The organism is Gryllotalpicola ginsengisoli DSM 22003, assembly GCF_000419445.1.
In the GTDB taxonomy this organism is placed as follows: domain Bacteria; phylum Actinomycetota; class Actinomycetes; order Actinomycetales; family Microbacteriaceae; genus Gryllotalpicola; species Gryllotalpicola ginsengisoli.
In genome coordinates this window covers 113766-229108 of record NZ_AULK01000004.1, presented here as the reverse complement: position 1 = coordinate 229108, position 115343 = coordinate 113766, and the positions used below count along the sequence as shown (strand labels likewise).

Sequence of the window (115343 nt, the reverse complement as noted above, 5' to 3'; positions counted from 1 at the left end):
GTCGAGCGCGGGCAGCGGGAGCTGCTGCCCGAGGTGAAGAGGCTCATCGACGGGATCCCCGTGTCGGCGCATCCGATGGACGTGCTGCGCACCGCGGTCAGCCTGCTCGGCGCGAGCGAGACCAGGTTCCCCGACGAAGAGCGCAGCGACTACGACAAGGCCGTGCGGCTCTTCGCCCAGCTGCCCGCGATCGTCGCCTACGACCAGCGCCGCCGCCACGGCATGGACGCCGTGCCCGCCCGCACCGACCTCGACTACTCGAGCAACTTCCTCTGGATGACCTTCGGCGAGGTGCCCGACGAGGTCGTGGTCGACGCGTTCCGGGTCTCGCTCATCCTGTACGCGGAGCACTCGTTCAACGCCTCGACCTTCACCGGCCGGGTGATCGCCTCGACGCTCTCCGACCTGCACTCGGCCGTGGTGGGCGCGATCGGCGCACTCAAGGGCCCGCTGCACGGCGGCGCGAACGAGGCGGTCATGGTGACCTTCGCCGAGATCGAGCGGGCCGACCGGGCCGAGGCGTGGCTCGACGACGCGCTCGAGCGCAAGGCGAAGATCATGGGCTTCGGGCACCGCGTGTACAAGAACGGCGACTCGCGGGTGCCCACGATGAAGGCGGCGCTCGACCGGCTCGTCGAGTACTACAACCGCCCCGACCTGCTCGAGCTGTACACGGCGCTGGAGCAGGCGATGGCCGAGCGCAAGGGCATCAAGCCCAACCTCGACTACCCCTCGGGCCCGGCGTACCACCTGATGGGCTTCGACACGCAGACCTTCACCCCGCTGTTCGCGGCCGCCCGCATCACCGGCTGGACGGCGCACATCATGGAGCAGCGGGCGCACAACTCGCTCATCCGCCCCCTGTCGCTCTACACGGGCCCCGCGCAGCGCGACGTGTAGCGCGCGGCGGGCGCGGCGCTGTCAGGCGTGCGGCCTACGCTGGGCCGCATGACGGTGGTGACGGATGCGACGGCTCAGGTTTCGCCGACAGCTCCGGTCTCCACAACTCCGGTCTCCACAACTCCGCTCTCCACCACCTACGCCCCAGCCGCCCCCGTCGACCTGCGCGCCACGCTCGCCCCGATCGGCCGCGGCCCATACGACCCGACCACCCAGTGGGACGGGGCCCAACATTCCACCGGCGGGTTTGGACGCGGGGGCTCCGCCGTCTGGCGCACCTTCCACACCCCGTCGGGCCCCGTCACCCTGCGGCTCGAGCAGGCGGCCGTCGGCGCGCCGGTGCACGCCCGCGCGTGGGGCCCCGGGTCCGAGTGGGCGATCGCCGGGGTGCCCGAGCTGCTCGGCGCGGGCGACGACTGGTCGCAGCTCGATCTGTCCCGGCATCCGTTCTTGGCCGAGACGCTGCGCCGCAACCCGGGGCTGCGCCTGCCGCGCACGCGCCGGGTGTTCGAGGCGCTGGCGCCGGCGATCCTCGAGCAGAAGGTCACGAGCCTCGAGGCGTACCGCGAGTGGGCCCGGCTCGTGACCCGCTTCGGCCACCCGGCGCCCGGGCCGGCGCCCGCGCGGCTGCGGCTCGCGCCCACCCCCGCCGAGTGGCGGCGCATCCCGAGCTGGGAGTGGCACCAGGCCGGCGTCGACCCGACCCGCAGCCGCACGCTCGTCGAGGCGGCCGCGCGCGCCGACGCGATCGAACGGGCGACGGATGCGCGCACCCTCACCTCCCTGCGCGGCATCGGCCCCTGGACCGCCGCCGAGACGTTCCAGCGCAGTCACGGCGACCCGGACCAGGTGTCGGTCGGCGACTACCACGTGCCGCATTTCGTGGGGTACGCGCTCGCCGGCGACCGCCACTGCGACGACGCCGGCATGCTCGAGCTGCTCGCGCCGTGGGCGGGGCAGCGGCAGCGGATCGTGCGGCTGATCCTCGCGAGCGGCCGGCTGCCCGAGCGGCGCGGCCCCCGGGCGACGATCACGGATCACCGGTTCCGGTAGCGGTGCACCGGTGAGGGCAGGGCCCGAGACCTATCCTCGTATCCATGAGCACCCCCGACCCGGCTGCCGCCCAGCAGCATGATCTGCCGCCCGGCGAGCTGAGCGCGATCGCGCACGAGGCCGTCGCCCTGGTCGAGCAGTGGCTCACTGATCGCAGCGGGGGGAGCTCGGCCCCGGGCAGCGGCGCCACCCGCCGCACCGCGGGCGCCCGGCGCCTCGCCGAGCTGCTCAGCGTCGAGGGCGGGCTCGAGTTCGCCGTCCAGTTCATCGACGGCGTCGCCCGGCCCCACGACCGTCGCGTCGCCGCGGCGACCCTGCAGCGGCTCGCGCCGCGCGTGCCCGCCGTGCTGCCGTGGTACTTCCGCCTCGCGCTGTGGCTCGGCGGACTGCTCGGTCCAGCCCTGCCCTGGCTCGTGGTGCCCACGGCGCGCTGGGTGCTGCGCCGGCTGGTCGGCCACCTCGTGGTCGACAACAAGCCCGAGACCCTCGGCCGCACGCTGCAGCGGCTGCGCCGGCCCCGCGGAACGCGGGCGGCGGCACCGGCCGAGGCATCCGTGTCATCAACGGCTGCCTCGCCTGCGAGGCCCGTGACGCCCCGCCTGAATCTCAACCTGCTCGGCGAGGCCGTGCTCGGCGAAGAGGAGGCGGCGCGCCGGCTCGAGGGCGTGCGCCGGCTGCTCGAGCGCCCCGACGTCGACTACGTCAGCATCAAGGTCAGCTCGATCGTCTCGAACCTCACCATGTGGGCGTTCGACGACGCGGTCGACAAGGTGGTCGAGCGGCTCACGCCCCTGTACGAGCTGGCGGCGGCGTCCGCGCCGACGGGCGGCAGCGGTACCGGCACCGGCACGCGCGCCGGCAAGTTCATCAACCTCGACATGGAGGAGTACCGCGACCTCGATCTGACCATCGCCGTCTTCAAACGCCTGCTTTCCAACCCGCGGCTGCGCGACCTCGAGGCCGGCATCGTGCTGCAGGCCTACCTGCCCGACGCGCTCGACGCCCTGCAGGATCTCACCGAGTGGGCGCAGAACCGCCGGGTCGCGGGCGGAGCCCCGATCAAGGTGCGCATCGTCAAGGGCGCCAACCTCGCGATGGAGAAGGTCGACGCGACCCTGCACGGCTGGCCGCTGGCCACCTGGGGCAGCAAGCGCGAGACCGACATCAACTACAAGCGGATGCTGGACTGGGCGTTCACCCCCGAGCACATCGCCGCCGTGCGCATCGGCGTCGCCGGCCACAACCTCTTCGACGTGGCCTTCGCGTGGCTGCTGGCCGGCGCGCGCGGAGTCCGCGACGGCATCGACTTCGAGATGCTGCTCGGCATGGCGGGCGAGCAGGCCGACGCGGTCGCCCGCACCACCGGCACGCTGACCCTGTACACCCCGGTCGTGCACCCCGACGAGTTCGACGTGGCGATCTCGTACCTGGTGCGCCGCCTCGAGGAGAACGCGTCGCCCGAGAACTTCATGTCGGCGATGTTCGCGCTGGCGCCGGGCAGTGCCGAGAGCAGGGCCGCGAGCGCGGCCCAGGGCGCCGCCGCGCAAACCAGCCGGGCGCTCTACGAGCGCGAGCGCGACCGGTTCCTCGACGCGGTGTACGGCTACGAGAGCGTACGCGAGCCCTTCGGCGCCGCTCCGCTGCCGAACCGCACGCAGGACCGGATGCGCGAATGGCAGGACGAGAGCGCGACGTCGCTGCTGCACATCCGTCTCGACCCGGTCGACCCGGCCGCCGAGGCCGCCGAGCAGGGGCTCACGAGCGCGGTGATGGGCCTGCCCCGCCGCGACGCGTGGCGGTTCCGCGGCGAGACGGCGGAGTTGCCGACGACCGAGTTGCCCACAACGTCGCTCGGATCGGCCGAGACGGCCTGGACGATGGACCCCGACCAGGCCGCGGAACTCGGGCTGAGCGCTGCGCAGAGCACTGCGCAGAGCGTGACCGCCCACACGCTCGCTGACTTCCGCAACGTCTCCGACACCGACCCCGCGCTGCCGGCCAACCGCGCCTGGGGCAAGCGCGTCCTCTCGCGCGTGCCGGGAAGCGACCTCGGCATCGCCGCGATCCTCGCCGCCCGCGTGACCGACCCGGCCGTGCTCGACCAGATCATCGCCGCCACCCGCCAGGCGGGCCGGCGCTGGGGCGCGCTGCCCGGCGAGGAGCGCGCCGCCGTGCTCGACACCGTCGGCCTCGCGATCAGCGCGAACCGCGATCAGCTGATCGAGGTGATGGCGGCCGAGACCGGCAAGACGATCGCCGAGGCCGACGTCGAGGTGAGCGAGGCCGCCGACTTCGCGCACTACTACGCCGCCCTCGCCCGGGAGCTCGACACGGTGCAGGGGGCGAAGTTCGAGCCATCCGCTCTCACCGTCGTCACGCCGCCCTGGAACTTCCCCGTCTCGATCCCCGCCGGTGGCATGCTCTCGGCGCTCGCCGCGGGCAGCGCCGTGATCGTGAAGCCCGCGCCCCAGGCCAAGCGCTGCTCGGCCGTCGTGGTCGACGTGCTGCGGCGCGCCGGCGTGCCGCACGACACCCTCGTGCTGGTCGATGTGGAGGAGGGACCGGATCCTCAACAACCGGACTCAGACGGGCGCAGCCTGGGCCAGCAGCTGGTCTCCGACGCGCGCGTCGACCGGGTGATCCTCACCGGGTCGTACGAGACCGCGCAGTTGTTCCGCTCCTGGCGGCCCGACCTGCCGCTGCTCGCCGAGACGAGCGGCAAGAACGCGATCGTGATCACCCCCTCGGCCGACGTCGACCTCGCCGTCGCCGACCTGGTGAAGAGCGCCTTTCTGAACGCCGGCCAGAAGTGCTCGGCCGCGTCGCTCGCGATCCTCGTCGGGTCCGTCGCCGAGGACGAGCGCTTCACCCGGCAGTTGATCGACGCGACCCGCAGCCTGCGCGTCGGCTACCCGAGCGACCCCACGGTGCAGGTCGGCCCCCTCATCGAACCGGCGCAGGGCAAGCTGCTCGAAGCGCTCACCGAGCTCGACGAGGGCGAGGAGTGGCTCGTCGCCCCGCAGTGCCTCGACCGCGACTCGAGCCGCCCGGGCCGCCTGTGGAGCCCCGGCATCAAGATCGGCGTGCAGCCCGGGTCGCGCACCCACCTCACCGAGTTCTTCGGCCCGGTGCTCGGCATCATGCGCGCCCACGACCTGGCAGAGGCGGTGCAGCTTCAGAACACGGTCGAGTACGGCCTCACCGCCGGGCTGCACACCCTCGACTCCGACGAGCTCGCCTTCTGGCTCGAGCGGGTCGAGGCGGGCAACCTCTACGTCAACCGGCACATCACCGGCGCGATCGTGCAGCGCCAGCCGTTCGGCGGCTGGAAGCGCTCCTCGGTGGGCACGACCGTGAAGGCCGGCGGCCCGAACACCCTGCTGCCGCTCGGCTCCTGGCGCACCGACCCCGGCGAGCACAGCGCGAGCCTGCACCTGCGCGGCCTCGACGTCGACGTGCAGGAGCTCATCGAGTCGGCCCAGTCCGCGCTCAGCTACGAGGAGTTCGACCTCGTGCGCCGCTCGGCACTGTCGGACGCGATCGCCTACGCGACCGAATACGGCAGGGTGACGGATGCGGCGAACCTCGGCGTCGAGCGCAACCTGTTCCGCTACCGGCCCGTGCCCGTCAGCATCCGTCTCGGCGAGAACGGCACCCTCGCCGAGCTGATGCGCGTGCTCGCGGCCGCCACGCTGTCGCGCGCGCCGTTCGACGTGTCGTCGGCCATGCCGCTGCCCGACGGGGTGATCGCGTGGCTCGAGGCGCACGCCATCCCGCACCGGATCGAGGACGACGACTTCTGGCTCGGGCGGCTCACCTTCACCTCGGTCAGTCTTTCCCCGAACGGCGTCGAGCCGGGGGAGGCATACGCGACCGCGACCGCCGTGCACCGCATCCGTCTCATCGGCGGCGACCGGTTCGCGACGGCGCGGGCGCTGCGCGGTGACCCGGAGGTGGCGATCTACGACGGCGAGGTGACCGCCTCGGGCCGCATCGAGCTGCTGCCGTTCTTCCGGGAGCAGGCGATCTCGATCACGAACCACCGGTTCGGGAATCCGACGGCGCTCTCCCGGGATGTGATCTAGGACTCCAGCTCTAGGGCTCCGGCGCTAGGGCTCCAGCTCCGCGTTGACCGCCGCGGTGACGGCGGCGATCGCGTCGCGGGCGCCGATGCCGAGGCTCGCGATCTTGCGGGCGTACTGCGTGGCGGCGGCGTGCAGCTGCTGCTGGATCGCGTCGCCGGAGTCGGCGACGAACGTGCCGCGGCGCCCGAAGGTCTCGAGGATGCCGTCGGCCTCGAGCAGGCGGTACGCGCGCGCGACGGTGTTGACGGCGATGCCGAGCTCGTCGGCCAGTCTGCGCACCGTCGGCAGCTTCGCTCCCGGCGGCAGTTTGCCGTCGCGCACCAGCACCATCACCTGCGTGCGCACCTGCTCGGACGCAGGCGCAGGGTTTGTTGCGTCGATTCTCAGTTGCATGCCAGAGACCCCCCGATTCGGCCCGGTGCACCCGTCGCACCCCTCACGCCGGACGCCCCCGCTCGGGCTTCGCGCCCGGCCGGGCGCGGGTGACAATTTTCCAGGTCACTAGCGAAATCTAAACGCGAGGCGACCCGCCGCGGCAACCCGGCGGCTTCGAAAAGCCCGGGAATCGGGCCGTTCCGGCTGCAAGTTGCAGCATGCATAGGGCACGCGCGAGCGCTGCGGACGCCTTCCTGGGTGAACCGGTCCAGCGCGCCTGCATACGATTCCCGGCGGCCATGGCGCTGGAACCCGAACCGGTGCATCCGACCTGGCCGGCATAGCTGTGACCATTTCTGTCCGCTTCTTCTGTCCGCTTCTTCTGTCCGCTTCGACCCCCGAATCAGTACCCCCAATGCGACGCTTCTCTCTTCTCGCCGGCGTGGGCCTCTCCATCGTCGGATCCCTCGCGCTGGCCGTGCCGGCGCACGCCGGTGTGCTCACGAACCGCACCGAGCCGGTCAGTGCTGGCTCCGTCAGCACCGGCTCGGTCAGCACTGGCTCGATCAGCACTGGCTCGATCAGCACCGAGCCGGTCGCCGCGACCGAAGCGCAGACGCTCTCCGTGCCGAGCGACGTGCCCGCGCCGCGACTCGTCGAGGTCAGCTACCAGTCGATCGGGCCGGACGTGCAGGCCCTCGTGCGCGAGGCGGTGGGCACCACCTCGGCATCGACTGCGGCATCGGCATCGGCATCGGCATCGGCATCGGCATCGGCATCCACTGCGGTGACCACCGGCGACAGCGGCAGCAGCACCGGCAGCGAAAGCGACCTCCTGCAGGTCGCCGACGAGACGGCCGCCGCGCTCGGCTCCGCGCCCGGCGCGCGACTTCGCGTCGTGACGACCGCGCTCAGCTACCTCGGCGTGCCGTACGTGCTCGGCGGTGCGAGCAAGACCGGCATCGACTGCTCGGGCTTGACCATGCGCGCCTACGAAGCGGCGGGCGTGGAACTCCTGCACTACGTGTCGGCGCAGGACTACGCCGGGCACCCGGTCTCGGCAGCGGCGGCGAAGCCCGGCGACCTCGTCGTGTTCGACAACGAAGAGCACGTCGCGGTCTATCTGGGTGCCGGGCGTCTGATCGCCGCGCCGGCTCCCGGCCGATCGGTCGAGATCCAGGAGCTGTCGGACTGGCAGGGCGTCGCGTACCACTTCACCCGCATCCTCGCCGATTGAGCAGTTGTACCGGCGCCGTTCAGATGCACAGTGCAGCGAGCCTCTGGTAGTGTCGCGGCGACGGGGCGGGCCGTCATCTGGGGGACAACGAGAGTCGATCTCGGGTGCCGTGCCACGCGGACGGTCCCGAGCACGGAGTGGAGCGGGAACAGCAGGCATGGCAGAGCAGAGGATCGGTGCGTCACTCGACGCGTTCGACGCTCTGATCGCCGACCTCGCCGCCGCTGGAGAAGTCCACTCCTCCGAGGTCACCGCGCTGCGCCGGCAGCGCCGCGCGCCGCGCACGGCTGAGATCCCCGTCGTCAACGAGACCGCGGTCGTTAACCGCTGGGCGGTGGCTCCGGAACAGCAGGATCTCAAACCCCAGACTCCCGCCCACCAGGCTCACGCCCACCAGGCTCAGTCCCACCAACCCATGACCCGCCGCGAGGCGCGTGCGCTGCGCGAAGGGCGCGCCCGGCGGGAGGCGCACGTTCCGCCGCTGGCGCCGGGCCACAAGGTCACCCGTCCGGCGCCGGTCGACGAGGTCGTCGCCGAAGAGAATGTGCGCCGCACCGAAGACCTGATCCGCTCGCACCGGGTGCTGCCCGACCTCGACCAGGCCCCGACCCCCGTCGCGGTGCTGGCACGCCCGAAGCCGGCCCGGCGGAGCATCCGTCGCACCGTGCTGTCGGCGCTCGGCGCATTCGCACTGGCGCCGTCGCTGCTGCTCGTGGTGCCCGCCAATGCCAACGCGATCAACCCGTCCGCGACCACGGTCGACGCCCACGGCCACACGGCGCAGCAACTGCTGTCGGTGGCCGACTCGGTGAAAACTCCGAGCGTCGACGACGTGAACTACGTCGCCAATGCGATCGCCACGATCGTCGCCGAGCAGGGCGGAGCAGACGTGAACGAGGCGGCCCCCGCGATCGCCGACGCGATGACCATGGGCGGCGAGCGGCAGAAGATCGTCGACACCGCGCTCAGCTACATCGGCACCTGGTACGTGTTCGGCGGGGCGAGCCACACCGGCATCGACTGCTCGGGCCTCACCATGCGGGCCTACGAGTCGGTCGGCATCGAGATGGCCCACGCCGTCACCGTGCAGGACACCCTCGGCACGCGCATCACGGAGGCCGAGGCCAAGCCCGGCGACCTGGTCGTCTTCGACAATCTGGAGCACGTCGGCATCTACCTCGGCGGAGGTCAGGTGCTGCACGCGCCGGCCCCCGGCCGTAAGGTGTCGATCGAGTCGGTCGACATCTGGAAGCCCGTCGGCATCCACTTCCTTCGCATCCTGCCCGCCGGTAAGTAGTCGCAGGGCCCTGCGGGGCGTCACCTGCGGCTCCGCACGGGCGGCGGGGCGCCCCTCGCCGGAGCCCATTCTGAGGAGTGCCGCCCGAGCACCCAGCGCACCTGCGGCACGCCGCCGGACATTCGCACCTGCCACGGCCCCGCGTCGACCTGCCGGTGATGGAACCAGCACAGCAGCACGCCGTTTCCCACCTCGGTCTGGCCGCCGTCGCACCACGACGTGGCGTGATGCACCTCGCACCACCTGGCCGGCATGCCGCAGCCCGGAATGACGCAGCCACGATCGCGGGCCGCGATCGCACGGCGCTGCGCCGGCGAGAACACTCGCGCCGTACGCCCGAGGTGCAGCACCTCGCCGTCGTCGCCGAACACCACGCGCTGCTCGCCGCCGGTGCAGGCCAGCTGCCGGGCCGCGGCGATGCTGATCGGCTCGTCCTCACCGTCGACCCAGGCGGCGCCGCTGCCCGACCGCAGCTCGGCCTCCGTGACGGTCACGAGCAGCGTCGGATGCGCCCCGCCCATCGTCGGCACTTCGGCCGCGCGGGCCTGCGCGGCGAAGACCGCGTGCACCACGTCGGCGCGCTTCTGTGCGGCGGTGCGCAGATCCTTGGGCGCATCCGCGCCCGCGGCGCCGTCAGGGTCGAGACCGAGGTCGCGGTCGCGGTCTCGATCAGCGACCTCGTCGCCCGCGCCGCCACCCGTGGCGTCGGAGAACTCCACCCTGCCCTTCGGGTTCACGTAGGCGTCGATCACGCTGCGCAGGGTGGCCGCTTGCTCCACGGGCATCAGCCCCGAGATCTTCGCCAGCCCGCCCTGGTCACGGCCGATGGTGAAGAAGCGCCGCTCGAGCGCATCGTCCTCCCGGGGCGGCAGCCCGTCGGGGTCGAGCGCGACGGCCCAGGTCTGCGCCTGCAGCCGCACCGCATCGGCAGGCAGCGTCTGCGCCGACTCGACGAGGGCGGACTCGGCGGCCGACACGTCTTCGGGATGGGCGACCCCGGCGGCGCGCAGCAGCGGGTCGGGCAGAATCGCGTCGAGCTGCTCGCGGCCGAGGCATCCGTCTGTCACGGCCTGTGCGACGGTGGGGAACCGGCGGAGGGCACGCGCCAGCTTGACGCGACGGAACGCGTCGGCGTGACTCGTGCGCGTCACGCGCTCGACGGCGTCGGCGACGGTGCGAGCGCCGAGCCGCCGCGCCAGCGAGTCGTCGCCCAGCGACGCGTCGGAGCGGTTGTCGATCTCCTGCGCCACCCAGAGCCTGAGGCCGTCGATCTGACGACCCACTTCTTCGACGGATGCCGCGAACCCCAGCAGCTCGTCGATCGTCATGGTCGCGGGCGCGGCGGGCAACAGGGCGGCCAGGCGCGTCATCGCGTCGGTGGCGCTGGTGCCGATCTCGCCCACGGGTGCTCCTCGAAGAGACATTCTATTTCTGCTCTGAGGACAGGGTAGGAGGTGCCACTGACATTCGGGGGCTGCGGCGGGAGATTGGGGAAAACTCGTGCGAATGTCGGGTGTGAAAAGCGGGTCTCGATACGCCGGCTGCGTCGGCTACTCGACCAGCGAGGGAGGAGGGGGCTTTGCCGGCTACTCGACCGGCGTGCTTGGCGAGACGGCGGCGAGGAGGGTGCGCAGCGCCGCGGCGATGCGCGAGCGCTCCGCGGGTGACAGGCCACCGAGCAGCTCGGCCTCGAGCGCCAGCTGTTCGGGCAGCACGCGCTCGACGAGCCGGCGGCCCGACTCGGTCAGGGTGACGAGAGAGCCGCGCCGGTCGTCGGGGTTCACCACCCGGCTGAGCAGGCCGCGCGCCTCGAGAGCGCTGAGGCGCTTGGTCGTGGCCGGGGCGGTGAAGAGCAGCGCATCGGCGATCGCGGTGGGGGAGAGCGCCGCATCCGATCGACGCAACAGCATCAGCAACTCGAGCTCGGGCCGCGTCAGCCCGGCGGCCGCCAGCTGCCGATCGCTGTGGCGCTCGATCAGGCGCGCGGCCCGCAGCACGCGGAAGACGATCTCGACGGGTTCTGTGTCGACGCCCGGAAGCAGGCGCGACCACGCCGCGCGCACCGCGTCGGCATCATCGGGGCGCTCCGCCGCGTCGTCGGGCCGCAACTTCGCCGCATCATCGGGGCGCTCCGCCTCGACGCGGGCCCGGTCCGTGGATTCCACGCCATTATTTTACGGGTAAACTAAATCCGTGACCGACAACGCGCCCCGCCTCTTTCCCCGGTGGCGGGACCTGCTCGAGGTGCGGCCGCACGACCGCGACCACTGGGCGGCGCTGCGCGTGGGCCTCGCCACCGCCGGTCCGCTCGTGGTGCTCTGGGCGATCGGCCGCGAAGACCTCACGATGTACGCCGTCTTCGGCGCCTTCACCAGCGTCTACGGCCGCAACTTCCCGCACCTCTCCCGGCTGCGGCTGCAGGCCATCGCCGGCTCCGCGCTGCTGCTGTCGGTCGCGCTGGGCGCGCTCATCTCGCTGTCCCCGCACCGCTACGGCATCGTCATCCCGGTCGCGGCCGTCTGGGCGTTCGGCGGGTCGCTGCTCGGCGACCGCGTGCGGTGGACCCCGCCCGGGCCGATGTTCCAGATCTTCGGTCTCGCCGGCGTGGCCGGCATCACGGCGACGCCCGCGCAGGTCGGCCAGGGCATCATCGCGGCGGCGGCATCCGTCGCCTGGGCGCTCGTGATCGGATACGCGGGACGGCTGATCTGGCGCGCGAAGGAAGGCCGGCTGCGCAATCCGTACCACACGCACCCGCCCGTGCCGCCGCCCGCCCACGGACTGTGGCAGCACGCGATCATGCTGGGCTGCGGCACGCTGATCGCCGGCGCGATCCCGGGATTGATCGGCATCGGGCATCCGTACTGGGCCATGGTGTCGATGATCGCGGCGCTCTCGGTCTCGGGCCGGTACAACCGCGTGCTGCGCGCCACCCACCGCTTCGTCGGCACGATCATCGGCCTCGGCATCGGGGCCGCGCTCCTCGCCCTCCGCCCCGAGGGGATCGTCTCGATCATCCTCATCATCGTGCTGCAGGGCGCCATCGAGCTGTTCGTGGTGCGCAACTACACGATCGCGCTGCTGCTGATCACCCCGCTCGTGCTGATGATGGGCGAACTGTCGGGTCACCGCCCCCTGGGCGAGCTGATCTGGGAGCGCGGGGTCGAGACGCTCATCGGCGCCGTCGTCGCGGTCGCGATCGCCGTCGCGGCCGAGGCGCGGCGCAAGGCCGGCGCCGACGCGGGCTGACGACGCCGGGTAGTGACGTCAGTTAGCGACGCCGGTTCGTGACGCCGAACAACAGTGAGCGGCGACGGATGCCCGAGAACAACGCGCGCCGCCGCCGCCGGTAACATCCGAGTATGACTTCCCCCTCCCCGGCCGCCGCGCGCACCGTCATCGAGGTCGGCGGAATCGAGGCCATCCCGCCCGAGCGGCGTCACGGCTCGCCGTGGCAGCTCTTCGCCACCTGGACCTCGCCCAACCTCGAGTTCGCGACGGTGTTCGTCGGCATGATCGCCGTCGCCTATTTCGGGTTGAGCCTGCCCGCAGCGATCCTCGCGATCGTCGTCGGGAACGCGCTCGGCTCGCTGACCCAGGGCATCCTGTCGACCTGGGGCCCGCGCGAGGGGCTCGCACAGCTCGTGTTGAGCCGCACCGCGTTCGGTACCCGCGGCAACATCCTGCCGGCCGCGCTGAACACCGCGATGGCCGGGCTCGGCTGGTTCGCCACCAACTCCGCCAGCGGGACGCTCGCGCTCAGTGCGCTGACCGGCATGCCGGCCTGGCTCTCGCTCGTCATCGTCGTGGTCGTGCAGGTCGTGCTCGCGTTCGTCGGCCACGACCTGGTGCAGCAGTTCGAGCGCTACACCGCGATCATCCTGGGCATCATCTTCCTCATCGCGGTGATCGTCATCTTCGCGAAGACCGGTGACGCCACCCCGCCCAAGGGACTCGGCTGGTCGTTCGCCGGATTCACCCTGACAGCATCGGGGGCGTTCGGCTACGCCGCCGGCTGGAACCCCTACGCGTCGGACTACACCCGCTACCAGCGCAAGGACGTCAATCGCGCGGCACTGGGCTGGGCGGCGGGGCTCGGCGACTTCATCAGCTGCACGGTGCTGATGATCGCCGGCGCCGCGTCGGCCTACATCGCGTTCAACGGCGACAACCCCACCGACAGCTTCGTGCAGCCGCTGCCCACCTGGATCCGCGACCTCACCCTGCTCGCCATCTGCGTCGGCGCCATCGCCGCGAACGCCCTGAACATCTACTCGGGCGCGATGTCGTTCCTCGCCGCGGGCGTCAAGATCCCGTTCGCGCTGCGACGGGCGATCATCGCGGTCGGCTTCGGCATCGTCGGATTCTTCATCGCCCTGGCCGCCGTGCTGAACGGCCAGTTCGAGGAGTGGTACGAGAACTTCCTGCTCGTCATCGCCTACTGGATCGCCCCGTGGCTCGGCGTCGTCTTCATGGACCGCATCCTGCGCCGCGGCACGTCGATCGCCGAGCTGATCCCCGAGAGCGCGAAGTTCACCAACTGGGCCGGTTTCATCGCCCTCATCGCGGGCGGCGCGATCTCGATCTGGCTGTTCTCCAACCAGTCGTTCTACACGGGGTTCGTCGCCGCGCACAGCGGCATCGGCGACCTCACCCCCCTCGTCGGGTTCCTGCTCGCCGCCGTGATCTACTGGGCCCTGTTCAAGCCCATGGGCATCCGCCTCGGCGGCCCGCTCGAGAGCGAGCCCGAAGTCATCGCCGGCGTCGACGCGGCCGACGAGGTCGCGTGACGGATGCGGCGGGGCATCCGATGAGCGAAGAGTCGACCGAAGAGACGCGCTACACCACCGACGCCGCGATGCTCGCCGTCGCCGCGGAGGAGGCGCGCGCGGGCCTGGCCGAGGGCGGCATCCCGATCGGGGCGGCGCTGTTCACCCGCGACGGCCGGCTGCTCGGCCGCGGTCACAACAAGCGCGTGCAGGACGACGACCCGGCCATGCACGCCGAGACCGATGCGTTCCACAACGCCGGCCGGCAGCGCTCCTACCGCGACACCGTCATGGTGACGACGCTCTCGCCGTGCTGGTACTGCTCCGGCCTCGTGCGCCAGTTCGGCATCGGGCGGGTGGTCGTCGGCGACGACCGCTCCTTCCTCGGCGGGCAGGACTGGCTGGCCGAGCACGGCGTCGAGGTCACGGTGGTGAACGACCCCGCCCTCATCGACCTGATGAGCGGATGGATCGCCGCCAACCCCGCCCTCTGGAACGAGGACATCGGGCAGGACTAGGCGCCGGGCGGCTCCCGCACACCGCTGCTCGCGCGCACCACGAGCTCGGGCTCGAAGACCACGTGCTCCCGGTCGGCGCGCGACGGGTCGGCGATCTCTCGCTCGAGCAGCTCGACCGCCCGCTCGCCCATGCGCGCGTACGGCTGGCGCACCGACGTCAGCGGCACCGCCATCGACGCGGCGAACGGGATGTCGTCGTAGCCGACGATCGCGAGCTCGCCCGGCACGCGACGCTCCTCCAGCACCCCCTGCAGCACCCCGATCGCGAGCAGGTCGTTGGCGGCGAACACCGCGTCGGGCCGATCGGATGCCGGCAGCCGCAGCAGCTCGGAGGCCGCACGCCGCCCGTCGTCGACGGTGAGCGCCCGCGTGGGAAGGACCGAGAGGGAGGCATCCGTGCGCCCGCGCAGCGCCTGGCGCGCCCCGCGCAACCGGTCGGCGACCTGGCGCAGGCGGCGCGGGCCGCCCACAAACGCGATGCGCCGCCGGCCCGTCTCGAGCAGATGCGCGGCGGCCATGCGGCCTCCGGCCACGTCGTCGACCGAGACCGACGAGAACCCGGGGTCGTCGCTGAAGCGGTCGACAAGCACCGTCGGGGTGCCGCGGCCGTGCAGGGCGTGCAGCCGGTCCATGGCGTCGCCGACCGGGCTGATCAGCAGGCCCGCGACCCGCTGCTGCTCGAACAGGTCGAGGTAGAGCGCCTCGCGCTCGGGCTGCTCGTCGCTGTTGGCGAGCAGCACGGCGCGCCCCTCGGCGAGGGCGCGCTGCTCGGCGGCGCGGGCGAGCCCGGTGAAGAACGGGTTGCCGGCATCCAGAACGATCATGCCGATGCTGCGGCTGACGCCGGCGCGCAGCTGGCGGGCGGCGTCATTGCGCACGAAGCCCAGCTCGGCCACCGCGGCGAGCACGCGCTCGACCGTCTCCGGCCGCACGGTCGCCTTGCCGTTCAGCACGTTCGAGACCGTACCGACCGAGACGCCCGCGTGCTCGGCGACGTCGCGCACACTGACGGTCATCGTCGCCCTCCCTCGCCCGGATCTCGAACCTGCCGGAGATCGCCCTGCCGGATCTCGACAGCCCATCAATAGTTGCATTCCCGTGCGATCGATGAAACGATTCATCGCAGTCGAGGCCGACGGGGACCACAGTGGTCCCGGGCCGGAACCGGAAGAGAGACGCAATGACGCGCGCTGACGCCACGACGCGACCCGTGGCCGACCACCGCTGGCGGTCGACGATCTCGGTCGCCATGTCCAACTACATCGAAGCCGGCTCGATCATCGCCATCGCGACGAGCCTCGGCTTCTGGCAGACCGAGTTCCACCTCGGCAACGGCATTGTCGGCGTGCTCGCCGCCTTCAGCCCGAACGCCTTCGGCGCGGCGATCGGCGCGATCATCGGCGGGCCCCTGTGCGACCGGCTGGGCCGCAAGTTCATCTACACCTACGACCTGCTGCTGTACATGCTCGGCATGCTGTTCGTGATCTTCGCCGGCAACACCGGCATGCTCTTCGCGGGCTTCCTGCTCTCCGGCATCGCGGTCGGCGCGGGCGTTCCCGCCGCCTGGACGTACATCGCCGAGATCGCGCCCGACGATCGCCGCGCCGCCCACGTCGGCACGGCCCAGCTGGCCTGGTCGCTCGGGCCGATGATCGGCTACCTGCTGGCCGTCGCGGTGGCCCCGCTCGGGCTGCTCGGCTCGCGGCTGATCTTCGCCGAGCTGTTCGTCGTCGCCGCCATCACCTGGATCGTGCGACGCGGTCTGCCGGAATCCGGCATCTGGACGGAGCAGCGCGACCGCGACGCCCGCTCGATCACGATCGGCGCGAGCATGCGCGCCCTGTTCAACCGCAGGGTGAACATCACGGCCCTGCTCTTCCTGTTCGGCGTCTACGCCTTCTGGAACACCGTCGCCGGCCAGGCGGGCATCTTCATGCCGCGGGTGTACTCGGCCAGCGGCTTCACCTCGGTCGTCGAGCAGGATCTGATCCAGGCGCTGCTGTGGTTCTGCACCTCGCTGTTCACCTGGGTGGGCTTCATGCTGCTGGGCGACCGGATGTCCCGCCGCATCCTCTTCGCCATCGGCGCGCTCATGGCCATCGGCGCGTGGGCGGTGCTCGTCTTCAGCGCCCCGAGCCTGCCGGTGCTGTTCATCTTCGCGCTCGGCTGGGGCATCTCGGCGGGCATCGGCGCCCAGGCCTTCTACGGGCTGTGGACCAGCGAGCTGTTCGCCACCCCGTACCGCGCCGGCGCCCAGGGCGTGCTGTTCACCGCCGCCCGCATCATGGTCGGCGTGCTGAGCCTGTGGTTCCCGACCCTGCTCGACACGATCGGCCTGTCCAAGCTCGGCATCCTGATCATCGCGCTGCTCGTGATCTCGTTCCTGATCGGCACCATCTGGGCGCCCGAGACCCGCGGCAAGAGCCTGCGCGAGATCGAGCAGGAGCGCTACGGCGAGTACCTCGAGACCGAGACGGGCTTCCTGCGGGTCACGCAGGAGGCAGGCGCGCGAGGGGGCCGCAAGTGACCCTGCGCATCTGCTTCACGCTGCGGGTGCGGCCCGATCGGATCGACGAGTACCGCGCGCGCCACGCATCCGTCTGGCCCGACATGCTGCAGGCGATCGAGGCGAGCGGGCGGCGCAACTACTCTATCTTCCTCGCCGACGACGGGCAGCTGGTGGGTTACTACGAGGTCACGGATGCCGCAGCCAAGGCCGCCGCCGACGAATACCTCGCCGCCTCGCCGGTCGCCGCCCGGTGGGAGGCCGAGATGGCCGAATTCTTCGTCGACCTCGACGGTCGCGCCGACCAGGCCGCGGTCGAGCTCGAGGAGATCTTCAATCTGGACGAGCAGCTGGAAGCTGCGGAAGGAGCGGGCGACGATGACGACGTTCTCTGACATCACCCCCGAACTCGAGAAGCAGGCGATCGAGCTGCCCAGCTGGGCGTTCGGCAACTCGGGCACGCGGTTCAAGGTCTTCGGGCAGGCGGGGGTGCCGCGCGATCCGTTCGAGAAGGTGAGCGACGCCGCGCAGGTGCACCGGCACACCGGCCTCGCGCCGTCGGTCGCCCTGCACATCCCGTGGGACACGGTCGACTCCTACGCCGACCTCGCCAAGCACGCCGAAGACAACGGGGTGCGGCTCGGCACGATCAACTCCAACACCTTCCAGGACGACGACTACAAGCTCGGATCCGTCACGCACTCCGACCCGCGCATCCGCCAGAAGGCGATCGACCACCACTACCGGTGCATCGACGTGATGAACGAGACCGGGTCGCGCGACCTGAAGATCTGGCTGGCCGACGGCACCAACTACCCGGGTCAGGACGACATCCGCGCCCGACAGGACCGCCTGGCCGACTCGCTTTCGCAGATCTACGCCCGCCTCGGGGAGGGGCAGCGGCTCGTGCTCGAGTACAAGTTCTTCGAGCCGGCGTTCTACCACACCGACGTGCCGGACTGGGGCACGAGCTACGCGCACACGGTCGCGCTCGGCGAGAAGGCGTACGTCTGCCTCGACACCGGCCACCACGCGCCTGGCACCAACATCGAGTTCATCGTCGCCCAGCTGCTGCGGCTCGGGAAGCTCGGGTCGTTCGACTTCAACTCGCGGTTCTACGCCGACGACGACCTGATCGTCGGCGCCGCCGACCCGTTCCAGCTGTTCCGCATCATCTACGAGGTGATCCGCGGCGGCGGATACGGCAACCCCGACGTGGCGTTCATGCTCGACCAGTGCCACAACATCGAGAAGAAGATCCCGGGGCAGATCCGCTCGGTGCTCAACGTGCAGGAGATGACGGCACGCGCCCTGCTCGTCGACACGGATGCGCTGCGCCGGGCCCAGCAGGAGGGCGATGTGCTCGCCGCCAACGGGGTGCTGATGGACGCCTTCTACACGGATGTACGCCCTGCGCTCGCCGAGTGGCGGGCCTCGCGCGGACTGCCCGCCGACCCGATGCGCGCCTATGCCGAGTCGGGGTATCAGCAGAGGATCGAGGCCGAGCGCGTGGGCGGCACGCAGGCCGGATGGGGAGCATGAGCATGAGCGAGTCGAACACCTCGAACCCTGAGGAGCCGCGCAGCGGCGTCTCGAAGGGTGGGCCGGGCTTCGAGACGTCGCCTGCGGCGACTCCTCAGCCATCGGCCCCGGCGGAACTGATCGCGCGGTCGAACCGGCTCGGGGCCGACCCGCGCAACACCAACTACGCCGGCGGCAACACCTCGGCGAAGGCCACCGACATCGACCCGGTGACCGGCGAGCCGGTGGAGCTGCTGTGGGTGAAGGGCTCCGGCGGCGACCTCGGCACGCTGACGGAGGCGGGCCTCGCCGTGCTGCGGCTGGACCGCCTGCGCGCGCTCGTCGACGTGTACCCGGGGGTCGAGCGGGAGGACGAGATGGTCGCCGCATTCGACTACACCCTGCACGGCAAGGGCGGGGCCGCCCCCTCGATCGACACCGCGATGCACGGCCTGGTCGACGCCGCGCACGTCGACCACCTGCACCCCGACTCCGGTATCGCCTTCGCCACCGCCGCCGACGGCGAGCGGCTGACCGCCGAGGCGTTCGGCGGCCGGGTCGCCTGGGTGCCGTGGCGCCGCCCGGGCTTCCAGCTCGGTCTCGACATCGCCGAGATCAAGCGGCAGAACCCCGACGTGATCGGGGCGATCCTCGGCGGGCACGGCATCACCGCCTGGGGCGACACGAGCGACGAGGCCGAGGCCAACTCGCTGTGGATCATCCGCACCGCCGCCGAGTACATCGAGCAGCACGGCAAGGCCGACCCGTTCGGGGAGAAGCTCGACGGGTACGCGCCGCTTCCCGCATCCGATCGCCGCGCGAAGGCGGCCGCGCTCGCGCCGCACCTGCGCGCCCTCGCCTCGACCGACAAGCCGCAGGTCGGCCACTTCACCGACGACCAGGTCGTGCTCGACTTCCTCGCCTCCGCGCGCCACCCCGAGCTCGCGGCGCTCGGCACGAGCTGCCCCGACCACTTCCTGCGCACCAAGGTGAAGCCGCTCGTCGTCGACCTGCCCGCCACCGCGAGCGTGGAGGAGATCGTCGCGCGGCTGCCCGAGCTGCACGAGGCGTACCGCGCCGACTACTCCGCCTACTACGAGCGCGGTGCGGCCGCGGCGCGCGAGCGCGGCGAGGAGCCGCCCGCGATGCGCGGCGCCGACCCGGCGATCGTGCTAGTGCCGGGCGTGGGCATGTTCAGCTACGGCGCCGACAAGCAGACCGCGCGCGTCGCCGGCGAGTTCTACGTCAACGCGATCAATGTGATGCGTGGCGCCGAGGCGATCTCGACGTACGCGCCGATCGACGAGGCCGAGAAGTTCCGCATCGAGTACTGGGCGCTGGAGGAGGCCAAGCTCAGGCGCCGGCCGAAGCCGAAGCCGCTCGCCACCCGCATCGCGCTCGTCACGGGCGCCGCGTCGGGGATCGGCAAGGCGACGGCCAAGCGGCTGGCCGCCGAGGGCGCCTGCGTCGTGATCGCCGACCTCGACGCCGAGAAGGCGCAGGCGGCCGCCGCCGAGCTCGGCTCGGCCGACGTGGCGATCGGCGTCGCCGCCGACGTCACCGACGAGAACGCGGTGCAGGCCGCGGTCGACGCCGCGCTGCTCGCGTTCGGCGGCCTCGACATCGTCGTCAACAACGCCGGCCTCTCGCTGTCGAAGTCGCTGCTCGAGACGACCGTCGCCGACTGGGATCTGCAGCACAATGTGATGGCCAAGGGCTCCTTCCTCGTCTCGCGCGCCGCCGCCCGGGTGATGATCGACCAGAAGCTCGGCGGCGACATCGTGTACATCTCGTCGAAGAACTCGGTGTTCGCCGGCCCCAACAACATCGCCTACTCGGCGACGAAGGCCGATCAGGCGCACCAGGTGCGGCTGCTGGCCGCCGAGCTCGGCGAGCACGGCATCAAGGTCAACGGCATCAACCCCGACGGGGTCGTCCGCGGCTCGGGCATCTTCGCCGGCGGCTGGGGCGCCAAGCGCGCCGCGGTCTACGGCGTGCCCGAGGAGAAGCTCGGCGAGTACTACGCCCAGCGCACGCTGCTCAAGCGCGAGGTGCTGCCCGAGAACGTCGCGAACGCCGTGTTCGTGCTGTGCACGAGCGACCTCGACCACACGACGGGGCTGCACATCCCGGTCGATGCGGGCGTGGCCGCCGCGTTCCTGCGGTGACAGCGATGAGGGCAACGGCGAGGGCGGCGACGGATGCCTCGCGCCGCAGTTCCCCGTCGGGTTCCGTCGTCGCCGTCGACCTCGGCGCCACGAGCGGCCGGGTCATCGTCGGCCGGGTGTCGCCCGGCGCGCTCGAGCTGCGGCACGTCGCGCGGTTCCCGAATGAGCCGATCGCGCTGCGCGACGGCCTGCACTGGGACTTCCTCGGGCTGTACCGCGGGGTGCTGAACGGGCTGCGCGAGGCGGCGGCCGGAGCATCCGATCTGCTCAGCGTCGGCATCGACTCGTGGGCGGTCGACTACGGCCTGCTGCGCGGCGGGCGCATGCTCGGCGAGCCGTACCACTACCGCGACGCGCGCACCGCGGCCGGCGTCGAGGCGGTGCACCACGTGGCGCCGGCGGCCGAGCTGTACCGCCGCAACGGCCTGCAGCACCTGCCGTTCAACACCGTATTCCAGCTCGCCTGCGACCGGGACTCCGGGCTGCTGACCGCCGCGGATACGCTGCTGCTCGTGCCCGACCTCATCGCGCACCAGCTCACCGGCGTCGTGGCCGCGGAGCGCACCAACGCGTCGACCACGGGCCTGCTCGACGCGCGCACCCGCGCGTGGGACCTCGAGCTCGCCGCCCGCGTCGGCGTGCCCGAACGGATGCTGCCGCCGCTGGTGGACCCGGGCGCGTCGCTCGGCACCATCGACGGCCCCGCCCGGCAGGTCGTCGGCGCCCCGCTGCCGGTCACCGCGGTCGGCTCGCACGACACGGCCTCGGCCGTCGTGGCGATCCCCAACCCGGCCGCCGACTTCGCCTACATCTCCTGCGGCACGTGGGGGCTCGTGGGCGTCGAGCTCGAGTCGCCGGTGATCGGCGAGTCGGCCCGGCTCGCGGGGTTCACCAACGAGGGCGGCGTCGACGGGCGCATCCGCTTCCTGCACAACGTGATGGGGCTGTGGCTGCTGACCGAGTCGATCCGCGCCTGGAGCCCCGCCGACGCGACCGCCGCGCAGCGCTCCAGCACGCTCGAGCAGCTGCTCGATGAGGCGCGGGCGGTGCCGGCATCCGCTGTCACGGTGTTCGACGTCGACGACCCGCGCTTCCTGCCGCCCGGCGACGTGCCCGGCCGCATCGCCGAGTGGTGCCGCGAGCACGAGGTGCGGCCGCCTGCCGGCCGTGCGGAGTTCGTGCGCAGCATCGTCGAGAGCCTCGCCCAGGCGTTCGCCGACACGGTGCGCGAGGCATCCCGGCTCTCGGGCGCGCCCGTGTCGACCATCAACCTGGTCGGCGGCGGCGCGCAGAACGCGCTGCTGTGCCAGGCGACCGCCGACCGGTCGGGCATGCCCGTGCTCGCCGGGCCGGTCGAGGCGACCGCGATCGGCAACATCCTGGTGCAGGCGCGGGCGGCGGGCCTCGTCGCCGGCGGCCTGCCCGAGCTGCGCGCCCTGGTCGCGCGTGCCTTCCCGCCCACCGTCTACCGACCGAGGAGTTGACCCCGCGTGGTGAAACGACAGCTGCCCAATCCCGCCGAGATCTTTGAGCTGATGCAGTTCCGCAAGCCGGAGCTCGATGCGAAGAAGCGCCGGCTGGAGAGCGCGCTGACCATCTACGACCTGCGCCGAATCGCGAAGCGGCGCACGCCGCGGGCCGCTTTCGACTACACGGATGGCGCGGCCGAGCAGGAGCTGTCGATGCGGCGCGCCCGGCAGGCGTTCCAGGACATCGAGTTCCACCCGTCGATTCTGCGCGGGGCGGCGGAGGTGGACACCTCGTGCGAGATCTTCGGCGGGCCGAGCGCGCTGCCCTTCGGCATCGCCCCGACCGGGTTCACCCGGCTGATGCAGACCGAGGGGGAGATCGCGGGGGCGGGCGCCGCAGGGGCGGCGGGCATCCCGTTCTCGCTGTCGACGCTCGGCACCACGTCGATCGAGGACGTCAAGGCGGCGAATCCGCGCGGTCGCAACTGGTTCCAGCTGTACGTGATGCGCGACCGCGAGATCTCCTACGACCTGACCAGGCGCGCGGCGGCGGCCGGCTTCGACACGCTGTTCTTCACCGTCGACACCCCGGTGGCGGGGGCACGGCTACGGGACAAGCGGAACGGGTTCTCGATTCCGCCGGCGCTCACCGTGAAGACGATCGTCGACGCGATCCCCCGGCCGTGGTGGTGGTACGACTTCCTCACCACGCCCAAGCTCGAGTTCGCGTCGCTGTCGTCGACCGGCGGCACGGTCGGCGAGCTGCTCGATGCGGCGATGGACCCGACGATCAGCTTCGACGACCTCGAGACGATCCGAGGGCTGTTCCCCGGCAAGATCGTGATCAAGGGCGTGCAGAACGTGGCGGATGCGCGCAAGCTGGTCGACCTCGGCGTCGACGGCATCGTGCTCTCCAATCACGGCGGCCGCCAGCTCGACCGCGCGCCGGTGCCGTTCCGGCTGCTGCCCGAGGTGGTGCGCGAGGTGGGCAAGGACACCGAGATCGCGATCGACACCGGCATCATGTCTGGTGCCGACATCGTCGCCTCGATCGCGCTCGGCGCGAAGTTCACCCTGATCGGGCGCGCTTACCTGTACGGCCTGATGGCCGGCGGCCGCGAGGGGGTGGACCGGGCGATCTGGATCCTCGCCGACCAGATCCGCCGCACCATGAAGCTGCTCGGCGTGGCCTCGCTCGCCGAGCTCGGCCCCCAGCACGTCACCCAGCTCACCCGGCTGCAGCCGGTGCGGTAGGGGCGCGCGGGCGGCGGAGTGGCCGGGCGGCGCTGCCCGCAGGGAAGGAATTGGGCGCCGCTCGCGGCGCGTCGGCCGCGCCGCGCCGGAAGCCCCGCCGAATCCCTTCCCTCAGTGCGCCGCGCCGACGGCAGGCTCGCTCTTGCCGCGGTCATCACCCCGCTCACCCGGCTGCAGCCGGTGCGGTAAGCCCCGAACTGGGGTGCCCGCCGGAGAGTCGGACGATTGTCTTGCCGGCTTCCTGTGCGCTAAGAATTGGTCAAGCGCGAGGTACGTGCTCTTGCAGGGCCTGAGTGCTGTTGGCCGTGGCTCTCCTCCTCGATGGAAAGCCGGGTTCGAGGTCTGCGGGACCCAGGAGCGAGACGATGATGACCGAGGCGAAACCATCGGGCATCGGTATCCCGTTTCGCCTGGTGTTACTCGCTTTCGTCGGCGGGCCTATCACGGCAATGGTTTATTCACTCATCAGCCTCTTGATCCAGCACATAAGGTACGTGAGCGCCGGCGGTCGTTTAGAGGGCTACGTAGACCTGAGCGGGTTGATATTCATGGCCGCGGTCCTGCTGGGATTCGTCGTTTCCGCGTTTGTTTCGCTGGTCGTAGGCATCACTTTTGCCATCGTGCGTCGCCGACTTCAGCCTCGAGTCACCGCTACGGTCTGCGGCTTGGCGGCGCTCTTCCTGTTGCTGTGCATTTCGGCGCTCTTCTACATCGGCACGGATCGCCAAACAGATCTGGTTGGCTGGCTGGTTCTGAGCCTGGTCGGAATGGTCGCGTACTACTTTGCTTGCGCGGAGCAGGATGCTACGCGAATCAATGCGTTTCGGTCCGCGGGATCGTGAAGTCCGGATAACGACGCATGGCCGGGGAAGAGAGGCGTAAGAAGCGGAAAGTCGTGTTCCGCCGCGTTGCAGTCGCTTATGTGATCAGCGGGGTCGCGCTTGGAATACTTTCCGGATCGCTAGAGCCATCCCCACTGACCACCATGATCACTGGCATCCTGCCCTGGCTCTACGCGCCGCTTTCGTTCTTGATCGTGTTTGCGATCGTGTTCGCGGGGCTGCTCGGGTTCTCGCCCGGTGGCTCTGCCAGCCTCCGGGCCCCTGGCATCTTCCCGCGCGGTCGTTCAGGAAGACGCACCCGATGAGGATTGACGAGTTGCGAGATCTGGTCCGGCGGTATTGGCAGGCGGAGGCAGCAGGGCGTAGCGACAAGAGAAGCGAGAGGCTACGGGTACGGTCCTGGGACGGCGATCTCTACCGCATCGACGAAGAAGTGGAGTCGGTCATGCGTGACCGAGAGTCAGGCGACCGCTTCTTGCTCTCAGCTGTGACTTCTCCCGATCGGCCGCAGGAGGACTGGGTCGTGGCCTGGGTCGCGACGACGATCGAAGACGCTATGCACCGCGGCGACACCGACATTCTCGAGCGGCTCGTGGCAAAGGGAATGAGCCAGGATCTGGCGGCGCGCATCCGTGCGTTCATCGACTAGCACGCCAAGTGACGGTCGATCAACGTTCGTCACCGATCGCAGGATGTGTCACTGCCTGTGCCGCACCCGAGTGACGGATCGTGCGTTCAGTGACGAAGCCGGCCGCTCACTCGTCGCGGGCGTGGTCGCGGCGCAGGTCGGCGGCCTGCTCGTAGAGTTTCTCGTCCTTCGCGTTCTGCTTGTCGAGCTGGCGCTCGTCGCGCGGCGGCAGCTGGATCTCCCGCTCGGCGGGCATGCCCGCCTGCAGCTCGCGGCCGCGCTCCAGCTCGGCGTCGAACTCCGCACCGAGCAGCAGCACCAGGTTCACGATCCACAGCCAGACCAGGAAGATGATCACCCCGGCGAGCGATCCGTACGACTTGTTGTAGTTCGATAAGTTCGCCACGTAGAAGCCGAAGCCCAGCGTCGCGATAGCGAGCAGCACCATCGCGGTGAGGCTGCCGAGGCTGATCCAGCGGAACTTCGGCTGCTTCGCATTCGGCGTGCCCCAGTACAGCAGCGCGATCACCACGATCACGGCGGCGGCCAGCACGGGCCACTTGCCGATCTCCCACACCGTCGTCACCGTTCCGCCGACGTGGAGGAATTGTCCGATCGCATCCGTCACCGGGCCCGAGACCACGAGCAGCAGCGCCATCAGCGCGACGAGCACGATGATGATGAGCGTGATCGCGAGCTGGATCGGCCGCAGCTTCCACACCGGCCGGCCCTCGCCGACCCCGTAGATGCGGTTGATCGCGCGCGAGAACGCGCCGACGTAGCCGGAGGCCGTCCACGCGGCCATCACGATGCCGACGATGACGCCGATGCCCGCCCCCTTCGCGGTGGCGAACTGCATGATCGGATCGCGGATCAGGCTGGTCGTCTTCGACGGCGCGAAGCCGCCGATGATGTCGAGCACGGTCTTGGCGGTGCTCGGCCCCTGGCCGATCACGCCGAGCAGCGAGAACACCGCGAGCATGGCGGGGAAGATCGACAGCACGCCGTAATAGGTCAGCGTCGCCGCGATGTCGGTCGCCTGATGCCGGCTGAATTCCCGCAGCGTGCGCTTGAGCGTGTACTTCCACGCCCGCGGGCGCACCTGTGGCGGGGTCTGCGGCTTGCGGTAATGGTGCGGGTCGGCGTCGTCCACGTCGTCGTCCTCGTCCTCTTCGTCATCGTGGTGGTCGCGCGAGACGGCGCCGCGCACGGCCCCGGCCGCGTCGCCGAGCTTCTCCTTGGCGACGGATGCGGCGTGCGAGACCCGCTCGCGCACTGAATCGACCGCCTCATGGGCCTTCACGTCGGGCCGGGGCGGGCTGACGCGGTGCGCGAGCTCGTCCACGCGCTGGGACAGCCGGGCGCGGGTGCGCTCCAGGTCGCGGCGGATCTCGTCGGGGGTGCGGGCCATCAGCGGGGCTCCTCCGTCGGCTTGAGGGTCTCGGGGATCTCGCGGGCGGCCTCCGCGGTCTGCTGCAGGCCGATGCGCGACAGGCGCTGCCGGCCGACGAGCGCTCCGACGGCGGCGATGAGCAGCCAGATGACGGCGACGATCAGGCCGGACCATCCGTTGCCCACCAGGGTGCCGAGGGCCCACCACAGCGCCACCGAGAGGAAGAAGACGCCCATCAGCGCGCCGTAGACCGCCACGGCGAACATGCCGCCCGCCGTCGCGGCCGAGGTGACGGACTGCTTCGCCTCGGCCTTGGCCAGCTCGATCTCCTGCGAGACGAGCGTGGAGAGATCGCGCGTCGCGCCGGCGATGAGCTCGCCGAGCGACTCGTCGTGCACCGCGATTCGGCTCGTGTCGCCGCCGGTGCCGGTGTTGGTGGTCATGCTCATTTCGCCTCCTTCTTCCCCAAAGGAGTACCCCGCCACGGCGATATTGTCTCGCTGCTCGGGCTCGCGCTCAGCCTCCCGCCCGCACGAGCACGTGCCAGCCCAGCGCCGCGAGTTCGCGCTGGCCGAGCACCGACGGGTGGAAGTGGTCGACGCTCGACAGCTCGGCATCGGTGAACGGATGCGCGTGCACGGCGCCCCCGTCGTCGTGACAGCGCGCGTACTTCGCGCACGCCTGGGCCATCACCTCGTTGTAGGCGTCGATGCGCGCCGAGACGGCCGCGCGGCGGGCGACGTCGGCCGGCGCATCCGATGTCGGGTTCGCGAGCATCGAGGCGCAGGTCGTCCGGTCCTTCCACTGGGCGACCAGCGCAGGGTCGTCGCGGCCGAGCTTCCACAGTGTCGTGAGGTCGGGTATGGACATGACCAGCACGTGGGCGTCGGGTGCGCCGCGGTGCAGCTCATCGAGCGCCTGCGCGAACTCGGTCGTGTACTGCGAGACCGGCGTCATCGCATCCACCGAAGGGGCGCAGGCGTCGTTGACCCCGATCATGATGGTGACGAGCTGAGGCGCGGCGGCCACGACCTGCCGCACCCGCGGCAGCATGCTGGAGAGCTCGCCGCCGCTCAGCGCCTGGTTGACGACGCGCGGGCGGCTGCCGCGCACCGCCGCGATGCGGCTCGCGATCGAGTCGACCTTCGGGTTGCTGCCGCCGGCCCAGGTGTCGGCCGGACAACCCGTCGGGTAGGCGCCGCAGGCGTACACGGCGTTGCTGATCGAGTCGCCGAGCATGCCGATGGTGTCGACCTTACTCAGCCACGCCGGCACGGTTGCGGTCGACGTCGCGCTCGCGCTCGAGGCCGCCGGGCCCGGCGGTCCGGCCGTGGGCGCGCCGGTGCAGGCGCACAGCGCGAGAGCCGCGGCAATGCAGGCCGCGGCGGCGGCGACGGCTCGGGCGCCCATGCCCTCACGGTACGCGGGGCGGCGCACGGCGTCAGTCGGTGCCGGTGTCGAAGGCGGCGCCCTCGGAGAGGTCGTCGGTCGCCCGGCGCGTCTCGTCGACGTCGCCGCCGCCCAGGATCGCGTCGGCGTCGCCGGCCTCGAGCTCGCCCACCAGCTCGGCGGTCGCCCCGCCGATGATGCCGGAGGCGGCGTACTGCTCGAGCCGGGCGCGGGAGTCGGCGATGTCGAGGTTGCGCATGGTCAGCTGGCCGATGCGGTCGCCCGGGCCGAAGGCCGCGTCGCCGACGCGCTCCATGGAGAGCTTGTCGGGGTGGTAGCTCAAGTGCGGGCCGGTGGTGTCGAGGATCGTGTAGTCGTCGCCGCGCCGCAGCCGCAGGGTGACCTCGCCGGTGACGGCCGAGCCGACCCAGCGCTGGATCGACTCGCGCAGCATCAGCGACTGCGGGTCCAGCCAGCGGCCCTCGTACATCAGCCGGCCGAGGCGGCGGCCCTCGGTGTGGTAGTTCGCGACGGTGTCCTCGTTGTGGATGGCGTTCAGCAGCCGCTCGTACACGATGTGCAGCAGCGCCATGCCAGGCGCCTCGTAGATGCCGCGCGACTTGGCCTCGATGATGCGGTTCTCGATCTGGTCGCTGACCCCGAGCCCGTGACGGCCGCCGATCGCGTTCGCCTCGTAGACGAGCGCCACCGGGTCGGCGTACTCGGTGCCGTTGATCGCGACGGGGCGGCCCGCCTCGAAGCGCACCGACACCTCTTCGCTGGCGATCTCGACGTCGTCGCGCCACGAGGCCACGCCCATGATCGGCTCGACGATGTCGAGGCCCGAGTCGAGCTGCTCGAGCTGCTTCGCCTCGTGGGTGGCGCCCCAGATGTTCGCATCCGTCGAGTACGCCTTCTCGGTCGGGTCGCGGTACGGGAATCCGCGCTCGACCAGCCACTCGCTCATCTCGTGCCGGCCGCCGAGCTCGCCCACGAAGTCGGCGTCGAGCCACGGCTTGTAGATGCGCAGCCGCGGGTTCGCCATCAGCCCGTAGCGGTAGAAGCGCTCGATGTCGTTGCCCTTGTAGGTGGAGCCGTCGCCCCAGATGTCGACGCCGTCCTCCTTCATGGCGCGCACCAGCATGGTGCCGGTCACGGCGCGGCCGAGGGGCGTGGTGTTGAAGTAGGTCTTGCCGCCGGAGCGGATGTGGAAGGCGCCGCACTGCAGGGCGACGAGGCCCTCTTCGACGAGGGCGGCCTTCGCGTCGACGAGCCGGGCGAGCTCGGCGCCGTACTGCGTCGCGCGGCCGGGCACGGCGGCGATGTCGGGCTCGTCGTACTGGCCGATGTCGGCGGTGTAGGTGCAGGGCACGGCGCCCTTCTCGCGCATCCACGCGACCGCGCACGAGGTGTCGAGGCCGCCCGAGAAGGCGATGCCGACGCGTTCACCGACGGGGAGCTTGCTCAGTACCTTGGACACCCGTCAAGTCTAGGGGCGCGCTCGACGGCGATTTCGTCGACGGATGCCTCGCGCCGGGCTACCCCCGCAGCACGATGTTCTCCGGCTCCTCCCCGGCGAGCAGGTGCCGGATCTGGCGGTGCAGCAGCCGCGCCATCCGTGGCGTCATGGCGGCCGTCGCGCCGCCCACGTGCGGCGAGATGAGCACGCCCGGCGCGCGCCAGAGCGGATGCTCGGCCGGCAGCGGCTCGGGGTCGGTGACGTCGAGGGCGAAGCGCAGCCGGCCCGCCTCGGCAAGCATCGCCGCGGTGTCGACGACGGGGCCGCGGGAGACGTTCACCACCAGGGCGCCGTCGGGCAGGGCGGCCAGCTCGGCGGCGCCGACGAGGCCGCGGGTGGTCTCGCTGAGCACCGTCGCGACGACGACGACGTCGGCCTGGGGCAGCAGTTCCGGCAGCTCGGAGACGGCGTGCACGCGGCCGGCCTCGGTGTCGCGGGCTCGCTGCGCCACGCGGATGATCCGCTCGACCTCGAAGCCGGCCAGCCGCTGCTCGACGGCCCGGTTCACGCCGCCGTAGCCGAGCAGCAGCACGGTCTGGTCGGCGAGCGGCGGGTACCAGCCGGGCCTCCAGGCGGCCTGGCCTGCGGCGCGCACGAAGTCGGGGATGCCGCGCTGGGCGGCCAGCAGCAGGGTCATCGCGAGCTCGGCGGTGGAGGTCTCATGCACGGTCGCCGCGTTGGCGAAGACCCGGCCGGCCGGCAGCTTTCCGATGACGTCGTCGAAGCCGATCGACTGCCCCTGCAGCAGCCGGGCGTCGACCGTCTCGGCCCAGTGGATGCGGTCGCCGAGCGCCCGGTAGGGCATCACGGCGAGGTCGATGTCGCGGCGCGGGGCCGGGCCGTCGACGGCCCAGGTGGTGAGCTCGACGGCGCCCTCCGGCAGGGGGCCCGCGGCGGCGAGCGGGGCGGCGAGGCGGTCATCGGGCAGGCTCACGACGAGGGGCATGCGCCGAGCCTACGACCGGCTCGGTCTCCGCTGGTCGACTCAGGCCGCAGGCCTGAATGGAGACCTCGCGCTCCCGCTCGTCGACTCAGGCCGCAGGCCTGAATGGAGACCTCGCGCTCCCGCCGGTCGACTCAGGCCGCAGGCCTGAATGGAGACCCCGCGCTCCGGTTGGTCGACTCAGGCCGCAGGCCTGAATGGAGACCCGGCGGAAACACGCAGGCAACACACGCGCCCTAGGTTGCTGGCATGGGCGACCTGTTCGAGGGCTACGGCGCGACGATCGTGCCCGGCCCGCGGGCCGCCTTCGACGAGATGTTCGAGGGCACCGAGGCGGGCGGCGTCAAGGCCCGGCCCGCGTACAAGGACCTGTACGCGACGCTGGCACGGATGACCCAGTCCGAGCTGCGCGGACGAGCCGAGGCCCTGGCCAGCAGCTACCTGGCCCAGGGCGTCACCTTCGACTTCGCCGGAGAGGAGCGGCCGTTCCCCCTCGACGCGGTGCCGCGGGTGATCTCTTCCGAGGAGTGGGTCGGCCTCGAGGCCGGGGTGAAGCAGCGGGTGCGCGCGCTCGAGGCGCTGCTCGACGACGTGTACGGCCGGCAGGAGGCCGTCGCCGACGGGGTCATCCCCGCCGCGCTGATCGCCACCTCCTCGCACTTCCGCCGTCAGGCCGCGGGCATCGAGAGCGCCAACGGGGTGCGCGTGCACGTCGCCGGCATCGACCTGATCCGCGACGAGCGCGGCACCTGGCGGGTGCTGGAGGACAACGTGCGAGTGCCCTCCGGCGTCTCCTACGTGATCTCGAACCGCCGCGTGATGGCGCAGACCCTGCCCGAACTGTTCGTGTCGATGTCGGTGCGCCCGGTCGGCGACTACCCGTACCGGCTGCTGCAGGCGCTGCGCGCCTCGGCGCCGCCCGGCGTCGACGACCCGGTCGTCGTCGTGCTGACCCCCGGCGTGTACAACTCGGCGTACTTCGAGCACACCCTGCTCGCCCGGCTGATGGGGGTCGAGCTCGTCGAGGGCCGCGACCTGTACTGCTCGGGCGGCCACGTCTGGATGCGCACCACGGGCGGCCCCACCCGGGTCGACGTGATCTACCGCCGCGTCGACGACGACTTCCTCGACCCGCTGCACTTCCGCGCCGACTCCGTGCTCGGCACCCCGGGGCTGCTGACCGCGGCGCGGATCGGCAACGTCACCCTCGCCAACGCCGTCGGCAACGGCGTCGCCGACGACAAGCTGACCTACACCTACCTGCCCGAGCTGATCCGCTACTACCTCGGCGAAGACCCGATCATCCCCAACGTCGACACCTGGCGGCTGGAGGACCCGGGGTCGCTCGAGGAGGTGCTCGACCGGCTCGACGAGCTCGTGATCAAGCCGGTCGACGGCTCCGGCGGCAAGGGGCTCGTGATCGGCCCGGCCGCCTCGAAGAAGGAGCTCGACGCGCTGCGCACCAAGCTGCTGGCCGACCCGCGCGGCTGGATCGCGCAACCGGTCGTGCAGCTGTCGACGATCCCCACCCTCGTCGAAGACGGCATGCAGCCGAGGCACTCCGACCTGCGACCGTTCGCGGTGAACGACGGGGACGACGTGTGGGTGCTGCCCGGCGGCCTCACCCGTGTCGCCCTGCCGGCCGGCCAGCTGGTCGTGAACTCCTCGCAGGGCGGCGGGTCGAAGGACACCTGGGTGCTCGGCCGGCCCACCCCCGGCGCGGCGAGGGCGCGCGATGTCAGCGCCATCACCCTCGACCAGGCGACGACGAGCGCGATCCCCGTCGTCGGAACCCCGCCGCTCGCCGACGTGGCCGCCGGCGCCGGCAACGCGCCACAGTACGCGCCGGAGGACGCCCCGGGCCCGAGCGGCCAGCAGCAGCAACAGCAGCAGGGCCGCATCCGCCCGGCGAAGCCCGAGGACCACATGGACGTCGACCTCGACAACCCCCTGCGCCTGCGCCAGCAACTCCAGCACCAGCAGCAGCAAGCATCCGCCCGCATGCCGCTCGGTCTCCATTCAGGCCTGCGGCCTGAGTCGACCGGCGGTGCCGCGCCCCCGCTGGTCGACTCAGCCGCGCAGCGGCTGACGTTCCCGCTGGTCGACTCAGCCGCGCAGCGGCTGAATGGAGACCAAGGGAGGCAGCGCTGATGCTCTCCCGCATCGCGGAATCCCTGTTCTGGATCGGCCGCTACCTCGAGCGGGCCGACGGCACCGCGCGCATCCTCGACGTGCACCTGCAGCTGCTGCTCGAAGACCCGTGGATCGACGAGGACACCGCCTGCCGCGCCCTGCTCGGCGTGATGGGCTCCGAGGCGCCCGACGCCGAGCCGATCGACCGGGCCGGCGTGCTCGGCATCCTCGCCGTGAACCGGCAGCACCCCGCGTCGATCGCCTACTCGCTGTACGCCGCGCGCGAGAACGCCCGGCGGGCGCGCGAGATCATCTCGAGCGAGCTCTGGGAGTGCCTGAACACCACGACGACACGGATGCCCCGCCGCGTCGCCGCCGAGCGCGTGCACGAGTTCTTCCACTGGGTGCGCGAGCGCACCGCGCTCGCCGTGGGCATCAACGAGACCGTGATGAGCCGCGACGACGCGTACCACTTCTTCACCCTCGGCCGGGCGCTGGAGCGGGCCGACATGACGGCCAGGCTGCTCGCCACTCGGGCGCTCACCGAGGCATCCGGCCCGTCATGGACCACGATCCTGCGCTCCTGCGGCGCCTACGAGGCGTACCTGCGCACCTACCGGGGCGTGCCCTCGACCCGCAACGCGGCCGAGTTCCTGCTCATCGACCGCATCTTCCCCAGGTCGGTGCTGTTCTCGGTCAGCACGGCCGTCGACAGCCTCACCGCGCTCGAGCCGCGCGTCGACCGGGTCGCCGGCGACGCCGCGCTGCGCGTGCTCGGCCAGGCGGTCTCGAGTCTCGAGTATCGGCCGATCGCCGAGATCCTCGACGACCTGCCGCACGCCATGGAGGGCATCCAGCGGGCCACGAGCGCGGCGAGCGAGGCGGTCAAGCTGCGCTACTTCCCGTCGCAGGCGGTTCCGACGTGGGCGGGGGAGCGGCTGTGAAGCGCATGCGGGTACGGCACGTCACCGGGTTCCGTTACGAGGTCGAGGCGTCGGCGTCGTACAACGAGGCACGGATGCTCCCGGCATCCGTCGAGGGCCAGGTCGTGCTCTCGGCCCATCTCGACATCACGCCGTCGGCCTCGCAGTACGCGTACAACGACTACTGGGGCACCCGGGTGACGGCGTTCGAGGTGCTGTCGCCGCATCGCGAGATGACCCTCGCCGCGAGCAGCCTCGTCGAGGTCTCGGACCGGCCGGCCGGCGACTGCGAGGGAACCTGGGACGAGATGACGGCCCGGGCGCAGACCGCCGTGCAGTACGTCGAGCAGCTGCGGCAGAGCTCCCTCACCGCCCCGGCGGAGGAGGTGCGGCAGCTGGCCGCCGACCTCGCCGCCGGCGCCGACACCCCGTGCGCGGCGGCCGAGGCGATCTGCCGCGCGATCGGCGAGGCGATGGAGTACGTTCCCGGGGCGACCACCGTGAACACGACGGCGGCGGATGCCTGGGCCGCCCGCCGCGGCGTGTGCCAGGACATCGTGCACGTCAGCCTCGGCGCCCTGCGCTCGGTCGGAATCCCGGCCCGCTACGTGTCGGGGTACCTGCACCCCGACCCGGACGCGCCCGTCGGGCAGACGGTGCTCGGCGAGTCGCACGCGTGGCTGGAGTGGTTCTGCGGCGCCTGGCGCGGCTGGGACCCGACCAACCTGATTCCGATCGGGGACCGGCACGTGTACATCGGCCGGGGGCGCGACTACGACGACATCGCCCCGATCCGCGGCGTCTACGCCGGCGCCGGCGCCGCCGAGACCTTCGTCCGCGTCGAGATCACCCGCGAGTCCTGACCCGGCCGCCGCTCGGTCTCCATTCATGCTTCCGATTCGTCACTTTTCGCCCGCCCCGGCGCTGGCGCGCGCACAAATCGACGAACGGTGACAGACCCCCCAGTTGATTCGTCGAAAAGTGTCGCCGCGCCCGGCATGCAGAGCCAAGAGTGACGAACCGTCGGCCAGGCCCGCAGCTCCAGTCCGTCGGCACATTCGACTCGTCGAAAGCTGCTCATCGCAGGCTCACGGCGAGCGAAAAGTGACGAGCCACGGGCCGGGGCCCGGGACTCGACTCGCTGCGCGATGCGATTCGTCGAAAGGTGCTCACCGGCGGCCCAGAGCGAGCGAGAAGTGACGAATCGCTCCTCGTCGTGGCGGTCGCCGCTGCAGGCAGCTGAGAGAGACGGATGCCCGCACGCCACGCCGCTACGCCGCCGCGACCTCCTCGCGCGACGCCTCGGGCGACTCGAACACGACGAGCGGCCGCCCGCGGCGCATCCGCAGCCGCAGCCCGCGGAACCGCACCAGGTACCACACCCCGATCGCGCCGGAGACGAAGCCGGAGGCGGCGCCCACCCCGAGCCCCCAGCGCGGCCCGAGCGCGTCGGCGACCCAGCCGACGATGGGCGCGCCGATGGGCGTGCCGCCCATGAAGATCGCCATGTAGATCGCCATCACCCGCCCGCGCACGACCGGGTCGGTGGAGAGTTGCACGGTGCCGTTGGCCGTCGTCATGAGGGTCTGCGAGAACAGGCCGATGACGGCGAGGGCGACGCCGAAGAGCCAATACGAGGGCATGAGCGCGGCCAGCAGGCATCCGATGCCGAACATCAACGCGCCCACGAACAGCAGGGCGACGCGCGGCCTCTCGCGCCGGGCCGAGAGCAGCGCACCGGTCACCGAGCCGACCGCCATGATCGACGAGAGCAGCCCGAACTCTCCGGCGCCCTTGTGGAACACGGTCGAGGCCATCGTCGAGGTGTAGATCGGGAAGTTCAGCCCGAAGGTGCCGATGATGAACACCATCACGAGGATCACGAGGATGTCGGGCCGCCGCCGCACGTAGCGGAAGCCCTCGATCAGGCCGCCGCGCCCGCGCCCGGCGCGCTCGCCGCGGTGCAGCTGCTCGACGCGCATGCACTTCAGCGAGGTCAGTACGGCGGCGAAGGTCACCGCGTTGATCAGGAACACCCAGCCGGCGCCGACGACCGCGGTCATCAGCCCGGCCACGGCCGGCCCCACCGTGCGCGCGGCGTTGAACGACGCCGAGTTGAGCGCCACCGCGTTGGAGAGGTTCTGCCGGTCGACCAGCTCGCCGACGAAGGTCTGCCGCGCCGGCGAGTCGAAGGCGGCGGCGACGCCGAGCAGCAGCGCGAACACGTACACGTGCCACAGCACGACCACGTGCGTGACCGTCATGATGCCGAGCCCGAGCCCGAGCAGGCCCATCGCGCCCTGCGTCGCCATCAGCAGCTTGCGCTTGTCGAAGCGGTCGGCCGTCCACCCGGTCACGGGCAGCAGCACCAGCTGCGGCCCGAACTGCAGCGCCATCGTCACCCCGACCGCCGTCGCGTTGTTGTGGGTGAGCTGCGTGAGCACGATCCAGTCCTGGGCGGTGCGCTGCATCCAGGTGCCGACGTTCGAGACGATCGCCCCGACGAACCAGATGCGGTAGTTGATGCCGGCCAGGGACCGGAACATGTTCTTCAACTGTCGGCGAGCTCCTTCATGATCACGGATGCTTGGCGCAGCGTCTCCCGCTGCGCGGCGGTGAGCGCGCGCGTGCGCTTGTTCAGCCAGTGCTCGCGGCGGCGCCTGGTCTCGGTGACGAAGGCGGCACCGGCATCCGTCACGCGCACGATGACCTTGCGGCCGTCGTCGGGCGAGCCCTCACGGGTCACGTACCCGCCCTCGACCAGCGAGTTCACGCGCCGGTTCATCGACGGTGGCGTGACCCGCTCGGCCTCGGCGAGCTCGCCGACCGTGTGCGGCCCCTCGCGGTAGAGCAGCGCCAGCACGCTGAACTGCCCGTCGGAGAGCTCGTCGCTCGCCTTCTCGGCGCGGATGCGGCGATTCAGGCGGCCGACGGCGATGCGCAGCTGCGCGTCCAGGTCGAGTTCCTCGCTCACCCGCTCCATGCTACTCCTTAGCAACGCTAATTACCTGCGCGCAACGATCGCCTGGCCGGGCGCGGGCCGGGCAAGATGGGCTCCGTGCCGACCTTCACGGATTCCCACGGCGTGGTCATCCACTACGACGAGTACCCGGTCCCGAATCCGCGCGCGGTGGTGCAGCTCGCCCACGGCATCGGCGAGCACGCCGGCCGCTACGCGCACGTGGCGAAGGCGCTGAACGACGCCGGCTACGCCGTCTACGCCAACGACCACCGCGGCCACGGGCGCACCGGCCTCGCGCAGTGGGCCGACGACATCAGCAAGCTCGGCGGCCTCGGCCCCGGCGGCCTGCGCGCGACGGTCGAGGATCTGCGCGAGTTCGGGCAGCTGCTGCGCGCGAAGCATCCGTCGACGCCGCTGGTGCTGCTCGCCCACAGCTGGGGCTCGCTGATGGCGCAGCGGCTGCTGAACGAACACCCCGAGGACTACGACGCGGTCGTCTTGAGCGGCACGGCATATCGGATGCCCGGGTGGATGCGCGCCGGAGACCTGAACGCCAAGCACAAGCATCTCGGCACCACCGGCCGCGAGTGGCTGAGCCGCGACGAGGCGGTGCACCGGGCGTTCAACGACGACCCGCTCACCTTCGACGCCGACGTGCTCGGCAAGTTCGGTCTCGCCGACACGCTGCGGCTGCTCGGCCGGCCGGCGCGGAACCTCGCGCACGACGTGCCGCTGCTGATCATCGGCGGTTCCGACGACTCGCTCGGCGGCGCGCGGTCGATCGAGCGGCTGGCGCGGGCGTACCGCACCCGCAGCGGCCTGAGCGACGTCACCGCGATCGTCTACCCCGAGGCCCGGCACGAGGTGTTCAACGAGCTGAACAAGGACGAGGTGCTCGCGGACCTGGTGAGCTGGCTCGCCCGGGTCACAAGCCGCTGAGGCGCTCTCGGGGGACTCGCCAGGCCGGCTCAGATTATTGCGTTCGACGCGTTGGGCCTGAACGCTCGCGCGTGCTTGTCGCCCGTGCTAGTCGATCCTGAACGGAGGCGAGTCGATTTGACGGTCGGCAAAGAAACGTGACTGCACGTCTTCCCAGGTGGGCGGAGACGGGATTTCGGTTTCGCGATACGAAACATATGGGTCAGCAATGATCGGACGGAATGGCGAGATGGAGCTCTCTGGTCGGTAGATCTCGTACCCCACTATGGAGAAGTCGGGCCACCGGGCCTTTGCGACACCGAGAAGACGTTCCTCTACTTCGGGTAGTTCATCGGAAGATTGCGCAGATATTCCGTACTCGACAATACGTGCCTTGTCGTCGGCGAAAGCGATGAAGCGCCCGCTCAGCCATCCCGGCCAATTACTCTCCTCACTTGGCAAGCCCCACTGTGAGGTGTTCATCATCGATTCCATCGAAACCGACGTGGTCACGTCGACTCCACGGAGACTGAGTTCGTCCCACAGGGCCACGATCAGGCGTTCGCCCAGGTGAAGATCAGTGTCGGAGAACCGGCGTTTGCGGGACGAGGTCAGTTCAGACGCAAACGCGTCCCGGCCTCGCAAGACCACTGCGGAACGGGCGTACATGAAACCGTCTCCGTCCAACTCTCCGCGGTTCCACCGCTCGTGTATGGCCTCGGAGTCCAGTTGCCACATCAACCGCGCTAATGACTCGGCAAATCGGCTGAGACTATCCGTGTCCAGGCGGCGTAGCGAGGATAAGATCGCTGATAACCGCTGGCCTGGTGTGCTGCCGCCGTCCTCGATGAGCCTCCAGAACTCGGAAGGAGCGAGCGGCGATACTTCGCTTCCCGCGCTCTCGCGCCCCGTAGGGAGCCAGACCCGCGCGACTACGCCATACGACTGGCGCCGCGAAAAATAGTTCGTCTTCAGTTGCTCAATCCCTATTTGCTGAATCTCCGACTCAGAAAGTATAAAAGGAGACTCGTCGTCGGGGACGACTACTCGTATGTGGTTGACCGCGATGCGATGCGCCCAGTCGCTGCGATAATAAGAAACGTGCGCCTGCATTCGCTCGCGGATTTCAGTTAACGTCCTTCCGCGCCACACTTCGGCACTCTCGCCGGCAGAGGGAACACCCACACCGTCAACCGGAGAAGGACGCGAGCCCTGTTCGTCGTGAATCATCCTGGAAAATCCCACTGTGCGTGCTGCCACATAGATCATGAGCGTCCTAACTACTTGCAGTAGCGCGCCCCAGTGGGGCACCGGCCGTACAAAAGATAGAATTGGAAGAAGTAGAGAGATTCAACAACTCGGGCGTTGTAGTATCCCAGGATGCCTTGAGCTACCCATGTCCACCTGCACACGCTACCTCGAGTGGGAGGGCTCTTCTCGCATGCCTTGAGTTGGGATCGGGGCCTGGAGGCGCCTGTGGATGTGATTCCGTACTTCCACGCCAGCCCGCCCTCTTTCGGATTGAAGAGAGCGTACACGTTGTACCACTTATCTTTACGATAGTTCGTCTTTGTCGCCCACTTTACCGCTCTAACTGCGGCGGCAACTCGTTTATACATCTTGACGGCCAACCAAATTACTGCTGCCACTATTGCGGCGGCCGCGGCGATGGCAAGGGCGATTGCGAGCGCCGCGAGAAGAACTCCGACGACCTCAGCGGCGATCCCAAGCTCACTTAGTGACGTTCCAAGGCCAACGAGTATTGCCGCCATCTGCCCGGTAGCGTCGGACTGATCTACAGGATCGTTTGGGTAGTTGTAGGCGTTCTCGTTTCCTCCGGAGACAGGGTCCGTGCTGGTGAATCTGCCCGTGGTGGGGTTGTAGAGGCGCGCCCCCATGAGGATGAGTCCGGCACCGCCGCTGGCGCGCTGCTCGGTGCCGAGCCACCCGTATTGGTCGGCACCGGTGCCCGGGGTGGTGGTGTCGGGGTTGCCGTATTCGTCGTAGCTGGTGTAGCTGTCGATGCCGGTCGCGTCGGCTGTGGCGGGGATGGTGACGGTGGCGACGATGTTGCCGGCCGGGTCGGCCAGTTGCAGGGCTGCGTGCGCGCTTTGGCCGGTGCCGGTTTCGCTGCTTGCCGACAGCCCGCCGCCGAGGGACGGCGTGTAGACGGTGGTGCTGGCTCCCGTGGCGGTGGTGCTGGTGGCCCAGGTGGGGTTGTCGGAGTCGTCGGCGTAGTGGTTGGTGACCGTGCCGGTCTGGTTGCCGCTGGTGGTGGCGGTCAGGCGCCGCCCGTCGGGGTCGAGGGCGTAGGTGGTGGTGATCCCGTCTTGGGTGATGGTGTGGGCGGCGTCGGTGTCGTAGTAGCCGAGGGTGATGTCTCCGGCGTCCGGGTCCGGTGCGTCGGCTGCGGGCAGCAGGGTTTGCCGGCCGAAGGCGTCGTACGTGTAGGTGCCGGATCCGTTCGCGCCGGACAGCTGCCTGGAGTCGGCGTCGTAGCTCCAGGTCTTCGCAGTCTGGGTGGCGCCGGTGACGGTGGTGTCGGTGGTGCACTGGTCGGGTGCCTGGGTGCTGGTGAGGCTGGTGCGGTTGCCGTGCTGGTCGAAGGCGTACTGGCGCACCGTGCAGGAGGTGTCGCCGCTGGCCGGGTCGGTGGCGTCGTCGACCTGGATGAGCCGGCCGGCGCCGTCGTAGCTGTACTGGCGGGTGTACCCGGTGGGGGTGTTGCTGGTGCCGGCCGGGGAGAAGTCATCAAGGACCTGCCCGGACTGGTTGTAGTCCCGGCTGAAGGCCAGCCATGCCCCGGTTGCGCTCTCGCCCGTGTCGGGGTCGGTGACCTGCCCGTCGTACTCGAGGGAAGTGAGGCGCCCGGTGTCGTCGTAGCCGAGCTGCTCGGTGATCCCGGCGGGCAGGTCCTGGGTGACCAGGTTCCCGTCGGGGTCGTAGGCGGCGGTGTAGGAGCCGACCCCCGTCACGGTCAGGCCGGTGGCCAGGCCACGGTGCTCGGTGTTGCCGTCCGCGTCGGTGCCGTCGTAGCTGTAGGTGCTCGTGGAGACCGGCGAGGTCACCACGGCGACCTGCCCGGCCCCCGGCTGGCCTGCCGGAACGTAGCTGGTTGTCGTGGTCTCGCCAAGAGAGTTGGTGTACGAGGTCACCCGGCCCCACTGGTCGTAGACGCTCTGGTCGGTGGACGAGGGGGTGCCGGTGCTGGTCAGGGAGGCGGTGCCGGTCTGCTGCTTGGTCGTGGAGTCGTAGAGCACCTGGGTTTCCGGGACGGGAGTGGATCCGGTGAGCCCCGTGGTGGTGATCTGTTCTGTGTTCAGGCGCCCGTCCGAGTAGTAGGTGTCGGTGGTGGTGCGGGTGGCCTGCCCGGTGCCGGTGCCGGAGCTCTCGACGGTCGTGGTCGGGTTCAGCCAGTAGTCGTATCCGGTGATGCGGGTGTCGGTGAGGTCGACGCCGCTGCTGGGCGCGGCTGCTGGGCCGCTCCAGCACTCCAGCCCCGCCCATTCCGGTTTGTTGCCGCACGCCGGGTCGGCGCTGTTGCTGCCGGCGGTGTACAGGATCGTGCTGGTGGTCAGGGAGTCGTGACCGGTGGAGCCGGGCTGCCAGGTCGCGATGGTCTGCCCGTGCGCGTCGTACAGGGTCTTGGTGGTGATGTCGGGCTCGCCGAAGCTGGAGAGCACTTGCGTGGTCACCGTCGGGGTGCCCAGCGTCCATCCGGAGGTGTCGCCGGTGCTGCTGGCGCCGTCGATCGGGTCGTAGCCGTAGACCGTGTCGGAGACGACCGGCTCGTCCGATGGGACGGTGTCCGCGTCGGGGGCGTCTTCGTCTGCGACGGTGATCTTCACTTCGGTGGGCAGCAGGTAGTAGGTGCCGGTAGCCGGGTTGATGCGATTGCCCGGCGCGCCGGTGTCGTAGGTGTAGTGGGTGTGCAGCCGTTTGCCTTCGACGGTGCCGTCGGGGTCGGTGACCTCGTACACCGGCGACCATTCGTCCACCGGGGTCGTGTCGGCCGGCACGTAGGGGTTGTCCGGGTCGTCGGGGTTGTCGACCTGGTCGAGGTAGTGGGTGACCGGCTGCGGGGCCTCGGCGTCGTAGCTGTCGCCGGCGGCCTGCGCGTCCAGCGCTGCCTGGGTCTGGGTGGGGCCGAGGCTGTCGGTGGGGGTGCCGTCGCTGTCGTAGCCCTGCCAGCTGACCAGCCAGCGGCCGGCCCCGTACTCGGCGGTGTTCACGGTGTAGCCGTCGTCGTCGGTGAACAACAGTTGGGCGTACTTCAGGTCCTCCGCGGTCGGGGACCCGGTCACGGGGTGGTCCAGGCCGAACACGGCCCAAGCGTGCGTGGGCGCCGTCTGCTGCCCCCAGGCCGCCACCTCGTCGGCGCTCACCGGCGGCATGCCGGCCGCGGCCGGGTCCAGGCCGTAGACAAAGGCGGCGTCCACGACGTCCGCGCCGGAACCGGAGGCCGGGCCGCGCTTGACGTCGACGAGCCGTCCGGCCGCGTCGTACTCGTACGTCCACGCCGCCTGCCCGTCGGTGTGCTCCCCGGTCAGCAGGGTGAAGTCGCCGCTGCTGGTGTAGGTGTACCGGGTGGTCACCCCGTACCGGTCGGTGACGGACGCCAACCGGTTGGATGAGTCGTAGCTGTAGCTAGCCACCGTGGTGGTGCGCATCGCCGCGGTCGCCGGGTCGTAGGCGGTGTAGTCCACCCGGGAGACGCGGGCGGCGTCACCGGCGCCGAGGTAGCTGATCGTCAGCGCCGCGCACCCGGGGTTCAGCTCGCCGGTGGCCGGGCAGCTGAGGTCGTTGTCGTCGCCGTAGGGCTGGGCGGCCAGGATGCGCGTCACCTTGCCATCCCCGTTCACCGAGTAGGTGGTCTGCCCTTGCGCGCCCGGCTCGGCGACGCCGGCGGGAACCCACCGGTGGGCGGTGCCCGAGGTCTGCAGCGTCCAGGTGGTGACGGTGCCATCGCGGTCGGTGGCCGTCAGCGTCTTCGGGCTGCTGCCGGTCACCGTCAGCGTCACCCCGCTGCTCACCGTGTCGTCATCGACCGGCACATAGGTGTCCGCCGGCGAGGGGCCGGTCTTGCCGGTGTGCGGGGCGAACACCAGGTCGCCGGCGCCGGTGGAGAGGATGATCGCCCCGGTCGCCGCCGACCCCGCGGCCAGGTTCGCGTTCTCGTCGATGACCTGCGCCCCGCCGTACCCGGCATCCGGGCCGTCCAGAGCCGCCTGCCAGCCGGGTCCGAACACCCCGCCGGTGGCCGTGCCGGGGCCGGCGTAGGAGTAGAACTGGCGGCTGATCTGCAGGCTGTCCGCGGCCGTGCCGACTGTCACGTCGGTCGCCGACGTGTTCAGTTCACCCGTCCACAGCCCCACTTGGCCGGACCCGGCGTCGGCGGTCGGGAACCCGTCGTCGAAAGCGTGCGGGAGGTGCACCACCGTGATCGGCGCCGTGTACTGGTTCGGTACTGCCGCGCCCGTGTACGTGAAATGCACCCGCAGCTGCAACGTCGCCACCTGCCGGGCGCTGACGACCCCGTCCGAGTCCCCTGGCGCGTCCCCGGTGTCCCACGTGAATGACGCGGCCGCCGGCTGCCCGGAAGCCGGCGTCACCGTGGAGGCCGAGCCGGCATCCTTCCAGCCGTCCACCCCGGCCGCTGTCCACTGCAGCTGCGCGGTCGCGGCCGTCGCGGTGCCCAGCGGCGGGCCGGTCGCCTCGACCTGGACGGTGTCGGCGGTCTTGAACCCGCTGGCCGGGGATGTGATCGATGCCGATCCGTACCCGAACGCGTACGACACCGTGGACGAGACGACTCCTGTGACGGAGGTCGCGTATGCGGTGATCTTGTGCGACCCGGACGCTTTGGAGACCGTCACCGAGCGCGTCCCGGCCGCACCCGCGGCCACGGCCGTCGATGCGGCCGTGCCGCCGTCCACCGTCGTGGTGATCTTCACCGGCGCCGTCGACGATGTCGACGCCGCCGTCTTCGCCGTGCAGGTCACATTCGCCGACGGCGCCGTCTGCTGCCATGACCCGCTCGTGTACGGCGCCGGGCACGTGATCGTCGGCGCCGCCGGCTTTCCTATCGCCGTGGTGAAGGCCTTCAGCCCGCCCCACCGGTGCGAGGTCATGTGCACGTCGGCCGATCCCGCCCGGTACCAGTAGTGCGTGTTGTCCGACAAGGACCCGCCGTACGTGCACGTCGCCGTCGCCCCTGAGGCCACCTTCCCGGAGATGCACGTGCCCAGCAGGTGCGAGGAGTCCGTGGAGTTCGCGTCGTACACCTGGAACGCCACGTCGACGGTGCCGCCTTCCGGATCCGTGGCCGTGGCGGAGAACGCGGGTCTGCCGGTGGCGACATACACCCCCGAGGAGGCCGAGACCTGCCCGCGGATCGTGACCGCCGACGGCACCGACGACAACCGGTTGTAGGTCACCGACAGCACCGGCATCCCGCTGGAGGCCCCGGCCGAGTTGAACCGCTTATACGCGGCATTCGACGTCTCGCTCGCCTTCAACGCCATCCCGATCACCGACTGGCCCTCATCCGCGAAATGCGCGGCGATGCCCGCCACGTTCGCCGACACCCACCCAGCCGGGCACGAGGAACCCCCGCCCAAGGCAGACGAGACCGTCACCACATTCGAGGACGACACCCCCGGCTGGTTGTTCCACGTGATGTCGTGGTAGTCGATCGCCGAATTAGCCGGCGAGATCGTGAACGACGACGCCGTGCAGTTATACGCGTGCTCCTCCCACAGCTTCACCGTCGCTGCCAGAATCTGCGACCCGGCCACCCCGGACGGGCCGTCGAACTTCACATACGCGCGCGCCTTATGCGCACCGCTGTCATACGTGCCCATATGCAGCGACGTCGAGGACACGTAGTTCTGATCCGGGTACCCCGAGTCCACATACGTGTCCCCCGAGGGGTTCAAAGACACAGTCGGGTCCACCGTCACCGGGTACGCCGCCGAGTCCAAGAAGTCCTGCGACGGCTGCACCACCAGGGCCGGCGCGCCGTTCACAGTCTGCACCGACTGAGCCGCGAGCTCCGAGTGCTCCGGGGCGCCCGTCTGCGCGTCGACTCGGGCATCCGTCACCTCCGGCGCCCCGACAGCGCCCACCGTCTTGCCCGACTTCGTCGTCACGGCAACACTGGCCGCCGCATCCCCGGCATCCTTGTTCGAGGTGAAGAACAAGCCATGCGAGACCACCGGCAGCACGAGCTTGGCGTCGTTAGCCGACGCGGGCTTCGAGGTCAGCACCAGCGTCTGCTCGAACCCTTCCCGCGTCGCCTCGATCAGCAGATCCTGCCCCGGCCGCACATTCTTGTAGCGCACCGTGCTGCCGTCGATCTCGGCCACCGGCAGATCGCCATCCGGCCACGACAACGCGAACGAGTCCGACCCGGAACCGTCCGTCAACGACACAAGCGGGTGAGCCCCGCTCCCGGCTCCGCCCGGGTTCAACGACAGCTCGTTCACCGCAGACACCGGCGCGATCGACCCGTCCGCCTGCGTGCGCAGCGTCAAGTCGACGTCCCGCCACCCGTCCGGCGCCGAACTGTCGCGAACCCGCGCCACTCCGGCCGTCGACTCGGTCGTCAACGAGCCGTCCGGGTTCGCGAACGTCTGGGAGGTCTCAGTGCGCAAGGACAACGCCTCCACGCGCACCCCCTGCGCCCGAGCAGCGACCCGTGCCGACACCTCATCCGGCGCCGTCACCGGCCCCGCCGACGCAGAGGCCGCCGCCGGCGCGGTCACCGGCTCCGACGCCCGCGCGGCGCCGTCACCGCCCGCGACAAGCCCGGACGCGACCAGCGCCGCACACGCGAGCACAGCAACCGCGACCGTCGGCTCCGAACCCCGCCACACACGAGCAAACCGAGACAACTCGACCCCCACACAACCCTCGACGAACCATCCCGCGGGAGGTCCGCCCCCAGGGCCTGGAGGAGCTCGTACCGCACGCTTGAGGAATTCATAGCGCACCCGAACCGAGCTAGACAATCGTCCAGGTCTGCGGCGGGCACCCCAGTCCGGGGGAGAGCGGCCGGCCACCGGGCGCGACCCTCTCGCTCCTGGAAACTAGGCTGAGCTCATGCACGGTGAGTACAAGGTGCCGGGGGGAAAGCTCGTCGTCGTCGACCTCGATGTGGTCCAGGGGCGGATCGCGAACTTCCGCCTGGCCGGCGACTTCTTCCTCGAGCCCGACGAGGCCCTGGCCGCGATCGACGGGGCCGTGAACGGCCTGCCCGCCGAATCCGACACGAAGGCGATCGCCGCGGCCGTGCGCGCCGCCCTGCCCGACGACGCCGTGCTGCTCGGCTTCTCGCCCGAGGCGGTCGCCGTCGCCGTGCGCCGCTCGCTCGCCCGCGCGACCAGCTGGCGCGACTACCAGTGGGAGATCGTGCACGCCCCCGCCGTGCCGCCCGTCATGCACCTCGCGCTCGACGAGGTGCTCACCGGATCCGTCGCCGCGGGCCTGCGCAAGCCCACCCTGCGGTTCTGGGAGTGGGAGGAGAACGCCGTCGTCATCGGCAGCTTCCAGTCGGTCAAGAACGAGGTCGACCCCGACGGCGCCGCCAAGCACGGCTTCGAGGTGGTGCGCCGCATCACCGGCGGCGGCGCCATGATGATGGAGAAGGGGTCGGTCGTCACCTACTCCCTCTACGTGCCCGCCGACCTCGTGCAGGGCATGACCTTCGCCGACAGCTACGCCTACCTCGACGAGTGGGCGATCCTCGCGTTGCAAGACCTCGGCATCGACGCCAGCTACGTGCCACTCAACGACATCACGAGCCCCAAGGGCAAGATCGGCGGCGCCGCGCAGAAGCGCCTCGGCTCCGGCGCCGTGCTGCACCACGTCACCATGAGCTACGACATGGACGGCCAGAAGATGACCGAGGTGCTGCGCATCGGCCGCGAGAAGATCAGCGACAAGGGCATCACCTCGGCGGCGAAGCGCGTCGACCCGCTGCGCAGCCAGACCGGCCTGCCCCGCGCCGAGATCATCGAGCGGATGAAGCGGCAGTTCACCACCATGTACGGCGCCGAGCCCGGCGACATCACCCCAGCCGAGTACGCGGCGGCTGAGCAGCTCGTGGCCGACAAATTCGCGACCCCCGAGTGGTTGTACAGAGTTCCTTGACGCGCCGTTCCTTAGCGCGCCGGTCCGCGCCCTGCGCGACCGCGGTCGACCCGGGCGATCCGCGCGTTCGCGGGCGAGCAAGTCGCCCGCTCGCGGAGCGTCTCGCCTCCTGCCAGGCCGGTGCCAGACAGGTCCGGCTACCCTGGTTCGCGTGAATCCCGTCATCATCGGATGCATCGTGCTCGGCGTGCCCGCCCTGCTCTTCGTGCTCCACAAGGTGGGACTCGTCGACTTCAGCGACAAGACCGCCAAGCGCGGCTCCGGTTCGGTCGGCAGCGGGTTCCTGGGGGCGGCGTTCGACGAGGTGTTCCACCCCGTGCGGCACGAGGCGCAGCTCGAGCAGCAGCGGCAGAACACCCTCCCGGCGCCGGCGCCGGAAGCCGACGGCGACCCGCTGGGCGTCGGCGGGCCCTCCGGCTCGCGGCGCGTCATCATCGAGCTCGACCAGTGGGGGCATCCGATCGACCCGGTCGGCGCGAGCCGCGTGACCGCCCGCCGCGACTAGCGGCCCGCCCCCACCGCTCCGCTAGCCTCGGGGCCATGGCGAAGCATGGGGGGAAATACCGGGGGAGTGCGCCGAAGCGGGCGTTCCGAGTGATGTGGTGGGCGGCCGTCGCCCTGTGGGCGGCGGTCATGGTCGTCAGCAGCTTCTTCTCCGACGACTCCGGCAGCTCCGGCGACTCCTCCTCGTCGGTCGACGACTTCTCCTTCAAGAGCCTCGACGCCGACTACACCCTGGGCACGGATGCCTCCGGCCGCAGCACCCTCGACACCACCGAGACCTTCGTCGCCGAGTTCCCCGACTACGACCAGAACAAGGGCATCATCCGCGCCATCCCCGACACCTACGACGGGCACAGCCTGCACGTCGACGTCGACACCGTGACGGATGCGAGCGGTGATGCCACCCCGTACTGGATCGAGCACCACGACGGCTTCACCGACGTCTACACCGGCACCGACGACTACGTGCACGGCGAGCAGACCTACGTCATCCACTACACGATGCGCGACGTGATCCACGACCCGCGCTTCGGCTCCGGCCAGGAGTTCTACTGGGACGTCAACGGCACCGGCTGGGGCCAGGTGTTCCGCGAGGTGAAGGCGACGCTGCACGTGCCGCAGAAGCTCGCGGGCGCGCTCACCGGGCAGACGGCCTGCTACCAGGGCGCGCAAGGTTCGACGAAGACGTGCAAGGTCACGCGCACCGACGACGGGTACTCCGTCGACGTCTGGATGCTCTCCGCGCACGAGAACGTGACGATCGACGTCGGCTTCGACGGGGGCACCTTCCAGGTTCCGGTGTCGTGGCCGCGGCTGCTGGTCTGGGTGTGCCTGCTGCTCGCGCTGCTGCTGCTGGCGGCGGCGATCGTGGTGCGCATCCGTCGCCTCGGCCCACCGAAGGGCAGCGGCATCATCGTGCCCCAGTACGAGCCGTACCCGGGCATCGGGGTGATGGAGGCGGCCGAGCTGCTCGACGAGACCGACCGCGCGTTCCCCGCCCTGGTGACCGAGCTGGTGGTCAGCCGCGCGGCGACGATGAGCGTGGCGAAGGGCAAGACGAAGAAGGACGATCCGATCTACCGGCTCACCCTGAAAGACCCGACGCTGCTCGACGACGAGGACGGCGCGGCCGTGCACACGCTGTTCGACTCCCTGAAGCCGGACGCGCACGTCGCCCTCAACCCCGACGAGCCGAAGATCGGCGACCGCATCCGCAAGCTGCTGCGCGCCGCCCGCGAGTCAGTGTGGGAGCAGGAGCTCGTCGCCGACAAGTCGACGCCTGAGAGCCGGGCGCTGATGGTCGTCGCGGTCGTGGTCGGCGTGGCCGCCGTGGGGCTCGGCGCGTGGCTCGCGTTCGGTCATTTCGGCGCCGTGCTGTTCTACCTCGCGCTCGGCGTCGCGGTCGCCCTGTGCATCGCCGCGCTCCTCGTGCTCGCGCCGCCGGCGCGGCCGACCGAGAAGGCGGTGCCCGCATACGAGCACCTGCTCGGCATCCGCGAATACCTGACCGTCGCCGAGGCCGACCGCATCCGCGTGCTGCAGAGCCCGGAGGGCGCCGAGACCCGGGCCGCCCCGTCGGGCGAGCAGCTCGTGCACCTCTATGAGCGGCTGCTGCCCTACGCGATCCTGTTCGGCATCGAAGACGAGTGGCGCAAGGTGCTCGGCGAGCACTACGCCAGCACCCCCACCGACCTCACGCCGACCGTCACCACCTACTTCGCCGGCCAGAGCCTCACCCGGAGCTTCGCAACGAGCTCGTTCGCGACGACGGCCCGCACCTCGTCGTGGTCTGGCTCGGGCGGCGGCAGCTCGTTCAGCGGATTCTCCGGCGGCGGATTCTCCGGCGGCGGCGGTGGCGGAGGAGGCGGCGGCGGGCGCTAGCTCCCCCCGCTGGTCGACTCAGCCGCGCAGCGGCGCTGCGCTGGTCGACTCAGCCGCGCAGCGGCTGAATGGAGACCCGCCAGCCATCGGACGCTGAGATCACGAGGAACGGCACACGTTTTTCGCCAAAAGTGCCGCCGTTCGCGCGATCTTCCGCGCCATAGTCTGCGGCGCGGACGCTGCCCCGGCATGACGGCTCGCTAGGCTCATCGCGTGACTCAGCGTTGGGGGATCCGCTTCGTTCTCGCTCTCGTCTTCGCCGCGCTCGCCGCGGGCATCGCGCTCGCGGCCGCGCCGCCCGCGCATGCCGACACGAACGACTTCAGCTTCGACAGCATGCACGTCGACTACGACCTGACCCGCGACACCGGCCGCCACGCCGACCTCACCGTCACCGAGACCCTCGTCGCGCGCTTCCCCGACACCGACCAGAACCACGGCATCGAGCGCGCCATCCCGACCACGGCGGACGGCCGCTCGCTGCACGTCGAGGTGAAGAGCGTGACGGATGCCTCGGGCAAGCCGCTCACCTGGCAGAAGGAGAGCGAGGGGGAGGCCGGCTTCACCGTGCTGCGGATCGGCGACGAGTACGCCTTCGTGCACGGCGAGCAGACCTACGTCATCACCTACACGATGCGCGACGTCATCCATCAGGCGAGCGGCGGGGTGCAGCAGTTCCTGTTCGACGTCAACGGCACCGGCTGGTCGCAGTCCTTCGGCGAGGTGACGGCGACCCTGCACGTGCCCGCCGGGCTCGCCGGCTCGCTGAACGGCGACGCCGCCTGCTATCAGGGCGCCGAGGGCTCGACGCAGAAGTGCACCATCAGCCGCACCGACGACGGCTACGACGTGACCGCGAGCGACCTCGGCCCGCACGAGAGCGTCACGATGAGCGTCGGCTTCAAACCCGGCACGTTCGCCGTGCCGATCTCGGTCGCGCGCCTGCTCGTGTGGCTGCTGCTCGGCCTGGCCGTCGTGCTGCTCGCCGTCGCGCTCGTGGTGCGCATCCGGTTCCTCGGCAACCCCAAGGGCACCGGCATCATCGTGCCGCAGTACCAGCCGTTCCCCGGCATCGGCGTGATGGAGGCGGCCGAGCTGCTCGACGAGCGCGACCGCGCCTTCCCCGCCCTGATCACCCAGCTCGTCGTCAGCCGCGCCGCGACGATGACCCGCGACGACAAGGGCACCGAGAAGACCTCCGACGACATCTACTCGCTCACCCTGGTCGACCCGACGGTGCTCGACGAGCAGGACGCGGACGCGGCCCGGACCCTGTTCGGCTCCGCAGCGCCGGGCGCGAGCGTGCGACTGGACCCGAAGGATCGCACCATCGGCGACCGCATCCGCTCTCTGCTGTTGCGGGCCGGCCGCTCCACGCGCGCCCAGGGGCTGATCCGGCGCAAGCTCACGCCGCTGGTCTTCGTCATGCTGGGCGCCGCGGCCGTCGTCTTCCTGCTCGCGGTCATCAGCATCTTCATCGGCGGAATGGTCGGCTACTACGCGTGGGTGCACTGGGTGGCGCTCGCCGTCGTCGCCCTGCTCGCGCTGGGCGCCGGCGCGCTCACGCTGCCGCTCGAGCGGCGCACGGAGCAGGCGACGCCCGCCTACGAGCACCTGCTCGGCATCCGCGACTACCTGCGGCTCGCGGAGGCCGACCGGATCAAGATGCTGCAGAGCCCGACCGGTGCCGAGACGGTGCCGGCGCCGAGCGGCGAGCAGCTGGTGAAGCTCTACGAGAAGCTGCTGCCGTACGCGATCCTCTTCAACATCGAGAAGGAGTGGCGCGAGGTGCTCGGCCACTACTGGGAGACGACGCCGACCGAGGTCACACCGGAACTGCGGCCGATGCACGGCCTCGTCTTCGCGAGCGCCTTCGCGTCGCACAACTTCGCGACGACGGTGAGCACCTCGAGCGGCTCGCACTCGTGGTCGAGCTCGGGCGGCGGCGGCTTCTCCAGCGGATCCTCGGGCGGCGGCTTCGGCGGCGGTGGCGGCGGGGGCTGGTAGGCCCGGGCCGCTACGCCACAGCGCGCCGGCGCCCGCCTGCGCGGCCTACGCCACCACGCGGAACGCCGCGACCGCGGGGTCGAGCGCGCCGCGCACGAAACCCGTCGGCGCTGCCGCCACGTGCTGCAGGAACTCCACCGTCTCCGCCGTGATCGCCTCGCCCGGCATGACGTTGGGGATGCCCGGCGGGTAGGCGGCGAGCGAGTCGGCGGAGATGCGGCCGACGGCCTCGGCCGCCGACACGATGACGGATGGCGCGAACGCGGCCTCTCGCACGAGCATCCGTCGCTCGCCCGGCTCGGGAAGCTCGGCGCGCAGGAAGCCCGCCGAGGCGACCTCCGGGTCGTCGGCGGCCAGCTCGTGCAGGGCACCCGCCACGCGCTCCACGTCGAGGCGCATGCCCGGTCCGACGATGGCGACGACGCAGGCATCCGTCGCGATCTCGAACTGGATGTCGTGGTCGCGCAGCACGACCGCGCGCACGGCGTGCCCCAGGAGCCCGCCGGCCCCGACGTCGATCGACACGCGCGACGGGTCGACGGCGACGATGTCGGGGGAGTCGAAGTGGTCGCTGGCCACGCGGAACCGACCCGCCTGCCGGATCGTCTCGCGCAGCCGCTCGGCCGCCTCGAGCGAGGCGCCGATGCGCTCCGCCCCGGTCTGCAGGTGCTGCCGGGCGAGGTCGAGCGAGGCGAGCAGGATCGCGCTCTCGCTGGTGGACTGCTCGAGCACGAAGGCGCGGTCGACGTGCGGGGCCAGCACCTCGGCGAACGGGCCGTGACCGAGGTGCAGCATCGCCGACTGCGTGAGTGAGCCGCCGAGCTTGTGGGTCGACATGATGGCGAGGTCGGCGCCCTCGCGCACCGGCGACGGCGGCAGCGCCGGGTGGAAGCCGTAGTGCGCGCCCCACGCGGCGTCGACGACGAGCGGCACCCCGTGCTCGTGGGCGACCCGGGCCAGCCCGGCCACGTCGGGCGTCGCGCCGAAGTACGACGGGCTGACGATGTAGGCGGCCTTCGCGTCGGGCGCGGCCGCGAGGGCCCGGTCGAGCGCCTCGGGCGACACCCCGTGCGCGATGCCCAGGCCGAGGTCGATCGCCGGCTGCACGAAGCGCACGTCGAGGCCCGCGATGATCATCCCGTCGACCCAGCTCGAGTGCGCGCTGCGCTGCGCCACGACCGGCTGGTCGCGCCGCCCCAGGAAGCCCAGCGCCAGCGCGGCGATGCGGTTGGCCTGCGATGAGCCGTTGGTGAGGAACCAGGTGCGCGCGGCGCCCCACGCCTCGGCGGCGAGATCCAGCGCCTTCTCGTACGGCGTGTACAGGCCGAGGTCGATGCCCGACACGAGCGGGGCGACGTCGAGCCGCAGCAGCTGCTCGCCGAAGAACTCGGCGAGCTCGGGAACGGCGACCGGGTCGGCCGCGTGGCCCGGCACGATGAGGCGCAGCACATCGCGGGCGGCGAACTGCCGCAGCGCCTCGGCGTACGGCGTGGGCGAGCGCATGGGGTCGGGCAGACTGGACGTCACCACCCCATCGTCGCCGAGGAGCGCCGGCGATGCCGAATCCTGTGGGAATCGACGCGGGATCGACGGGGAATCGAGCGGAGGAGCGCCTGTGGCGGACGGACGGACGATCGTGATCATCGGCGGCGGGGCGAGCGCGGTGTACGTCGCGGTCGCCCTGGAGGAGCAGGCGGAGCGGGCCCGGCGGCAGACCGGCGCCGACGCCGCCCCCGCCCCGCGGATCACGATCGTCAGCGCCGAGCCGGCCGTCGGCCGCGGCCTCGCCTACGGCCGCGCCGACGCCCACCACCGGCTGAACAGCCCGGCGGGCAAGATGAGCGTCACCGCCGGCGACGAGTCCCATTTCCTGCGCTGGTGCGCCGAGCACGGCCACGAGATCGCCGCCGGCGACTACGTGCCGCGCCGCCTGTTCGGCGACTACCTCGAGGACGTCTTCGCCTGCCTCGTCGAGCGCTCGGGCGGGCGCGTGCGCGTCGTGCAGGGCGAGGCGGTCGACGTGACGACTGATGCCTCCGGCGCCGGGGTCGCCCTCGCGGACGGCACCGCGCTCGACGCCGACGCCGTCGTGCTGGCGATCGGCAACCCGCCGCCCGTCACCTGGCCGACGGGCGCCCCGCTGCAGCTCGACGACCCGTGGGCGCCCGGAGCGCTGGACGCGATCCCGGTAGGAGCCCGGGTGCTCATGATCGGTACCGGTCTCACCATGGTCGACGTCGCGACGAGCCTCGCCCGTCGCGACGACGGCATCAGCCTGACCGCCACCAGCCGGCACCTGCTGCTGCCGCGCGTGCACCTGCCCGAGCCCGCGGCGCCCGGCCCGGGCCTCGGCGGTGCGCCGCGGCCTCTCGGCCGGCTGGCCGCCGAGCTGCGCGCGCAGCTGCGCGAGGCCGAGGCGGCCGGGGTGCCGTGGCAGGCGGTGATCGACGGCATGCGGCCCGACCTGATGAGGCACTGGACCGGCATGTCGCTGGCCGACCGGCGCCGCTTCGTCGCGCACTTCGCCCGCCGCTGGGACGTGCACCGGCACCGCATGGCCGGCTCCGTCCACGACGAGCTCTCCGGCCTCGTCGATGCAGGCCGGCTGCGCTTCGTCGCCCGCGCCGACCCCGCCGACTACGACGTCGTCGTGTTCTGCACCGGCCCCGGCGCGGTCACGACCCGGGGCTGGAGCCGCCTCGTCGACCACCTGCTCGACAAGGGCCGCATCGCCCCCGAGCCGCTCGGGCTCGGACTCGACGCCGACGAGAACGGTGAGGCCCGCGCCGCCGACGGCACGAGCGACGGCCGGCTGTTCGCCATCGGCCACGCCCTGCGCGGCGCCCTCTGGGAGACCACCGCGATCGGCGAGATCCGCATCCTGGCCGGGCGCATCGCCGCCGCACTCACCCCGAGCTCATGAGCGTGCCGCCGTGGTCGCCCGACGACCCGTCCACCGTGCTCCACGCCGACAACCTCGCCGTGCTGCCGCGGCTGCCCGACGGCGCGTTCACGGTCGTCTACCTCGACCCGCCGTTCAACACCGGGCGCACCCAGGCGCGGCAGACCACCACCTCGGTGAGGCTTGCGTCGCCGGTCGACTCGCCGTCAGGGCGACCGCGCGGGTCGACCCGCGACGGGGTCGCGAATGGAGACCGGACCAAGCGCACCGGCATCGTCTCCGGCTTCAAGGGCCAGACCTATCAGCGCATCAAGGGCGACCTGCTCGGCTACGGCGACGCGTTCGACGACTACTGGGGATTCCTCGAGCCGCGCCTGGCCGAGGCGTGGCGGCTGCTCGCCGACGACGGCACCCTCTACCTGCACCTCGACTACCGCGAGGCGCACTACGCGAAGGTGCTGCTCGACGCGCTGTTCGGCCGCGACTGCTTCCTCAACGAGATCATCTGGGCCTACGACTACGGCGCCAAGTCCAAGCGGCGCTGGCCGACCAAGCACGACACGATCCTCGTGTACGTGAAGGACCCGCGCCGGTACTTCTTCGACTCCGCGGCCGTCGACCGTGAGCCGTACATGGCGCCCGGACTCGTCACGCCCGAGAAGGCGGCGCTCGGCAAGCTGCCGACCGACGTGTGGTGGCACACGATCGTATCGCCGACGGGGCGCGAGAAGACGGGGTATCCGACCCAGAAACCGGCGGGCATCATCCGACGGATGCTTCAGGCCTCGAGCCGCCCCGGCGATTGGGTGCTCGACTTCTTCGCCGGAAGCGGCACGACCGGAGCCGTCGCCGCCGAACTGGGCCGCCGCTTCCTGCTGATCGACGAGAGCCCCGAGGCGATCCGCGTGATGCGGGACCGCCTCGGGGCTCTGGCCGAGTTCGTGACCGTGGAGAGCGGCGGTTAGGCGCGACCCTCGGTGGTCAGGTTGATCTGGCCGGTCGAGACGCTGGGAGCGACCGGCGAGCCGGCGAGCTGCGCGGCTTGGTTCGCCTCGAGTTCCAGCTCCTCCTGGGCCGCGGCGGCGTCCGCGCGCTCCTGCAGAGCCGAGACCCGGCGCAGCGGCGGCACCCGGAAGAACCAGGTGAGCACGAACGCGATCAGGAGCACGATCATGCCGACCCAATAGACCTGGATCGCCGAGGCGTTGAAGCCCTTCAGGAACGGCTTCGACAGAGCCTTGTTCGCCCCGTTCAGGAAGGACGTGTCGCTCGTCGACCCGGTCGTGCTCGAGGTATTCGTGCCCTGCTTGATCTTCTTCGCGATCACGGGGGCGACCTCGTCGACGACCGCCTTGCGCTGGGCGGCGTTCGAGTAGTCGACCGTCAGCTTGCCGTCCACGACCGAGGCGTGCGCCTTGGTCGCGGCCTGCTGCAGGGCCGTCTCGGTCGCCTGCGGCAGAGCGGCCTGCACTTGCTGCTGGATGACGGTCGGCGCTGCGGCGGCGGGCACCGCGCCGGCGGCGACCTGCTTGTCGACCGCCGCGGTGACCTGCTTGGTGACGGCCGCCTTGACGCTGTCGTTGACCTTCGTGGTGGCCTGGTCGAGGCTGGTCTGCACCTGCTTCTTGACCGGGGTCACGATCGGGTTCCAGAGCTGCTTCATGATGCCCGCGTTCGCGGACTTGGAGGCGACGGCGGGGTTCAGCGCGGCGTTGAGCGCGGCGTCGAGGTCAGCCTTGTTGCCCATGGCGGTCTGGATGTTCCCCGGCATGACCGAGAACAGCACCGAGAGCAGCACGGCCGTGCCGAGCGTTCCGCCGATCTGACGGAAGAACGTCGAGGAGGCCGTCGCGACACCCATGTCCTGGGGCGCGACCGAGTTCTGGCTCGCCATGATCAGGGTCTGCATCAGCTGGCCGAGGCCGAGGCCGATGATGAACATCGCGATCATCATGAACCAGAGCGGCTTGTCGATCGTCATGAAGGTCAGGATGAAGAATCCGATCGCGGTGAACGCGGTGCCGGTGACCGGGTAGATGCGGTACTTGCCGGTGCGGGAGACCAGCTGGCCCGACACGATCGAGGCGATCATCAGACCGAGCACCATCGGAAGGGTGGCGAAGCCGGACTCGGTCGGGGTGAGCCCCGTCACGATCTGCAGGTAGAGCGGGATGGTCATCATGGCGCCGAACATGCCGAAGCCGACGAGCACGCCCAGGATGGTCGCCATCGAGAACACGCCGGAGTGGAACAGCTTGATCGGGATGATCGCGTCGTCCTTCATGGCGATCTCGATGAAGATGAATGCGACCACGCCCACGGCGCCGATGATGTAGCACGCGATCGAGCCGGTCGAGGTCCAGCCCCAGTCGCGCCCCTGCTCGGCGACGAGCAGCAGCGGCACGAGGGCGACGATCACAGAGGTCGCACCCCACCAGTCGATGCGCACGTGGTGGCTGGAGAACTTGGGCAGATGCAGGAAGGCGAGCACCATGATCAGCGCGATGATGCCGATCGGGACGTTGATCAGGAACACCCATCGCCAGCCGGCGATCCACAGGATCTCGGGCGAGCCCGCGAACAGTCCGCCCACGAGCGGACCGATCACGGAGGAGATCCCGAATACGGCGAGGAAGTAGCCCTGGTACCGGGCGCGCTCGCGGGGGGCGAGGATGTCGCTCAGGATGGTCAGCGGCAGCGACATCAGGCCGCCGGCGCCGATGCCCTGGAAGGCGCGGAAGGCGGCGAGCATGATCATCGAGTTGGAGAACGACGACAGCGCCGACCCGACGATGAACATGCCGATCGCGAAGATGAACAACGGGCGGCGGCCGAAGATGTCGGACAGCTTGCCGTAGATCGGGGTCGCGATCGTCGAGGTGATCAGGTAGGCCGTGGTCACCCACGCCTGCTGGTCGAGACCGTGCAGGTCATCGCCGATGGTGCGGATGGCGGTGCCGACGATCGTCTGGTCGAGAGCGCCGAGGAACATGCCGGCCATCAAGCCGTAGATGACGAGCAGGATCTGCTGGTGCGTCATCACCGCCTTGCCGGCCGGAGCGCTCGCGGGAGCAGCTTGTGACATTGAGGTCCTTCTCAGATGGATGCAGTGTGTGCCGAGCGGCGAAGGGTCGGTGCGCCGAGAATGCCGACGTCGCCGGCACTGGCGAGGAAAACTTGCGTTGACTGCAAATTTACACCGCGCGAAGCAGATTTCCTAACCGGCGTGGTGTTTCATAGTCTCTATTCACCTTCTGCTGGCATCCCATTCCCATGAGCCCCGTTCTTGCCCCGCCCCCATCGAGGAGTACTTCCTCCACCGCGGCGGGTCGGGCCGGCCGGGCCGGGAGGCTCGCCCGTACCGTTGACGCCGTGGAGGCCACCGCGTTGCGACACCGGCCGTTCCTGGTGGCGGTCGGCATGCTGATGTGCGCCGCGCTGCTCGGCATGTGGTGGGATTCCTCTCACGCGGTGCCGCAGGTCGCGCATCCGTCGACGCACGTCTCGACCACGCCCGTCGCGAAGCCGACGCCGACCGCTCCCGCGCTCACGGCCGGGCAGCGCAAGCAGCTCGCCTACATGGAGGCGCACTGGAACGAGCGCGACAACCCCACCTTCGGCAATCTCGACTCGGTCGGCGGCGACTGTGCCAACTTCGTGAGCCAGACCCTGCTCGCCCGCGGCTGGACGATGAACGACGGATGGTTCGACCACGGTGGCACGGACCGGACGGAGTCGTGGGGCTACGTGCCCGCGATGGACGACTACCTCGCCGCGAACGCGGCCCGGCTCGGCCTGCAGCGGCTCACCGCCGCCGACCGGGACGAGTTCGCCGTGGGCGACGTCGTGGTGTTCTCCTGGGAGGGCGCCGCCGACGCGGCGACCGACCGCGACCATGTGGAGGTCATCAGCCGCATCACGCCGCACGCGGACGGCACCATCACGGTCGAGCTCGCGAGCCACAACAACTACGGGCTGCACCGCGACCTGGACGAGCAGATCACGAAGGAGCACCCGGGCGCCACCTTCCACGTCTGGCACCTCACCCGCGACACCAACACCTGAGCCGGGGCTCCGCCCGCCGAGCGGTGTGAAATCACCCTCCAAACCGAGCTTCGAGGGTGATTTCGCACCGGTCGGCCCGGTCAGCGGCGGTAGCCCCGCCGCCCCAACGTCGCGAACACCCGGCGCAGGAATCCGGCGCGGTCGCGGAACAGGTCATGCGCGGTGACCTGGATGACCTCCCATCCGGCCGCGCGGAGCAGTGAATAGCGTTCGACATCGTTCAGCCACTGGTCGCGCTCACGGTGCCCGTCGCCCTCGTACTCGAACACGGTGCCCCACTGCGGCAGCTTGAGGTCGGGATGCAGCACGCGTCGACCGCCGTCGACGGGCGTCGCGTCGGCGATCAGCGGCTCCGGCAGTCCGGCCGCGACGAGCACGAGGCGAAGCAGCGACTCGGGCCGCGAGTCGACGCCGGATCGCACCCGCTCCAGCGCCCACTTCACCTTCGCGCAGCCGCGCTTGCCGCTGTAGCGCGAGGCGGCCGTGCGCAGCTGCCCGCGCGAGCACCACGGCTTCCGATCCGGCCCGTCGTAGGGGTCGCCCGAGAGCAGGTAGTCGCCGACGGCCACGAGATCCTCGCGGGAGAGCACCGTGGAAAGCTGGCACCACACGTCCTCCGGGGCGAGCACCGGAACCCCTCCGATGTCGACGACGCCGACACTTCCGGCTTCGATGCGGTGCCCGCACACCCCGGCCCGGCGCGGGGGAGTTCGCTCGCTGTGCATCGCCACGTGCAATGGCAACTCGGCGCCCTGCAGCCGCTGCGGCAGGGGCGCGCCGAGCAGGATCGCCCCGGTCGAGTGGCTGAAGGCCCAGCGACCCGACATCGCGAGCGCGAGCACCGCGCACCGATCCGCGACGGTCGCCGGTTCGGTGCCCGCATACAGGCCGTGGAACGGATGACTCAGATCCGGACCGCGCAGGCGACTGTCGCTTACCTGCGCCTGGCGGGCGGCGGCCCGGGTGAAGGCGGCGCCGAGCCGTGGGGGGATCCGGGTACGAGGAGACGACTTGCGAGGCATCCGCTCACCATGCCGCCCGCATGCCGGCGGCACGGCGTCGCCGGTCGCAGCTGTGGAAAGGTGCGCGCGGCGCCGAGCGGTGCGAAATGTGCCTCGAATCGCGCGCTCAAGGGTGATTTCGCACCGGTCGGCGGCCCGGAAGGACCGGCTCGGCGCAGGCTAGGCCGCGGAGGACACCTGCTGCAACGCGCGCTCGAGGGAGGCGATCACGGCGGGGTCGTCGGGCGCGGTCTTCGGCCGGAAGCGCTCCACCGTGTCGTCGGGCGCGACGAGGAACTTCTCGAAGTTCCACAGCACGGGCCCCGCGAGACCCGCGTGGTCGCGGGTGCGCTTGAGCTCCTTGTAAAGCGGATGCGCGTGCCGCCCGTTCACCCTCGTCTTCTCCATCAGGGGGAAGGTCACGCCGTAGCTCGCCGAGCAGAACTCCACGATCTCCTCGGCGGTGCCGGGCTCCTGCCCTGCGAACTGGTTGCAGGGGAACCCCAGCACGGTGAATCCGCGCTCGCCGTACTCGCGCTGCAACTGCTCGAGCTGCTCGTACTGCGGCGTCAGCCCGCATTTCGAGGCCACGTTGACGACCAGCACGACCCTGTCGGCGTAGTCGGCGAGCGAGGTCTCCCGCCCGTCGATCGTGGTCAGCGGAATGTCGCGGATCGGGCTCGTCATGCACCGAGCGTATCCGCCGCGGGCGGGGACGGATCCGTGACGCCCGGGTGAACAGACCCTGAACACGGCCGTCCCCCGCTCGGGGTGCAAATAGCCTCTTTTCGGCGAGCGGATCGTTCGCCCACCCGAACTCACGCACGAGGTCCGTCGACGATGTCCACACGCTCCCAGATCGCCGCATTCTGGGCTGCGATCGTCGTCGTGGTGGCGGTCGCCGTGGCGTGCACCGTGCTCTCCCGGCCCGGCGATCAGGACGCCGCGCACGCGACGGATGCCGCCGCGCACAGCTTCGACGTGACGGTCGGCAGCTCGGGCTGCGGCGACGGCTGGGGCACGGATGACGCGGGCAAGGCCGCCGAGGGCACCCTGCCCGGCGGCGAGCAGAGCTTCACCATCTCGAACGGCTCGACCGGCGGCGTCGAGGTCTTCCTGCAGAACGTCAAGACCAAGCAGGTCTACCTCGACCTGGAGTCGGTCGGCCCCGGCGCGAAGGCCCCCGCGCGCGTCACCCTGGGGCAGGGCCGGTACCGCTTCATCTGCTTCCCGGCGGACTCGAACCTCGCCATCGGTCCGACGGTCACGGTCGGCGCGGCGCCGTCGGGGTCGGTGCTGACCCCCGGCGTCGTGCCCATTTCCGAGGCGCAGCTCATCCCCGTGGCCAAGGCCTACGGCCGCTGGGTCGACGGGCGCCTGCCCACCCTGCAGAAGCAGGTCGCGCAGCTCGCCGACGACGCCGAGGAGGGCGACTTATCCAGCGCCAAGCGCGACTGGCTGGCGGCCCACGTCACCTATGAGACCCTCGGCGCGGCCTACGGCGCGTTCGGCGACTACGACGCGAAGATCAACGGCACGCCGGCATCCGGCAAGACGGCCCTCGACGACCCCGACCTGACCGGGTTCCACAAGATCGAGGCGCTGCTGTGGTCGGGCGCCCCGGCCGCGAAGGTGGCGAAAGCCGCGGCCCAGTTGCGCACCGACGTGGCCGCCCTCGCCAAGGCGCCCGAGACCGACCGCATCGACCCCCTCGACATCGGCCTTCGCGCGCACGAGATCGTCGAGAACACCATCCAGTTCGAGCTGACGGGCGAGACGGATGCCGGATCCCACACGAACCTCGCCACCGTCGCCGCGAACCTCGAGGGTGCGCAGCACGCGCTCGACGTGCTGGAGGACCTGCTGAAGACCCGCTACCCCGAGCTGCAGAAGGCCGAGGCATCCCTCGCCGCGTCGCAGAAGCTCGTCGCGAGCTACCACAAGGGCGACACCTGGACGCCGCTGGACAGCCTCACCACGGCGCAGCGGCAGCAGCTGAACGCCTCGCTCGACGGCACCGTCGAGCTGCTGGCGCCTGTCGCCGAGATCACCGAACCCCGAAAGGCCCTGCCGTGACCGAACCCACGCGACGCCGCTTCCTCAGCGCGCTGGCCGGAGCCGGCGTGGCGGCCCCGCTCGCGGCCGCCGCCGCGGCACCCGCCTACGCCGCCGGCGCCGGAACGACCAAGACCGCGGCCTCGTTCCCGTTCCACGGCGCGCACCAGGCGGGCGTCCTCGCGCCGCTGCGCAAGGCGACCGAGTTCGTCGCGCTCGACGTCACCGCCGCCGACCGGGCCGGCCTGAAACAGCTGCTGCAGACCGTGACCGAGAAGGCGCGATTCCTCACCACCGGCGGCACCGTCGCCGACCCGGGCATCTCCGCCCAGCCCGAGGACTCCGGGGTGCTCGGCAACGACATCGTGCCCGACGGGCTGACCGTGACGATGGCGGTGGGCAGCTCGCTGTTCGACGAGCGCTTCGGGCTCGCATCCGTCAAACCGTCCAAGCTGCGCGTGATGGAGGACTTCCCGAACGACGCGCTGCGCCGCGAGGTGTGCGACGGCGACCTGCTGCTGCAGGTCGAGGCGAACGACCGCGACGTGGTGACGCACGCGGTGCGCGAGATCCTGCGCGCCACCCGCGCCGACATGCAGGTGCGCTGGCGGCAGTCCGGCTTCGTGTCGCCGCCGCGGCCGAGCGGCACCCCGCGCAACCTGATGGGCTTCAAGGACGGCACGAGCAACCCCGACACCTCCGACGCCGACCTGATGGACCAGCTGGTGTGGGCGCACGGCGGCAAGAACGGCGAGCCCGACTGGGCCGAGGGCGGCAGCTACCTGGCGGTGCGCGTCATCCGCATGTTCGTCGAGTTCTGGGACCGCGTCGGCCTGCGCGAACAGCAGCAGATGTTCGGCCGCTACCGCGACTCTGGCGCGCCGCTGACCGGCACCAAGGAGTTCGACGACCCGCACTACGAACTCGACAACACGGGGGATGTGATCCCGTTCGACGCGCACATGCGGCTGGCGAACCCGCGCACGCCGCAGACCGCGAACCAGCGCATCCTGCGCCGCGCCTTCAACTACGACTCCGGCATCGACAGCAACGGCAACCTCGACATGGGGCTCATCTTCTGCGCCTACAACCAGGACATCGAGCGCCAGTTCGTGACGATCCAGAAGCGGCTGATCGACGAGCCGCTGGTCGACTACATCTCGCCCTTCGGGGGCGGCTACTACTTCGCGCTGCCAGGCGTGCGCAACGCCTCCGGCTGGCTGGGAGAGGGTTTGTTCGCGTGAACGGATGGCTCGGGCATCCGATCACCGGATGGAAAGGCTCGGCGCAACCGGCGCCGGGAACGATGACGCACACCGCGTTCGCATAAGAGGAAGAAGAGTCAACCGTGTTCCAGAAAGCACGTTTGCGGCGCTTCGGCATGGCCGGCGGCGCCCTGGTCGTGGCTGCGGGACTCGCGACGGCGACGGCACTGCTGTCGGCGCCGGCGCAAGCGCAGTCCAAGGCCGACAATTCCGCGAAAACCAGCACGCCGATCAAGCACCTCGTGGTGATCTTCGACGAGAACGTCTCGTTCGACCACTACTTCGGCACCTATCCCTACGCGACCAACACCGACGGCACCGACTTCACCGCCGCCAAGAACACCCCCAAGGTGAACAACCTGATCACCTCGGGCACGCTGACCGACAACCCCAACACCTACGACCCGCAGCGTCTCAGCTCCGACGAGGCCGTCACCTGCGACCAGAACCACAACTACGGGCCGGAGCAGGTCGCCGTCGACAACGGCAAGATGGACCAGTTCGTCGAGGCCACCGACAAGGAGAACTGCGGCCTCTACAGCGAGCCGGGCCTGGTCATGGACTACTACGACGGCAACACCGTCACCGGTCTGTGGAACTACGCCCAGAACTACGCGATGAGCGACAACAGCTGGGACGCCACCTTCGGCCCCTCGACCCCAGGTGCGCTGAACCTGATCTCGGGCCAGACCTACGGGGTCACCTCGTACGACCCGACCACGGGCACGACGGACCCGCAGCCGACGGCCACGCCTGACAGCTACACCGTCGTCTCGCCGAACGAGGACGGCGTGGGCACCGTGATCAACGACCCCGACCCCGTCTACGACGACTGCTCCGACACCAACCACACCTCGACCAGCGCGCTGGCCGGCATGTCGGGCAAGAACATCGGCGACCTGCTGAACGAGAAGGGCGTCACCTGGGGCTGGTTCCAGGGCGGCTTCGCGCCGACCACCTCGGCTGAGGACAGCTCGACCGGATACGCGGTCTGCGGCTCGACGCACACCAACGTCGCGGGCTCCTCGTCGGTCGACTACTCGCCCCACCACAACCCGTTCCAGTACTACAAGTCGACCTCGAACCCGCACCACCTGGCGCCGTCGTCGGTCGAGAACATCGGCAAGACCGACCAGGCGAACCACCAGTACGACCTGACCGACTTCTCCGCGTCGATCAAGGCCGGCTCGCTGCCCGCCGTCTCGTTCCTGAAGGCCCCGGAGTACCAGGACGGCCACGCCGCCTACTCCGACCCGACCGACGAGCAGACGTTCCTCGTGAACACGATCAACGAGATCCAGCAGTCGAAGTACTGGAGCTCGACCGCGGTCGTGATCGCGTACGACGACTCCGACGGCTGGTACGACCACCAGGCGCCGACCATCACCAACAGCTCGGACGACGCCGCCGAGGACTCGACCATCTGCACCACGGCCGCCTCCAACGGCGTCAAGGCGCTCGGCGGCTACGCCGACCGCTGCGGCCCGAGCCAGCGCCTGCCGATGCTCGTGATCTCGCCGTACACCAAGGCGAACACGGTCGATCACACGTTGACGACACAGCCATCGATCCTCAAATTCATCGAGGACAACTGGGGCACCGGGCGCATCGGCAACGGTTCGTTCGACGCCACGGCCGGCTCGATGAACGGCCTATTCGACTTCAAGTCGCCGCAGAACCGCGAGGTGCTGCTCAACCCGTCGACCGGTGCCGTGTCGAAGATCGTGAAGACCTCGCCAATCACGCCGGGCAAGACCTCGCCGGTGAAGCCGGGCAAGACGTCGACTCCGAAGGCGACCAAGCCCGACAGCCACACGGCGGCCATCATCCGCTGGCTGGTCTCGCTGTTCCACAAGGACTGAGGCGGCTGACCGCCTCCGTCACCACGAAGGGCCCCGGGCGATCCCGGGGCCCTTCCCCGTGGCATCCGTCAGCGCGCCGCTGTCGGGTTCAGGGGAGAATGAGCGCATGACTGAGACTCCCGCCGTGCTGTTCGTGTGCGTGCACAACGCCGGCCGCTCGCAGATGGCTGCCGGCTTCCTCTCCGAGCTCGCGGGCGACCGCGTGCGCGTGTTCTCCGCCGGCAGCGAGCCCGCCGACCGGCTCAACCCCGTCGCCGTCGAGGCGATGGCCGAGCGCGGCATCGACATCGCCGGCAACGCCCCGCAGATCCTGACGACGGATGCGGTCAAGGAATCCGACGTCGTCATCACCATGGGCTGCGGCGACACCTGCCCGATCTTCCCCGGCAAGCGCTACGAGGACTGGGACTTGACCGACCCGGCCGGGCTGCCGCTCGAGGAGGTGCGGCCCATCCGCGACGAGATCGAGCGCCGCGTGCGCGCCCTCCTCGCCGAGCTCGAGCCGGCCGGCTGAGCGGCGGCCTGGCCGGGCCGCTGTCGAGTTCGATTCGTCACTTCTGGCTCGTCAATCCGGCGTGGCCGGCGAGAATCGACGAATGGCCGCTGGCACTCTCGGCGAGTCGTCGATATTGGTCGGAGGAAGCGCCGGGCAGAGCACTTTTCGACGAATCGCCGGGCAGAGCACTTTTCGACGAATCGCCGGGCAGAGCACTTTTCGACGAATGGCCGGGGCCGGGAAGGGCCGGTCAGCCGAGCGCCGCGTCGACGATCCGCTTGGCCTCGGCCTGCACCTGCTTCAGGTGCTCCGGGCCCTGGAACGACTCGGCGTAGATCTTGTAGACGTCCTCCGTGCCCGACGGGCGGGCGGCGAACCAGGCGTTCTCGCTGACCACCTTCACGCCCCCGATCGGCGCGCCGTTGCCCGGCGCCTGCGACAGTTTCGCGACGATCGGCTCGCCGGCGAGCTCGGTCGCCGTGATCGCCTCGCCCGACAGCTTCGCCAGCGCCGCCTTCTGCTCCTTGGTCGCGGCGGCGTCGATACGCTCGTACACCGGGTCGCCGAACTGCTCGGTCAGCTCCCGGTACAGCTGCGAGGGTGACTTGCCGGTCACGGCGATGATCTCGCTGGCCAGCAGGGCGAGCAGGATGCCGTCCTTGTCGGTCGTCCACGCCGTGCCGTCCTTGCGCAGGAACGAGGCGCCCGCCGACTCCTCGCCGCCGAAGCCGACCGAGCCGTCCACGAGCCCCGGCACGAACCACTTGAAGCCGACCGGCACCTCCCAGAGCCGCCGGCCGAGCGACTCGGCGACCCGGTCGATGATCGACGACGAGACGAGGGTCTTGCCGATCGCGGCATCCGATCGCCACTCGGGCCGGTGCGTGTACAGATACTGGATCGCCACCGCCAGATAGTGATTGGGGTTCATCAGCCCGCCGTCGGGGGTGACGATGCCGTGCCGGTCGCTGTCGGCGTCGTTGCCGGTGACCACCTGGAACTCGTCCTTGTGCTCGAGCACCGAGGCCATGACGTACTTCGACGACGGGTCCATGCGGATCTTGCCGTCCCAGTCGAGCGTCATGAACGACCACTTCGGGTCGACCCGCGGGTTGATCACGGTGAGGTCGAGGCCGTACTTCTCGCCGATCAGCTGCCAGTACGAGACGGATGCCCCGCCCAGCGGGTCCGCGCCGATCTTGACGCCCGCCTTCTTGATCGCGTCGAGGTCGATGATGTTGACGAGGTCGTTGACGTACTCCTCCCGGAAGTCGTAGGAGCCGACCCCGCTCGGCTCGGCGCGCACCACGTCGGCGAGCCCGCCGGCGATGATCTCGTTCGCGCGGTTCGCGATCCAGCTGGTCGCGTCGGTGTCGGCCGGGCCGCCGTGGGGCGGGTTGTACTTGAAGCCGCCGTCGCGGGGCGGGTTGTGCGAGGGGGTGACGACAATGCCGTCGGCCTGCGGCTGCCCCGGGTGCGCGGTGTTGTACCGGATGATCGCGTGGCTCACGGCGGGCGTCGGCACGTAGTCGTCGTGCGCGTCGGCGAGCACGTCGACGCCGTTGCCGGTCAGCACCTCGAGCGCGGTGGTCTGCGCGGGTCCGGAGAGCACGTGCGTGTCGGCGCCGATGAACAGCGGCCCCGTGATGCCCTGCGCGGCCCGGTACTCGACGATCGCCTGCGTGCAGGCCGCGATGTGGTCGTCGTTGAACGCCGTGTCGAGGCTGGAGCCGCGGTGCCCCGAGGTGCCGAACACGACCCGCTGCGCCGGAACGGACGCGTCCGGGTGCAGCTCGTAGTAGGCCCGCACCACGGCCTCGTCGTCGATGAGATCGGATTCCTGCGCGTACGTGCCTGCTCGATCGCTCATGTCCCCATCCTGTCAGGGGCCCTCGAGGAGCCGAAAGGGGATTGACCGGTCGCCTCGCCCACTAGCCTGAACGACATGAGCGACACCCCCGACGGCGGCGAGACGTACAGCTATCTCGGACCGGCGGGCACCTTCACGGAGCTCGCGCTGCGCCAGGTCGAGGCCGCCCGGGGCAAGCCGTGGCGCGCCGTCAACAACGTCGGCGAGGCGCTCGACGACGTCGTCTCGGGCCGCTCGACGGCGGCCATGATCGCGATCGAGAACTCCATCGACGGGGGAGTGAGCGCCACCCAGGACGCCCTCGCCACGATCCCCGGCCTGCGCATCCTCGGCGAGTACCTCGTGCCCGTCGGATTCTCTCTCGTGGCCCGCCCCGGCACCCGGCTCGACGAGGTGCGCACGATCGCGGCGCATCCGGTCGCGTACGCCCAGTGCCACGGCTGGCTCGACCGCACCCTGCCGGCGCACGCGCACCTGCCCGCATCGAGCAACGTGCAGGCGGCCGCGCAACTGCTCGAGACGGATGCCTCGGGCCGGCCCTCCTCGCCCGCCGATGCGGCCATCGCCCCGCCGAACATCGTGGACCACCACGCCGTCGAGGTGCTCGCCGACGACATCATCGACAACAAGCAGGCGGTGACCCGCTTCGCGCTGGTCGCCCGCACCCGGGCGCTGCCCCCGGCGACGGGCGCCGACAAGACGAGCATCATCGCCGAGCTGCCCACCGACCGGCCGGGCTCCCTGGTCGAGCTGCTCGAGCAGTTCTCCACCCGCGGGGTGAACATGAGCCTGCTCGAGTCCCGGCCCATGGGCGACGCGCTCGGCCGGCACCGGTTCATCATCGACCTCGACGGGCACGTGCACGACGAGCGCATCGCCGACGCGCTGCTCGGCGTGTACCGCTTCACGCCGAACGTGATCTTCCTCGGCTCCTACCCGCGCGCCGACCGGCAGCCGGTCGAGTTCGACCGCCGCTATGCCGACGAGGTGTTCGTCGAGGCCCGGGACTGGCTGCGCGCGCTGCTGTCGGAGGAACCCGAGGCCTGAGCCTCGAGCACCTGCTCGAGGCGATCCTCGACGGCGGGCAGGAACGCCCCCGCCCAGATCGCGTAGCCGCGGTCGTTCGGGTGGAACAGATCCCCGGCGAACTGGGTGACCACGCCGCGCATGCCCTCGCGGCGCATGGCCTCGTGCAGGTCCACGACGCGCAGTCCGTGGCGGGCGGCGGCGGCGCGCAGCATCCGATTGCCCTGCTGCGCCTTGCGCTCGCCGGGCAGGAAGTAGAACGACGGCAGGTCGGCGACGATGGCGTGCCTCGGCAGCTGCGCGAACAGCAGCTCGATCTGCTCGCCGAAGCGCTGCGGGTTCCACTCGGCGATGTCGTTGGCGCCGATCGCCACCGTGAGGATGTCGGGGTTCAGCCGTTTCAGCCGCGGCAACTCCTTGACGAGCGCGGTCTGCAGGGTGGCGCCGGAGATGCCGAGATTGACGACACGGATGCTGTGCCCCGACATCTTCGCGAGCTTCTTCGCGATCACGCCGACGTACCCGCGCGCGGGCCGCGAGGCGCCGATGCCCTGCGCCGCCGAGTCGCCGATGGCGACGTAGAGGATGTCGCCCGGAACTTCGCGCCGCGCCCGCCAGTAGGCGGAGTGCACCGGGATGTTGTCGGAGAGGATCTTCTGCCAGGTCACCTGGCGTCGCATCAGCCACCGCCACCAGAGCCAGGCCCCGCCGACCACCGAGGCGGCCGCTGCGGCGACGGCCAGCACCTTGCCGAGAGAGCGCATGCCTTGAGGCTACGCCGGTACCCGCACCAGCAGGCTCTGGGGATCGGTGCGGAACCGCGCCGCCTGCACGGGGCCGACCTCGTCGCCGTCGAGCTCGGCCTCGACCGGGCGCTCGAACCGCGCGGTCACCACGGGGCCGCGCATGTACGAGAGCACGTGCGGCGAGTGCCGGCTGCGGAAGCTGATCAGCTTGCGGCCGAGGGCGCTGCGGCGCAGCACATGGTTCTCCCACACGATGCTGCGGCCGATCAGCGCCCAGCCGAACACGCTCTTGGGGTGCATCACGGCCACGTCAAGCACCCCGTCGTCGATGCGCGCCCCGGGCAGCAGCTCGACGTCGCCGGGCAGAGCGCCGACGTTGCCGACGAGCACCGTGTGCACGTCGAATCCGTGCGTCATGGTCTCGTCGCCCGGGCCGTCGACGCGCACCTTGGCGCGCACCGGCTGCGACCGGGCCACCGAGCGCAGCGCCCCGTCGACGTAGGCGAGCCAGCCGAGGCGCTCCTTGAGCGCGGGGCTCGTGTTGGCGATCATGGCCGCGTCGATGCCGGCCCCGGCCACCACCATGAACGGATGCTCCTCCCGCTCGCCGCCCTCCCGCTCCAGCTCCGCGAGACCGACGTCGACGGCGCGGGTGCGGCCCGTGAACGCGACGGCGACGGCGGCCTCCGGGTCGCCGATGGGCACGCGCAGGTTGCGGGCGAGCAGGTTCCCGGTGCCGGAGGGCACGACGCCGAGTGCGACGCCCGTGCCGCGCAGCGCCCCGGCGGCGGCGCGCACGGTGCCGTCGCCGCCGGCGACGATGACGAGGGATGCGCCGGACTCGACCGCGGAGCGGGCGACGCCCGCGCCGATGTCGTCGAGCGTGGTCTCGAACCAGAGCGGGTCGCCGAGCCCGGCGAAGTGCGCCCGGCGCACCACGCTCTCGCGCACCCGGTCGATGTCGCGCTTGACCGGGTTGGCCACGACGGCGACGGCGCCGGTGAGGGCCTGCTCGGGAACGGGGTGGCTCACCCCCTTACGGTAACCGCTCCATCCGACGCCCCTAGACTCTTTGCCGTGATCGATCCCGTGCTGCTGCGTGAGAATCCCGACGTCGTGAAGGCTTCGCAGATCGCGCGGGGGGAGTCGCCCGAGACGGTCGACCGGGCGCTTGCCGCCGACCAGGCCCGCCGCGCCGCCCTCACCGAGTTCGAGACGCTGCGCGCCGAGCAGAACGCGCACAGCAAGCTGGTGGCGAAGGCGCCCAAGGAGGAGAAGCAGGCCCTCGTCGCGCAGGCGAAGCAGCTCGCCGAGCGGGTGAAGGCCGCGCAGGCGGCGGCCGGCGAGGCCGAGGCCGAGTTCGACGAGGCGCTGCGCGCGATCGGCAACATCATCGTCGACGGGGTGCCGGCCGGCGGCGAGGACGACTTCGTGGTGCTGAAGACCGTGGGCGACATCCCCGCCTTCGACTTCGAGCCGCGCGACCACCTCGAGCTCGGCGAGAAGCTCGACGCGATCGACATGGCGCGCGGCGCCAAGGTGTCGGGGGCGCGCTTCGACTTCCTGAAGGGGATCGGCGCGCGCCTCGAGCTCGCCATCATGAACATGGCGCTCGACAAGGCGCTGGGCAACGGATTCACCCCGCTGATCACCCCCACCCTCGTCAAGCCCGAGATCATGCAGGGCACGGGCTTCCTCGGCGCCCACGCCGACGAGATCTACCGGCTCGAGGCCGACGACCTCTACCTGACCGGCACCAGCGAGGTCGCGCTCGCCGGCTACCACGCCGACGAGATCCTCGAGCTCCCTGACGACGGCGCGCTGCGCTACGCCGGATGGTCGACCTGCTACCGGCGCGAGGCGGGCTCGGCCGGCAAGGACACCCGCGGCATCATCCGCGTGCATCAGTTCAACAAGCTCGAGATGTTCGTCTACACGCTGCCGGAGAACGCCGAGGCCGAGCACGAGCGGCTGCTGGGCTGGCAGGAGGAGATGATGCACGCGCTCGAGCTCAGCTACCGCGTCATCGACACCGCCGCAGGCGACCTCGGCTCGTCGGCCGCGCGCAAGTACGACGTCGAGGCGTGGATCCCGACCCAGGGCACCTACCGCGAGCTGACCTCCACCTCGAACTGCACCACCTTCCAGGCGCGCCGGCTCGGGGTGCGCTACCGCGCCGAGGGCGGCAAGACCCAGCCGGTGGCCACCCTGAACGGCACCCTGGCGACGACGCGCTGGATCGTCGCGATCCTCGAGACGCATCAGCGATCGGATGGCTCGGTGCGGGTGCCCGACGCGCTGCGCCCGTACCTCGGCGGCCTCGAGACCCTCACGCCGGTCCGGTAGTGGCCGCGCGGCTCCTGGTCGGCCTCGACGTCGACGGCACCCTCATCCATGAGGACGAGACGATCTCGCCCGCCGTGCGCGAGCAGGTGCTGCAGGTGCAGGGACTCGGCCACGAGGTCACCCTGGCGACGGGCCGCAGCTGGGAGACGGCGCGCGGGATCCTGGAGCACTTCGGGCTCACGCCCGAGTACGTGGTGTGCGCCAACGGCGCGCTGGTGCTGCAGCGCGACGCATCCGACCCGACCGGCTACCGGCGCGAGTTCGTCGAGACCTTCGACCCGTCGCAGGTGCTGCGCACGATCCGCGGCCACCTCCCCGAGGGCAGCTTCATGGTCGAGGATGCGACGGGCTACCGGCGCTACACCGAGGGCATGTCCGAGTGGAACCTGGCCGGCGCCGAACGCGTCGACTTCGACCGGCTGGCGCAGTTCCCGGCCAGCCGGGTCGTCGTGGTCGCGCCCGACCGCGACGAGGAGGACTTCCTCGAGATGGTGCACTCGATGGGGCTGAGCAAGGTGTCCTATTCGATCGGCTGGACCAACTGGCTCGACATCGCCCCCGAAGGCGTCAACAAGGCGACCGCTCTGGAGCGCGTGCGCGCGGAGCTCGGCATCCCCCGCGCCGACGTGCTCGTTGTGGGCGACGGCCGCAACGACATCGACATGTTCGAGTGGGCGGTCGCAGGCGGCGGGCGGGCGGTCGCGATGGGGCAGGCGCCGGACGAGGTCAAGGCGGCGGCGAGCGAGGTCACCGCGAGCGTCGCCGACGACGGCCTGGCGCAGGTGCTCGCGGCTTTGACAGGCCCATAACCGCTGTGCAGCCAGTTGCCAGAATCGACCTGGCAAGGTAACTAGCACCCCGGGAGTCACCGGCAGGATCTGAACCGGTTCGAGAAGGGACGAGCATGACGGAGCTGCGCCGCCCGCGTCACAGCCGTCCCGGAAAGCCGAAGGGGATCGCCCGGCACGGGCGGCTCGGGCGCAGGCATCCGTTCGCCGCGATCGGCAAGATCGTCGCCGGTCTCGCGATCGTGGCCTCGGTCAGCGCGTTCTCGCTCGCCGGCATGGCGGTGGGCGACGTCGTGCAGAGCACGAAGCCCTCGGTCGACCTCGTCGACCAGTCCGGGCACACCGAGACGAAGCAGGAGGGCATCGACGCCATCAAGGGGTCGTTCAACGTGCTGCTCGCCGGGTCGGACTCGGGCGACGGCAACCCGGCGTACGGCGACCGCGGCGAGAACCTCAACGACGTCACGATGCTCATGCACGTCTCGGCCGACCACCAGCACGTCACCGTGGTGAGCTTCCCCCGCGACATGCTCGTGCCGATCCCGTCGTGCCCGAACGGCAAGGGCGGCTACTACTCGGCGATGAGCTCGCAGAAGATCAACGTCACCCTCTCCTACGGCGGCCTGGCGTGCACCGTGCTGACGGTGGAGCAGCTGACCGGGCTGTCGATCCCGTATGCGGCGCTGATCCAGTTCGACGGCGTGATCCAGATGTCCGACGCGGTCGGCGGCGTGCCCGTGTGTCTCGCCGGGGCGATCGACGACCCGTACGTGGGGCTCAAGCTGTCCGCCGGCGAACACGTCATCAAGGGGGCGCAGGCGCTCGCCTTCCTGCGCACCCGCCACGGCGTGGGCGACGGATCCGACCTCGGCCGGATCAGCAACCAGCAGGTGTTCCTGTCGTCGCTGGTGCGCACGATCCGCTCGGCCGACACGCTCGGCAATCCGCTCAAGGTGTACGCGCTGGCCAAGGCGGCTGCGTCGAACATGCAGCTGTCGACGTCGCTGTCGAACATCAAGACCATGGCGTCGATGGCGGTCGCGCTGCGCAACGCCGACCTGTCCAACATCGTCTTCGTGCAGTACCCGACCGACTACGTCGACGACGGCAGCGCGGTCGAGCCGGACGAGGCCGGGGCGACCGCGCTGATGAGCGCGCTGCAGAAGGACGAAGCGGTGCAGGTCACCGGCGGCACCGGCGTCGGGTCGGTGGCCGGCGGCGCCGCCTCGAAGTCGTCGTCGACGCCGACGCCCACCGCGACCAGCTCGGCGTCGGCTTCGGCCTCGCCGACCCCGAGCAGCTCCTCGAGCAGGTCGTCCTCCGCCACGTCGACGCCGACGCCGAGCAGTTCGGCCGTGGCGCTGCCGTCGCAGGTGCACGGCCAGTCGGCGGACGAATACACCTGCTCGAAGCCGTTCGGCGACTAGCGGGCGGCGGCGCGGCGGGGGCCGCCTGCCGCATGGTTAGACTGCTTGAGGTCTGGAGGGCTGTCCGAGCGGCCTAAGGAGACTGTCTTGAAAACAGTTGTGGCGCAAGCCACCGGGGGTTCGAATCCCTCGCCCTCCGCGTAAGCCCAGGGCCCGTCAGGGTCACGGAAGGACTGCATGAGCGACGAGTCGACGACGAACCCCGACGCCCCGCAGGGCCCGGCCGCGAAGAAGCGGCGGAAGAGACTGGCCTGGATCATCGCGGCGACCGTCGTGGTCGTCGCACTGGTCGTGTCGGGCGTCGTCTACGGCGTCAATGCGAGCAGGCAGAAGCCGGTCGTGAAGGCGACGCACACGGCATCCGTCACCGCTACCCCGACCCCCACGCCCACGCCGACGCCCACCCCGACCCCGACGCCCACGCTGCCGTCGGCGCTCGGCGGGGCGATCAACCTGCTGCTCGTCGGCACGGACACGCGCACTGGGCAGACCGGGTTCCAGAACGAGCTCAGCGCCTCCAGCGGCGCCGGCAACAACGACGTCACGCTGCTCGTGCAGGTGTCGGCCGATCACACGAGCGCGAACGTGGTCAGCTTCCCGCGCGACATGAAGGTGCAGCTGCCGGCCTGCGCCGGCGGAGGCGTCGGCATGATCAACACGGCGCTCAGCCACGGTGTCGCCTGCGTCGCCGACACCGTCGAGAGCATCACCGGGATCTCCTCGATCCCGTACACCGCGATGATCACCTTCAACGGCGTGCAGGAGATGTCGACCGCGGTCGGCGGGGTGCGCGTGTGCGTGGCCACCCCGATCGACGACCCCTACGTCGGCCTGCAGCTGAGCGCGGGCCCGCACACGCTGAGCGGGGCCACCGCGCTGCAGTTCCTGCGCACCCGGCACGGGGTGGGCGACGGCTCCGACCTCGGGCGCATCAGCAACCAGCAGCTGTTCATGGCCGCCCTCGCCCGCAAGGTGATGAGCGAGAAGGTCTACACCAGCCTTCCCAAGCTGACGCACATCGCCGAGGCGGCGGTGAAGTACATGACCATCGGCTCGAAGCTGAAGAACCCGTTGAACCTGATCCGGCTCGCGCTCGCGCTGAAGAGCGTGCCGCTGTCGCGGTTCGTGTTCGTGCAGTACCCCGTGGCCACCGACCCGAGCGACTCGGCCCACGTCGTGCCCGCCGCGGATGCGGCATCCGTGAACGCGCAGTTGCAGCGGAACGCGCCGATCAAGGTCACGGCCGGGCCGGGGCGCGGCGTGGTGATCTCGCCGGAGCAGTACACCGTGGCGGGCCCGCATCCGAACTCGAAGATGGCGGTGCCGACCGCGCTGCCGGCCGACGTGCCCGGGCAGTCCGCCTCGCAGCGCACCTGCTCGAAGGGCCTGATCGGCTGAGCCGCCGCCGAGTTGGCGTACACCCGAGCCTCTGTATGATGGGACGGTGCCTGCGGCAAGCGGGCGCTGGAGACGTCGCATAGTCCGGTCGAGTGCACCACCCTGCTAAGGTGGAGTCCCCTTATTGGGGACCGAGGGTTCAAATCCCTCCGTCTCCGCACCTGAAGCCCCCTCCGCCGAGGGGGCTTTTCCCGTTCCCGGGCCGGATGCCGTTCAGCGCTGGCGGATGAGGACGGCAGCGCGGTCCGTGGCGGCCCCGCAGGCCAGCCGCACCCCGCTCCACTCGCCCTCCGCCCATGCTGCGACGATCGCCTGCTCCTCGGGCCGGTCCACGTCGTCGAGCACCACCCACGCCTCCGGGCCGAGCGCCGCGGCGAGCACCGGCACGGCCGGCCAGCGCGCCTCCGGGCCGAGGTAGCCGGGAGGGCCGTCGACGAAGAGCACGTCGACGCGGGGGAAGTCGTCGGGGTCGACGCCCGCGTACCAGGTGACCTCGCGCCCGGCGACCGTGCGCGACTCGAGGGGCGCCACGCGCAGCTCGACCACGTCGGCCAGGCCGAGCCGCTCCAGCGCCGCCGCCGTCTGGGCGGCGTATGCCGCGTCGTGCTCGAGACTGATCAGCCGCCCGCCGCCGCGGCGCTTGAGGGCGAGCGCGATCCACACCGTCGACGTGCCGCTGCCCGCCTCGACCACGGTCTCGAGGCTCGGCGCCGTGAGGATCCGGTCGATGAGCAGCACCAGCGTCTCCGGCGTCGCCGCCCAGCCGCCCGGGGCGGGCACGAGCCGACCCGCCGGCATCAGCGGCTGCAGCGACGCGAGCGCGCTCAGATCGTGCTGCAGGTCGCGGCGCAGCATGTCGAGCGGCTCACCGGGCCGCAGCGGCTCGCCCGGGCGCCTGCCGTCCCAGGCCCCGGTGAAGCCGTCCGCCAGCAGGGCGGCGAGGCGATCGGATGCCGCATCCGTTCGTTCGATCATGCGCTGCAGCGCCTCGTTGCGCGCGTTCGCGGCGCCACGGCTCAGCACGAGCACCAGGACGCCGAGGTCGACGAGCAGGGCTGCGAGCACCCAGTCGAGGTCGCCGAAGACCGCACCGAGCACGATGCCGATGATCAGCACGATCACGCAGAGCAGGGCGGCGGCCAGGACGGTGCGGCGTGCGAGCGTAGGCCAGGTGGGCATGGCCGCACCCTATCGGGCCGGCCCAAGCGGAACGCATGGCGACGCACCGGCCGAGGGAAGCGGGCGGCGCCTTCCCGCCGCGGTCGGCCCGGCTCAACCGTTGCGAACGGGGCGGCGCTGCGCGAGGTACTCGGCCGGCATCCCCGGCCCGGGCCGGGCCGCGACCTCGTCGGCGTGCACGGCGCCGCACTTCTCGCAGACGAGCTGCGGCTCGACCCTCCGGCCGCATGCGGCGTGCTCGTATCGGATCGGCGGCCCGTCCGGCGCCGCCCAGCGGTCGCCCCAGCTGGTCAGGGCGATCAGCGCGGGCGCGAGATCCCGCCCCTTCTCGGTCAGCACGTACTCGTGCTGCGCGGGGCGCTCGGAGTAGCGGCGGCGCTCCATGATGCCGCCCTCGACGAACGCGTCCAGGCGGGCGGCGAGCACGTTCGTGGCGATGCCGAGGTTGTGCTGGAAGTCGCCGAACCGCGTCACGCCCGCGAAGACGGCGTCGCGGATGATCAGCAGGCTCCACCGCTCGCCGACCACGTCCAACGCGCGGGCGATCGAGCAGATCTGGTTGTCATAGCTGCGGCCGAGCATGCCGCCAGTCTACGAAACCACTTGCGTCAAGCAAGCACCCCTCCTACAGTGCCTTTCATCATGCAAGCACCTGACGAAGGGATTCCATCATGGGCAGCAGATTCACCACGGCCTTCGAGGTCGCCCAGCCCGCGGAGCGCGTCTTCGAGGCCATCCGAGACGTCCGCGGCTGGTGGTCCGGGGCCATCGAGGGCAGCACGCGCGAGGTCGGCGACGAGTTCACCTACGAGGTGCCCGACGTGCACTGGTGCCGGTTCCGGATCACCGAGGTCGAGCCGCCGTCACGGATCGCCTGGCTCGTGACCGACAGCTGGCTGACCTTCACCGAGACGAAGGACGAATGGACGGGCACGACCGTCAGGTTCGACGTCGAGGAGGGGGACGGACTGACCCGCGTGCGGTTCACGCACGAGGGCCTGGTGCCGGAATTCGAGTGCTACGAGCTGTGCTCGGGCGCGTGGAGCGGATACATCGCCGGCAGCCTGCGGCACCTGATCCTCACCGGCCTCGGCAGCCCCAACCCGACGACGCCGGTCAACCCGACTTCCCCTCTCGTTCGTTGACACCCACCGACGGCGCGCACGGCGAAGCCGCCCGCGCGCAGCGCGGACGGCTTCGCCGGGGCCGGCTCAGATGAGCCAGCGCTGGCGCTGCACCAGGGGCAGCCGGCGCCACGCGGCGCCCAGGCCCCAGGTGTCTCCCGCCGAGAGGGCGGCGACGACGATCAGGGCCAGCGCGTAGATGATGTGGTAGTCAACGAGCGGGTTCGTGGAGGCAGCGCCCGGCGTGAACGGCCACTCGGCGAGGTACATGAGCAGCAGCACGCCGCTGCCCACGCCCGCGCTGACGCGCAGCCCGATGCCGAGCATGACCGCGGCGCCGATGCCGAGCATCGCCAGCATGAACAGCCAGTCGGTCGCCGGGCTCGCGATGGCCGCGAAGAACCCCTTGAGCGGCCCGGTGACGGCGTCACCGGTGAGGAACCCCTGGCTCGGCGCTCCGCCGGAGATCCACGCCTGCGACCCCGGCGTGGAGAATCCCAGCCCGAACGTCTTGTCGAGGAAGGCCCAGAGGAAGATGAATCCGGTCGCGAGGCGGAGGACGGCGAGCCAGCGGCGACCGGTCGAGGTGACGACGAGGTCGCGCTCTGCCGCGACGGGGGTGGTTTCGGCCCTCGGGGCGAGGGCGAAACGGCGGTGGTGCTGCGGGACGGTGGCGGTCATGATGTGCCTCCCAGGGAAGCCGTTCGTCTGGATGTCGTGTTTGCTGCGCCTACTGTCCCGCGTTCCGCGATCGGCGCGACCGGGTCGAAAGGCCCGAGTCGCCCGGGCGGCGCCTGCTTAGCGTGGCGTCATGAGCATCGTGCAGAACGTGCCGGCCGGAACCCCTCACTTCGCCGGCGGCGAGCAGGCGTGGGCCGGCTTCACCCCGGGCCCCTGGCAAGACGTCATCGACGTGCGTGACTTCATTCAGCGCAACTACACCCCCTACACCGGCGACGCCGGCTTCCTCGCCGGCCCCACCGCGCGCACCCTGCGCATCTGGAACCGCCTCTCCGCGATGTTCCCCGCCGAGCGCGCCAAGGGCGTGTACGACGTCGACCCGCACACGCCTGCCGGCATCACCGCCTTCGGCCCCGGCTACATCGACAAGGACGACGAGCTGATCGTCGGGCTGCAGACGGATGCTCCGCTCAAACGCGCGATCATGCCGTTCGGCGGCTGGCGCATGGTCGCGAACGCCCTCGAGACCTACGGCTTCCCGGTCGACGAGGGCCTGGAGAAGACGTTCACGCAGTATCGCAAGACGCACAACCAGGGCGTCTTCGACGCCTACCCGCCCGCGGTGCGCGCCGCCCGGCGCTCGCACGTGCTCACGGGACTGCCCGACGCGTACGGGCGCGGACGCATCATCGGCGACTACCGCCGCGTCGCGCTGTACGGGGTGGACGCCCTGATCGAGGCGAAGAAGCTCGACAAGCTCGACTGGGACACGCATCCGTTCACCGAGTCGGTGGTGCGCGAGCGCGAGGAGCACGCCGAGCAGCTGCGCGCGCTCGAGGAGCTGAAGGCCATGGCCGCCTCCTACGGGTACGACATCTCGCGCCCGGCCACGACGGCGCGCGAGGCGATCCAGTGGCTGTACTTCGGCTACCTCGCCGCGGTGAAGGAGCAGAACGGCGCGGCGATGTCGCTCGGGCGCACCTCGACCTTCCTCGACATCTACCTCGAGCGCGATCTCGCCGCGGGCCGGCTCACCGAGGCATCCGCTCAGGAGCTGATCGACGACTTCGTGATCAAGCTGCGCATCGTGCGCTTCCTGCGCACGCCCGAATACGACGCGCTGTTCTCGGGCGACCCCACCTGGGTGACCGAGACCATCGGCGGGATGGGCGAGGACGGGCGCACGCTCGTGACCAAGAACTCGTTCCGGATGCTGCAGACGCTGTACAACCTCGGGCCCGCGCCCGAGCCGAATCTCACCGTGCTGTGGTCGCGCCGGCTGCCGGAGGGCTTCAAGGAGTTCTGCGCCCGGGTGTCGATCGACACCTCGGCCTTGCAGTACGAGTCCGACCGGTATCTGCGCGAGTACTGGGGCGACGACGCGGCGATCGCCTGCTGCGTCTCGCCCATGGCCGTCGGCAAGCAGATGCAGTTCTTCGGCGCGCGCGCCAACCTCGCGAAGGCGCTGCTGTACGCGATCAACGGCGGCCGCGACGAGCTCAGCGGCGCGCAGGTCGCGCCGGCGTTCCGGCCCGTGCAGCCGGGCCGCCCGCTCGAGTTCGACGACGTGGTGGCGCGGCTGGACCGCACCCTGGAGTGGCTCGCGGCGACCTACGTCGAGGCGCTCAACGTCATCCACTACATGCACGACAAGTACGACTACGAGCGGCTGGAGATGGCGCTGCACGACAAGAAGGTGCTGCGCACCATGGCGTGCGGCATCGCCGGGCTGTCGGTCGCGGCCGACTCGCTCTCGGCCATCAAGTACGCCACGGTCGTGCCGGTGGCCGACGAGCGGGGCGTGATCGTCGACTACGAGATCGACGGCGACTTCCCCGCCTACGGCAACGACGACGACCGCGCCGACGCGCTGGCGACGTGGCTCGTCGAGACGTTCATGGAGAAGATCCGGCACTACCCGGCCTACCGCGACGCGGTGCCCACGCAGTCCGTGCTGACGATCACCTCGAACGTGGTCTACGGCAAGAACACGGGCAACACGCCCGACGGCCGCCGGGCGGGCGCTCCGTTCGCCCCGGGAGCCAACCCGATGAACGGCCGCGACACGCACGGCATGCTCGCGAGCGCGCTGTCGGTGGCGAAGATCCCGTACGCCGAGGCGCAGGACGGCATCTCGCTGACGAACACGGTGGTGCCGAGTGGACTCGGCCGGACCAAGGACGAGCAGATCGAGAACCTGGCCGGCCTGCTCGACGCGAGCGTGGGCACCGAGGGCTACCACATGAACGTCAACGTGCTGAACCGGCAGACCCTCGAAGACGCCATGGAGCACCCCGAGAACTACCCGCAGCTGACCATCCGCGTCTCCGGCTACGCCGTCAACTTCGTGCGCCTGACCCGCGAGCAGCAACTCGACGTGCTCTCGCGCACCTTCCACGAGAGCATCTGATGACGGCGACGATGCTGGCCGGCCTGCGACCGGAGCAGGGCCTCGACCGGCACTCCCGGCTCGCCCGCCTGCGCTCGGGCGAGCTGGGCAGCATCCACTCCTGGGAGCTCGTCACCGCGGTCGACGGTCCCGGCACGCGCATGACCGTGTTCGTCTCCGGCTGCCCGCTGCGCTGCCTCTACTGCCAGAACCCCGACACCTGGGAGCTGAGGGACGGCACGGATGTCTCGGCCGACGAGCTCCTCGAGCGCATCGCCCGCTACCTGCCCGTGTTCCAGGCGACCGGCGGCGGGCTCACCCTCTCGGGCGGCGAGATCCTCTTCCAGCCGGCGTTCGCGGCGCGCATCCTGCGCGGGGCGAAGCGGCTCGGCGTGCACACCGCCCTCGACACCTCCGGTTTCCTCGGCGCCAAGCTGACCGATCAGGCGCTCGCCGACACCGACCTGGTGCTCCTCGACGTGAAGTCGGGCGACCCCGACACCTATCGGCGGGTGACCGGCCGCGAACTCGAGCCGACGCTCGAGTTCGGGCGCCGGCTCGCGCGCGAGGGCCGGGTTGAGATCTGGGTGCGGTTCGTGCTGGTCCCCGATCTGACGGATGCCTGGGACAACGTGGAGCTCGTCGCCGACCACGTCGCCTCGTTCGACGCGCTGCGGCCGGGCGCGGTGACCCGCGTCGAGGTGCTGCCGTTCCACCAGCTGGGCCGCGGCAAGTGGCACGAGCTCAGCCTCGCCTACGCGCTGGAGGACACGCAGCCGCCCTCGGCCGAACTCGTCGAGCGCGTGCGCGACCAGTTCCGCGCCCGCGGGCTCACCGTGTACTGACTGACGTGATGCGGGGACTCCCTGCGGGTACTTATCGCCCGTGCTAAGGCACTTGTCGATCGCCCCACGATGGAGATGGCTGTGAGCGCACCCGAAACCGACAGCGAGGCCGATCGCAGGTGGGCAGCCGCAGCTCAACTTGCCGCGGGAGTCAATGACGACCGGTTGCGCGGGCGGCGGGTGAGAGTGCTGCTCTGGGTGGGCTTGCTGGTGATTGCTTCGTGGGTCGCGGGGTTCGTGCTGGCCCTCGTGCTGCCGGCCGCCGCCTCAACGCCGTCCACCGGCGAGGCGAACGTGAGTGCCCGGTTGTTCGCGGCTCTGATCGTGATGGCCATAGGGCTCGTGGTCGGCCTCGTGGGATTCATCTGGGGCATTCGTACGGGGCACTACATCGCCCGCTGGCGTGCCGTGACCAGCCCGCTCTCGATGAAAGAGAAGCGCGCGGTGCGCAAGCAGATCAACGGCAAGGCACCGGTCGATCAGCAGCACCTCGACATCATCCTGGCGAGTGCCGAGCAGACTCGGCGCGCTGTGCTCGGCATCGCTCCGCTGTATGCGGCAGTCGTCCTCTTTGTTGTGAGCGAGGCCATCGTCACTGATGCGGTGCTGGAGAGGCTGCTCGCGCTGTTCGCCTCGGTGATGTTCGCGATCGCCGCGGTGCAACTCGTGGTCGCCTATCGTCGCGCTGGTCGCTTCATCGAACAGAACGACCACACGGTCGCCCGGGGCTAACGCTCGAGCACGACCGCGAGGCCCTGGCCCACGCCGACGCAGATCGCGGCGACCGCGACACCGCCGCCGCGGCGCTTCAGCTCGTGGGCGGCGTGGGCGAGGACGCGCCCGCCGGATGCTCCCAGCGGATGCCCGATGGAGAGCCCGCCGCCGTGGATGTTGACCTTCTCCGGGTCGAGCTCCGGCCAGCCCTGCAGGTCGGCGAGCACCTGCGAGGCGAAGGCCTCGTTGAGCTCGACCAGGTCGACGTCCGCCCAGCTCTTCCCGGCCCTCGCGAGCGCCTGGTTGGCGGCCTCGATGGGGGCGAGCGGGAACACGTCTGGGTCCACGCCGTGCGCGGCGCGGCCGGCGATGCGGGCGAGCGGTTCGGCGTCGAGCGCGCCCTCGGCGCCGATCAGCACCGCCGCGGCGCCGTCGTTGATCGAGCTCGAGTTGCCGGCCGTGACGGTGCCCTTCCCGTCCGGCGCGAACAGGGCGCGCAGGCCGGCGAGCTTCTCGAGGGTGGTGTCGTCGCGGATGCCCTCGTCACGGGCGAGCTCCGCCCCGGGCACCTGCACGATCTCGTCGTCGAAGACACCGGCGGCCCAGGCATCCGCTGCCCGGCGATGTGAGCGAAGCGCCCACGCGTCCTGCGCCTCGCGGCTGATGTTCTTCAGCCGCGCGACCTTCTCGGCGGACTCGCCGTTGGAGATCGTCCACTCCTTCGGCAGCTTCGGGTTCACCATGCGCCAGCCGATCGAGGTGTTCCACAGGGTCTGGTTGCCGGTCGCCGGCCAGGGCTTGGGCGACTTCTCGACGACGAACGGGGCGCGGCTCATCGACTCGACGCCGCCCGCGAGCACGAGCGTCGCGTCGCCGCATTCGACGGCGCGGGATGCCTGCACGGCGGCCTCGAGGCTCGAGGAGCACAGCCGGTTGACGGTGACTCCGGTCACGCTCGTCGGGAAGCCCGCGAGCAGCGCACCGAAGCGGGCGACGTCGCGGTTGTCCTCGCCGGCCTGGTTGGCGTCGCCGAAGACGACGTCGTCGACGGATGCCGGGTCGATGCCGGTGCGCTCGACGATGGCCTTCATCACCACTGCGGCGAGGTCGTCGGGGCGGATGCCGGACAGCGCGCCGCCGGCGCGGCCGAAGGGTGTGCGCACGGCGTCGTAGACGAAGGAAGCGGTCACGGTTCTATGCCTCCTCAGGAATGGAAGTGCGATCGACGAGCGTCAGGCCGGTGAGGCTGCTCAGCTCGTCGACGGTGGTGTCGAAGGTCTCGATCACGGCGAAGCCCTCCGGGGTGACGTCGAAGACGGCGCGGTCGGTGTAGACGCGCGTGACGCAGCGCACGCCGGTGAGCGGGTAGCCGCACTCGGCGACGAGCTTGCTCTCGCCCTTCTTGGTGAGCAGGTCGGTCATCACGTAGACCTGCTTGGCGCCGATCGCGAGATCCATGGCGCCGCCGACGGCGGGGATCGCCCCCGGCTCGCCGGTCGACCAGTTGGCGAGGTCGCCGTGCTGGGACACCTGGAAGGCGCCGAGCACGCAGAAGTCCAGGTGCCCGCCGCGCATCATGGCGAAGCTGTCGGCGTGGTGGAAGTAGGCGGCGCCCGGCAGCTCGGTGACGGGGATCTTGCCCGCGTTGATCAGGTCGGGGTCGATCTCGCCGGGCTTCGGCTGCGGACCCATTCCGAGCATGCCGTTCTCGGTATGCAGGATGATCTCGGCGCCCTCCGGCAGGTAGTCGCTGATCAGGGTGGGGGCGCCGATGCCGAGGTTCACGTACGAGCCCTCGGGGATGTCCTGCGCGATGCGCGCGGCGAGCGCCCTGCGGTCCAGGCTCATGCGGCACCCCCTTCCGTCGCGGCGACGGTACCCGCATCCGTGCCGCGATGACCCTCGGCGTCGTCGGCGCCCACGAAGACGCCGTGTTCGAGCCAGGGCCGCTCGCCGACCGCGACCACGCGGTCGACGTAGATGCCCGGAGTGACGACGGCCTCGGGGTCGAGGGCGCCGACCTCGACGACCTCGTCGACCTGCACGATGCTCGTTGCGGCAGCGGCGGCCATGATCGGGCCGAAGTTGCGGCTGGTCTTGCGGTAGACGACGTTGCCGAGACGGTCGGCCAGGAAACCGCCGATCAGCGCGTAGTCGGCGCGGATCGGGTACTCGAGCACGTAGTCGGTGCCGTCGATGTTGCGGGTCTCCTTGCCCTCCGCCAGCGGCGTGCCGAAGCCGGTGGGGGTGAAGAACGCGCCGATCCCGGCCCCGGCGGCACGGATGCGCTCGGCGAGGTTGCCCTGCGGCACGAGCTCGAGCTCGATCTCGCCGGCGCGGTACAGGCCGTCGAACACCCACGAGTCGACCTGCCGCGGGAAGGAGCAGATGATCTTGCGCACCTGCCGGTTGGCCAGCAGCCGGGCGAGCCCGACGTCGCCGTTGCCGGCGTTGTTGTTCACGATCGTGAGGTCGCGCGGGCCCAGCTCGATCAGCGCGTCGATGAGCTCAACGGGCTGGCCGGCGCGGCCGAAGCCGCTGATCATCACGGTCGAGCCGTCTTCGATCCCGGACACCGCGTCGGCGGCATCCGCTCGGACCTTGTCGATCACTCCCTGGCCTCCTTCGCCCCGTCGCCCTCATTCTCGTCCAGGCGGTCGAACACCTGCTGCGCGAGGCGATAGGCCGTGTTCGCGGCGGGCACGCCCGAGTAGATCGCGGACTGCAGGATGACCTCGGCGATCTCGTCGCGGGTGAGGCCGTTGCGCAGCGCGGCGCGCACGTGCATCTGGAACTCCTCGTGGTGCCCGTGCGCGATGAGCGAGGAGAGCACGGCGATGCTGCGCTCACGGCGCGTCAGGCCGGGCCTCGTCCACACGTCGCCCCACGCGGTGCGGGTGATGAACTCCTGCCACGGCCGGGTGAAGTCGGTGGCGGCGGCCGTCGAGCGGTCGACGTGCTCGTCGCCGAGCACCGCGCGGCGCACGGCCATGCCGCGCTCGTAGCGCTGCGAGTCGGTCGGGTCGGCGGGGTCGGCGGCGCCTGCGGGCCGGCCTGGCTGCTCGCTCATCCGCGCACCTCCGCGGGCAACTCGGCGAGGGCGGACGCCACGGCCTCCGGCTGCTCCGCAGGAGCGAGGTGCGCGGCATCCGTGATCGGAATCAGCGCTCCGCGCTGCACGCCGCTCGCGACCTCGTCCGCCGCCTCGTGGGAGATGACGACGTCGTGCTCGCCCCAGATCACCTGCACGGGCACGGCGATCTCGCCGAGGCGGGGCCGCACGTCGAAGCCGGCGAGCGCCTCGCAGCACAGCGCGTAGCTCTCGTCGTCCGCGTCGCGCAGCGCGTGCAGCAGGCGGCCGGAGACGACCGGGTGCCGTTCGATCGAACCGGGCGCGAACCAGCGTTGGGCGCTGGAGATCACGAGCGCCGCCGTGCCCTGCGTGCGCACCTGCGCGGCGCGCTCGTGCCACGACTCGGGGGTGCCGATCTTCGCCGCCGAGCACACGTCGGCGAGCGCGATCACGCGCGAGGGATGCCGCAGCGCCAGCTCGAGTCCGACGGCGCCGCCGAGAGAGACGCCCGCGTAGTAGGCGCGCTGCTCGCCGAGCTCGTCGAGCAGGCCGGCGACCGCGTCGGCGAGTTCGGCGACGGTGAACGGCGCCCGCGCGGCGGGGGAGAGGCCGTGGCCGGGCAGATCCCACGCGGTCACGCGGAAGCTGCGCCGCAGGATCGCCGCCGCGTCGTCCCACAGCAGCGTCGAGGTGCCGAGCGACGGGCCGAGCACGAGCAGCGGGGCGCCGTCGGGGCCGGCCGGGTCGGTGGTGTGCAGTTCGGGTGCGGTCATCTCTCCTCCTGGCTGAGCCCGGCCAGCACGCGGTCGACGAACGCGCCGGCGAGGCCCGTGTACGACTCCGGTTCCCCGGTGCGGCCGGTGAGCTTGCGCTGCTCGCTGAGCAGCTCGTCGCCCGAGATCGCGAGGTTCGCCGCGACGCGCTCGGGCACAACCCGCAGTCCGGCGCTGAGCTCGGCGGCCTGCGCGCTCGCGCCGAGGGCGAGGCGCAGCAGCTCGCGCAGCGCGGGCCATTCGCTGTGCCACGCGCCGTCGGGCCGCTCGTCAACGGCGAGCGCGGCGGCGCGGTGCAGGTCGGCGCCGAGGCCGGGCGCGCGCAGTGCCGCCGAGCGGATCAGCACCGACAGGATCGGGTTCCTCTTGTGCGGCATCGCCGACGACCCGCCCCGGCCCGGCGCCTGCGGCTCGATGAGCTCGCCGACCTCGGTCCGGGAGGCGAGGGCGACGTCGGAGCCGATCACGCCGAGCGCGTCGACGACCGCGACGAGCGCATCGGCGAGCCGGGTGAACGGCCGGCGGGTGACGTGCCAGGGCAGCTGCGGCGCCGCCAGCGAGAGCTCGGCGGCGTACGCGCCGGGCAGGCGCGCGGCCGCCTCCTCGCCGTAGAGGGCGACGAAGGAGGCGAGCGTTCCCGACGCGCCGCCGAGTTGGGCGGGCAGGGCGGCGGATGCCTCGCGCAGCTCGCCTCGCGCCGCCAAGACCGCCTCGGCCCACAGCGCGAAGCGCAGCCCCCACGTGGTCGGGGTGCTGTGCTGGCCGAGGGTGCGGGCGGCGGCCACGGTGTCGCGGTGCTCGGCGGCGAGCGCCGCGAGCCCGTCGACGGTGCGGCCGAGCGCCGCGTCGATGGCGGCCGCCGCGCGCACCGAGATCAGGGCGAGGGCGGTGTCGACGATGTCCTGGCTGGTGGCGCCGCGGTGCACCCACTCGGCGGCGGACTCGTCGACCGCGGCCACGGCGGGCCGCAGCCGGGAGAGCAGCGGGATGACGGGGTTGCCGCCGGCCGCGGCATCCGTCGCCAACTCGGCCGCGTCGATCTCGAGGCCCGCGATCGCCTCGTCGAACGCCGCAGCGGCCTGCGCCGGCGCGAGCTCGAGGGCGACGGCGGCGCGCACGAGGGCGCGCTCGGCGGCGAGGAGCGCCTCGAGCACGGCGGAGTCGGAGACGACGGCGTCGTGCCCGGCGGAGACCGGCTCGAGCAGCCCCACGTCAGAACCGGATGAAGACGGTCTCGCCGTCGCCCTGGAGCCGGAGGTCATGACGCAGACTCCCTTCCGCGGTGCGGGTCGCGATCACAGTAGCGCGCTCCTCGTCGGTGAGCTTCGCGAGGAACGGATCGCTCGTGTGCAGGCCGGCATCGTCGGGGAGGTAGACGCGCGTGTGCAGCACGTCGAGCAGCCCCCGGGCGAAGACGGCCATGGAGTAGAACGGCGCGCGCTCGTCCACCGGGCCGGGTTCGCGGGTCCAGAACTCGTAGTGGCCGTCGGGCCGGGTGTGGGCCCGGCCGAAGCCGGTGAAGGTGTGCCCGTCGCGGCCGATGACGCCGGGAGCGGTGGGGATCGTGCCGTCGGAGTCGGCGGACCAGATCTCGAGCATCACGTCGGGCACGGGCTCGCCCGCTCCGTCGTACACGACGCCCTCGAGCAGCACGGAGCCCGGGCTGAACGGGGCGACGACCTCGTTCATTCGGGGCCACTCGGTGCCGTAGTGGAAGAACGGGCCGACGGTCTGCCCGGGGGTGCGCGGCAGGCGGCTCATGCCTGGTCTCCGTCCTGCTCGAACCAGGTCGCCTGCGGCCCGTCGACGACGATGTCCCAGCGGAAGCCCAGCGCCCATTCCGGGGTGGTCAGCTCGTGGTCGTAGGTGGCGATCAGGCGGTCGCGGGCCTTCTGATCCGGGATCGACTGGTAGATCGGGTCGAGGGCGAACAGCGGGTCGTCGGGGAAGTACATCTGCGTGACAAGCCGCTGGGTGAAGGCGTTGCCGAAGATGGAGAAGTGGATGTGCGCCGGCCGCCACGCGTTCAGATGGTTGCGCCACGGGTAGGCGCCCGGCTTGATGGTGGTGAAGCGGTACCGGCCCTCGTCGTCGGTGATGACGCGGCCTGCTCCCGTGAAGTTCGGGTCGAGCGGCGCCGGGTGCCGGTCGCGCTGGTGGATGTACCGGCCGCCGGCGTTCGCCTGCCACAGCTCGACGAGCTGGTGGCGCACGGGCCGACCGTTGCCGTCGAGGACGCGGCCGGTGACGACCATGCGCTGCCCCTGCGGCTCGCCGCCGACGTGCCGGTTGGTGAGGTCGGCCTCGATCGGCGCGACCTCCCAGTGGCCGAACGCGGGCGAGACGAGCTCGATCGTCTCGGGGTCGACGAGATGCGGATCCTTGGTGGGGTGCCGCAGTTCGCTGCTGCGGTACGGCGGGAAGTCGAGCAGGGTGTCGACGGTGTGCTGCCGGCCGGCCGCGACGTCGTCGCGGTAGCGCTGCTGCACGGCTCCGATCTCGGCCGTGACCTCGTCCTGAGTGCTCAGGCTCTCACCGGTGGTGCTCATGGCGTCTCCTTTGACGGTCTTCGTTTGAAGCTTGCCGACTCACGGGCCGCCGGTGGCCTCACGCATCCCACTCAGTGGGATTCCGTGCCGCGTCCCGCCCGGCGTCAGCCTACGGACCGCAGCTTCGCGGTGATGTCGCGCGCGGCCCGTGCCACGATCGGGGCGAGCCTGCGCTCATCCGATCGCCCGAGGTGGCTGACGACGCCGACGGCGGCGGGCGGCAGCCCCATCACCTCGCCGAGCGGCACGGCCACCGAGTAGTTGCCCAGCGTCATCTCCTGCTTCGTCGACGCGTACCCGAGCCGGCGCGCGGTCGCGAGCTCCGCGCGCAGCCGCCGCTCGTCGGTCACCGAGAAGACCGTCTCGCGCTCGAGCGTGCGCTGGAAGTAGCGGGACAGCCACGCCTCGTCGCGCGTCATCAGCAGCGCCTTCCCGACCCCCGTGGCGTGCAGCGGCAGCCGCCCGCCCATGCGGGTCAGCGTCGGGATCGAGGACTCCCCGGTGAGCCGGGCCACGTACAGCGCGACGGCCGAGGCGGGATCGTCGCCGTCCAGCACGGCGAGGTGCACGTTCTCACCGGATGCCTCGTACAGGCGCTCCAGGATGGGCAGTGCCGGCTCGCGCAGCCGCATCGACAGCGGTGACAGCTCGCCGATCTCCCACAGGGTGGTGCCGATCGTGTAGGCGCCGGAGTCGGTTCGGGCCAGGAAGCCGATGCCGGTCAGCTCCCGGGCCAGCCGGTGCGCCGTCGAGCGGGCGAGGCCGCTGCGGTCGGCGAGCTGCGCCGCGCTCAGCTCGGTGTCGTCCTCCGTGAACGCGCCGAGCAGGCGCGCGGTACGGGCGAGGATCCCGTCGCCTTCGTCGCGCACCCGGCCGGCCATGTCGGAAGCCTAGACGGGGCGCGCGGCCGGGAGTGCCGAGCGGCAGCGCGGGGCACAATGGAGGCGATGTCCAAACCTCCGACCGTCGAACGCCGCCGCGTCGGCCGCACGCCGATGACGCTCGAGGAGGCGCTGCGCATCGAGCGCAATGCCGCCGAGGGCCGGCTCGACCTGTCGGATCGCAGCACTGTCGCGATCGTCGAGGAGGCGCACCGCGTGCACCTCATCGCCGAACTGTGGGGCACGGATGCGCGGGCGCGGCGCCGCTCGCGCGCGACCTTCCTCGTGATCGCGGTCGGCATCGTGGTGACGATCCTCGGACTCGTCGCGAGCCTCGCCTTCAGCCAATAGCCCGGCGCCGCCGCGGCGCTACACCACGCTGCCGAATGCAACTGTCAGTGCCGGCTGATAAACCGGTGAGCATGAGCACCATCAGCACCACCAGATCCATCCGCATCACTTCCATCGCCTCGGCCACGCTGCTGGCGGCCCTCGCCCTCTCCGGCTGCTCGGCCGGTGCCAAGGACTGCGGCACCGGCGCGTCGTCGCCGAAGGCTGCCATGTCGGGACTGATCGACGCGGCCCAGTCGAAGAACGCCGTCGACGAGGCCTGCAAGTACATCGACAGCGACTACAGCTACGACTCCGACGACATCGACGCCCTGAAGTCGCAGTTCCCCGACGGCTCGTCGAAGGTCGACATCACCACGGGCAAGAGCGTCGACGGCGGCAAGCAGGTACTGGCCGCGCAGGGCGGCTTCAGCGCCAACTACATCGCCGTGAAGAACTCCGACGGCAAGTGGGTCCTCGAGGTCGGCACCAAGAAGAAGAGCGGCAAGTAGCCGTCAGTCTTCGCTCGCCTTCTGGGCGGCCAGGTGCTCCCAGTCGTGGGCGAAGATCTGCTCGAAATAGGCCGCGGCGTCGGCGTTCTCGATGATGACGCCGGCGTCGCGGTTGTGCAGCACCCCGGCCGACGACCAGTTCTGGCTGCTGACCAGCACCGCGCGCCCGTCGACGACGATGCCCTTGTTGTGCACGTTGTTCTGCAGCTTCACGTCGTTCGTCGTGTCGAGCCCCAGCGCCTGCAATTTCTCCAGGTAGCCGAGCGTCTCGTACTGGCTCATGATGATGCGCACCTCGACGCCCGCCTTCTGCCGCGCGGCGACCGCACTGACGAGGTCGACGAAGGCCTGGTTGGTGGCATCCGTCGTCTTGGGCAGTTCGATGTACTGGAACTGCATGTGCAGCGTCTTCGTCGCGCTCGCGACCAGCTTCGTGACCGCGTCGACGTAGACGCCGGCGTCGGGGGTGAGCAGCGGGGTGATCGTCATCTGCCCGGTCACGGTCTGGGCGGGGAAGAACCGGGCGAACGGCGGGGTCTGCGCCCGCGGCAGCACGTGCGCGGCGAACTCCGCCTCCGCATCGGACTCGTTGTGCTGCGACGCGACCTCGTAGTCGTTCTGCAGGTATGCGGCGAAGGTCTTCGTCAACTCGGGGCTCTGGATCACGACGTGCCAGTCCCGGTCACCGTCACGCGCGGCGTCGGCGTCGCCCGAGTTCTTGACCGGGTCGATGTCCGGCTGGTTCGAGTTGTTCCAGTTGCCGCTGGACAGCCAGGTGGTCTCGCCGTCGCGCGCGGCGACCTTGATGTGGTACGCGGTCTGGAAGATCGTCGCCGTCGCCTTCGGGTCCATGCCCGACAGCGCCCACGCCTGCTCGAAGTCGTCGCCGAGCGCCTTCTCGAGCTCGGCGACGGTCTGCTCGTCGGTCTGGTCGGCGGTCGGATTCTTCGACGGGTGGTCGAGGGTGAGCGTCACCTTCTTGCCCTTCAGCGCCGTCTCGAACGCGTCGAGCACGTGCTTCGAGGTGAAGTCGTAGAGGCCGATCACGAGCTCCTGCTTCGTGGCCGCGAGGAACGGCTGCAGCTGCCCCCAGCCCGCGTCGGGCGAGGCGGCCAGCTGCACCGTCAGCTCGCCCGAGACGGGCGAGAGGGCGGCGCCGGCCGGCGGCTGGTACGGCAGCGTGGGCTTGGCGAGCGGGGCGGATTCCTCGGGCGCCGGCGGCTCGTGGCGCGTGTGCTCCGGGTGCTGCGGCCCCTGCGGGTGCTGCGGGTGCTCCGGGTGCCCCGGGCCCTGTGGGTGCCCTCGGTGCTGCGGCGCGAGGACCACCTCGTCGTCGAACTCGGGCACGGCGCCCTCGTCCGGAGCGGCGGGACGGCGGGCCGCGGCCCCCGGCTCTGCGAGGAGCGCCGCGCGCTTGCGCTCCGAAGCGGTGCGCACGTCGACGGGCACACCCTCGACTTCGTCGGGCAGTCCGTGCGGGCGCGGGCCCGAGACGGTGACGACGATCGCGGGGCGGCCGGTGAGCCATCCGTTCTTCGCTTCGAAGCCGGGGCGCACGCTGAGCACGCCGGGCAGGCGGAACTCGTCGAGGTGGGCGGTGATCAGATCGGACAGGTTCGGCTGCTGCGACGATGCCATGCGGCCATGGAACCCGCGACCGGTGACATCGGCGTGAACGCACCCTCAGCGCCCCCTGGGAGAGCGCCCGCGGCCCCGTGCTCTTGCTGGATCCGCACTCGCGCGTGCATCCGAGTGCTTCCGCGGGCGGACACCAAGTGCTCCTGTTCTCCGAGCGCAAGACATTCGGTCGGGCGCGTGGTCGAGCATGGCGAGCGTGAGGCCTGATCTGGCGGCCGGCGTCCGCCGGGAATTTTCCCGAAGGGAGGCGAGCGCCGAGCGCGGGCGCCGACCGGTTTTCTTGCGCAGGGAGAACGGCCGCATCAGCCTTCTTGCTCGCCGAAGAGTCGCGTGCCCGATTTTCTTGCGCTCGGAGAACGGTCGCGCACGAAGTGTCGGGCATGGCCCGCGGGCGCGAGGGCACGCCGGCCAAGCCCGGCGCCCGCGACGGCACGTGGCTGAGCCGCTCCGGCGCTCAGGCCGGCGGAAGGACGAGCGCGCGCAACCGGTCGGGGGTGAGGGAGCCGGCGGGGCGGCCCTCCGCGGCCGCGCGGCGCGCCTCGCGCTGCAGGGCCTCGTTGACGGGGGCGGCCACCCCCTCCATCCGTGCGATGCGCACGATCTCGCCGTTCAGATAGTCGGTCTCCACCGATCCCGATCCGCGCGCGAGCGACTGCCAGGTCGATCCGCCCACCTCGCCCTCCAGGCCGGGCACCTCGCGCAGCCGGAAGAGGTCGCCGCGCCAGACCTCGACCTCCTCGTCCGAGGCGATGCCGATGCCGGCGGCGGCGAGCACCTCGAGGCCCTCCTCGCGGGCGGCGCGATACACCTCGGGCACGTCGGCGGCCGGACCGGCCAGCGCCTGCACGGCGTTGCCCAGGTTGGTGATCAGCTTCTGATGCTTCCAGCGCATCACGTCCTCGACGAGGTGCACGCGGAAGGTCGCGCGCTCCCACTCCGCGCGCAGGGAATCGAGCAGGTTGGCGTCGGCCGCGGCATCCGTCTCGTCGACGGGCGTGCCGTACCTGCCCACGACGAAGACGCCGCTCACCGGCGCGATGCGCACCACGATCTCCCCCGGCGCGAGGTGCACGGCCGGCAGCCACACGCACACGCCGTACACGCGGCGGAACAGGCGCAGCGCGAGCCGCTCGGCCTCGACGCCGTTCAGCGCGGTGAGCGCCGGTAGCAACTCGCCCGCCGTGCCCACGACCTCGCCCCCGGCGTGCACCGGCTGGTCGACCCACTCCAGCAGTGCCTCATGCAGCTGGTGCGTCTTCGTCGCGAAGACCAGCACGTCGTCCAGGGTCAACTCGGCCTCGGCGGCGGAGGTGACCACGTCCACGGTGACGCGCGTGTCGTCGTCGGGCGAGCGCAGCCGCAGTCCCTCCTGCTCGATCGCCTCGGCGTGCGCCCCGCGCGCCGCGACGAGAGGAGTCGTGCTGGCATGCTGGCCGAGACGCGCGGCGATCGTGCCGCCGATGGCTCCCGCGCCGACGATGACGTACCTCACCCCGCCCACTCTATGGCGACGGATGCTTGCGAGCCGCAGCCCCCTCGCGTAGGAAAGTCGCATGCCCGAACTGCCCGAGGTGCAGGCCCTCGCCGCAGACCTCGGTGCGCGGCTCGTCGGCCGCACGGTGCGGCGCCTCGACGTGCTGGCGTTCCCGGCGCTGAAGACCTTCGAGATCCCCACCTCGGCGCTCGCGGGCCGGCCCGTGCGCGGGGTCGGCCGGCACGGCAAGTTCCTCGACCTCGAGATCGGCGACGTGCACCTGGTGATGCATCTCGCCCGGGCCGGCTGGATCCGCTGGCGCGACAGGGAACCCAAGTCGAGCGCACGTCCCGGCCGCTCCCCGAAGAACCCGCTCGCCGCCCGGCTGCTGCTCGAGCCTGACGGCGCAGGCTTCGACGTCACCGAGGCGGGCAGCAAGAAGAGCCTCGCGATCCACCTGGTGCACGACTCGCGGGAGGTCGAGCGGGTGCGCACCCTCGGGCCGGAACCCCTCGACGACGCGTTCACCCTCGACGTCTTCGCCGGCATTCTGAGGCGGGCGGGCCGCGCCCAGATCAAGGGGGTGCTGCGCGACCAGGCGGTGATCGCCGGCATCGGCAACGCGTACTCGGACGAGATCCTGCACGCGGCGAAGATGTCGCCGTTCAAGCCGGCCGCCATGTCGGACGAGGAGGTGGCGCGGCTGTACCGCGCGCTGCAGGAGACGCTTCGCGACGCCGTGGCTCGGTCCGAAGGGCTCGCCGCGAGCGAGCTGAAGGCCGAGAAGCACGAGGGGTTGCGCGTGCACGGCCGCGCCGGCGAGGCCTGCCCGGTGTGCGGTGACACGATCCGCCAGGTGATCTACCACGACTCGAGCCTGCAGTACTGCCCCACGTGCCAGACCGGCGGCAAGGTGCTCGCCGACCGGGTGCTCTCGCGCCTGCTGAAGTAGCGGGAGTGAAGTAGTGCGGGCGGCCGTCAGCCGAGCGCGTCGGTCAATTGCTCGATGAGCGCAGGGCGCCAGGTCAGCACGACGAACGCCCCCACGTTCACCACCACGATCAGCCAGAACGCGAGCTGGAACGACGTCTTGCGGTTCTTGTGCCGCAGCAGCTGCTGGGCGACGACGGCGCCGGGCCAGCCGCCGAGCAGTGCCGCGGCCTGCAGGGTGCTCTCGCGCGTGCGCCGCGCCCCGTCGATCGCCGCCCGCTTGTCCCAGGCGTACATGCCGAAGGCGACCGCGCTCATGCCGGTGTAGAGCACGGCGAACCACGGCGAGGCGCCCCACCAGGCGATCGCGAGCACCAGCAGCAGCGCGAACCCGGCGACGGGCAGGAACATGAGCGGCATCACGCGGCCGCGTCGGTCGGCGCGGGGCATCCGATCGACCTGCGACGGGCGGGGTGGACGGGGTGCACGCGGGGTGCGCGCCAGCGGCTCCACGATGCTCACCCTGGTGGCGCGCGGGCGCCCGTCGCGGCCGGGCCCGAGCGCGTACGCGACGCGGTCGCCGGCCCGGGGCCGGCGCTCGGATCCCGTGAAGCCCGAGATGTGCGCGAAGACCCGCGCCCCGGAGTCGGCCGGTTCGATGAATCCGAACCCGCGTTCGTCGTTCCACTCGGCGAGCACGCCTGAGCGCAGATCGGCGCGGTGGGGCATGCAGCGATGGTACCGGCGGGCCCTTCGGCACGGCTGCGGGTGAGGGCGCCCGGGGTACCGTTGCCAGTGATGGCAACCGTGGATTCGGCGGCGCCCGAGCCGCTTTCGTCGACCGGTGCGCGACCGCTCGCGGCGCGCCGCCGTGTCAGCCGGGCGGTGCTCAGCGTGCTCGGCATGTATGCCGCGTCGCGCATATATTCAACGCTGCTGCTGCTGATCGGCCTGTGGGTGGCGACGGCGCACGGATGGCGCATGCCATGGCTCACCGACACCCCGACCTTCGCCCGCATCGACGGCGTCTGGGTGCCGCACACCCCCGACTTCTTCGGGCTCGGCGGCCTGTGGGACGGCGTGCACTATCAGCAGATCGCCGACCAGGGCTATCCCTCGGTGCTGCCGCGCACCGCGAGCGGAACCATCGCCCCCAACGACTGGGCCTTCCTGCCCGCCTATCCGCTGTTCGTGGCGGCGTTCGCCGCCGTGCTGCATGCGCCGTTCGAGGTGCTCGCGGTCATCGTCTCCGCGCTGTTCGGGGCGGGGGCCACGGTGCTGCTCTACCTCATGGTGCGGGACCGGGTCGGCCACCGGCCGGCGATGCTCGCGGCGACGGTCTTCAGCTTCGGCCCGCTCGCCTTCCTGCTGCAGGTCGGCTACGCGGAGAGCATGTTCCTCTTCCTCCTGTTCGCCGCCATGTACCTGATGCAGCGGCGGCGTTGGGGGCTCATGCTCGTCCCCGCCGCGCTCGCCGCGTTCACCCGGCCGGGCGAAGTCGCGCTGGCGCTGGCGATCGCCGTGGTCTTCGTCGTGCGCCTGCGGCAGGCGCGCTCGGCCGGCGACCCCGCCGCATTCCCTGTGCGGGAGCGCGTCGCCATGGTCGTCGCCACGGCGGTCACGGGCCTCGTCGGATTCGCCTGGCCGCTCGTCGCGTGGATCGTCACCGGCGTGCCGAACGCATACACGGCGACCGAGCTGTCGTGGCGCGACGGGTTCCTCGGCCACACGGACTTCCGCCCGTTCACCGCCTGGTTCGAGCTCTTCGGGCGCTACCTCGGTGCGTTCGGGGTGGCCATCGTGGTGGCGGCGATCCTGGGCTTCGCGTGGTGGCTCACCCGCCCCACGACGCGCAGCCTCGGGCCGGTGATCCTCAGCACGGCCGCGTCGTACGCGCTCTACCTGCTGGCCGTGTTCATGCCGCAGCAGAGCGTCTTCCGCGTCGCGATCCCGCTGGCGCCGCTGCTCGGCGACCCGCGCTTCGCCGAACGCGACCTGTGGCGACGGATGCTGGTCGGCCTCGGCGCCCTCGCCCAGCCGGTCTGCGTCGCCGTGCTCTGGTTCTACGCCAACCCGTGACCCGGCTCCGCCCCGCGAGGAGGCTCCGCCCGCGATTTGGGAGGCGCTCCGGGCGGCTGTTATGATCTTCAGGTTGCGCCCTCGCGCCTGTAGCTCAACGGATAGAGCATCTGACTACGGATCAGAAGGTTGGGGGTTCGAGTCCCTCCAGGCGCACCACTCCGAAGCCCCGGTCTCCCCGGGGCTTTCTTCGTTCCGCCGCGCCACCGCACAGGACGCGATGCCCGAGTCCGGCGCCCTTCTGCGGCCCGGGCATAAGTGTCGCGATCGGGCAGAAGTTCTGCGCCCGGCTTGTGCCCGATCGTGACGTTTGCGCCAGTGCGCATCACGGCTATCCCCGCAGCCGCCTCGGCCGTGCACCTCCCCGCCCACCTGGGTACCTTCCCGCCGACAGATGGAGGACCTCCCATGAACACTGCGGTTCCGGGCGACGGCGTCACCGGTGGCGTCGGCGGCATCAACAAGTCCGTGCAGATCGTCACGCCGACCGACCTGGTCGACGTGCAGCCCGACACCTTCGACAGCGACGAGTACGTCGCCCGCCTCGACGGCGGGGGCGTCGGCCGGCCGGGCTTCGCGGTGCTCCCGCTCGTGGGCGGAGCGCCCGCCGACTACCTCGTGATCAGCTCGCAGGCCGTGCCCGACGACGACGCACCCCGCTACGAGCGCGTGGAAGGCACCACCGACCCGACCGACTACGTGATTTCCATGGGCTCGGACCACATCGGCTGGACCTCCGGCGACTGATTCGGGGCGACCGGCGTCCAACGACGGGCGAGCCAGGCCTCATCGGGCCGCACGCGCCGTGCCGTACGGAATGAGCACGAGCGCACCGACCACCGCGATGAGCCATGCTCCCGGCCAGCCCGCCAGGACGGCGATCAGGGCGAGCATCACCGCAACGCCCGCCGCGACCCGCCAGTCGTCCCCGACGACGAAGTCGTACCAGAACAGGCCGAAGGCGGCGAGGCGGCCGCGTTGGGGCGCGAGCGCGGCGGGCGGCGCGGCAGGCGCCGACGCCGGCGACGCAGGGCTGACGGATGCCGCAGGCTGCGGCGCCGAGGCATCCGATGCCCCCTGCCCGACGTGCGGCCCGCCCGTGACCCGGAACGACTGGGCGCGCCCGCGGCCCGGCCGCCGGCCCGAGAACGCGACCACGAGCAGCAGGCAGTACGCGGCGACCGCCGGCGCGATGGCGAGCAGGGCGGCGTCGTCGCCGGGCCAGTGCGCCCCCGCGCCTTCGGCGCCCCAGAACAGGCCGAAGGCGGTGAGCATGATGCCGACGACGAACTTGAGCGCGTTCTCGGGCACCCGCGACAGCGGTCCGCGCACGGCGGCGCCCAGTGCCACGACGAGCACGATCGCGGCGAGCGCCGCGACGACGGCGACCGGCAGGCGCCCCTGATTGGTGGCGAAGGTGAGCACGATGAAGACCACCTCGAGGCCCTCGAGCAACACGCCCTTGAACGACACGGTGAACGCGTACCAATCGGAGACTCCGAACCGGCTCTCGCGCCGGGCGCTCTCGGCCGCCTCGACCTGACGCCGGAAGGCAGCCTCCTCGTCACGGAGAGCCCTGCGCCCTGCCGCGCGCAGCACCGCCTTGCGCAGCCAGCCGAGCCCGAAGACCAGCAGCAACCCGCCGACGACGAGGCGCAGCACGGCCAGCGGCAGCAGCAGGATCGCGGGACCGACGAGCGCGACGGCCGCGGCCAGCACCACCACGGCGACGGCGGCACCGGTCAGCGCCGACCGCCAGCTGCGGGTGGCGCCGACCGCGACGACGATCGTGGTCGCCTCCACCGCCTCGACCACGCAGGCGAGGAACACGGCGGCGAACAGGGCGACGGCGGTCATCGGCCCAGCAGACGGTTGACCATCACGGCACGCTAGCGCCATTGCTCACAGGAAGGGCCAAGACGCCCGCAACGCGGCACCCGCGGACTGCGCGTACCGGCGTGTGACCGATCGTGTCAACCGGTGGCGCCCGCCCCGAGCACCTGCGTAGATTCGGCCTCGTGCCCGCCAGTACCTACCGCCTTCAGATCTCGGCGGAGTTCACCCTCTTCGACGCGGCGCGCATCGTGCCCTACCTGCACCGCCTCGGCGCCGACTGGCTGTACCTCTCGCCGCTGCTCGAGTCCGAGTCGGGCTCCTCGCACGGCTACGACGTGGTCGACCACTCTCGCGTCGACGCCGCCCGGGGCGGGCCGGAGGGGCTCGCCGAGCTCTCCCGTGCGGCGCACGAGCGCGGCATGGGCGTGGTCGTCGACATCGTGCCCAACCACGTCGGCGTCGCGACCCCGAACGCGAACCGCTGGTGGTGGGATGTGCTCGCGCACGGCCGTCGTTCGCCGTACGCCGACTACTTCGACATCGACTGGGAGTTCGGCGGCGGCAGGCTGCGCCTGCCCGTGCTCGGCGACGGCCCCGACGAGCTCGACGTGCTGAGAGTGGACGGCGACGAGCTCGTCTACTACGAACACCGCTTCCCGATTGCCGAGGGCACCGGCGGCGGCACCCCGCGCGAGGTGCACGACCGGCAGCACTACGAGCTGATGTCGTGGCGGCGGGCCGACCACGACCTCAACTACCGCCGCTTCTTCGCCGTGAACACGCTCGCCGCCGTACGCGTCGAAGACCCGCGCGTGTTCGACGACACCCACCGCGAGATCGGCCGCTGGATCGCCGAGGGCCTCGTCGACGGCCTGCGCGTCGACCACCCCGACGGGCTGCGCGCCCCCGGCGACTACCTGCGCCGTCTCGCCGAACTCGCCCAGGGCAGGCCGATCTGGGTCGAGAAGATCATCGAGGGCGACGAGCGGATGCCCCCGCAGTGGCCCATCGCCGGCACCACCGGCTACGACGCGCTGGCCGGGATCGACCGGGTGCTCGTCGACCCCGCGGGCGAGCATCCGCTCACCCAGATCGTCGACGAGGCGGCAGGCAGCCCCCGGCGCTGGGCCGAGCTGGTTCCCGAGCGCAAGCGGGCCGTCGCCCGCGGCATCCTGAACTCCGAGATCCGCCGCGTCGCCCGCGAACTCGGAGAGGTCGCCGGCGACGTCGAAGACGCGCTCGTCGAGATCGCCGCCGCCCTGCCCGTCTACCGCAGCTACCTGCCCTTCGGGCGCGAGCACCTCGACGAAGCCGTCGCCGCCGCGCAGGCCGCAGCCCCCCAGCTCGAGGCCGACCTCGCCGCCGTCGGCGCGGCGCTCGCCGACCCGGGCAACCGCGCCGCGCTGCGCTTCCAGCAGACCAGCGGCATGATCATGGCCAAGGGCGTCGAGGACAACGCGTTCTACCGCTACCCCCGGCTCACCTCGCTGACCGAGGTCGGGGGAGACCCGAGCCTGTTCGCGATCGACGCGGCCGCCTTCCACGCGGCGCAGCGCGACCGCGCCGCCCGGCTGCCCGAGTCGATGACGACGCTGACCACCCACGACACCAAGCGCAGCGAAGACACCCGGGCGCGGATCACCGCGCTCGCCGAGGCCCCCGAACGCTGGCGGCGCTTCCTGACCGAGGTCGGCGGGCTCATCGGAACGGGCGACCGGGTGCTGGAGAACCTGATCTGGCAGGCGATCGTCGGCGCGTGGCCGGCGAGCCGGGAGCGGCTCGAGGCCTACGCGCTGAAGGCGGCTCGCGAAGCCGGTGAGTCGACCGACTGGATCGACGGCGACCCCGCGTTCGAAGAGCGGCTGACCCGCCTCGTCACGGTCGCCGTCGAGGAGCCGCTCGTGCACGAGCTGCTCGAGCGACTCGTCGACGAGCTGACGGCGGCCGGGTACTCCAACGGCCTCGCGGCGAAGCTGCTGCAGCTGCTCGCCCCCGGAACCCCCGACGTCTACCAGGGCACGGAACGCTGGGACCGGTCGCTGGTGGACCCGGACAACCGGCGCCCCGTGGATTTCGCCGCGGCATCCGAGCTGCTCGACCGCCTCGACGGCGGCTGGCGGCCGCCCGTCGACGAGAGCGGCGCGGTCAAGACGCTCGTCGTCTCCCGCGCGCTGCGGCTGCGCCGCGACCGGCCCGAGCTGTTCACCGCCTACCACCCGGTCACGGCGCGCGGCGCGCAGGCCGAGCACCTGATCGGCTTCGACCGCGGCGGCGCGATCGCCCTGGCCACCCGCCTGCCGCTCGGCCTCGCCGCCGCAGGCGGCTGGGGCGACACCGTCGTTGACCTCGGCGAGCGGAGCCTGCGCGACGAGCTGACCGGCCGCGAGGCCCAGGGCGCGGCGCGCGTGGCCGAGCTGTTCGCCGACTACCCCGTCGCCCTGCTGGTGGAGACATGAACCGACGATTCCCGGTCTGGGCGCCCCAGGCCGCGCAGGTGACGCTCGTCGTGGGCCAAGGCCGCGCCGAACTCCCGCTGACCCGCGGCGAGAACGGATGGTGGGCCCTGGACCAGCCGTGGGACGGCGGCCCCGACCCCGCCGACTACGGTTTCCTCGTCGACGGCAACGGCCCCTTCGCCGACCCGCGGTCGCTGCGGCAGCCGCGCGGCGTGCACGAGCTCGGCCGCGAATTCGACCCCGCCCGCTACGCGTGGGGCGACGACGGATGGCGCGGCCGAGACCTCACCGGAGCTGTGATCTACGAACTGCACGTCGGCACCTTCACCCCCGAGGGAACGCTGGACAGCGCCATCCGTCGCCTCGACCACCTGGTGCGGCTCGGCGTCGACGCGATCGAGCTGCTGCCCGTCAACGCGTTCAACGGCACCCACGGCTGGGGCTACGACGGGGTGCTCTGGTACGCGGTGCACGAGCCCTACGGCGGCCCGGAGGCGTACCAGCGCTTCGTCGACGCCTGCCACGCCCGCGGCCTCGCCGTTGTGCAGGACGTCGTGTACAACCACCTGGGCCCGAGCGGCAACCACCTGCCCGACTTCGGCCCCTACCTCGGGTCGGGCGCCGCCAACACCTGGGGCGACGCGCTGAACCTCGACGGGCCGCTCTCCGACGAGGTGCGGCGGTACATCATCGACAACGCCATGTACTGGCTGCGCGACATGCACGCCGACGGGCTGCGGCTCGACGCCGTGCACGCGCTGCGCGACGCCCGCGCGCTGCACCTGCTCGAAGAGCTCGCCGCCCGCGTCGACGAGCTGGCCGCCGAGCTGGGCCGGCCGCTGACGCTCATCGCCGAGAGCGACCTGAACGACCCGAAGCTGATCCGCTCCCGCGCGGCGCACGGCTACGGCCTCGACGCCCAGTGGGACGACGACGTGCACCACGCGGTGCACGCCAACGTGACCGGCGAGACCGTCGGCTACTACGCCGACTTCGGCGGGCTCGGCGCCCTCGTCAAGGTGTTCGAGCGCGGCTGGTTCCACGACGGCACCTGGTCGAGCTTCCGCGAGCGGCACCACGGCCGGCCGCTCGACCCCGACATCCCGTTCCGCCGGCTCGTCGCCTTCGCGCAGGATCACGACCAGGTCGGCAACCGGGCGGTCGGCGACCGCATGTCGGCGCAGGTCGGCGAGGGCTCGCTCGCCGCCGCGGCGGCGCTCGTGCTGCTCGGCCCGTTCACCCCGATGCTGTTCATGGGCGAGGAGTGGGGCGCGCGCACCCCGTGGCAGTTCTTCACCTCCCACCCCGAGCCCGAGCTGGGGGAGGCGACGGCGCGCGGGCGCATCGCCGAGTTCGCCCGCATGGGCTGGGATCCGGCGGTCGTCCCCGACCCGCAGGACCCGGCCACCTTCGCCCGCTCGCGCCTGGACTGGTCCGAGCCCGAGCGGGAACCGCACGCGGGCCTGCTCGCCTTCTACACCGACCTCATCGCGCTGCGGCGCGAGCTGCCGGTCGATGCGCCGGCGCGCGAGGTGGATGCCGACGAGGCGCGCGGCGTCTTCGCGTTCAGCCGCGGCCCGCTGCGGGTCACGGTCGCGCTGCGCCCCGGACCGGTCGAGGTGCCCGAGCACGGCGGCCTCGTGCTCGCCTACGGCGAGGTGCGGGCCGGAGCCGCCGGACTGCACCTCGAGGGGCCGGGAGCCGCGATCGTGCGCCTCGAGTGACGCGGCTGGGTACCTTCACGCCGAGGAGGAACGCCCCCGGCGACAAGCGGGGGTTCCACGATGAAGAGCATGGCGAAATACACCACCGACAACGGATCGATGCAGGTCGAGAAGCACAGCGACGTGCTCTATCGGGTCGTGACGGATGCCGGGGTCCAGGGTTACATCGAGCGCGTCGGCCCGGTGTGGGTCACGCTGCACGGCGCGCGGCTCGACCGCTGCGTCGAGGTGGGCCAGTCCAAGACACTCGAGAGCGCGGTGGCGCTGCTCGCCCGGCGGCGGTGAACGCGGCTCCGCGCTCGCGTCCCTACCCGCTGGGCGTGACGCTGGTGGACGGCGGCGCCGACGTCGCCGTCTACAGCGAGCGCGCCGACGGGGTCGAGGTGTGCGTCTTCGCCGAGGACGGCACCGAGATCCGCACCGAGCTCGGCCACCGCACCGGGCACGTGTTCCACGGCGTCGTGCCGGGCATGGCGCCCGGAACCCGGTACGGCCTGCGGGTGTCGGGGCCGTGGGATCCGGCATCCGGTCTGCGCTTCAACCCGGCCAAGGTGCTGCTCGATCCGTACGCGACCGCGACGTGGGGCGACTACCGGTGGGGTCCGGCGACGTTCGGCCACGATCTCGACGACCCCGACCGCCTCGATGAGACGGATGGCGCGGGCCAGGTCATGCTGTCCGTGGTCACCGACCCGCGGGCGTTCGACTGGAGCGGTGACACGCCCCCGCGCACCCCGCTGGCCGAGACCGTCGTGTACGAGCTGCACGTCAAGGGCTTCACCAAGCTGATGCCCGGCGTGCCCGAGGAGCTGCGCGGAACCTATGCGGGCCTCGCCCACCCGGCCGCCCTCGACCACCTGCGCCGGCTCGGGGTCACCGCGGTCGAACTGCTGCCCGTGCACCAGTTCGTGCAGGACCCGCACCTGATCGAGAAGGGGCTGCGCAACTACTGGGGCTACAACTCGATCGGCTTTTTCACCCCGCACGACGAGTACTCGGCCGCCCGCGACCCGCTCGAGCGCCTCGCCGAGTTCAAGGGCATGGTGAAGGCGCTGCACGCGGCGGGCATCGAGGTCATCCTCGACGTGGTCTACAACCACACGGCCGAGGGCAACGAGCTCGGCCCCACGCTCAGCCTCAAGGGCATCGACAACCCGTCCTACTACCGCCTCGTCGACGACGGCCCGCGGCACTACTTCGACACCACAGGCACGGGCAACAGCCTGAACGTCAGCAACCCCGCCGCGCTCGCGCTGATCATGGACTCGCTGCGCTACTGGGTCACCGAGATGCACGTCGACGGCTTCCGCTTCGACCTGGCCACGACGCTCACCCGGCAGGACGAGGACCCCAACATCCACAGTGCGTTCCTCAGCCTGATCCACCAGGATCCGACGCTGAAGCCGGTCAAGAAGATCGCTGAGCCCTGGGATGTCGCCGGGTACCAGGTGGGCGGCTTCCCGGCCGACTGGTCGGAGTGGAACGGTCGCTTCCGCGATGACGTGCGCGACTTCTGGCGCGGCACCCCCGGCATGCTCGGCACGGTCTCGCAGCGCGTGCTCGGCAGCCCGGACGTGTACGAGGACTCGCGCCGCTCGCCGCTGTCCAGCGTCAACTTCGTCACGGCGCACGACGGTTTCACGCTCGCCGACCTGACCAGCTACGACAAGAAGCACAACGAGGCCAACGGCGAGGACAACGCTGACGGCGAGTCCGACAACCGCTCCAGCAACAACGGCGCAGAGGGCCCGAGCGACGACCCCGAGATCAACGCCAGGCGGCTGCGGCAGCGCAAGAACCTGCTCGCCACCCTGCTGCTGTCGGCGGGCGTGCCGATGCTGCTCGGCGGCGACGAGCTCGGCCGCACGCAGCGGGGCAACAACAACGCCTACTGCCAGGACAACGAGCTGTCCTGGTTCGACTGGCAGCACGTCGACGACGAGCTGCATGAGTTCACACGGATGCTCGTGCGGCTGCGCCTCGCCGAACCGGCGCTGCGCCCCGACTGGTACCGCTGCGCGCGGGAGGCCGGCGGTCCGCGCACGGTGCGCATTCTGCGCGCCGACGGCGAGGAGTTCTCCGACGACGACTGGGAGGACCCGGAAGCCCGCGCCATCGCGTTCGTGCTCGCCCACGACGGCTACGACGCCTTCGCTCTGCTGCTGAACGCGGCGGAGAACGGCGTCGCGTTCACCCTGCCCGAGCCGCCGCACGGCGACTGGGCGCTCGAGGCCTCGAGCGACCCGGGGCTGCGGCTCGTCGACCCCGGGGCGCTGACCCTCGCCGAGGTCTCGTTCGCGCTGCTGCGCTCCCCGGCGTGACGGCGTGGCCCTCGCCGCGCCGGGGTACCGGCAGGGTGACAGGTCGTGAAAGGAGACACGTCATGGCTGACGAGATCCAGGACCAGGACCGCCGCAGCGAACGGGCACGCATCATCGCCGACATCGAAGAGGCCGACCAGGTGCGCGCGAACCCCGCCCGGCACGACGAAGAGGGCCCGGCCGGCGCGCACAGCGCCGGCGACACCCTGGGCGGCGACCGCCCGCCCACCGGCAACGACGGAACGACCGGCGGCGACGCGCTGAGCGGCGACGCCGGCCTGAACGAGAGCGACGACGTCGCACCGGAGGGCGACTGACGCGAGTTAGCCCCGGCTGAACCCTCCGAAGGCGCCCGCCCGGCTGGAAGCCGGCGCGGGCGCCGTGTCAGGCTGGTCAGCCGTGAGTGCTGCGACGACGCGGACGCCGGACGAGCGCACCCTGCGCCGCTGGCGCCGCTACCTGGCCGACGAGCGTGCCGAGGCATCCGTCTACCGCGATCTGGCCGCGCGCCGGGAAGGCGAGGAGCGCGAGATCCTGCTCGCGCTCGCCGAGGCCGAGGGGCGGCACGAGCAGCACTGGCTCGAGCTGCTCGGCGAGCAGGTGGGCAAGCCGCTGCGGGTCGACCTGCGCACCCGGCTGCTCGGCTGGCTCGCCCGCACCTTCGGCTCCGTGTTCGTGCTCGCCCTGGTGCAGAGCGCCGAGTCGCGCTCGCCGTACGCGCACGACCCGGATGCGACCGCGCAGATGGCCGCCGACGAGCAGATCCACGAAGAGGTGGTCCGGGCCCTGGCCGAGCGCGGCCGCAACCGCCTGTCGGGCACCTTCCGCGCCGCCGTCTTCGGCGCCAACGACGGCCTCGTCAGCAACCTCTCGCTCGTGCTCGGCGTCGGCGCGAGCGGCGTGTCCACCCACGTCATCCTGCTGACCGGCATCGCCGGGCTGCTCGCCGGCGCGTTGTCGATGGGGGCGGGGGAGTTCGTCTCGGTGCACTCGCAGCGCGAGCTGCTCGCCGCCTCGACCCCCAACCCCCAGGTCGGCTCGATCCTGCCCGACCTCGACCTCGACGCCAACGAGCTCGCCCTCGTCTACCGCTCGCGCGGCATGGCCGAATCCGAGGCGCAGCAACGCGCCGACCGCGTGCTGAGCAACGCAACCCCCGAGACCGCGCCCATCCCGACCACCGCCGGCGACGACCACGAGGCCCTCGGCACGGGGCTGTCGGCGGCGCTGTCCAGCTTCTGCTTCTTCGCCTCGGGCGCGATCGTGCCCGTGATCCCCTACCTCTTCGGCCTGGGCGGCGTGACGGCGGTCGTCGTCTCCGCCGTGCTCGTCGGCATCGCCCTGCTCGGCACCGGCGCCGTGACCGGGCTGCTGTCGGGCTCCTCGCCGTGGAAGCGCGCCGTGCGCCAGCTCGCCATCGGTTACGGCGCGGCCGCGGTCACCTACCTGCTCGGCCTGCTGTTCGGCACCACCGGCCTGTGATCGGATGCCTCGGGCCGTCCGCCCGGGCACATCCGGTGCGATGGGGCGCAGCTTCTGCGCATCCGTTGTGCCCGATCGTGACGGTTGCGCCCGTGCCGCCGCCGAATCCCGGCGGCGCTACACCGCGCAGACGTCTTCGGATGGAAGAGTGTGAAGGGTGCAGTTGATCGTCGACCTCGTGCTCGCCGCCTTCGGCATCGCCTTCGTGATCCGGGCGGCCCGTCGCGGCGCCCTCGTCGCCGTCGCCACCGCGGTCGGCTGGATCGCCGGCTTCTGGGTGGGCCTGCAGCTCGCCCCCGGCATCGTCGACGCGGTCAACGTGTTCAGCGCCCTGCAGGCCTGGCAGCGCACCCTCGCCGTGCTCATCGTGGTGCTGCTCATCGCGGTCGTGTGCGCGGTGATCCTGATCAGCATCGCCAACGCGATCCACCGCGCCATCCGCAAGTCGCCCGTCGCGAACGGGCTCGACGCGCTCGTCGGCGCCGCCGTCGGCGTGCTCACCTGGGCGATCACGGTGTGGCTGCTGGCCGGGTTCGTCACCAGCACCGGCTTCCGCCCGGCCACCGAGCTCGCCGACTCTTCGCGCATCGTGCAGGCGCTGCGCGACTACGCCCCGGTGCCGGCCTCGCGCGTGTTCGGCGCCGTCGACGACGCGATCGCCGCCGCCGGCCTGCCGAAGGTGTTCGGCGACTCGCAGGAGAAGATCCCCGACGCCTCCGCGCCGCCCTCGAGCGTGCCGGCGGCGGTGAAGGCGGTCGCCGACTCGGTGCTCGAGGTGGTTGCCGACGAGCCCAAGTGCGGCACCGTCTCCTCGGGAAGCGGCTGGGTCGTCGCATCCGATCGCGTCGTCACGAACGCCCACGTCGTCGCCGGGGCGTCCCAGGTGGGCGTGCTCGTCGACGGCAAGCTGCACTCGCTGCCGGCCACCGTCGTCGCCTACGACCCCGAGACCGACCTCGCCGTGCTCGCCGTAGACGGCCTCGACGCCCAGCCGCTCGCGCTGGACACCACGCCCCTTGCGACCGGGGCCGCCGCCTATGCGGCCGGCTACCCCGGCGGCGGCGCTTACACGGTCAACCCGGCGCGCGTGCGCGGCACCCTCCGCGCCGTCGGCAAGGACATCTACGACGACAAGGACGTCTCGCGGCAGATCTACTCGCTGCGCGCCGACATCCGCCCGGGCGACTCGGGCGGACCGCTGCTCGACGCGAAGGGGCGGGTGAGCGGCGTCGTGTTCGCCCGCTCGACCACCGACGACCAGACCGGCTACGCGCTCACCCTGAAGCAGGTGCAGCCGACGATCGCCGACGCGGCGAAACTGACCGCGCCGGTCGACACCGGCGCGTGCGCCGTGGGCTGATTCTGTGCCGATTCTTGACGCGCCGGCGGCGATGATCGAGTCATGAGCGAGCGGATGCCGCGGCTGCTGCTCGTCGAGGACGACGAGCGCCTGGCCCCGATCATGATCGACTACCTGCGCGACAGCTACGACGTCACCCACCGTGCCGACGGCGACTCCGCCCTGCGCACCGCCCTCGATGAGGAGTTCGACGTCATGGTCGTCGACCGCCGGCTGCCCGGCCTCGACGGCGTCTCCGTCGTGCAGGGCGTGCGCCGCGCCCGCATCGGCACGCCCGTGCTGATGCTCACCGCCCTGGGCGCCGTGCCCGACCGGGTCGAGGGGCTGGACGCGGGCGCCAACGACTACCTGGTCAAGCCGTTCGACTTCGACGAGCTGCTCGCCCGGCTGCGCGCCCTGCGCCGCGACTACACCGGCGCGGGGAACGCCCTGCCGATCGGCACCTGGGACTTCTACCCCGAGGATCGCATCGTCGAGTCGCCCTACCTCGGCCCGGTCGCCCTCACCCCGAAGGAGAGCGAGCTGCTGCGCCTGCTCGCCGAGAACCCGTCGCGCACCTTCAGCCGCGGTCAGATCCTGAGCGCCGTCTTCTCGCCGAGCGACCTGCCCGGCACCGTCGACACCTACGTGCACTACCTGCGCCGCAAGACCGAGGAATCGGTCGTGCTGACGGTGCGCGGCAAGGGCTACCGCTTGGGCAGCCTGTGATGGCGCGGGTGCGGGACGCCGACGAGCAGGCGGTGCGGAAGGCGGCGGCATCCGTCACCCGCCAGATCTCGATCGCGACGTGCGCGCTCGTCGTGCTCATCGTGATCCTCGCGGTCGCCACCGTGATCGTGCAGTCGACGCCGAAGGAGCTGGCCGAGAAGGCGCAGCCCGGCGAGACGAAGATCTATATCGACGCCGGTGCCGTGCTGGTCGCCCTCGCCGTCATCGGGGCCGGCGCGATCCTGTTCGCGGCGGCCGTGAGCTGGGTGATCGCCCGGCGCGCAGTGCGGCCGCTGGGGCGGGCGCTGCAGCTGCAGCGCACCTTCGTCGCCGACGCGTCGCACGAACTGCGCACACCGCTCGCGGTGCTGAACGCGCGGGTGCAGCTGCTGCAGCGCCGGCTCGGCGGGTCCGACCCGAACGCCGGCACGGTCGCCGAGTTGCGGAAGGACACCGAGACGCTGATCGGCATCGTCGACGAACTGCTCGCGGCCGCCGGCGGCGACGACCCGGCCGAGCCGGGCCAGGTGACGGATGCCTCGGCCGTCGTCGCCGACGCCGTGTCGGCGCTGCGCCTGCTGGGCGCCCAGCGCGCCGTCGACCTCGAGCTCGAGGCGCCCGCCGGCCTGCGCGTCGCGATCCCCGAGACGAGCCTGCGCCGCTGCGTCACCGCCCTGGTCGACAACGCGCTCGCCCACTCTCCCGACGGAAGCCGGGTGGAGGTGCGCCTCGCCGCCGCCGGCCGCACCGTCGTGCTGACGGTCGCCGACCACGGCCCGGGCATTCGCGGCATCGACCCGGAGCGGGTGTTCGAGCGCTTCGCGCACGCCGAGCCAGACGGCGCCCTCGGCCTGCCGCGCCGGCGCGGGTTCGGCATCGGCCTGGCGCTCGTGCGCGACGTGGCCGCCAGGGCCGGCGGCACCGTGCGCGTTGAGCGGACCGGGCCGGAGGGCACCACGATCCTGCTCGAGCTGCCTGCTGCCTGAGCGGCTCAGTCGCGGCGGGCGGTGATGCCTGCGCGCAGCTTGTTGCACAGCCGGGTCAACTCGACCAGCTCGTCGGGCTCGAGCGCGCGCCCGACGACGCGGGCGATGGACGCGCCGTGCACCTGCGCCACGCGGTAGAACGCTGCGTGGCCGGCATCCGTCAACCGGATGATCGTGCCGCGCGCATCCCGCGGATCCGGCGTCTTCTCCACCCAGCCGCGCGCCGCCAGCCGGTCGACCAGGCGGCTCACGCTCGGCTGGGTCAGCAGCACGTTCTTGTTCAGGTCGCGCAGGCGCAGGCTGCGGTTCACCGCCCGGGTCAGCGTGTACATGACGTCGTACTCGTTGAACGAGATGTCGTCGTGCGGGAAGTCGAGTCCGAGCTCGCGCATCACCGCGACTTGGGCCCGGAACAGCGCCTCCCACGCGGCAACCGAGGTCGGCTCATCGCTCATCCGTCCACTCTACGGCGCACAGAGTAAGGGTCCGGAACCTGTCGGCTCCGGACCCTTCCCTGCACCAAGAGTGTCCTGCAATCACATTCCGCGTCGGCTGCCACAGCAAACAACTAACGCTCAATAAATGTATAACGACGAGGTAACGGTGTCTAGTTATCGTTCTGTGATTTTTGCTGCGAATCCCCGAGCCGGTGCCTATCCACCCGATCAAGACGGATGCCCCGCGCCGCCGCGCCGCCGGTCACTCGTGCACCCACACCTCGGTGCCGATCTGGGCGAAGTGGTAGAGCGCCTCGGCGTCGGGGATGCGCATGTTCACGCATCCGTGGCTCATGCGGGCGCCGGGGCCGAAGTTGTTGTGCCAGTAGGTGCCGTGGAAGCCCTGGTCGCCGTCGAAGTACGAGATCCACGGCACGTTCTTGGTGCAGTAGCCGAACTTCGTGCCGCCATTGCAGTCGCCCATGTCCTGGATGCGCAGCTGGGCGTAGACGGTGAAGTGGCCGTCCTTCGTCTCGTGCTCGCCGCCCGTGCCGATCGCGATGGGATAGGTCGCCACCTTCTTCTCATCGCCCGGCTTGGTGCCCTGGTAGAGGTAGGTCGCCCCGGCGCTCTTGTCGACCTCGATGCGGCGGAAGAGCGTCTGGGTCTGGAACTTCGTCACCTGCCCCTGCAGGTCGAAGTGCAGGTTGCCGCTCTGCAGCGAGCCGGCGATCTGGCCGGCGAGCCCCGAGGTGCTCAGCGTGAAGCCGTTCTGGCCCGCCTGGATCACCCGCAGCACTTTGCCCGCCGAGTTCACGACGTCCTGCTCCTTGACCGGATCCTGATTCACCTTCGCAGGCAGCGCTTCGACCGACTTCGCGATGGCCGTCTGGTCGGGCGTGATCGTGAAGGCGCCCGTCGCGGGGTCGGAGCTGATCGTGATCCAGGAGGCGACGGTCGCGAGCGACAGCGCCTCGGACTTCGTGTCGTCCACGTAGAAGCCGGCGCCCGGCGCCTGGTCGTTGAGCTTGTCGGCGAAGGCCTGGGCCTCCGCGGTCGTGGCTGCCGCCTCGACCTGCGTCTTCTTCGGTGTCACCGTGATCGGCCCGTCGGTGGTGGCGAGGGCGTGCGACAGGCTGTCGGCCAGCGCCGTGAGGTCGACGCCGGTGCCGGACTGGGCCGCCTGGGCGGTGAACTTCCCGGTCTTCTGGTCGAACACGACGGCGGCGTTGCGCGCGTCGCTGAACAGCTCGGGCGCGGCCTTGCGCAGCGCGGGCAGGGCGACGTGGGAGTCGATGGTGACCGCGCCCTCGAGCGCGTCGGGGTTCCAGGCGGTGACGTTCCACAGCGGGTGCTCGCCGATCGCCTTCTTCGCGAGCGCCTTGGCGTCGATGGAGGCGCCGAGCTGGGAGCCGGTGAGGGTGGCGTCGCCGACGGTGATCTTCGCGTCGGCGAGCCGGTCGGCGATGGCCTGCTGGGCTGCGCCCTGGGTCATCCAGCCGACGGATGCGCCGGCGGCGGTGACCCCGGGGGCGATCAGGATGAGCGAGGCGGCGACCGCGGCGGCGACGACGAGGCCGCCGGGGATGCCGAACCACAGACCGAGGTGCTTCTTGCGCGGCGGACGCTCGACCTCGACCCAGGTGGGATGCGCGGCCTCGGTGCCGGTCGGCGCGGGCGCCGCGACGGAGGCGACGCCGTCGCCCATCGTCCCATCACGCATCGAACCCACTTCGGTCACCCGAACCCCCTTCGCCGTCTTCCGGCATCATCGCAGCACAGACGCCTCATCGAAAGTACGTGGTCGAAAGCCGGGTTTCGGGCAGCGCCCCATCACGAAGCGGCAACGATGTCGCCCGGGCAGAGATGAGAGGTGCGAACTGTGCCTTCGCTTGCGCGTTCGAGGCACAGTTCGCGCCTCTCAGTGGGGCGTGGCGCCGGCGGCCGGCGTCAGTAGCCGACGACGAACCGCTGGTTGATGTGCTTGCGCTGCTCGATCTCGTCGACGTACGCCAGCGCGTAGTCGGCTCCCGAGATCTGCGAGCGGCCCTCGTCGTCCGTGAGCATCACGTCGGCGCTGGTGCGGTACGAGCCGAGCGCCGTGCCGGGGTTCCACGCGCCGTATTCGGCGGCCGGGCTCAGGTAGAACCACTGCAGACCCTCGGGCTTCTCGTCGGAGCGCAGCCAGTCGAGGATGCCCGCGTGGGCGATCGCCTCCGGCTTGTACTCCTCCGGGAAATCCGTGTCGACGAGCCGCGGGCCAGCCGGGGCGACCAGCGTCGAGCCCGCTCCGCCGACGAAGGACAGGCGGGCCCCTCCCTTGATGGCCGCGTCGGCCAGCATCGGCACGAGCGGCGGCAGCACGGGCTGGTTGTCGGCGTCGACGGCGTGGATCGCCACGACCAGTTCGTCGTGGTCGGCGGCCAGCTTCTCGATGAAGCCCTGGTCGCTGATCTCGCCCTGCACGTACGTGACGCCTTCGAGCGGATGCTCGGGCGCGTGCCGCGACACCGCGGTCACGCTGTGCCCTCGCTTCACCGCCTCGGCGGCGATGTTGCTCCCGGTGTAACCGGTTCCTCCGATGATCGCGATCGATGTCATGACACTCTTAGCCCAGGCGGCGGCGCTGGTATTCCGCGATCAGAAGATGTCGGGCGACGGCGTGCCGCTCGCGTGGCGGATCACCACGTCGGCGTGCCGGTCGAAGCGGTAGCCGGCGCCGCGCACCGTGCGCACGATGTCTTCGTAGGCGCCGAGCTTGGAGCGCAGCCGGCGCACGTGCACGTCGATGGTGCGCTCGTTCGGCACGTCCTCCTCGCCGGCGGCCGTCCACAGCGACTCGATCAGCTCGGCCCGCTCGATGGTGCGGCCCTCGCGCAGCACGAGGTACTGCAGCAGCTCGAACTCCTTGTAGGTCAGCGGCACGGTCTCGCCGTTCAGCTGCAGCCGCTTGCGCGAGATGTCGACGACGACGCCGGTCGAGTCCGCGTCGTCGGCCGAGGCGGCCGAGGACCCGCGGTGCTTCGCGGCTGCGGTCGGCTCCTGCAGCGCGAGGCGCACGACGTCGACGTCGCGTCCGCCGGCGCCCTGCGGGGCGAGGGCGACGGATGCGTACGCCTCGGCTCCCGGCGCGAGTTCGGCGAGCACGCGCTTGAGCTCGGCGACGACCCGGCCGAGGTCGGTTCCCGCGGCCGCCGCCTTCGCCTCGTCGAAGCCGACGTAGAGGGCGAAACCGCGCGCTTCGGTGCCGGCGGGAAGGGCCCGCGGGCGCCCCGCGCCCGGGGCGGGGACGGAGGCCGGTGCGGGCCGGACGGGCTCGGGCGCGGTGCGCGGCCGCTGCTGCACCGGCAGCGGCGTGATGATGCGGGGCGTCGACGGATGCGTCGTGCGGGCTGGCCTGGTCGGGTGGATGGAACGCAGGGCCGTCGTTCCGGCGTGCGCCACTGCAGGAGCCGAGTTCAGGACGACGGGTGCGGGGTTGTGAGCGGATCGGGAGCGGAGGGGGGCGGTGAGCGACATGGGAGCAAGACCTTCGTGATGATGCGGGTGATCCCGGCGAAGAGGGGCGGGATCGGGGTGGCCGACGCGAGGGGGGCGATGCGGCCGGGGAGCGGATGCGGGAGGCATCCGTGGGGCTCACAGACCCGGCGGCCGTGGAACGGTCAGCGGCGGGGGAGCCCGGCGAACTGCGGCGTCGTCACGCGCACATTCGACACATCATGCCGACGCGGCCGGCCATCATCATGCCGGCGAACCCGAGGGCCTCGAAGGAGGTGCGGCGGGACGCGTCGTCAGTCATGCCTGCCAGGAAAACACGGAAAGCGACACTCCGTCAACAGCAGCGTCTCGAAGGGTGGTCCCTGTGGGGCGCGGAGCGCGTCGCGAAGGGTGGTCCCTGAGGAGCGCCGTAGGCGCGTCTCGAAGGGTGGTCCCTGAGGAGCGCGGAGCGCGTCTCGAAGGGTGGTCCCTGAGGAGCGCCGTAGGCGCGTCTCGAAGGGTGGTCCCTGAGGAGCGCGGAGCGCGTCTCGAAGGGCGGTCCCTGAGGAGCGCGGAGCGCGTCTCGAAGGGTCAACCCGCCGAGCCGTACAGCCGGTCGCCGGCGTCGCCGAGGCCGGGCACGATGTACCCCTTCTCGTTGAGCTTCTGGTCGAGCGCGCCGAGCACGAGGGTCACGTCTTTGCCCACGGTGTCGTGCTCGAGCTTCGTGAGTCCCTCGGGGGCGGCGAGGATGCAGATCGCGGTCACGTCGGAGGCGCCGCGCTGGAAGAGGAAGTCGAGGGCCGCGCCGAGCGAGCCGCCGGTGGCGAGCATCGGGTCGAGCACGAAGCACTGCCGGCCGGAGAGGTCCTGCGGCAGGCGCTCGGCGTAGGTGGTGGGCTCCAGCGTCTCCTCGTTGCGCGCCATGCCGAGGAAGCCGACCTCGGCGTTGGGCAGCACGGCCATCATGCCGTCGAGCATGCCGAGGCCCGCGCGCAGGATCGGCACGACGAGCGGAACGGGCTTCGCGATGGCGACCCCCGTGTACGGCGCGACCGGCGTGTCGACCGTCATCGGCTCGGTGCGCACGTTGCGGGTCGCCTCGTAGCTGAGCAGCGTGATCAGCTCGGCCACCAGCGCGCGGAACTGCGGGCTCGGGGTGTTCTTGTCGCGCAGCACCGTGAGTTTGTGGGTGATGAGCGGGTGGTCCGCCACGTGCACGCGCATAGGCTCAAGGCTATCCGACCGCCCAGACCGGAAAGGGACGCGATGCTCACGCCGCCGGCGCAGTACTCGGCCTGGATGGAGCTCGCGCTCGCCGAGGCGCGCGCGTCGCTGGCGACGGGCGACGTTCCGGTTGGCGCGGTCGTGGTGGCATCGGATGGCGCGGTGCTCGGCCGCGGCCGGAATCGGCGCGAGCAGCTGCAGGATCCGACCGCGCACGCCGAGGTCGTCGCGCTGCGGGAAGCGGCGGCGGCGCGCGGCGACTGGCACCTGGAGGACACCGCTCTCGTGGTCACCCTGGAGCCGTGCGTGATGTGCGCGGGCGCCCTGCTGTCGGCGCGGGTGCCGACCGTGGTGTTCGGCGCGTGGGACGAGAAGGCGGGCGCGGCCGGCTCCGTGTACGACCTGCTGCGCGACCGCCGGCTGCCGCTGCACGCCGAGGTGTACGGGGGAGTGCGCGAGGCCGAGTGCGCCGCCCTGCTCACCGGCTTCTTCGAGCAGCGCCGCGGCTTCGCGAGCTGATCCGGGTCGAGCCCGCGCGGGTGCTCAGGGCCGGTAGACGTCCGGCTCGAGGTAGATCAGGCGGCTGATCGGCACGGCGGCGCGGATGCGCTGCTCGATCGCGTCGGTGGCGGTCGACACGTCGGCCAGGGTGCGTTCGGCCGGCATGGCGAGTTTCGCGGCGACGAGCAGCTCCTCGGGCCCCAGGTAGAGGGTGCGCAGGTGGATGATGCGCTCGGCCTCGTCGCCGGCGAGGATCGCCTGCTCGATCTTGCGCAACTCGCCCTCGTTGGCGCCCTCGCCGACGAGCAGGCTCTTCACCTCGGCGCCCAGCACGAGCGCGACGAGCACGAGCAGCACGCCGATCGCGATGGAGCCGGCTGCGTCGAAGACGCCGTTCTCGGTGATGAGCGTCAGCCCGACGCCGATCAGGGCGAGCACGAGCCCGGTGAGCGCGGCGACGTCCTCGAGGAGCACGGCCGGCAGCTCCGGGATCTTCGCGCGGCGGATGAACTGCACCCAGCTGCCGCTGCCCTTGTGCGGGCGCGACTCCGCGAGGCCCGTGCGCAGCGAGTAGCCCTCGAGCACGATCGACACGACGAGCACGGCCAGCGGCAGCCACCACAGCGCGGGCCGCTCGTAGTCCGCGGCTTCTTCCAGTTTGTGGATGCCCTCGTAGATCGAGAACACGCCGCCGACCGAGAACAGCACGATGGCGACGACGAAGGCATACACGAAGCGCTCGCGCCCGTATCCGAACGGATGCTCGCGGTCTGCCTGCTTCCGCGACCGGCGGCCGCCGAGCAGCAGCAGCAGCTGGTTGGCCGAGTCGGCGAGCGAGTGCACCGACTCCGCCAGCATCGAGCTCGACCCCGAGACGAGGAACGCGATGAACTTCACGATCGCGATGCCGACGTTGGCGCCGAGGGCGGCGAGGATGGCCTTCGTGCCACCGCCGTGGCCCTCGGGCGGCTGCGTCGCGGACGTCTCGGCGGGCGCTTCGCTCATGCCCACATCCTAGAGTTCAGCTATGAACGACTCTCCCGTGCAGCTGCCGTCCATCGCGTTCCTCGGCACCGGGTCCATGGCCGGGGCGATCCTCGCCGGGCTGCTGAAGCCGGGGGTGACGGTGGCCGGAGGCATCCGTGTCACCAACAGGCAGGCGGCGAACGCGGCGCGTTTCGACGGCATCGACGGGGTGACCGCGTTCGCGACCGAGACGGATGCCTCGGCCAACCGCCGCGCCGTCGCGGGCGCGAAGCTCGTGATCGTCGGCGTGAAGCCGTACCAGGTGACCGAACTGCTGACCGAGGTGGCGGACGCGCTGGAGCCCGGCGCGATCGTCGTGAGCGTCGCGGCGGGCGTGACCACGGCCACGATGGAGGCGGTGCTGCCGGCATCCGTCGCGGTCGTGCGCACGATGCCGAACACGCCCGCCCAGGTGGGGCTCGGCGTCACCGGGGTGAGCGCCGGAAGCCGCGCCTCGGGCGACGACGTGGCGCTCGTGAGCGCCGTGTTCCAGACCGTCGGCGCGGTCGTCGAGGTGCCCGAGGAGCAGCTCGACGCGCTCTCGACCATCTCCGGGTCGGGGCCGGCGTACGTCTTCTACCTGATCGAGCAGCTGACCGAGGCGGCCGTGGGCAAGGGGTTCACCCGGGACCAGGCCAGGCTGCTCGTGGAGCAGACCTTCCGCGGGGCGAGCGAGCTGCTGGCCGCCACGGGGGAGGAGCCGGCCGAGCTGCGGCGCCGCGTGACCAGCCCGAACGGCACCACGGAGAAGGCGGTCGCGGTGCTCGAGGCATCCGATCTCGCCGACGTGTTCACGCGGGCGACAGACGCCGCGCTCGCCCGTGCGCGCGAGCTGGCTCAGGGGTAGGGCGAGGGGCTTCGAGACGCGCTGCGCGCTCCTCAGCCGGCGTGGAGGGGCTGCGCGCTCCTCAGCCGGCGAGGGTGGAGACTGCGTGCTCCTCAGCCGGCGAGGCAGTCAGTCGTCGAGCGAGGCGAACTTCTCGATGTCGGACTCGCGGCCGGAGACGACGATGATGTCGTGGTCGTCGACGACCGTG

At 71.1% G+C, this 115343-nt stretch carries 98 protein-coding genes, 3 tRNA genes and 1 pseudogene (2 of these 102 cut by a window edge); 59 read left to right on the top strand and 43 right to left on the bottom strand.

Features of this window, described 5'->3' with window-relative positions; translation table 11 throughout:
* The 3 genes in view from H563_RS0109580 to H563_RS0109570 are tightly spaced (at most 48 nt apart) and all read left to right on the top strand, a layout consistent with a single transcriptional unit that may run on beyond the window.
* Positions 1 to 900, top strand: partial view of a bifunctional 2-methylcitrate synthase/citrate synthase gene (locus H563_RS0109580; RefSeq protein ID WP_022882385.1) — the 3' portion only. Its footprint begins 216 nt before the window's first position; the window shows 900 of its 1116 coding nt (coding positions 217-1116); its start codon lies off the left edge, out of view; its stop codon occupies positions 898 to 900.
* 48 nt (positions 901 to 948) lie between these two features.
* A complete protein-coding gene (locus tag H563_RS16030; protein WP_022882384.1) occupies positions 949 to 1953 on the top strand; it encodes a DNA-3-methyladenine glycosylase family protein in 1005 nt (334 codons plus the stop codon).
* Between the two features lie 44 nt (positions 1954 to 1997).
* Complete coding sequence (locus tag H563_RS0109570; RefSeq protein ID WP_022882383.1) at positions 1998 to 6038, top strand: proline dehydrogenase family protein; 4041 nt, start codon at positions 1998 to 2000, stop codon at positions 6036 to 6038.
* A 24-nt stretch (positions 6039 to 6062) separates the two neighbouring features.
* Here the strand turns inward: H563_RS0109570 and H563_RS0109565 are convergent, their stop codons facing one another.
* Positions 6063 to 6431, bottom strand: coding sequence for a GntR family transcriptional regulator (locus H563_RS0109565; protein WP_022882382.1), 369 nt, complete (start codon positions 6429 to 6431; stop codon positions 6063 to 6065).
* Between the two features lie 397 nt (positions 6432 to 6828).
* Between H563_RS0109565 and H563_RS17425 the strand changes: the two genes are divergently transcribed.
* On the top strand, positions 6829 to 7650 hold the full coding sequence (locus H563_RS17425) for a C40 family peptidase (RefSeq protein WP_022882381.1): 822 nt from the start codon (positions 6829 to 6831) through the stop codon (positions 7648 to 7650).
* 157 nt (positions 7651 to 7807) lie between these two features.
* Positions 7808 to 8947 carry a C40 family peptidase gene (locus H563_RS17420; RefSeq protein WP_022882380.1) on the top strand — a complete coding sequence of 380 codons (1140 nt, stop codon included), beginning with the start codon at positions 7808 to 7810 and terminating at the stop codon, positions 8945 to 8947.
* A gap of 20 nt (positions 8948 to 8967) precedes the next feature.
* Here the strand turns inward: H563_RS17420 and H563_RS0109550 are convergent, their stop codons facing one another.
* The gene (locus H563_RS0109550; RefSeq protein ID WP_022882379.1) at positions 8968 to 10350 is read right to left on the bottom strand and encodes an HNH endonuclease signature motif containing protein; all 1383 of its coding nucleotides are present in this window, start codon (positions 10348 to 10350) and stop codon (positions 8968 to 8970) included.
* 183 nt (positions 10351 to 10533) lie between these two features.
* Entirely contained in the window at positions 10534 to 11112 is a 579-nt protein-coding gene (locus H563_RS0109545; protein WP_022882378.1) for a MarR family winged helix-turn-helix transcriptional regulator, read from the bottom strand.
* 28 nt (positions 11113 to 11140) lie between these two features.
* Between H563_RS0109545 and H563_RS0109540 the strand changes: the two genes are divergently transcribed.
* The 3 genes from H563_RS0109540 (at position 11141) to H563_RS0109530 (ending at position 14234) form a co-directional block, all read left to right on the top strand.
* A complete protein-coding gene (locus H563_RS0109540) occupies positions 11141 to 12196 on the top strand; it encodes an FUSC family protein (RefSeq protein WP_022882377.1) in 1056 nt (351 codons plus the stop codon).
* Positions 12197 to 12309: 113 nt separating this feature from the next.
* Positions 12310 to 13737, top strand: a complete 1428-nt coding sequence (locus H563_RS0109535; RefSeq protein ID WP_022882376.1) for a purine-cytosine permease family protein — start codon at positions 12310 to 12312, stop codon at positions 13735 to 13737.
* Positions 13738 to 13757: 20 nt separating this feature from the next.
* On the top strand, positions 13758 to 14234 hold the full coding sequence (locus H563_RS0109530; RefSeq protein WP_022882375.1) for a nucleoside deaminase: 477 nt from the start codon (positions 13758 to 13760) through the stop codon (positions 14232 to 14234).
* On the opposite strand, the gene H563_RS0109525 is transcribed toward H563_RS0109530, so the two are convergent.
* Complete coding sequence (locus H563_RS0109525) at positions 14231 to 15250, bottom strand: LacI family DNA-binding transcriptional regulator (protein WP_027479288.1); 1020 nt, start codon at positions 15248 to 15250, stop codon at positions 14231 to 14233. The genes H563_RS0109530 and H563_RS0109525 overlap by 4 nt on opposite strands.
* 164 nt (positions 15251 to 15414) lie before the next feature.
* Here H563_RS0109525 and H563_RS16020 point away from each other — a divergent pair, with 164 nt between their 5' ends.
* From H563_RS16020 to H563_RS0109485, 8 genes are all read left to right on the top strand, one after another.
* Positions 15415 to 16761, top strand: a complete 1347-nt coding sequence (locus H563_RS16020; protein WP_022882373.1) for an MFS transporter — start codon at positions 15415 to 15417, stop codon at positions 16759 to 16761.
* Positions 16758 to 17135, top strand: coding sequence for an L-rhamnose mutarotase (locus H563_RS0109515; protein WP_022882372.1), 378 nt, complete (start codon positions 16758 to 16760; stop codon positions 17133 to 17135). The genes H563_RS16020 and H563_RS0109515 overlap by 4 nt, the downstream gene beginning before the upstream one ends.
* On the top strand, positions 17119 to 18282 hold the full coding sequence (gene rhaI, locus H563_RS0109510; RefSeq protein ID WP_022882371.1) for an L-rhamnose isomerase: 1164 nt from the start codon (positions 17119 to 17121) through the stop codon (positions 18280 to 18282). Before H563_RS0109515 ends, rhaI begins: the two co-directional genes overlap by 17 nt.
* Positions 18283 to 18284: 2 nt before the next feature.
* On the top strand, positions 18285 to 20429 hold the full coding sequence (locus H563_RS0109505) for a bifunctional rhamnulose-1-phosphate aldolase/short-chain dehydrogenase (protein ID WP_081416243.1): 2145 nt from the start codon (positions 18285 to 18287) through the stop codon (positions 20427 to 20429).
* A gap of 5 nt (positions 20430 to 20434) precedes the next feature.
* Positions 20435 to 21913: a rhamnulokinase gene (locus H563_RS0109500; protein WP_022882369.1), complete on the top strand. Its 1479-nt coding sequence runs from the start codon at positions 20435 to 20437 to the stop codon at positions 21911 to 21913.
* Between the two features lie 6 nt (positions 21914 to 21919).
* Entirely contained in the window at positions 21920 to 23152 is a 1233-nt protein-coding gene (locus H563_RS0109495) for an alpha-hydroxy acid oxidase (RefSeq protein WP_022882368.1), read from the top strand.
* A gap of 365 nt (positions 23153 to 23517) precedes the next feature.
* Positions 23518 to 23994, top strand: coding sequence for a hypothetical protein (locus H563_RS0109490; protein ID WP_022882367.1), 477 nt, complete (start codon positions 23518 to 23520; stop codon positions 23992 to 23994).
* A 301-nt stretch (positions 23995 to 24295) separates the two neighbouring features.
* Complete coding sequence (locus H563_RS0109485; protein WP_022882366.1) at positions 24296 to 24643, top strand: hypothetical protein; 348 nt, start codon at positions 24296 to 24298, stop codon at positions 24641 to 24643.
* A gap of 106 nt (positions 24644 to 24749) precedes the next feature.
* Here H563_RS0109485 and H563_RS0109480 read toward each other — a convergent pair whose 3' ends face one another.
* The 5 genes from H563_RS0109480 to H563_RS0109460 form a co-directional block, all read right to left on the bottom strand.
* A complete protein-coding gene (locus tag H563_RS0109480) occupies positions 24750 to 26033 on the bottom strand; it encodes a YhjD/YihY/BrkB family envelope integrity protein (protein ID WP_022882365.1) in 1284 nt (427 codons plus the stop codon).
* Positions 26033 to 26458 carry a phage holin family protein gene (locus H563_RS0109475; RefSeq protein WP_051142717.1) on the bottom strand — a complete coding sequence of 142 codons (426 nt, stop codon included), beginning with the start codon at positions 26456 to 26458 and terminating at the stop codon, positions 26033 to 26035. The genes H563_RS0109480 and H563_RS0109475 overlap by 1 nt, the downstream gene beginning before the upstream one ends.
* A 73-nt stretch (positions 26459 to 26531) precedes the next feature.
* Positions 26532 to 27425, bottom strand: coding sequence for a GDSL-type esterase/lipase family protein (locus H563_RS0109470; RefSeq protein WP_022882363.1), 894 nt, complete (start codon positions 27423 to 27425; stop codon positions 26532 to 26534).
* A 31-nt stretch (positions 27426 to 27456) separates the two neighbouring features.
* Positions 27457 to 28884 (bottom strand): argininosuccinate synthase, encoded by a 1428-nt coding sequence (gene argG, locus H563_RS0109465; RefSeq protein WP_022882362.1) that lies wholly within the window; start codon positions 28882 to 28884, stop codon positions 27457 to 27459.
* 58 nt (positions 28885 to 28942) lie between these two features.
* On the bottom strand, positions 28943 to 29869 hold the full coding sequence (locus tag H563_RS0109460; protein WP_022882361.1) for an NAD(P)-dependent oxidoreductase: 927 nt from the start codon (positions 29867 to 29869) through the stop codon (positions 28943 to 28945).
* A gap of 246 nt (positions 29870 to 30115) precedes the next feature.
* Between H563_RS0109460 and H563_RS16015 the strand changes: the two genes are divergently transcribed.
* From H563_RS16015 to H563_RS0109445, 3 genes are read left to right on the top strand one after another with little or no spacing between them, the layout of a single operon-like run.
* Positions 30116 to 32017 (top strand): circularly permuted type 2 ATP-grasp protein, encoded by a 1902-nt coding sequence (locus tag H563_RS16015; RefSeq protein WP_022882360.1) that lies wholly within the window; start codon positions 30116 to 30118, stop codon positions 32015 to 32017.
* Positions 32017 to 32943, top strand: a complete 927-nt coding sequence (locus H563_RS0109450; protein WP_022882359.1) for an alpha-E domain-containing protein — start codon at positions 32017 to 32019, stop codon at positions 32941 to 32943. Before H563_RS16015 ends, H563_RS0109450 begins: the two co-directional genes overlap by 1 nt.
* Positions 32940 to 33785 carry a transglutaminase family protein gene (locus tag H563_RS0109445; RefSeq protein ID WP_022882358.1) on the top strand — a complete coding sequence of 282 codons (846 nt, stop codon included), beginning with the start codon at positions 32940 to 32942 and terminating at the stop codon, positions 33783 to 33785. Before H563_RS0109450 ends, H563_RS0109445 begins: the two co-directional genes overlap by 4 nt.
* A gap of 408 nt (positions 33786 to 34193) precedes the next feature.
* Here the strand turns inward: H563_RS0109445 and H563_RS0109440 are convergent, their stop codons facing one another.
* Both H563_RS0109440 and H563_RS0109435 read right to left on the bottom strand, forming a co-directional pair.
* The gene (locus H563_RS0109440) at positions 34194 to 35468 is read right to left on the bottom strand and encodes an MFS transporter (RefSeq protein ID WP_033210429.1); all 1275 of its coding nucleotides are present in this window, start codon (positions 35466 to 35468) and stop codon (positions 34194 to 34196) included.
* A gap of 5 nt (positions 35469 to 35473) precedes the next feature.
* Positions 35474 to 35905 carry a MarR family winged helix-turn-helix transcriptional regulator gene (locus H563_RS0109435; protein ID WP_022882356.1) on the bottom strand — a complete coding sequence of 144 codons (432 nt, stop codon included), beginning with the start codon at positions 35903 to 35905 and terminating at the stop codon, positions 35474 to 35476.
* Between the two features lie 66 nt (positions 35906 to 35971).
* Here H563_RS0109435 and H563_RS0109430 point away from each other — a divergent pair, with 66 nt between their 5' ends.
* The gene (locus H563_RS0109430; RefSeq protein ID WP_022882355.1) at positions 35972 to 36823 is read left to right on the top strand and encodes an alpha/beta fold hydrolase; all 852 of its coding nucleotides are present in this window, start codon (positions 35972 to 35974) and stop codon (positions 36821 to 36823) included.
* A gap of 87 nt (positions 36824 to 36910) precedes the next feature.
* Here the strand turns inward: H563_RS0109430 and H563_RS0109425 are convergent, their stop codons facing one another.
* Both H563_RS0109425 and H563_RS0109420 read right to left on the bottom strand, forming a co-directional pair.
* Entirely contained in the window at positions 36911 to 38032 is a 1122-nt protein-coding gene (locus tag H563_RS0109425; RefSeq protein WP_162138943.1) for a DUF4240 domain-containing protein, read from the bottom strand.
* Between the two features lie 50 nt (positions 38033 to 38082).
* A complete protein-coding gene (locus H563_RS0109420) occupies positions 38083 to 44457 on the bottom strand; it encodes a DNRLRE domain-containing protein (RefSeq protein WP_022882353.1) in 6375 nt (2124 codons plus the stop codon).
* 448 nt (positions 44458 to 44905) lie between these two features.
* Here H563_RS0109420 and H563_RS0109415 point away from each other — a divergent pair, with 448 nt between their 5' ends.
* The 4 genes from H563_RS0109415 (at position 44906) to H563_RS0109400 (ending at position 50347) form a co-directional block, all read left to right on the top strand.
* Entirely contained in the window at positions 44906 to 45955 is a 1050-nt protein-coding gene (locus H563_RS0109415; RefSeq protein ID WP_022882352.1) for a lipoate--protein ligase family protein, read from the top strand.
* A 151-nt stretch (positions 45956 to 46106) separates the two neighbouring features.
* Positions 46107 to 46460 (top strand): hypothetical protein, encoded by a 354-nt coding sequence (locus H563_RS16010; protein ID WP_022882351.1) that lies wholly within the window; start codon positions 46107 to 46109, stop codon positions 46458 to 46460.
* Between the two features lie 35 nt (positions 46461 to 46495).
* A complete protein-coding gene (locus H563_RS18205) occupies positions 46496 to 48340 on the top strand; it encodes a DUF2207 family protein (protein WP_081416241.1) in 1845 nt (614 codons plus the stop codon).
* A gap of 213 nt (positions 48341 to 48553) precedes the next feature.
* Positions 48554 to 50347 (top strand): DUF2207 domain-containing protein, encoded by a 1794-nt coding sequence (locus H563_RS0109400; protein WP_022882349.1) that lies wholly within the window; start codon positions 48554 to 48556, stop codon positions 50345 to 50347.
* A 45-nt stretch (positions 50348 to 50392) separates the two neighbouring features.
* Here the strand turns inward: H563_RS0109400 and H563_RS18395 are convergent, their stop codons facing one another.
* Positions 50393 to 51874, bottom strand: a complete 1482-nt coding sequence (locus H563_RS18395; RefSeq protein ID WP_027479281.1) for an aminotransferase class I/II-fold pyridoxal phosphate-dependent enzyme — start codon at positions 51872 to 51874, stop codon at positions 50393 to 50395.
* A gap of 88 nt (positions 51875 to 51962) precedes the next feature.
* On the opposite strand from H563_RS18395, the gene H563_RS16005 reads away from it, so the two are divergent.
* Together H563_RS16005 and H563_RS0109385 are read left to right on the top strand one after the other, a co-directional pair.
* Positions 51963 to 53270, top strand: a complete 1308-nt coding sequence (locus tag H563_RS16005) for an FAD/NAD(P)-binding protein (protein ID WP_022882347.1) — start codon at positions 51963 to 51965, stop codon at positions 53268 to 53270.
* Positions 53267 to 54214: a DNA-methyltransferase gene (locus H563_RS0109385; RefSeq protein ID WP_022882346.1), complete on the top strand. Its 948-nt coding sequence runs from the start codon at positions 53267 to 53269 to the stop codon at positions 54212 to 54214. Before H563_RS16005 ends, H563_RS0109385 begins: the two co-directional genes overlap by 4 nt.
* Here the strand turns inward: H563_RS0109385 and H563_RS16000 are convergent.
* Entirely contained in the window at positions 54211 to 56334 is a 2124-nt protein-coding gene (locus tag H563_RS16000) for a DHA2 family efflux MFS transporter permease subunit (protein WP_022882345.1), read from the bottom strand. The two genes, H563_RS0109385 and H563_RS16000, sit on opposite strands and share 4 nt — an antisense overlap.
* A gap of 287 nt (positions 56335 to 56621) precedes the next feature.
* On the opposite strand from H563_RS16000, the gene H563_RS15995 reads away from it, so the two are divergent.
* The gene (locus tag H563_RS15995) at positions 56622 to 57314 is read left to right on the top strand and encodes an amidase domain-containing protein (protein WP_162138942.1); all 693 of its coding nucleotides are present in this window, start codon (positions 56622 to 56624) and stop codon (positions 57312 to 57314) included.
* A gap of 80 nt (positions 57315 to 57394) precedes the next feature.
* On the opposite strand, the gene H563_RS15990 is transcribed toward H563_RS15995, so the two are convergent.
* Positions 57395 to 58336, bottom strand: coding sequence for a hypothetical protein (locus H563_RS15990; protein ID WP_155865141.1), 942 nt, complete (start codon positions 58334 to 58336; stop codon positions 57395 to 57397).
* 159 nt (positions 58337 to 58495) lie between these two features.
* Entirely contained in the window at positions 58496 to 59002 is a 507-nt protein-coding gene (locus tag H563_RS0109365; RefSeq protein WP_022882342.1) for a glutathione peroxidase, read from the bottom strand.
* Between the two features lie 153 nt (positions 59003 to 59155).
* Between H563_RS0109365 and H563_RS0109360 the strand changes: the two genes are divergently transcribed.
* The 4 genes from H563_RS0109360 (at position 59156) to H563_RS0109345 (ending at position 64011) form a co-directional block, all read left to right on the top strand.
* Positions 59156 to 60391: an EfeM/EfeO family lipoprotein gene (locus H563_RS0109360; RefSeq protein ID WP_022882341.1), complete on the top strand. Its 1236-nt coding sequence runs from the start codon at positions 59156 to 59158 to the stop codon at positions 60389 to 60391.
* Positions 60388 to 61614: an iron uptake transporter deferrochelatase/peroxidase subunit gene (efeB, locus tag H563_RS0109355; protein WP_022882340.1), complete on the top strand. Its 1227-nt coding sequence runs from the start codon at positions 60388 to 60390 to the stop codon at positions 61612 to 61614. Before H563_RS0109360 ends, efeB begins: the two co-directional genes overlap by 4 nt.
* Positions 61615 to 61718: 104 nt before the next feature.
* Positions 61719 to 63497, top strand: a complete 1779-nt coding sequence (locus tag H563_RS15985; protein WP_081416237.1) for a phospholipase C — start codon at positions 61719 to 61721, stop codon at positions 63495 to 63497.
* Between the two features lie 106 nt (positions 63498 to 63603).
* A complete protein-coding gene (locus tag H563_RS0109345; RefSeq protein ID WP_022882338.1) occupies positions 63604 to 64011 on the top strand; it encodes an arsenate reductase ArsC in 408 nt (135 codons plus the stop codon).
* A gap of 232 nt (positions 64012 to 64243) precedes the next feature.
* On the opposite strand, the gene pgm is transcribed toward H563_RS0109345, so the two are convergent.
* The gene (gene pgm, locus H563_RS0109340; RefSeq protein WP_022882337.1) at positions 64244 to 65863 is read right to left on the bottom strand and encodes a phosphoglucomutase (alpha-D-glucose-1,6-bisphosphate-dependent); all 1620 of its coding nucleotides are present in this window, start codon (positions 65861 to 65863) and stop codon (positions 64244 to 64246) included.
* 75 nt (positions 65864 to 65938) lie between these two features.
* On the opposite strand from pgm, the gene pheA reads away from it, so the two are divergent.
* The gene (gene pheA, locus H563_RS0109335) at positions 65939 to 66910 is read left to right on the top strand and encodes a prephenate dehydratase (protein WP_022882336.1); all 972 of its coding nucleotides are present in this window, start codon (positions 65939 to 65941) and stop codon (positions 66908 to 66910) included.
* Here pheA and H563_RS15980 read toward each other — a convergent pair.
* Both H563_RS15980 and H563_RS15975 read right to left on the bottom strand, forming a co-directional pair.
* Positions 66838 to 67653 carry an SGNH/GDSL hydrolase family protein gene (locus H563_RS15980; RefSeq protein ID WP_022882335.1) on the bottom strand — a complete coding sequence of 272 codons (816 nt, stop codon included), beginning with the start codon at positions 67651 to 67653 and terminating at the stop codon, positions 66838 to 66840. The two genes, pheA and H563_RS15980, sit on opposite strands and share 73 nt — an antisense overlap.
* A gap of 9 nt (positions 67654 to 67662) precedes the next feature.
* Complete coding sequence (locus tag H563_RS15975) at positions 67663 to 68667, bottom strand: diacylglycerol/lipid kinase family protein (RefSeq protein WP_022882334.1); 1005 nt, start codon at positions 68665 to 68667, stop codon at positions 67663 to 67665.
* 45 nt (positions 68668 to 68712) lie between these two features.
* Between H563_RS15975 and serS the strand changes: the two genes are divergently transcribed.
* From serS to H563_RS0109295, 6 genes are all read left to right on the top strand, one after another.
* Positions 68713 to 69981, top strand: coding sequence for a serine--tRNA ligase (gene serS / locus H563_RS0109320; protein WP_022882333.1), 1269 nt, complete (start codon positions 68713 to 68715; stop codon positions 69979 to 69981).
* The gene (locus tag H563_RS0109315) at positions 69981 to 70790 is read left to right on the top strand and encodes a Cof-type HAD-IIB family hydrolase (RefSeq protein WP_022882332.1); all 810 of its coding nucleotides are present in this window, start codon (positions 69981 to 69983) and stop codon (positions 70788 to 70790) included. Before serS ends, H563_RS0109315 begins: the two co-directional genes overlap by 1 nt.
* A 95-nt stretch (positions 70791 to 70885) precedes the next feature.
* Entirely contained in the window at positions 70886 to 72196 is a 1311-nt protein-coding gene (locus H563_RS0109310) for an LCP family protein (RefSeq protein ID WP_027479280.1), read from the top strand.
* Between the two features lie 54 nt (positions 72197 to 72250).
* Positions 72251 to 72335: transfer RNA gene (locus H563_RS0109305), tRNA-Ser, on the top strand.
* Between the two features lie 38 nt (positions 72336 to 72373).
* On the top strand, positions 72374 to 73594 hold the full coding sequence (locus H563_RS15970) for an LCP family protein (RefSeq protein WP_022882331.1): 1221 nt from the start codon (positions 72374 to 72376) through the stop codon (positions 73592 to 73594).
* A 68-nt stretch (positions 73595 to 73662) separates the two neighbouring features.
* Positions 73663 to 73752 (top strand) — tRNA-Ser (locus tag H563_RS0109295).
* 55 nt (positions 73753 to 73807) lie between these two features.
* On the opposite strand, the gene H563_RS17415 is transcribed toward H563_RS0109295, so the two are convergent.
* Positions 73808 to 74773, bottom strand: coding sequence for a class I SAM-dependent methyltransferase (locus H563_RS17415; RefSeq protein WP_022882330.1), 966 nt, complete (start codon positions 74771 to 74773; stop codon positions 73808 to 73810).
* A gap of 93 nt (positions 74774 to 74866) precedes the next feature.
* Positions 74867 to 75355: a winged helix-turn-helix transcriptional regulator gene (locus H563_RS0109285; RefSeq protein ID WP_022882329.1), complete on the bottom strand. Its 489-nt coding sequence runs from the start codon at positions 75353 to 75355 to the stop codon at positions 74867 to 74869.
* Between the two features lie 89 nt (positions 75356 to 75444).
* On the opposite strand from H563_RS0109285, the gene H563_RS0109280 reads away from it, so the two are divergent.
* Positions 75445 to 75918 (top strand): SRPBCC family protein, encoded by a 474-nt coding sequence (locus tag H563_RS0109280; RefSeq protein WP_022882328.1) that lies wholly within the window; start codon positions 75445 to 75447, stop codon positions 75916 to 75918.
* A gap of 66 nt (positions 75919 to 75984) precedes the next feature.
* Here the strand turns inward: H563_RS0109280 and H563_RS0109275 are convergent, their stop codons facing one another.
* A complete protein-coding gene (locus tag H563_RS0109275) occupies positions 75985 to 76578 on the bottom strand; it encodes a hypothetical protein (protein ID WP_022882327.1) in 594 nt (197 codons plus the stop codon).
* 130 nt (positions 76579 to 76708) lie between these two features.
* On the opposite strand from H563_RS0109275, the gene pflB reads away from it, so the two are divergent.
* From pflB to H563_RS0109260, 3 genes are all read left to right on the top strand, one after another.
* Positions 76709 to 78988: a formate C-acetyltransferase gene (gene pflB / locus H563_RS0109270; protein WP_022882326.1), complete on the top strand. Its 2280-nt coding sequence runs from the start codon at positions 76709 to 76711 to the stop codon at positions 78986 to 78988.
* On the top strand, positions 78988 to 79812 hold the full coding sequence (pflA, locus tag H563_RS15960) for a pyruvate formate-lyase-activating protein (protein ID WP_022882325.1): 825 nt from the start codon (positions 78988 to 78990) through the stop codon (positions 79810 to 79812). The genes pflB and pflA overlap by 1 nt, the downstream gene beginning before the upstream one ends.
* A gap of 81 nt (positions 79813 to 79893) precedes the next feature.
* Positions 79894 to 80544: a hypothetical protein gene (locus H563_RS0109260; protein ID WP_155865137.1), complete on the top strand. Its 651-nt coding sequence runs from the start codon at positions 79894 to 79896 to the stop codon at positions 80542 to 80544.
* On the opposite strand, the gene H563_RS0109255 is transcribed toward H563_RS0109260, so the two are convergent.
* The 9 genes from H563_RS0109255 to H563_RS0109215 all read right to left on the bottom strand — a co-directional run bounded on the left by H563_RS0109255 (position 80541) and on the right by H563_RS0109215 (position 87802).
* Entirely contained in the window at positions 80541 to 81716 is a 1176-nt protein-coding gene (locus H563_RS0109255) for a thiolase family protein (protein WP_022882323.1), read from the bottom strand. The two genes, H563_RS0109260 and H563_RS0109255, sit on opposite strands and share 4 nt — an antisense overlap.
* A gap of 4 nt (positions 81717 to 81720) precedes the next feature.
* On the bottom strand, positions 81721 to 82374 hold the full coding sequence (locus H563_RS0109250; protein ID WP_022882322.1) for a 3-oxoacid CoA-transferase subunit B: 654 nt from the start codon (positions 82372 to 82374) through the stop codon (positions 81721 to 81723).
* A complete protein-coding gene (locus tag H563_RS15955; RefSeq protein WP_022882321.1) occupies positions 82371 to 83138 on the bottom strand; it encodes a 3-oxoacid CoA-transferase subunit A in 768 nt (255 codons plus the stop codon). Before H563_RS15955 ends, H563_RS0109250 begins: the two co-directional genes overlap by 4 nt.
* Entirely contained in the window at positions 83135 to 83596 is a 462-nt protein-coding gene (gene pcaC / locus H563_RS0109240; protein WP_081416236.1) for a 4-carboxymuconolactone decarboxylase, read from the bottom strand. The genes H563_RS15955 and pcaC overlap by 4 nt, the downstream gene beginning before the upstream one ends.
* Positions 83593 to 84372 carry an alpha/beta fold hydrolase gene (locus tag H563_RS0109235; RefSeq protein ID WP_027479278.1) on the bottom strand — a complete coding sequence of 260 codons (780 nt, stop codon included), beginning with the start codon at positions 84370 to 84372 and terminating at the stop codon, positions 83593 to 83595. The genes pcaC and H563_RS0109235 overlap by 4 nt, the downstream gene beginning before the upstream one ends.
* Complete coding sequence (locus tag H563_RS15950; protein WP_051142706.1) at positions 84369 to 85583, bottom strand: lyase family protein; 1215 nt, start codon at positions 85581 to 85583, stop codon at positions 84369 to 84371. The genes H563_RS0109235 and H563_RS15950 overlap by 4 nt, the downstream gene beginning before the upstream one ends.
* A gap of 1 nt (position 85584) precedes the next feature.
* The gene (gene pcaG, locus H563_RS0109225; RefSeq protein ID WP_022882319.1) at positions 85585 to 86133 is read right to left on the bottom strand and encodes a protocatechuate 3,4-dioxygenase subunit alpha; all 549 of its coding nucleotides are present in this window, start codon (positions 86131 to 86133) and stop codon (positions 85585 to 85587) included.
* The gene (gene pcaH / locus H563_RS0109220; RefSeq protein ID WP_022882318.1) at positions 86130 to 86921 is read right to left on the bottom strand and encodes a protocatechuate 3,4-dioxygenase subunit beta; all 792 of its coding nucleotides are present in this window, start codon (positions 86919 to 86921) and stop codon (positions 86130 to 86132) included. Before pcaH ends, pcaG begins: the two co-directional genes overlap by 4 nt.
* A 104-nt stretch (positions 86922 to 87025) precedes the next feature.
* Positions 87026 to 87802, bottom strand: a complete 777-nt coding sequence (locus tag H563_RS0109215; RefSeq protein WP_022882317.1) for an IclR family transcriptional regulator — start codon at positions 87800 to 87802, stop codon at positions 87026 to 87028.
* 66 nt (positions 87803 to 87868) lie between these two features.
* On the opposite strand from H563_RS0109215, the gene H563_RS0109210 reads away from it, so the two are divergent.
* Complete coding sequence (locus tag H563_RS0109210) at positions 87869 to 88153, top strand: hypothetical protein (RefSeq protein WP_022882316.1); 285 nt, start codon at positions 87869 to 87871, stop codon at positions 88151 to 88153.
* A gap of 71 nt (positions 88154 to 88224) precedes the next feature.
* Positions 88225 to 88644, top strand: a complete 420-nt coding sequence (locus H563_RS0109205; protein WP_022882315.1) for a hypothetical protein — start codon at positions 88225 to 88227, stop codon at positions 88642 to 88644.
* Between the two features lie 3 nt (positions 88645 to 88647).
* Here the strand turns inward: H563_RS0109205 and H563_RS0109200 are convergent, their stop codons facing one another.
* On the bottom strand, positions 88648 to 90282 hold the full coding sequence (locus tag H563_RS0109200; protein ID WP_022882314.1) for a phospholipase D-like domain-containing protein: 1635 nt from the start codon (positions 90280 to 90282) through the stop codon (positions 88648 to 88650).
* 454 nt (positions 90283 to 90736) lie between these two features.
* Positions 90737 to 91774, bottom strand: a complete 1038-nt coding sequence (locus H563_RS15945) for a ketopantoate reductase family protein (protein ID WP_022882313.1) — start codon at positions 91772 to 91774, stop codon at positions 90737 to 90739.
* A 61-nt stretch (positions 91775 to 91835) separates the two neighbouring features.
* On the opposite strand from H563_RS15945, the gene H563_RS0109190 reads away from it, so the two are divergent.
* Entirely contained in the window at positions 91836 to 92708 is an 873-nt protein-coding gene (locus H563_RS0109190; RefSeq protein WP_022882312.1) for an Fpg/Nei family DNA glycosylase, read from the top strand.
* A 26-nt stretch (positions 92709 to 92734) separates the two neighbouring features.
* Here the strand turns inward: H563_RS0109190 and H563_RS0109185 are convergent, their stop codons facing one another.
* Positions 92735 to 93415: a DUF1294 domain-containing protein gene (locus H563_RS0109185; protein ID WP_022882311.1), complete on the bottom strand. Its 681-nt coding sequence runs from the start codon at positions 93413 to 93415 to the stop codon at positions 92735 to 92737.
* Positions 93416 to 93484: 69 nt separating this feature from the next.
* Here H563_RS0109185 and H563_RS15940 point away from each other — a divergent pair, with 69 nt between their 5' ends.
* The 3 genes from H563_RS15940 to H563_RS0109170 all read left to right on the top strand — a co-directional run bounded on the left by H563_RS15940 (position 93485) and on the right by H563_RS0109170 (position 95512).
* The gene (locus H563_RS15940) at positions 93485 to 94765 is read left to right on the top strand and encodes a glycosyltransferase family protein (protein ID WP_022882310.1); all 1281 of its coding nucleotides are present in this window, start codon (positions 93485 to 93487) and stop codon (positions 94763 to 94765) included.
* Between the two features lie 83 nt (positions 94766 to 94848).
* A tRNA-Arg gene (locus H563_RS0109175) sits at positions 94849 to 94924 on the top strand.
* A gap of 249 nt (positions 94925 to 95173) precedes the next feature.
* The gene (locus H563_RS0109170) at positions 95174 to 95512 is read left to right on the top strand and encodes a hypothetical protein (protein ID WP_022882309.1); all 339 of its coding nucleotides are present in this window, start codon (positions 95174 to 95176) and stop codon (positions 95510 to 95512) included.
* Positions 95513 to 95551: 39 nt separating this feature from the next.
* Here H563_RS0109170 and H563_RS18200 read toward each other — a convergent pair whose 3' ends face one another.
* Complete coding sequence (locus H563_RS18200) at positions 95552 to 96622, bottom strand: hypothetical protein (protein ID WP_022882308.1); 1071 nt, start codon at positions 96620 to 96622, stop codon at positions 95552 to 95554.
* 161 nt (positions 96623 to 96783) lie between these two features.
* On the opposite strand from H563_RS18200, the gene treY reads away from it, so the two are divergent.
* From treY to H563_RS0109120, 9 genes are all read left to right on the top strand, one after another.
* Positions 96784 to 99057 carry a malto-oligosyltrehalose synthase gene (treY, locus tag H563_RS0109160; RefSeq protein ID WP_022882307.1) on the top strand — a complete coding sequence of 758 codons (2274 nt, stop codon included), beginning with the start codon at positions 96784 to 96786 and terminating at the stop codon, positions 99055 to 99057.
* Complete coding sequence (gene treZ, locus H563_RS0109155) at positions 99054 to 100781, top strand: malto-oligosyltrehalose trehalohydrolase (protein ID WP_022882306.1); 1728 nt, start codon at positions 99054 to 99056, stop codon at positions 100779 to 100781. Before treY ends, treZ begins: the two co-directional genes overlap by 4 nt.
* Before the next feature lie 69 nt (positions 100782 to 100850).
* A complete protein-coding gene (locus tag H563_RS15930) occupies positions 100851 to 101066 on the top strand; it encodes a hypothetical protein (protein WP_155865135.1) in 216 nt (71 codons plus the stop codon).
* On the top strand, positions 101063 to 103102 hold the full coding sequence (gene glgX / locus H563_RS0109145) for a glycogen debranching protein GlgX (RefSeq protein WP_022882304.1): 2040 nt from the start codon (positions 101063 to 101065) through the stop codon (positions 103100 to 103102). Before H563_RS15930 ends, glgX begins: the two co-directional genes overlap by 4 nt.
* Before the next feature lie 62 nt (positions 103103 to 103164).
* Positions 103165 to 103419 (top strand): hypothetical protein, encoded by a 255-nt coding sequence (locus tag H563_RS0109140; RefSeq protein ID WP_022882303.1) that lies wholly within the window; start codon positions 103165 to 103167, stop codon positions 103417 to 103419.
* A gap of 82 nt (positions 103420 to 103501) precedes the next feature.
* Positions 103502 to 104584, top strand: a complete 1083-nt coding sequence (locus tag H563_RS0109135) for a VIT1/CCC1 transporter family protein (RefSeq protein ID WP_022882302.1) — start codon at positions 103502 to 103504, stop codon at positions 104582 to 104584.
* Between the two features lie 157 nt (positions 104585 to 104741).
* Positions 104742 to 105944 (top strand): MarP family serine protease, encoded by a 1203-nt coding sequence (locus tag H563_RS0109130; RefSeq protein WP_022882301.1) that lies wholly within the window; start codon positions 104742 to 104744, stop codon positions 105942 to 105944.
* Positions 105945 to 105986: 42 nt separating this feature from the next.
* Entirely contained in the window at positions 105987 to 106652 is a 666-nt protein-coding gene (locus H563_RS0109125) for a response regulator transcription factor (protein ID WP_022882300.1), read from the top strand.
* A complete protein-coding gene (locus H563_RS0109120; protein WP_022882299.1) occupies positions 106652 to 107638 on the top strand; it encodes a sensor histidine kinase in 987 nt (328 codons plus the stop codon). The genes H563_RS0109125 and H563_RS0109120 overlap by 1 nt, the downstream gene beginning before the upstream one ends.
* A gap of 161 nt (positions 107639 to 107799) precedes the next feature.
* Here H563_RS0109120 and H563_RS18445 read toward each other — a convergent pair.
* The 5 genes and pseudogenes from H563_RS18445 to upp form a co-directional block, all read right to left on the bottom strand.
* Positions 107800 to 108030 (bottom strand): annotated as a pseudogene (locus H563_RS18445) (MarR family winged helix-turn-helix transcriptional regulator); the annotation flags it as partial.
* A gap of 307 nt (positions 108031 to 108337) precedes the next feature.
* The gene (locus tag H563_RS15925) at positions 108338 to 109798 is read right to left on the bottom strand and encodes a L,D-transpeptidase (RefSeq protein ID WP_155865133.1); all 1461 of its coding nucleotides are present in this window, start codon (positions 109796 to 109798) and stop codon (positions 108338 to 108340) included.
* A gap of 227 nt (positions 109799 to 110025) precedes the next feature.
* Entirely contained in the window at positions 110026 to 110676 is a 651-nt protein-coding gene (locus tag H563_RS0109105; protein WP_022882296.1) for an NAD(P)-dependent oxidoreductase, read from the bottom strand.
* Between the two features lie 39 nt (positions 110677 to 110715).
* Complete coding sequence (locus H563_RS0109100; protein ID WP_051142713.1) at positions 110716 to 111438, bottom strand: winged helix-turn-helix domain-containing protein; 723 nt, start codon at positions 111436 to 111438, stop codon at positions 110716 to 110718.
* Positions 111439 to 112143: 705 nt separating this feature from the next.
* Complete coding sequence (gene upp / locus H563_RS0109090) at positions 112144 to 112779, bottom strand: uracil phosphoribosyltransferase (RefSeq protein WP_022882293.1); 636 nt, start codon at positions 112777 to 112779, stop codon at positions 112144 to 112146.
* Between the two features lie 42 nt (positions 112780 to 112821).
* On the opposite strand from upp, the gene H563_RS0109085 reads away from it, so the two are divergent.
* Entirely contained in the window at positions 112822 to 113298 is a 477-nt protein-coding gene (locus H563_RS0109085) for a nucleoside deaminase (RefSeq protein ID WP_022882292.1), read from the top strand.
* Between the two features lie 24 nt (positions 113299 to 113322).
* Here H563_RS0109085 and H563_RS0109080 read toward each other — a convergent pair whose 3' ends face one another.
* Positions 113323 to 114285 (bottom strand): cation diffusion facilitator family transporter, encoded by a 963-nt coding sequence (locus H563_RS0109080; protein ID WP_022882291.1) that lies wholly within the window; start codon positions 114283 to 114285, stop codon positions 113323 to 113325.
* A gap of 22 nt (positions 114286 to 114307) precedes the next feature.
* Here H563_RS0109080 and proC point away from each other — a divergent pair, with 22 nt between their 5' ends.
* Positions 114308 to 115153, top strand: coding sequence for a pyrroline-5-carboxylate reductase (proC, locus tag H563_RS0109075; RefSeq protein WP_022882290.1), 846 nt, complete (start codon positions 114308 to 114310; stop codon positions 115151 to 115153).
* Positions 115154 to 115261: 108 nt separating this feature from the next.
* Here proC and H563_RS0109070 read toward each other — a convergent pair whose 3' ends face one another.
* On the bottom strand, positions 115262 to 115343 hold the 3' end of the coding sequence (locus H563_RS0109070) for a potassium channel family protein (RefSeq protein WP_033210297.1). 590 nt of this gene lie beyond the right edge of the window; only the last 82 of its 672 coding nucleotides appear in the window; the start codon falls outside the window, past its right edge; the stop codon is at positions 115262 to 115264.

What these genes read in the sequence shown, in the direction of transcription:
- H563_RS16030 (WP_022882384.1), top strand. Translation starts at nt 949, where the DNA reads ATGACGGTGGTGACGGATGCGACGGCTCAGGTTTCGCCGACAGCTCCG.
- H563_RS0109570 (WP_022882383.1), top strand. Translation starts at nt 1,998, where the DNA reads ATGAGCACCCCCGACCCGGCTGCCGCCCAGCAGCATGATCTGCCGCCC.
- H563_RS0109565 (WP_022882382.1), bottom strand. Translation starts at nt 6,431, where the DNA reads ATGCAACTGAGAATCGACGCAACAAACCCTGCGCCTGCGTCCGAGCAG.
- H563_RS17425 (WP_022882381.1), top strand. Translation starts at nt 6,829, where the DNA reads ATGCGACGCTTCTCTCTTCTCGCCGGCGTGGGCCTCTCCATCGTCGGA.
- H563_RS17420 (WP_022882380.1), top strand. Translation starts at nt 7,808, where the DNA reads ATGGCAGAGCAGAGGATCGGTGCGTCACTCGACGCGTTCGACGCTCTG.
- H563_RS0109535 (WP_022882376.1), top strand. Translation starts at nt 12,310, where the DNA reads ATGACTTCCCCCTCCCCGGCCGCCGCGCGCACCGTCATCGAGGTCGGC.
- H563_RS0109530 (WP_022882375.1), top strand. Translation starts at nt 13,758, where the DNA reads ATGAGCGAAGAGTCGACCGAAGAGACGCGCTACACCACCGACGCCGCG.
- H563_RS0109525 (WP_027479288.1), bottom strand. Translation starts at nt 15,250, where the DNA reads ATGACCGTCAGTGTGCGCGACGTCGCCGAGCACGCGGGCGTCTCGGTC.
- H563_RS16020 (WP_022882373.1), top strand. Translation starts at nt 15,415, where the DNA reads ATGACGCGCGCTGACGCCACGACGCGACCCGTGGCCGACCACCGCTGG.
- rhaI (WP_022882371.1), top strand. Translation starts at nt 17,119, where the DNA reads ATGACGACGTTCTCTGACATCACCCCCGAACTCGAGAAGCAGGCGATC.
- H563_RS0109505 (WP_081416243.1), top strand. Translation starts at nt 18,285, where the DNA reads ATGAGCGAGTCGAACACCTCGAACCCTGAGGAGCCGCGCAGCGGCGTC.
- H563_RS0109500 (WP_022882369.1), top strand. Translation starts at nt 20,435, where the DNA reads ATGAGGGCAACGGCGAGGGCGGCGACGGATGCCTCGCGCCGCAGTTCC.
- H563_RS0109490 (WP_022882367.1), top strand. Translation starts at nt 23,518, where the DNA reads ATGATGACCGAGGCGAAACCATCGGGCATCGGTATCCCGTTTCGCCTG.
- H563_RS0109485 (WP_022882366.1), top strand. Translation starts at nt 24,296, where the DNA reads ATGAGGATTGACGAGTTGCGAGATCTGGTCCGGCGGTATTGGCAGGCG.
- H563_RS0109480 (WP_022882365.1), bottom strand. Translation starts at nt 26,033, where the DNA reads ATGGCCCGCACCCCCGACGAGATCCGCCGCGACCTGGAGCGCACCCGC.
- H563_RS0109475 (WP_051142717.1), bottom strand. Translation starts at nt 26,458, where the DNA reads ATGACCACCAACACCGGCACCGGCGGCGACACGAGCCGAATCGCGGTG.
- H563_RS0109470 (WP_022882363.1), bottom strand. Translation starts at nt 27,425, where the DNA reads ATGGGCGCCCGAGCCGTCGCCGCCGCCGCGGCCTGCATTGCCGCGGCT.
- H563_RS0109460 (WP_022882361.1), bottom strand. Translation starts at nt 29,869, where the DNA reads ATGCCCCTCGTCGTGAGCCTGCCCGATGACCGCCTCGCCGCCCCGCTC.
- H563_RS16015 (WP_022882360.1), top strand. Translation starts at nt 30,116, where the DNA reads ATGGGCGACCTGTTCGAGGGCTACGGCGCGACGATCGTGCCCGGCCCG.
- H563_RS0109450 (WP_022882359.1), top strand. Translation starts at nt 32,017, where the DNA reads ATGCTCTCCCGCATCGCGGAATCCCTGTTCTGGATCGGCCGCTACCTC.
- H563_RS0109440 (WP_033210429.1), bottom strand. Translation starts at nt 35,468, where the DNA reads ATGTTCCGGTCCCTGGCCGGCATCAACTACCGCATCTGGTTCGTCGGG.
- H563_RS0109435 (WP_022882356.1), bottom strand. Translation starts at nt 35,905, where the DNA reads ATGGAGCGGGTGAGCGAGGAACTCGACCTGGACGCGCAGCTGCGCATC.
- H563_RS0109430 (WP_022882355.1), top strand. Translation starts at nt 35,972, where the DNA reads ATGGGCTCCGTGCCGACCTTCACGGATTCCCACGGCGTGGTCATCCAC.
- H563_RS0109425 (WP_162138943.1), bottom strand. Translation starts at nt 38,032, where the DNA reads ATGATTCACGACGAACAGGGCTCGCGTCCTTCTCCGGTTGACGGTGTG.
- H563_RS0109415 (WP_022882352.1), top strand. Translation starts at nt 44,906, where the DNA reads ATGCACGGTGAGTACAAGGTGCCGGGGGGAAAGCTCGTCGTCGTCGAC.
- H563_RS18205 (WP_081416241.1), top strand. Translation starts at nt 46,496, where the DNA reads ATGGCGAAGCATGGGGGGAAATACCGGGGGAGTGCGCCGAAGCGGGCG.
- H563_RS0109385 (WP_022882346.1), top strand. Translation starts at nt 53,267, where the DNA reads ATGAGCGTGCCGCCGTGGTCGCCCGACGACCCGTCCACCGTGCTCCAC.
- H563_RS16000 (WP_022882345.1), bottom strand. Translation starts at nt 56,334, where the DNA reads ATGTCACAAGCTGCTCCCGCGAGCGCTCCGGCCGGCAAGGCGGTGATG.
- H563_RS15990 (WP_155865141.1), bottom strand. Translation starts at nt 58,336, where the DNA reads ATGCCTCGCAAGTCGTCTCCTCGTACCCGGATCCCCCCACGGCTCGGC.
- H563_RS0109365 (WP_022882342.1), bottom strand. Translation starts at nt 59,002, where the DNA reads ATGACGAGCCCGATCCGCGACATTCCGCTGACCACGATCGACGGGCGG.
- H563_RS0109360 (WP_022882341.1), top strand. Translation starts at nt 59,156, where the DNA reads ATGTCCACACGCTCCCAGATCGCCGCATTCTGGGCTGCGATCGTCGTC.
- H563_RS0109345 (WP_022882338.1), top strand. Translation starts at nt 63,604, where the DNA reads ATGACTGAGACTCCCGCCGTGCTGTTCGTGTGCGTGCACAACGCCGGC.
- pgm (WP_022882337.1), bottom strand. Translation starts at nt 65,863, where the DNA reads ATGAGCGATCGAGCAGGCACGTACGCGCAGGAATCCGATCTCATCGAC.
- pheA (WP_022882336.1), top strand. Translation starts at nt 65,939, where the DNA reads ATGAGCGACACCCCCGACGGCGGCGAGACGTACAGCTATCTCGGACCG.
- H563_RS15980 (WP_022882335.1), bottom strand. Translation starts at nt 67,653, where the DNA reads ATGCGCTCTCTCGGCAAGGTGCTGGCCGTCGCCGCAGCGGCCGCCTCG.
- H563_RS0109310 (WP_027479280.1), top strand. Translation starts at nt 70,886, where the DNA reads ATGACGGAGCTGCGCCGCCCGCGTCACAGCCGTCCCGGAAAGCCGAAG.
- H563_RS15970 (WP_022882331.1), top strand. Translation starts at nt 72,374, where the DNA reads ATGAGCGACGAGTCGACGACGAACCCCGACGCCCCGCAGGGCCCGGCC.
- H563_RS17415 (WP_022882330.1), bottom strand. Translation starts at nt 74,773, where the DNA reads ATGCCCACCTGGCCTACGCTCGCACGCCGCACCGTCCTGGCCGCCGCC.
- H563_RS0109285 (WP_022882329.1), bottom strand. Translation starts at nt 75,355, where the DNA reads ATGCTCGGCCGCAGCTATGACAACCAGATCTGCTCGATCGCCCGCGCG.
- H563_RS0109280 (WP_022882328.1), top strand. Translation starts at nt 75,445, where the DNA reads ATGGGCAGCAGATTCACCACGGCCTTCGAGGTCGCCCAGCCCGCGGAG.
- H563_RS0109275 (WP_022882327.1), bottom strand. Translation starts at nt 76,578, where the DNA reads ATGACCGCCACCGTCCCGCAGCACCACCGCCGTTTCGCCCTCGCCCCG.
- pflB (WP_022882326.1), top strand. Translation starts at nt 76,709, where the DNA reads ATGAGCATCGTGCAGAACGTGCCGGCCGGAACCCCTCACTTCGCCGGC.
- pflA (WP_022882325.1), top strand. Translation starts at nt 78,988, where the DNA reads ATGACGGCGACGATGCTGGCCGGCCTGCGACCGGAGCAGGGCCTCGAC.
- H563_RS0109250 (WP_022882322.1), bottom strand. Translation starts at nt 82,374, where the DNA reads ATGAGCCTGGACCGCAGGGCGCTCGCCGCGCGCATCGCGCAGGACATC.
- pcaC (WP_081416236.1), bottom strand. Translation starts at nt 83,596, where the DNA reads ATGAGCGAGCAGCCAGGCCGGCCCGCAGGCGCCGCCGACCCCGCCGAC.
- H563_RS0109235 (WP_027479278.1), bottom strand. Translation starts at nt 84,372, where the DNA reads ATGACCGCACCCGAACTGCACACCACCGACCCGGCCGGCCCCGACGGC.
- pcaG (WP_022882319.1), bottom strand. Translation starts at nt 86,133, where the DNA reads ATGAGCCGCCTGCCGCGCACCCCCGGGCAGACCGTCGGCCCGTTCTTC.
- pcaH (WP_022882318.1), bottom strand. Translation starts at nt 86,921, where the DNA reads ATGAGCACCACCGGTGAGAGCCTGAGCACTCAGGACGAGGTCACGGCC.
- H563_RS0109215 (WP_022882317.1), bottom strand. Translation starts at nt 87,802, where the DNA reads ATGGCCGGCCGGGTGCGCGACGAAGGCGACGGGATCCTCGCCCGTACC.
- H563_RS0109210 (WP_022882316.1), top strand. Translation starts at nt 87,869, where the DNA reads ATGTCCAAACCTCCGACCGTCGAACGCCGCCGCGTCGGCCGCACGCCG.
- H563_RS0109205 (WP_022882315.1), top strand. Translation starts at nt 88,225, where the DNA reads ATGAGCACCATCAGCACCACCAGATCCATCCGCATCACTTCCATCGCC.
- H563_RS0109200 (WP_022882314.1), bottom strand. Translation starts at nt 90,282, where the DNA reads ATGGCATCGTCGCAGCAGCCGAACCTGTCCGATCTGATCACCGCCCAC.
- H563_RS0109190 (WP_022882312.1), top strand. Translation starts at nt 91,836, where the DNA reads ATGCCCGAACTGCCCGAGGTGCAGGCCCTCGCCGCAGACCTCGGTGCG.
- H563_RS0109185 (WP_022882311.1), bottom strand. Translation starts at nt 93,415, where the DNA reads ATGCCCCACCGCGCCGATCTGCGCTCAGGCGTGCTCGCCGAGTGGAAC.
- H563_RS15940 (WP_022882310.1), top strand. Translation starts at nt 93,485, where the DNA reads ATGGCAACCGTGGATTCGGCGGCGCCCGAGCCGCTTTCGTCGACCGGT.
- H563_RS0109170 (WP_022882309.1), top strand. Translation starts at nt 95,174, where the DNA reads ATGAACACTGCGGTTCCGGGCGACGGCGTCACCGGTGGCGTCGGCGGC.
- H563_RS18200 (WP_022882308.1), bottom strand. Translation starts at nt 96,622, where the DNA reads ATGACCGCCGTCGCCCTGTTCGCCGCCGTGTTCCTCGCCTGCGTGGTC.
- treZ (WP_022882306.1), top strand. Translation starts at nt 99,054, where the DNA reads ATGAACCGACGATTCCCGGTCTGGGCGCCCCAGGCCGCGCAGGTGACG.
- H563_RS15930 (WP_155865135.1), top strand. Translation starts at nt 100,851, where the DNA reads ATGGCGAAATACACCACCGACAACGGATCGATGCAGGTCGAGAAGCAC.
- H563_RS0109140 (WP_022882303.1), top strand. Translation starts at nt 103,165, where the DNA reads ATGGCTGACGAGATCCAGGACCAGGACCGCCGCAGCGAACGGGCACGC.
- H563_RS0109125 (WP_022882300.1), top strand. Translation starts at nt 105,987, where the DNA reads ATGAGCGAGCGGATGCCGCGGCTGCTGCTCGTCGAGGACGACGAGCGC.
- H563_RS0109120 (WP_022882299.1), top strand. Translation starts at nt 106,652, where the DNA reads ATGGCGCGGGTGCGGGACGCCGACGAGCAGGCGGTGCGGAAGGCGGCG.
- H563_RS15925 (WP_155865133.1), bottom strand. Translation starts at nt 109,798, where the DNA reads ATGCGTGATGGGACGATGGGCGACGGCGTCGCCTCCGTCGCGGCGCCC.
- H563_RS0109105 (WP_022882296.1), bottom strand. Translation starts at nt 110,676, where the DNA reads ATGACATCGATCGCGATCATCGGAGGAACCGGTTACACCGGGAGCAAC.
- upp (WP_022882293.1), bottom strand. Translation starts at nt 112,779, where the DNA reads ATGCGCGTGCACGTGGCGGACCACCCGCTCATCACCCACAAACTCACG.
- H563_RS0109085 (WP_022882292.1), top strand. Translation starts at nt 112,822, where the DNA reads ATGCTCACGCCGCCGGCGCAGTACTCGGCCTGGATGGAGCTCGCGCTC.
- H563_RS0109080 (WP_022882291.1), bottom strand. Translation starts at nt 114,285, where the DNA reads ATGAGCGAAGCGCCCGCCGAGACGTCCGCGACGCAGCCGCCCGAGGGC.
- proC (WP_022882290.1), top strand. Translation starts at nt 114,308, where the DNA reads ATGAACGACTCTCCCGTGCAGCTGCCGTCCATCGCGTTCCTCGGCACC.